Origin of the sequence: Microbacterium sp. MYb54, assembly GCF_002979515.1 — a bacterium.
Classification (GTDB): domain Bacteria; phylum Actinomycetota; class Actinomycetes; order Actinomycetales; family Microbacteriaceae; genus Microbacterium.
On sequence record NZ_PCPA01000007.1, the window covers coordinates 1 to 111,706 of the forward strand.

A 111,706-nucleotide genomic window follows, 5' to 3' on the forward strand; every position below is an offset into this window, starting at 1 on the left:
AGGAGGGGGATGCACAGCACGAAACGGCCCGGAGGGATGAGCCTCCGGGCCGTTCGTGTCAGTGCGTTCAGATGTGGCGGCGCCTGCGCAGCCAGAGCGCCAGGCCGAGGCCCATCGCGGCAAGCGCCGCGAACGCCGCGCCCGCCCAGATCGTGCCGTCAGCACCGGTCGTCGCGAGGTCTCCCCCACTGCTACTTCCGGCCACGGCGGTGACCGCGAGGTCGCCCCGAGCCAGCTCGACGCCCTGGGCATCAGTCGCGACGAGAGAGTGAGCTCCGGCCGGCGTCGCCGCAGGGATCGTGACCGTGGCCACCGCATCACCCTCGGCCGATACCGTCACCTCGCCGATGCGCACCGGCTCGGAGTGCAGCCAGAGCTGCACAAGGGCGTCAGGCTCGAAACCGCTCAGCTGCACGGTCACACTCGCTCCGGCGACGACCGAACCGATGGATGCCGTGACGGTCGCCTTCTTCCCCGGCTTCGCCTTCTTGACCTTCAACGGTGCGCTGGCGAGTTCGGCGCCAGCCGAGTCCTGCACGATGACGCGGTGCTTTCCGACCGCGGCGTTCGCCGGGATCAGCAGTCGCGTCGTCAGAGCACCCTTCGCATCGACCGCGGCATCCGTCAGCTTGACGTCGTCGAGCCAGACCGAAACCGTCGAGCGCGGCGCGAAGCCCGTGAGCACCGTGCCGACGGTCTCACCGGCACGCACCGAATCCGAGTCGAGTCCGAGCTTCGGATCCGTCACCGGGTTGCACTCGCTCAGGTCGTCGGCCGGTCGTGTCTTCGGCGCGCTACCGCTCTTCGGCGACGACGTGCCGTAGATCGCCATCTCGGCGACGGCCGCGAACTGCGTGCCCGAGATCGACGATGTGGCGGTGACCCGGATGTAGCGGGCCGTCGTCTCGGCGAAGTCCACGTCCTGCCACTCTGCGACGTTCTTCCACTCCCCCGAGGAGACGGGCACGTACGCCTGTCCGTCGGTCGACACCGCGACCTCGTACCCCTTGATCGGACCGTTCTGGTTGGCGCCGCGGCGCAGGTACGAGATGCCGTCGACCTGCTGGGCCGAACCGAGGTCGAAGGTCAGCACGTGCGGGTACGACGTGGCGGCCGAGCTCCACCGGCTGTGCCAGAACGTGCCGGCGTTGCCGTCGAGCATGTTCGCGGCCGCACCGTCTTCCCCTTCTGTCTCCTCGGAGCTCGCCGTCACGGAGATCTGAGCGTTGGGGATGCGGGCCCGCGAAGACACCGACACCTCCTGCGTCGTGCCGACCGTACGCACATCGCAGTCTGCGAGGTACGTCGCCGCGATCCCGATGCCGACCGTCGTGCCCGCAGCCGTCGCCGGCGCGGTGACCAGCCAGGTGGTCTTGACGCTCTCACCGGCCGCGACCTCATCGAACAGGTTCGACGAGCCGTCGGCGACCTCGACCACGTAGCCCTCCGGCACCTCGAGCTGCACGCCGATGTTCTCGACGGCGATCGACTCGCTGTTGGTGAAAGTGGTCGTGAACTCGGTCTGGGTGCCGGGGCTCAGCACGCCCGCTTCGCCGGACACGGTGGCGCAGGGAGTGCCGCCGGTCGTGGGGCCGAGATCGGTGACCGTGAAGTCGTCCAACACGAAGTCGACGTCCGGTCCGCCGACCCGCTCGAGTCCCACCCAGGTGTAGTCACCGCATCCGACGATGACGTCCTGCGAGAACTGCGCCGTCTCCAGCGCCTGCGTGATCCCGGTACGGCTGAGCGTGGTCGACGTGACCTTGCCACCCGCCACGGAGTCCGTCCCGGTGAGCCAGCGGTACGCCCCGCTCGCGCCGGCCTGGTAGTCGAAGCCGATGCGGTAGGAGTGCCCGGCCTGCAGTGGCACCAGCGTCGGGTCGGTGCGATACACGACCCCACTGTTCTCGGAGTGCGACATGAGCGAGTGGTCGCCGTTGAGCGTCGTGTCCACGGCGAGCCCGGCGAGCGGCCCCGCATCGAACGGCTTGGCGGTGTTGCGCCAGTCACTGCTCGCGTACGGGTCATGACGGCGGGAGATGCTCGTGCGCGGATCGTCGATGCCGTTGGCGTCGCCCTTCACGAACGGCCCCCAGCCCGCCACGTTGCCCTCGAAGTCGTTCGAGTACACCGTGCCGGCCACGAACGGCGTCGTGGTGTCGGCCGAGACACGGGCATTGTCGATGCGGACCTTCGCCTCACCCGCGACGGCACCGATCGACACGGTGACCTCGCCGGATGCCGGTGCCAGGAACGACGTCGAGCCGCGCTGGTAGTACTGGCCCGCCTTGGAGTCGGCCCTCATGTAGTTGTATGTCGGCGAGAGGCTCCAGGTGCGGTTCACCGCACCGGAGCCGGTGTCGACCGAGACGCTCACGTCGCGAGTCGCGGTCGGATCGATCTGCACCTGTGCGGAGAACGCGTACCGCTGGCCGGGGGTGAGTCCGGTCACTGTCTGCGAGATCGACGAGGCGGCCGCACCGAGCACGGCGATGTTGTCGCCGCGGGACTCGTTCTTCGCGCTGCCGAGGTCGGTGCGCTCGATCGTCACGTCGCCCTGGGGATTCCAGGCGTCGAGAGAACCGGAGTTGAAGCCCGGGTCGTCGAGGCCGGCGTCGTGATACTCGACGGCCGCGCGCTGTGCGCCACCCTGCGGCACCACGACGTAGGCCGCGCCCTTGTCTCCGCTGAGCGTGAGTTCGCCGCCGGTCGCTTTGGCCGTGCCGACCTTGACGCGCCCCTGGTCTCCGAGCTCGAAGACGTCGAAGGTGGTGTTCGCGCGGAAGGCATCGGTGAGACCGAACGTCTTCTCGCCGTCGGATCCGGAGTAGAAGTACATCTTGTCGGCGTCGACCGGCGAGCCGGCATCCTGATTCGACTCCAGCGACTGCCATGGCAGCAGGTACGAGTCGCCTCGCAGCACCGTCGCCCCGTCCATCGTGATGACCCTGGTGGTTCCGTCCATGCGCACCGCGACGTCGTCCGTCAGCGTCGCCTCGGCGCCGGCCTCGTAGGTGAGCAGGTCGAAGTGCTGCAGGAACTTTGTCGGCAGGCTCTGCTTCCAGATGTTGTCGACGAAGCCGTCCCAGTTGCGGTTGCCGACCCAGCCCTCGGCGTCGATGAGTCGCTGCTGTCCGAGCAGGGCATCGTCGTTCCAGACGTCGGCCTGTCCATTCTGGATGAAGCGCACCATGGTGGAGTTGATGCCCTTGTTGTCCTTGCCGCCGTATGCGAGGTCGTTCGGCCAGTGCGACCAGACCGTGCTGTCGACGAACTTGTCGCCCCATTCGGTCGCGACCTCGAGGTCCATGCCGTTCAGCTGATCTGCGAGCTCTTCAGCGACCCAGCCGTTCGAGTAGTACACGTCGATGTAGACGCCGCTGAGGCCGGGAACCTCATCGCGCAGTTGCTGGAAGCGGTCGAGCACACGACCGGTGCCGAGGTCGGCCTGCTGGTTGATGTAGTACGACTGGTCGAGCCAGTTCCAACCCGGCTTGTACGGGGCCGCGCCGTCGATGATCGCGGAGTCGAAGGCGTTCGCCTGCGGATACATCTCGGTGGCGTTGACGTGCACGCTCATGTCGGCGTTGAGCTTCGCACCCTCGTCGACGAGGTTGTTGAGGTCCGTGAGACCGCCGGCGCGCTCGTTGTAGTTTCCGCCGTAGTCGGTGTTCGCGGAGTCGTGGCCCTCGCTGCCGTAGCCCTTGTTGAGCACCCACTGGCCGAGACCGTCGGTCTGGTTCGCGATGCGCTTGGTGTTGTCGAGCGTGAGGTCGAAGTAGTTCGTCGCGCTGGAGGCGAAGTTGAACGGGATGCGGCTGACCACGCGCTCGGCGACGCGGTCGGCCCCCAGGCGCGGGGTGTCGACCTCGCGATAGCGGATCGCCGCATCCTGCCAGTCGACCTTCGCATCGCCGTTACGGTCAGCGGCGAGCAGCACGGTGACCTTGGGCAGTGCGTAGGTGGTCACGCGGTCATCGACGGCGGTGGTCGGATGGATCAGCCAGGCGCTTGAGCCGATCTCGGCCGTGCGCCCTGCGGCCTCGGTCACGCGCGTGGTCAGGCGACCGTTCCACGATGCCGTGCCGCCGGAGGCCTGGGTCGTCGCGTTGGTGATCACACTGCCGACGAGAGCGCCGTTGCCGAGGAAGGCGAAGGCCGCCCCCTTCTGACCGGTCGCCGTCGCGCCGTTCACCGCGATGTGCTCGTCTGCGTTCTTCGTGCTGTCCGGGCTGATCACGGTGCGATCGAGCGCCGACCCCGCATCCGCAGCGCTCGCGGAGAGGAACGCGTTGTCGGGCAGCCCGAGGGTGGTCACGGTCGCCGTGCCGTCGACGGCCGTCACTTCGAATCCGACGGTCCCGTCGTTCGCGACGCGGATGCTGCTGCGCACGGTGACGTCGATACCCGTCAGCTTCGACACGTAGTCGACGCCGGTGGCCGACGGCGTCGAAGTGGTCTCCGCCGGGTAGGCCGTGCCGTTCACCGACCAGGTCTTCGCCGAGGTGCGCTGTCCGGCGATCTTCTCGCCGCCCACCTGGTAGCCGGTGATCCGGGGGAACTCGGTCGAGACGACGGCGGTCGTTCCGCCATCGGTGATCTCGACGGTCTCATCGGTGTCGGGGACCTCGGGCTCGGTGACGATGGGAGGCAACTGCTCGTCGGACAGGACCTCGATCTCGCCGGCGCCCCCTCCGGTGGTCCCCTGCGCATCGATCACGAGCAGGGCCACGTACCGACCGTCCTTCGCCGTGTCGAGCGTGATGCGCTGCTTCTCGTCGTTCGCGGTCGGCGCGTGCAGCGTCGCGGTTCCCGACGCCGTGCCCCACCCGCCCTCGGCGGGCGAGTTGCGCGCGACATCGGCGTCGTCTGTAACGTAGACCTCGACCGTCTTGGCGGCGACGCCCTGCCCCTTCTTGACCGAATAGTCGAGGGCCTTCACCGAGAGCGACCGCTGCAGGTCGACGACGATCCAGTGCGGGAAGGGGGCGTTGGCGGAGTACCGCGACGTCCACTGCGTCGCGAAGTCGCCGTCGAATGCGCCGAGTGCGGTGCCATCGAGAGACGGCGGAGCCGGGTAGGGGTCCGATTCGCTCGACACCGCGTGCAGGCGGTAGTCGGTCTTGGGGACGGAGATCAGGTCGGCTGCCTGCGCGGATGGCGCCTGGGCGAACACGCCGCCGAACGCGAGCGCCGTCACCAGCAGCGAGCTGACGGCGACGGCGGTGCGGGGCGGTCGGGAAGGTTTCGACACGTCTTGCCTCTCGATCGGAGCGTCGCTCGGGGAGGAAGACGCCCCGATGCGCCGCAGATGGGTGACATCGACTCTCACCGATGTTTGCGCTATCACAATAGGCATGCGAAGAGCGGTATATCAAGCATTTGCCGATAGCGAGCGCAAACATTGGCCAAAAGTAGCCCCGCACAAACGAGAAGAGCCGTCCCGCACACGAAGTGCAGGACGGCTCTCGCAGCATCCTGGATCAGGAGCCGATGAACTCCTCGGTCTCGCCGAAGGACGGCTGTTCGCGGATCTCGACCGTCGGACCGAGACCGTCGGTGTCGAGCACCACGATCTCGTTGCGCCCGGCCCTCCACAGCGGCGCCGGCGCATAGAGCGTCTCCTGCGGTCCGACCTTCCAGTACCGACCGAGAAGGAAGCCGTTCAGCCAGACCATGCCCTTCGATCCACCGGGGAAGGCGAGCCAGGCGTCGAGCGGCTCGACGATATCGAAGGAGGCGACGGCGACGCCGTCGGCGGCCTCAGAGGCCGACCCGGAGGCCCGATCCGGGGCATCCTGCGGAACCAGGCGATGCGTCCAGCCGTTGACCAGCCGCCGACCGATCATCACGCCACGCATGATGCCCTTGCCCTCGCCCGTGTACGGACCGTAGTTGATGCGCCCGAGGCTCTCGACGACGATCGCGAGCCTGCCCGCTCCCCCGTCGGCGGGCATCGCGAGAGTCGTCTCGCCGTCGCGCTCGAGCACTCCGAGAGCCTGGGTGTCGAGGAACACCACGGCACGGTCGTGCAGCCCGTCGATCGTGAGCGTCGCGTCGGCGGGGAAGGACACATCCGCCTCGTAGGCGACCAGGCCGTCTTCGGAACCGAGCTCTTCGAACGTGCGCGGTCGAGGCGAGACATCGCCGGTCACCGGGAGAGCAGCGATCAACTCCAGCAGAGAAGAGCGCGGGGTGAGCGCCGCGGACGCCGCAGCCTGTCGCCGCGGGGATGCGGGGACAGGGGGGAGCTCGCTCGCGTGGAACGGCGCGAACATCGCGCGCAGTGCGTGGAACTTCTCGTTGAGCGTGCCGTCTTCGCCGATCGGAGCATCCGAGTCGTAGCTGGTGACGGTCGGCTGCAGCACCAGGTCGTGGTTCGCACCGTTCCAGAGGCCGAAGTTGGTGCCACCGTGCGCCATGTAGAGGCTCACGGATCCGCCGGCAGCCAGCAGCTCCTCGATCGTGCCCCCGGTGCTCGCGGCGGAGCGCACGTGGTGCCGCTCACCCCAGTGGTCGAACCAGCCGCCCCACAGCTCGCTGCACATGAGCGCGTCGCCCTCGCGTCGCAGCTCAACAGCCCTCGCGACACCGGTGCCGAAGGTGAACGTCGCCATGGCACCCGGCACACTGCCGTGCTCGATCATGTCGCCCGTGATGCCGTCGGCGGTCGTGAGCATCTCGACCACTCCACGTGCACGGAGCCCGTCGCGCAGGTGGGCGAGGTAGTCGGCGTCGCTGGCGAAAGAGCCGTACTCGTTCTCGATCTGGACCGCGACGATCGGCCCACCATGCGAGGCCTGGAGAGGGACGAGGCGGGGAATCAGCTCGTCATACCAGGCGTCGACCGCGGCCAGGAAGTCCGGATCGCTGGTGCGCAGCGCGGCGACGCGCCCCGACAGCCAGAACGGGATGCCGCCGTTGGACCACTCCGCGCAGATGTAGGGGCTGGGCCGGAGGAACACATCGAGGCCGACGTCGCCGGCGAGACGGATGAAGCGCTCGAGGTCGCGCCAGCCGTCGAAGCGCACGTCGCCCTCGACGCGCTCGTGGAAGTTCCATGCGACATACGTGTCGACCGTGTTCGCGCCCATCGCGGCGAGCCGGCGCAGGCGGTCTTCCCACTGGTCGGGGTGCACCCGGAAGTAGTGGATCGAGCCCGCGAGGATGCGGTGCGAGACACCGTCGCGGAGGATCTCTCCATCGCGCCAGGTCAGGGTGGGCGCGCCGATCGGCGACGCGGCGGCCGGGGCGTCGACGGCAACGGAAGAGCCGTCGAAAGCCGAGGCGAGAAGGTCAGGCATAGCGCTCCAAGCACGAGTGTTTGCGTTCACATTATCGCATCACACGACTCGCCGCCTCCTGGATTTACGCCGATTGATCGCTACCATTGAGCACATGTCACCTCGTCGCCCGAGAGACGACCGCGCCCCCAGCCAGGTCGATGTCGCCCAGCTCGCCGGAGTCTCCACGCAGACCGTCTCGCGCGTCATGTCCGGGCAGGACAACGTGCGTCCGGATACCGCCAGACGAGTGCTCGCCGCGGTCGAAGAGCTCGGCTACCGCGTGCACGCCGCCGCCGCCTCGCTGGCCTCCGGCCGCACCCGCGTGCTGGGCGTGATCGTGGTTTCGACCGACCGGTACTCGTCGGCCGCGCTCGGTGTCGGCATCCAGCAAGCCGCCGCCGCGAACGGATACACCGTGTCGACGGCAGCCGTCGCCGACCATGCATCGGCCGAGGCGTTCCTGGAGGCCTTCGACCGACTCGAGCGCCAGGGCGCGGAGGGCATCATCCTCGGTGTGCCGGTCGAGCTCGAGAGCCCGGCGATGCGGGCCCGCACCGAGCGCACCCCCGCGACCCGGAGCGAACGCACCTCCCTCGACGAAGACGCCCCGCTCGCCGTCGATCAGCGCGCGATCGCCCGTCTCGCCGTCGAGCACCTGCTGGACCTCGGGCACAAGACCGTGTGGCACGTCTCGGGCGACGACTACTGGACCGAGACGCAGCAGCGCAGCGAGGCGTGGGAGCAGACGCTCCGCGACCGCGGCATCGTGCCCCCGCCGCTGATCCCCGCCGACTGGACGCCCGAGTCGGGTTACCGCGCCGGCCGCACGATCGCCGCCATCCCCGAGGCCACGGCCGTGTTCGTCAGCAGCGACGAGATGGCATTCGGCCTGATCCGCGCCCTGCACGAGGCCGGTCGCAGCGTTCCCGACGACGTCTCGGTGGTGAGCGTCGACGACATCGCCCTCGCCGCCTATGCCTCCCCCGCGCTCACGACGGTCCGCCAGCCCTTCGAGGCGATGGGCCGCGCGGCGGCGCTCCGGGTCATCGCGCAGATCGAGGGACACGATGCGGTCGGCGAGATGCCCTCCACCGATCCTCAGCTCATCGTGCGCTCCTCGACCGCTCCGCCGCGCTCCGCGTAGCGACGGGCGGCGCGGAGCGCACGGGGGCGATCGCCAGACGGAAACTCACGTCAGCGGCAGCGCCACCCGCACCACCCATTCATCGCCCTCGATCGTCTGAGTGAACTCACCCCCGAGCAGACCGACCCTTTCTGCGAGGCGTGTCGTTCCGAATCCTCCAGAGGGCAGACGGTTGCGCAGGCCCGTGACGCTGCGGCGATTTCGGACCTGCAGCGAGATGGTCTGCGCATCTGCTTCGACGCGAATGTGCACCGGCCCCTTCCGTCCGTGTTTCAAGACGTTCGTGGTGCTCTCACGCAGAACGCGTGCCAGAGCAGAATCCACCATGCGAGGCACGGGTTGCGAGAGATTTGAACTCACCGCCGGTGAATATCCCGCAGTGCGCAACGTCGCCACCATGTCGGTCAGCGTCGTCTCGAAGTCTTCGATCCGCCCTGTCGGCACCTCGCCGTGGCCGGGTTCGATGAGCCGTCGAACGTCCCGAAGCGCGCGCCGCGCCGCGTCGCCGATCTCACGATGGATCTCGGCCCGCAGCACCGGATCGCCCTGACGCTCGACGACCCTGGCCTGCATCGCGATCGCTGTCAGGTCGTGCGCGATGACGTCGTGCAGTTCATCGGCGATCAGCAGACGCTCGTCACGACGGAGTTCCGCCATGACGGATTCCTGTTCTCGGGCAGCCGCGGCCAACCGCTGTTCACGGCCACGCGCAGAACGCATCAACATCCCTGCGGCGCCAGAGACCACCGCGATCAGAAGCCCGATCTCGATGAAGACCGGCTCAGACGGTCGCAGCATGACGATCTTCGCCGCGCTCAACAGCAGCAGTCCGGCGAAGAAGATGATCACACGCGTGGATCCGGTTCTGACTGCCACTCCTGTGGCCACGGCCAGTGCCGTGTATGCGGATCCATCCCACCCGGTGAGGAATGCGAGGACCATCGCCGCAGCAAACATGGCCACGGCGATCGGCGGCGAGACCAAGAACACGGCGAAGAGCCCCGTGACCATCAGGTCGAGCAGGACCGCGGGAGTGAACGAGTTGCCGAGAGCCGCCGTGAGCAGGATGGAGCCCATCGCGCCGCCGACGACCACGAGGAGGACCACGCGCTCGGCCATGTTCACCGGAGCGGGCCCTTCAAATGCGTGCGACGCGCTCGATGTCTGAAGGATGGTCCGCACGTTGCTCACAGTCCATTATCGGGACATCATCCACCGGACACCGATATTCCGGTCGTCGGCCTCCCGTCCACTCGGAGCGTAGTCGCATGTCCACACCCGCCGGTACTTTCGTACCTCTTCACGACGATTCGACCTCGTGATGCATTGCGATGACATACATTTGTACCGCGAACTTCGACTTTGATCCCCTTTAAGGCACACCGCGCAATCGCGCTCCTTTCTTCGTGTTAGCTTTTCGACGGTCAGGCGGCAGAAGAGCCTGGCAACAAAACTGCTCGAATGTCTCACAGAAAGGAAGGGGGGGGGAATCTATGTGGTCATTTCTAGCCAAAATCGGCGGCGCGGGAGTGCGGGTCGTCAACTGGGCGCGAAACAATTGGGGCACGGTTCAGAAATGGATCGATGCCGGGAAGTCCATCGACTGGATCATCCGCACCATCAGCGGCATCATCGGCGGCGGGTGACACGCAAACGTCGCGAAAGCAAATCTTTGTCGCGACTGTCCATCAACGCTTGCTCGGCATCGGCCAACGTGGACTCGGGTGTCGAAATAGAAAACGTAACGGAGAAACATTAAATGGGTACAGTAATCAAGCTGGTCACAAAGTACGGTGCACAGGCCGTCGCTTGGGTGTGGAACAACTCGAAGCGCGTGGGCGAGATGCTGGCAAGAATGTCGCCTGAAGAAGTGGCGAGGGTTATCGCCCAAATGTTCGGCGGCTAAATCGATTCCGGGTGATGGCCTCGGGGTAGACTGAGGCCATCACCACCTACTCGACTCACAAAAGAAAGAAATCTGATGCAATTGGCGCCCAAGGCCGTAGCCGTCGATATCTTGCGCGGGGCGATAGTGTGGGCGATACTCCTCATCGCTGCCGTCAGTCTGGTTCTCGGAATCCCGGCACTGCAGATCCCCGTCATATTCGCCGCTCTCGTACTCGCCGTGATCGTCCTGATCATCGAGCTCGCATGGCTGACGCCGGCCGCTGTGCGGAGCTTTCGCTATTCCGTCTCACCTGACGGAGTCCATACGTCGGCGGGCGTCATCTTCAGGCGAGAGAACTTCGTCCCCATGCAGCAGATCCTCATCGTCGAGCGGCGCCAGGGACCGATCCTGCGGTCCTTCGGGCTGGTGAAGGTGCGGTTCCGGGTTCCCGGATCGTTTATCGACATCGACGGCGTCACGGACGACGCCTTCGCCGTACTGCAACGAGAAGTCCGCTCGGCGCATGCTCCCGACGATCATGGTTGAGAGGAACAGCCGTGTCATGGTCGCGATCGTCTGCGTTCGCGCCCTCCTCGGCGGCACCCTCGGTCTCGGGGTCGCCCTTCTCATCAGCGCGCTGGTCGGCAAGACCGTACCGCTCGCCGTCTACCTGATCCTGATCGTCGGGTTCGTCGTGCGCCTCGTGCTCGCCGTGGCCGAGTGGCGAACCACGACGTATCAGGTCCTCGACTCCGAGCTCGTCTACCGGTCGGGGTACGTCAACTCGAGTTCGTTGCAGGTTCCGTGGTCGAGCGTCCGGGGTGTGTACGTCGAAACGCCCTGGCTTCTGCGGCTGTTCGGGCGTTCGGAGCTCAGGGTCGCGCACGGCGCCGGGGAGACGAGCGACGTTCATTTCAAAGCGCTCTCTCCCGCAGCCATCGCTGAACTGCGCACCCGCATCGAGAGCAACCACTCCGCGGGTGCTCGCGAAGTGCGGTTCACAGACGACACCGAAGATTTCGCACGCGCCGATATCTGGCTGTACGCCTTCACGCATTCGCGGTGGTACGTCATCTTCCCCCTCGCCATCGCCGCAATCGGATTGCTCTCGCAGTTCCTGGAACGCGACATCATTCAGACTTCGCTCCATCTGTGGCAGTGGCTGACCCAGCTGCCGGTCGAGATGCTGATCGTCGTGCTGGCAGGCATGTGTGCACTGGCGGCGGCGGCGGGTGTCGTGTCCCGCCTGGTGGAGATGTCGAACTTCCGGATCCGTCAGACGGAGGAACTCATCGAGACCCGACAGGGACTGCTCTCGACGAGAACGCGAACGATCAACGCCGCGGACATCACCCTTCTCGATCTGCACCAGCCACTCCTCTTCCGTCTGGCTCGTCGCAGTATCGTTCGCGTGTCGGGCGGATCAGGTGAGGGAGACCCATCCAATTTCGTGTCACCTCATGCGACGGCGCAGGAAGCAACGTCGGCGATTCGGAGAGTCTTCCGGAACCACGACGAAGGCACCCTTCTCGCTCGGTCGAGGATCTTCGGGCTGCTCACCCTCGGGGGCCTCTGGATCGGCGTGATCCTACTCATCCAGACATTGATCGGCACGGCCTGGTCGATTGCGGCAGGGGCGACTCTGATTGCCCTCGTCGCATTCTGGATCGTGCGCGCACCGACGAGGCTCTTCCTCTCGCACGACGGCGTCGTGGAGATTCGTCGAGGAGTTCTGTTCCGCCGGAGACTTCTCTTCCGGGCGTCGTCGATCCTGTACTACGAATCCGTCGTCAGCCCTGTGGGTCGATGGCTCCCTGCGAACAGGGCGAAGATCACTATCGCCGACAGAGGTACTCGTGACATCTCCGTGAGGGCCATCCCTCTGGCAGAGCTGCATGTGACGGTTCAGGCGCTCGCCCGGTTGGATGAGGTGGGGACGTATCGGTACAGCCGGATTCCCGAGATGATGGAGGACGCGACAGACGACGTGCGCGATGATGTCGGCGCGATGGGATGACATGCGACCGATACGTGTAGTGATCGTCGACGACGATGCGCTGGTACGTCGCGCATTGAGGGTCTTCCTCGAGGATGCGGATGACATCGAGGTCGTCGCTGAGGCCCCGGACGGCATAGCCGGCGTCGCCCTCGTCGAGCAGCAGCGGCCCGACATCGTCCTCCTCGACATGCAGATGCCCCGTATGGGTGGCGTCCAAGCAGCGCACGAGATCGTTCGCACCGTCCCGAACGCCCGGATTCTGGCGATCACCACCTTCGGCTCCATCGACATGATCCTGCCGATGCTTCGTGCTGGTGCGTCCGGCTATCTTCTGAAGGATGCCGAGCCCGAGGCGATCATCGACGCCGTCCGCCTTGTTCACGCGGGGGCCGCAGCGCTGTCCGCAGCGATCACCGCTCGCCTGATCGAAGCCGCTCAGACCGGTGGCGTCGAGACGACCGACGAGTTCCCCGACGGACACCTGCTGTCGGAACGGGAACACGAGACCCTCCTGCAACTGGCGCTCGGACGTTCGAACGCCGAGATCGCTCGGTCGATTCATGCGTCGGAGAGCACGGTGAAGACGCATGTGAGCAGCATCATGGCCAAATGGCGAGTGAACAACCGTGTGCAGATCATCATTCGCGCGGCCCGTGGAGGGCTCGTCCGATTCGACTGAGGACCACCGACCGCGCTCTCAGACCGCCCAGTTCGACGTCGACGGAAGCTGTCCTCACCCACCCCACACCGCCCGGGCGCCGGCCTCGCCGATGAGCACGACCATGGCCGTGCTCCCCACGCCGCTCACCACAGCCAGTGCGGCCAGAATCATGCGCGCCGTCTTGCGAGGCCCCTCGCCGAAGCGGTACCAGCACCACTGCACCGCGGCGACGACGAAAATCGCCAGCGCCCATGGCCACAGGAGCCCGCCGAGAGCCGCGTGATGGACGACGGCCGGCACCGGTCCGACCTGCTGGGCCAGTGCTTGACCGGCGAGCATGGTGATGGGCACGAGCACCAGCACGACCAGCGCGGCGATCGGCGTGACGATGCCGAGCCTCTTGCGCGCTGCGGGGAGGAGGGCGCCGAGGATAAGTGCCAGCGCGGTGAGCGGCACGAGGATGACCACCGCGTGCACGATGAGCGGATGCAGCGGGAGGCCGGCGATCTCGAAGAGGTCCATACTCAGGACACGGGATCGGATCATCCGAGGTTCAGATGAACTTCTCACCCTCCTGTCTCGTGTCTCCTGAGAAGACCGGAGGAGGTGGCGGATGCCGAAGGATGATGCGGCACGACTGGGCGCACTCTACGACGCGCATGCCGCGCCGATCTGGCGCTACGTCGTGCACCTCACCGGAGATCGGGCGGGAGCCGACGACGTGGTCCAGGAGACCCTGCTGCGCGCCTGGCGGACCCCGCGCATCCTCGCCGACGATCCGGAGTCGACCCGTTCCTGGATGTACACCGTCGCTCGCCACCTGGTGGTGGACGAGGTGCGCAGTGCCCACCATCGCCGGGAGATCACGACAGACGAGCCTCCCGAGTCCGCCGTGCGAGACGCCACCGACGCGATCTTCGATGCGATCCTCATCGAGGAGGCACTCTCCGCCCTCTCCGAGGCACATCGCGAGGTCGTGGTCCGCGCGTACTACCGAGGCCTCACCGTGTCGGAGATCTCCGACGAGCTGACGATCCCCGAGGGAACCGTGAAGTCGAGGCTGCACTATGGCCTGCGCGCCCTCCGACTCGGGCTGCAGGAGAAGGGAGTGACGCGATGAACGCCGACCACGCGCGCTATGCCGACTGGGACGCCGCCTACGTGCTCGGAGCTCTCAGCGCCGCCGACCGCGCCGAGTACGAAGCGCATCTCGCGCAGTGCGCCGAGTGCCGTACCGCCATCGCGGAGATCGCACCGATGCCCGGCCTGCTCTCCCGCGTCACCCCAGAGCGGGCGGAATCGCTGCTGCGGGCACCGGAAGCCGAGACTCCGACCCCCGAGCACCGCGCACGAGTGCTCTCCCTCGCCGCCGAGCGCGCCCGCCGCCGTCGTCGCACGTGGGTCGCCGGCATCGCCGCGGCCGCGGCGATCGTCGTGGCCGCCGTAGCGGTGCCCGCGATCTCTGCCCAACTGCGTCCACCGTCGACCACGATCGCACTCGAGCAGCTTCGAGACGCGCCATTGACTGCCTCCGTCAGTCTCACCGATGTCGCCTGGGGCACCCGACTCGACATGATCTGCGACTACGGCAGCGAAGGCGACGCTCCCGCTGACGGGTGGGCGTACGCACTGGTGGTGGTGAGCGACGACGGCACCGAGAGCGTGCTGTCGACCTGGCGGGCACACCCCGGCACCACCGCGCGCCTGAGCGCCGGCACCGAGCTCCCGGCATCCGATATCGCCGCCGTCGAGATCCGTGCCGTCGACTCCGGAACAGTGCTGATGCGGTCCTCGCTCGACGGATCGTGAACCTTTCCCGTCTTCTTCTCGTGTCTTCCATGACCGCACCCGCGGTCCTGCACAGGAGGTTCACCATGCTCTCGAGAGTCTCGAAGACCGCGGCCGTCGCCGCACTGCTCATCACGTTCGCCGTCGCCGGATGCACGTCGACCGGCGGAGGTTCCGGTGGCACCACGGACGACACGGGCGGCGCCTACGGCCAGTCCTCGGAGTCGAGCGCTCCCACCTCGGGATCGGAGTCCGCCTCCGGCACGCTGATGACCGCGGATTCGGATCTCGGCGAGATCGTCGTCGATGCCGACGGGAAGACGCTCTACATGTTCGACAACGACACCCAGAGTTCGGGCAGGAGCTCGTGCACCGGCGAGTGCCTCACGAACTGGCCTCCGCTGACCGTTGAGAGCGACGCCCCCGCCGTGAAGGGAGTGACCGGCGAGCTCGGCACCATCACGACCGCCGACGGCTCCACGCAGGTGACTCTCAACGGCTGGCCGCTGTATTACTTCGCGGGAGACGCCGCCGCGGGAGACGTCAACGGCCAGGGCGTCGGCGGCATCTGGTGGGTGCTCTCCCCCGCCGGGGAACGCATGGGCGAGTGAGCAGCCGTCTCGTCCTCACCTTCGGCGCATGCCGGCTTGGATTCGTCGGTCGAGGTCATCGAGTTCCGCGATCAGCTCCGACGCGACCGTGCGTATTCCCACTTATAGTCAATAAACAGGACTAAAGTGCGCGGTGTTCCCGCATTCGACACCACGCCAAGGCTCGGCCCGCGGACTCACCAGCGGCCGTGCCGGTGCTCCCACTCGTCCTCGACCGTGCGACGACGACCCGCGACGATGCCGGCGGGGATCGCGACTATCAGGACACCCGCGATGACGAGCAGCGGGATCTGCCAACCCGCGGTCGTCTCGTGCAGCAACCCGATCAGCAGGGGGAAGGTCGCCGCGATCGCATAGCCGATGCTCTGTACGAACCCGCTCAACGCCACAGCGCTCTCGGGGGTGCGGGCACGGATGCTGAGCAGCACAAGGCTGAGCGGGAACATGATGGCCGTGAGACCGAAGATGCTCACCCACAGCGGCAGGGCGACGGTCGGCGCGAGCAGGAGCCCTGCGAGCCCGACCAGTCCGCCGCCGACGGCCACGAAGAAGAGCGGACGTGTCGCTTGGAAGCGGACGACCAGGATCGGCACGATCAGCGAGCACGGCAGACCGATCAGCGCGAACAGGGAGAGCAGGAACCCCGCGGTCGCCGGAGTGACGCCGCCGATGTCGACGAGCATGGTCGGCATCCACGCGAAGGAGACGTAGGCCATGGTGGACGATGCGCCGAAGACGATCGCGAGCGCCCAGGCGAGCGGGAGGCGCCAGAGCCGGGCGAAGTACCGACGGTTCGCGGGAGAAGTCGAGATCGGACCGGTCGCGACGGCCACCGCATCCTGCATGTCGTTGACGCCGTCGGTGGGATCGGGGACGAGCAGCTCGGTCTTCACCGGCTCGCCCGCCCGCGAGCCGTTCTTCAGCAGCAGTGCCACCCACGGCACGAGCGCGATCGCCGCGACGATGCCCCACATGCCCAGCGACACCCGCCAGCCGAGCGAGTCGGCCACCGGCACCGCGACCAGCGGAGGCAGGAAGGTCGACACCGCCATGGTGGTCGAGTAGATCGTCATCATGATCCCGAGGCGATCGGGGAAGTACTTCTTGACCAGTGGCGGCAGCAGCACGTTGCCCGAGCCGACGCCCGCGAACACCACAGCGGTCGCCGCCAGCAGGGTCGTCGAGTCGGCGGCGAAGCCGCGCAGCAGCAGGCCGAGCGCCATCAGAGCGATGGCTGCCACGGCCATCCGCTCCAGTCCGAATCGACGCTCGAACAGCGGCGTGAGCAGTCCGAAGATCGCGAAACACACCGGCGGTGCGGCACCGATCAGGCCGACGACGACCGGCGAGACCGGGAAGTCCTCGGCGACGTGATCGATCACCGGCGAGAGGGAGGCGACCGCCGAACGCAGCGAGAACGCCACCAGGACGATCCCCACGAGTGCGAGAGCCCGACCCTGCCACAGCGGTCGTGCGCTCGGCATCGTCATGAGGTCTGTGACCCCTCCACCCAGGCCAGGTATTCATCCGACACGGTGCCGGTCACGTACCGGCCGTCGAAGCAGCTCATGTCGAGATCGGTGAGCACCGATCCCTCGATGATCGCGGCCTTGAGGTCTTCGACCTCCTGGTAGACGAGGTGGTCGCAGCCGAGCACCTCGGCGATCTCGGGGATCGTCCGCCCGTGTGCGATGAGCTCCTGACGCGACGGCATGTTGATGCCGTACACGTGCGGGTGCCGAACGGGAGGGGCGGCAGAGGCGAAGGTGACCGAGGCAGCGCCGGCATCCCGCGCCATCTGGATGATCTCCTTCGAGGTCGTCCCCCGCACGATCGAGTCGTCGATGAGCAGCACGTTCTTGCCCTGGAACTCGGTGGACATGGCGTTGAGCTTCTGGCGCACGCTCTTCTTGCGCACCGCCTGCCCCGGCATGATGAAGGTGCGACCGACGTAGCGGTTCTTGTAGAAGCCCTCGCGGTACTCGATGCCGAGCTTGCGGGCGACCTCCATCGCGGCGGGGCGCGAGGAGTCGGGGATGGGCATCACGACGTCGATCTTGTCCATCGGCACGTGCTTGGCGATCGTGTCGGCGAGGCGGTCGCCCATGCGCAGACGCGACTCATACACCGAGATGCCGTTCATGACGGAGTCGGGACGGGCGAGGTAGACGTACTCGAAAGCGCAGGGCGCGAGCGTCGCCGCCGTGGCGCACTGCTTGGAATGCAGCTCACCTTCGGTGGTGATGAAGATCGCCTCGCCGGGCTCGACCTCGCGGACGACCTCGTAGTCGCCGTTCTCGAGCACGAGCGACTCGCTGGCGACGACCCACTCGTCGCGCCCTTCGGAACCGGGCACCGTCGAGGGACGACGGCCGAGGATGAGGGGACGGATGCCGAACGGGTCGCGGAAGGCGAGCAGACCGTAGCCGGAGATCACGGCGATCACGGCGTATGCGCCCTCGATGCGCTCGTGCGTGCGGGCCACGGCCTCGAAGACACGCTCGGGGTCGAGGTCGACCGTCGAGGTCGTGTTCTGCAGTTCGCCCGCGAGCACGTTGAGCAGCAGCTCGGTGTCGCTCGAGGAGTTCAGGTGACGGCGGTCGCGCTTGGCCATGTCGGCCGTGAGCTCACGCGTGTTGGTGAGGTTGCCGTTGTGGATGAGGATGATGCCGTAGGGCGCGTTCACGTAGAACGGCTGCATCTCCTCTTCGTTCGATGCCGTGCCCTTGGTCGCGTAGCGCACGTGCCCGAGCCCGACGTTGCCGAGCAGCGCTCGCATGTCGCGGGTGCGGAATGCCTCGCGGACCATGCCCTGCGCCTTGGCGTTGTGCATCACCCCGTTCGACTCCGCCGTCGCGATGCCCGTCGCATCCTGGCCGCGATGCTGCAGCAGCAGGAGTGCGTCGTAGATGTCCTGATTGACCGGGGCAGAGCCCACCATTCCGACGATGCCGCACATGGGCTCTTACTTCGCTCCGTCCGCGTAGGCGCCGACCAGGCGCACTGCTCCACCGTCGACGCCCTTGGCGCCCTGTTCGAATTCGCCGGCCGGACGCGGGCCGAAGCCGACGGTCCCGACCTGCCAGGAGGGCATGCCCTCAGCGTTCAGCGCGGCGATCGCGGCATCCTTCTTCTCCGCGGCGACCACCGCGAGGAATCCGATGCCGAGGTTCCAGGTGCCCTCGGCCGACTCCAGCGTGGAGCCGGCGATGTCACTGAGCACGCGGAAGACGGGGCTCGGCGACCAGCTGCTCCGGTCGACCTCTACCCAGCTGCCCTGCGGGAGCACGCGGGCGAGGTTCGCCGCGATGCCGCCGCCGGTGACGTGGCTGAGCGCATGCACGCCGCCGGTGCCGGCGGAGGAGCCGAGCTGTTCGATGAGGCGCAGCAGCGGAAGCGTGTAGAGCCGCGTCGGCTCGAGGAGGGCTTCGCCCCAGGTGGTGCCGAAGTCGGCGGCGTTGTCGCCGTAGCCGATGCCGGCACGGGTCACGATGTGACGCACGAGCGAGTAGCCGTTGGAGTGCAGTCCGCTGGACGAGACCGCGATCACGGCATCGCCGTCCTGCACACGATCGGCGCCCAGGATCGCGTCGGCCTCGACCACGCCCGTCGCAGCTCCCGCCACGTCGTAGTCGCGAGGACCGAGCAGACCGGGGTGCTCGGCCGTCTCGCCGCCGACGAGGGCGGTGCCGGTGGCGGAGCACGCTTCGGCGATTCCGCGCACGATGTCGGCGATGCGCTGCGGGAAGACCTTGCCGCAGGCGATGTAGTCGGTCATGAAGAGCGGCTTCGCGCCCACCACGACGATGTCGTCGACGACCATGCCGACGAGGTCCTGCCCGATCGTGTCGTGCTTGTCGATCGCCTGCGCGATCGCGACCTTGGTGCCGACGCCGTCGGTACTGGTCGCGAGCAGCGGGCGACGGAAATCGCGCAGCGCACTGGCATCGAACAGGCCGGCGAATCCGCCGACACCACCGAGCACTTCGGGACCGTGCGTCGCGCGCACGGAAGACTTCATCAGCTCGACGGCGAGATCACCTGCAGCGGTGTCGACGCCGGCTTCGGAATAGGGATTGGTGGGGGAGGCAGCCACGTCACCAGCCTACCGCCCGCAGCAGGCCCGACTCTCCGCGAAGACAGACCTCGGATCCGGACCCCCGACCCGCCTACGATGGGGCCATGTCCGACAAGCCGCAGTGGCTCATCCGCGAAGACGCGAGCGTTCCGGTGCTCGTCGCGCTCGCCCTGCGGCAGAGTCTCGGGATCCGTGTCCCGGAAGACCTCCCGTCGCTTCGCGAGCTGGCCGTGCGCGCACCGGATGCTGTGGACGCCTCTGCCGAGGTCGAGTCGCAGTGGCGGGACTACTGGGACATGACGGTCGAGCCCCGCGCGCACCCCTCCGAGGTGCCGTTGGAACTCATCGACGGGTTCGACACCCTGGTCGCGCTGCCCGCTCGCGGTGCGGAGGAGCTGTCTGCGGCGATCGCTCCGCAGGCGACATCCGCTCTTCTCTACGCACGCGCCGCGCACGACCGCTACGTGAACTCGATGAAGAGCCACACCGGCGGCGACGCCTACCGCGCCTATGCGAGTGCGATCGCGGAGTTCGAGCGCGAGGTCGGACGGCGTGCGCACTCGTTCGAGTTGAACGTGCAGGTGCTGCCGTTCTCGCAGCGCGGCATCTGGTGGATCGGCGCGCTCACGGTCGCGGTGACCGATGGCCTGCGCCGAGACGTGGTGGCCTTCGACGCCGCCATCCGCCCGGTGATCGCCGAACTGGCGTAGCCCCCGCTGCTTCCAGGGGGTTCACGGACCCCGCCGAGTGCACGGCTTACTTGCGAATGCACGGGATACCTGCGCGAAGAAGCCGTGCACTCGGCGACAAGCCGTGCACTCGGCGACAGGTGGAGGGGGGTCAGTCCTCGTCGACGACGGTCTCGCGGTCGACCCGGACGACCCGGTCGTGACGGCGGGCGATGCGCTCCATGATGAGGCCGACGACGCCTCCGAGCGCGATTCCGATCGGCACCGTCCACAGCAGCAGGAAGCCGAACACCTGGCCAGGCGGGTAGACGACGTCGAGCGCCTGCGACTCGTCGAAGCTGCCGGCCCAGGTGAGGATGCCGGCCGCGATGACGCCGACCACGACGCCGATGCCCATGAGCACGCCGTACCGCGGCACACGGCGCACGGTCGCCTCGACGGTCTGGTGGGAATCGGTGGGGGCCATGGATCCATTGTCCCACCGCCGACGGATGCTGTGTGCCGGGGTCTGCGTACGCATCGGTCGGGAGATCGGAGGGATGCAGGCTCGCGCAGGCCGATTCCTCCCTGCATCCGTTCATCGTCCCGACATCCGTACACCGGAGACGCAGAACGGCCCTCCCCGCGTCCGCCGCGGGGAGGGCCGTTCCGTGTTGCGCCTCGACTAGACCTCGGTCGTCGTCTCGGCGGTCTCGTCCTTGCGGTTGCGGCGGACGAGCAACACACCGCCGGTCGCGGCCAGCGCCACGACCACCAGGCCGCCGACGATCCACGGCCACACCGGAGCGTCTTCGGATGCAGCGGGCTCGTTCGCGGCGGTCACCACTGCGGTCGCCTCGGACTCGGGCTCGGGCTTCTCCTCGACGACGCCGCAGTCCGCGCCGACCGGGATCACGGCTGTGACCGGGTCGAGCTGCTCGCCGGCGGCGTAGGTGCCGAACGCGGCTGCACCGGCCTCGGTCAGGGTGGTCGGAAGCGCGTCGAGTGTCAGCGCGCCGTCGACGACTGCCGCATCTCCGAGTGCGAACTCCGCGAGGCGGACGTTCTTCTGGTCGATGCTCTCGCCGCCCTGCGTCGTACCCGTCACGTCGAAGACGATGTAGCCCTTGTCTCCGGCGAGCTCGATGCGTGCACCGGCGAGGGTCGTGTTCAACGCACCGTCGTGACCCGTGAAGGTGATGCTGCCGCCGTAGGTGACGAGCCCGGTCAGGGTCTTGTCGTCGAACGATCCGGCGCCGTTCCCCCACACGTAGTCGGGGTACTGGTAAGTCACGTCGGTCAGCGTCCAGCCACCCTTCGCGATGCCCTCGATGTAGGTGCGGAACGACTCCTTGTAACCCCACTTGAGCGTGGCGCCCTCGACCGTGCAGACACCTACCACCGTCGTCGCCCGGTTCAGCGTGAACGCGAGACCGCGGTTCACCGACCCCTGGAACGTGAGGGTGTGCTCGCCGTCCTCGAGGCTCGCGGGTAGCGCACCCGACCAGGTCGCGACGCCGTTCGCGTCGGCCGTCACCGTCTCCAGCAGCACGGGCGTCGAGTACACGACGACCTTGATGCCCTGCTCGTTCGCCCGGAATCCGGATGCCGACACCGTGGCCGGCTGGCCCGCTCCGAGGGCTGCGAGGTTGGCCTCGTCGGCCTCGATACCCTCGGTCGCCGGCGGGGTGGCCGGCAGGGTGGTCTTCGGCTTCACGACAGCGGCAGCCACCGTTCCGCTCGAACCGGCCGGCGCCGCCGCCGCCGAGCCGATCGTGAACGTCACCGGGTTCAGCGCGGTCCCGTAGCCGGCGAGCACGCGGTCACGACCGGCATCCGTCAGCGCCGCGGGTGCCGCCGTGTAGGTCACGGCGCCGTTGGCCGCGATGCGCGCCGCGTTGGAGAGGTCGAGCGTCGCGAACGGCACCTGTGCGCCGCCGCTCGTGACGTACAGCGTCGCCGCCGAGGCCGAGGTGATGCGGATCTGCGGGTTCGACACGGTCACATCGAGCACGCCCTGGTGACCGGTGAAGCGCACCGAGCCGCGGTAGACGACGCTGCCGAGGCCGGTGTTCACGTCGAAGTCGCCGCCGACGGTCTGACCGAACTGGAACTGCCCACCCGAACGGGTCGCGCCGTCGGAGACCGCGATGGAGCCCTTCGCGATGTCGCCCGTGATGTAGTTCGTGAACGACGAGGAGATCGCCCAGCGGAGTGAGCCGCCAGGGACGTTCGCGGGCGGAGTCGTCGGGGTGACGGGCTTCTCCGGCACCGTCACACCGAACAGGTCGTCCCACTGCTGCGGGGTGATCGTCACGGTCGAGCGGGCGTAGATCGTGCTCGCGTCCGGATTCGAGTGCTGCTTCCACACGATCACCTCATACGACTTCGTGCGGTCGAGGTTGTTCGCCGCAGTCGTGAGATCGACCGCGAAGGCCCCGAACGTGACCTTCTGCACGTACTGCATCGCGAGGAACCCGCCATCGGCACTCACCTTGCCCTCGGTGCCGGCTTCGATCAGGGCGACATAGGCGCCAGGGATCTCGCCGAGGTTCGTGGCCGCTGCTGTGACGGTCAGGCCGTCCTTCGCGGTCGCAGCCTTGACCGTCGTGCCCACGGTCGGCCCCGCCGGGAAGAGCGTGTCCCACTGCGCGTCACTGACGGTGACGGCGCCTCGGGCGTAGATCGTGTTCGCATCGGGCATCGAGTGCTGTTTCCAGACGATCACCTCATACGCCTTCGTGCGGTCGAGCTTGTCGGCCGCGGCCGTCAGATCCACCGTGAAGGTGCCGCCCGTGATCTTCTGCACGTACTGCATCGCGAGGAACCCACCGCCGGCGGTGACGCTCCCCTCGGTGCCCTTCTCGATCACAGCGACGTAGGCGCCAGTGATCGCACCGAGCTTCGAAGCCGCAGCGGTGACGGTCAGGCCGTCCTTCACGCTCGCCGATTTCACCGTGGACGTGACGACCGAGGTGTCGCCGTAGTTCAGGGCGACGCTGCGCTCCTGGTCGGCGTTCGCGACGCCACCGGCGCCGTAGGTGTACACGCCGTAGGATCCGGGGGTCGCGGCGGCATCCTTCAGCGTCAGCGTCGCCTGGAACGTGCCGTCGGCGGCGATGTCCACCCACTGCGCACGGATCGCGCCCTGGAACTGCGCCGGCACCTGGTTCAGCACGCCCTCGGCCAGAGCCCAGACCTGCGCGCCCACCGAGCGGGTCGACGATGCCGCACCCGTGGAGGGCTGCCACGCCGAGCCGAAGTTGCCGAAGACCACGTAGGTGCCCTGCGGGAGGTGCGCCGGGATCGGCATCCCGCGTCCGCCGACATTCGCGGTCGGGTCATAGCCCGAGCCCTTCACGACGACCTTGTCGCCGGCCTTGAGCGCGACCCCTGCGGCGGGTGTCGTGCCGTCGGCGAGGAACACCTCGATCGCCGCCGAGACCGGAGCCGGCTTCAGGGCCTCCCACTGCGCGTCGGTGACCGAGATGGTCGAGCGCGCATAGATCGTGCTCGCATCGGGGTTCGAGTGCTGCTTCCACGCGATGACCTCGTACGACTTGGTGCGGTCGAGCTTGTCGGCCGCGGCGGTCAGATCGACCGTGAAGACGCCGCCGGAGATCGGGCGCACGTACTGCATCGCGAGGAACCCGCCTCCGCCGGTGACGTTCGCCTCGGTGCCCTTCTCGATCACCGCGACGTAGGCACCGGTGATCGCACCCAGCTTCGAGCCGGATGCCGTGACCGTCAGGCCGTCCTTCGCGGTCGCCGACTTCACGACCGCGGAGACGGCCGGAGCCTCGGTGTAGTTCAGGGCGACGCTGCGCTCCTGATCGGCGTTGATCACGCCACCGGCGGCATACGTGTAGATCCCGTACGACCCCGGCGTCGTCGCCGCATCCTTCAGGGTCACCGTCGCCTGGAACGTGCCGTCGGCTGCGATGTCGACCCACTGCGCACGGATCGCGCTCTGGTACTGCGCGGGCACCTGGTTCAGCACGCCCTCGGCCAGAGCCCAGACCTGCGATCCGGACGACCGCGTCGCCGGTGCAGCGCCGACCGACGGCTGCCATGCCGAAGCGAAGTTGCCGAAGACCACGTAGGTGCCCTGCGGGAGGTGCTTCGGAATGGGCACGCCACGCCCCCCGGTGCCGAGGTTCGCTGTCGGGTCGTAGCCGGATCCCTTCACGACGACCTTGTCGCCCGCCTTGAGTGCGGCGCCTGCGGCCGGCGTGGTGCCGTCGGCGAGGAAGACCTCGATCGCGGCGGAGGCCGGCGGGGTCACCCCGGGGTCGGTGCCCGGGTCGGTTCCAGGATCAGTCCCCGGGTCCGTGCCAGGGTCAGTCCCCGGGTCGGTTCCAGGATCAGTTCCAGGGTCGGTTCCAGGGTCGGTTCCAGGGTCGGTGCCAGGGTCGGTGCCAGGATCGGTTCCAGGGTCGGTGGGCACCGTACCGAACACGGCATCCCACTGCCCGGCCGAGATGGCGACATCGCTCCGGCCGTAGATCGTGGTCTCGTTCGGGTTCGAGTGCTTCTGCCACACGAGCACCTCGTACGTCTTCGTGCGGTCCAGCGAGCCGGCCGGCGCGACGAGTGAGAACGTACTCGCCCCTCCGGCGACCGTCGGCATTGCGAATGCGGCGTATCCGCCACCACCGGTGAGCCCTGACTCCGTGCCCTTCACGATGAGAGCCGCGTATGCGCCTTCGACCTCGGGCAGACCGCTCGCTTGCACCTGAACGCTCGCACCGGAAGTGTCGGCGGAGGCGATCGCGGCCGTCACCGTCGCGCCGGCGGCATGCGCAGGCGGGACGATCACCGCGCCGGCGGCGATGAGGAGGAAGGAGACGAAGGCGGCGAGCAGCACGCGTATGCGGCCGCCCCCTGAGGATGCTGTGGCTGTGGCGTTCACGATTCTCCACGGCTCCGGGCGCGCCAAAGACACGTGCCTGCGGTGCCGCAATGCAGTCGGGTGGAGGGAGGGGTTTTGGTTAGGCTTAGCTAAGCAAGCCGCCGTTCCTGAGCGTAGAGGTGCGAATCAGCGCGCGTCAAGTTTTAGGATAGCCTTGCCTAATGCGTCGCGTTCTCGCTCTCTTCTTCGTCGCCGCTCTTGCCATCGGGCTCACCGCGTGCGCAGAGCCGGGAGCCACCGCCGCACCGCCAGCCGCTGTGGACGCCACCTGCCCGCTGGCCTCCGCCCCGCTCGCCTCGCTCGATCTGATCGACGACGTGCGCGGCCACACGGGGCCGTCCACCGCCTGCCTCTCGAGCCATGCGATCGAGCCCGTCGACGACGACACCGCGCCGAAGCTGCCCGTGGCAGTGACCGACAGCGAAGGCCACGAGGTCGAGATCACCGACGTCGACCGCATCCTCCCGATCGACATCTCGGGCACGATCGCGTCGACCGTCTTCGCTCTGGGACTCGGCGACCAGGTCGTCGGTCGCGACGCCTCCACGGTCTTCGCCGGGACCGAAGACCTCCCGGTCGTCACCAAGACCGGCCACACGCTCAACGCCGAGGCGATTCTCGAGCTGGCCCCGACCGTGGTGCACACCGACACCACGATCGGCCCGAAAGAGGTCCGTCAGCAGCTGCGCGATGCCGGGATCGCCGTCGTCGTGATCTCCAGCGACCGGCGCCTCGACACCACCGACGAGCTGGTGACCGAGATCGCCACGGCACTCGGCGTGCCCGGTCGGGGGGAAGCGCTCATCGCACGGCTCGACACCTCGGTCGACGAGACGCTCGCGGAGATCGCCGAGGTCGTGCCCGCCGCCGAGGCCGATCGCGCGCGGATGCTCTTCCTCTACGTGCGCGGCAGCGCCAACGTCTACTACATCTTCGGCGAGGACTCAGGCGCCGACTCGCTGATCGACGCGGTGGGCGGCGTCGATGTGGCGGGCGAGATCGGCTGGGAGGGCATGAAGCCGATGACCGCTGAGGCCCTCGTCGCCGCGCAGCCGGACGTGCTGGTGATGATGACCGATGGGCTCGAATCCGTCGGCGGCATCGACGGTCTCATCGAGCGGATCCCCGCCGTGGCCGAGACCCCCGCCGGAGCGAATCGTCGGGTGATCGACATGGCCGACAGCGAGATCCTCAGCTTCGGCCCGCGCACCGCCGACGTGATCGGCGCCCTGGCCCGCGCCCTGTACGCCCCCGAGCCCGCGAAGTGACCGGCGAGGCCGTCACCCCGACACCGAGCAGGCACCGGGGCCTGCGCTTCGCGCTGGTGACGGTCGGGCTGATCGTCGCGCTCGTAACCACCTGCATCGTGTCGATCACGAGCGGACAGTACGACCTCTCCCCCACCTCCCTCATCGGGGTGCTGCTGCACGGCGTCGGGATCGACACGGGCTGGACACCCGCGGCATCCACCGACTACGGCGTGATCTTCAACCTGCGGATGCCGCGCATCGTGCTCGGGCTCCTCGTCGGCGCCGCCCTCGCCGTCTCCGGCGTGCTCATGCAGGCGATCTTCGGCAACCCGCTCGCGGATGCCGGTGTGGTCGGCGTCTCCTCGGGCGCAGCGCTCGGTGCAGCCGCGAGCATCACGTTCGGACTCGCCACCTTCGGGATGTGGACGACGCCGGCATTCGCGTTCATCGGCGGCCTGGTCGCGGTGTTCTCGGTGTACCTCATCAGTCGCTCGGGCGGCCGCACCGAGGTGGTGACCCTTCTCCTCACCGGCATCGCGATCAATGCGATCGCCGGCGCCGGCATGGCCTTCTTCACCTTCCTCGGCTCCACATCGACCCGCGAGCAGATCGTGTTCTGGCAGCTGGGTTCACTCAACGGCGCGCTGTGGTCGAACATCCAGCTGGTGGCGCCCCTCGTGTTGATCGGCGTGGTCGTGGCCCTGATCGTCGCGCCCAGCCTCGACCTCTTCGCCCTGGGCGAGCGCACCGCACGACACCTCGGCGTCAACGTCGAGCTGCTGCGGATCGTGGTCATCGTCACGGTCGCGCTGCTGGTGTGCGCGGCGGTCGCGTTCGCGGGGATCATCGGGTTCGCCGGGCTCGTCGTGCCGCACCTGATGCGCATGATGATCGGTCCAGCCCACCTGCCACTCGTGATCGCCTCGGCGCTCGGCGGCGCGCTGCTCATCGCCGTCGCCGACCTCGTTGCGCGCACCGCCGTCCCGCTCGCCGACCTGCCGATCGGGATGATCACCTCGCTCGTGGGCGGCCCGTTCTTCCTGTGGCTGCTCGTGCGCACGCGCCGTCGTTCGGGAGGATGGGCATGACCGTGCGGCTCCGCGGCGCAGGGCTCACCGTGCGCGTCGGCGAAGGGCGCACGATCCTCGACGACGCCTCCATCGAGATCCACGAGGGAGAGATCCACGCCCTGGTCGGCCCCAACGGAGCGGGCAAGTCCACCCTGTTCGGCGTGCTCTCCGGCGACGTCGCCGCACAGGCGGGAAAGGTCGAGCTCGACGGCCGGCCGATCGACCGGGTCAAGCCGCGCATCCTCGCCCAGCAGCGGGCTGTGCTGCTGCAGGAGAACACCGTCACGTTCCCGTTCAGCGCTGAGCAGGTCGTGCGCATGGGGCGGACGCCCTGGGCGCGCACCCCGGCGTCCGAGGACGACGACGAGCTGGTGTCAGCGGCGATGGTGCAGACCGAGGTCACCGCGCTCAAGGCCCGCGCAGTGCCGTCGCTCTCCGGCGGCGAGCGCGCACGTGTCGCCCTGGCACGCGTGATCGCGCAGAGCACCGCCATCCTGCTGCTCGACGAGCCGACCGCGGCGCTCGACCTCAAGCATCATGAAGACGTCATGCGGCTGATCCGAGGGCGTGCGGATGCCGGGATCGCGGTGGCCATCGTGCTGCACGACCTCAATGCCGCGCTCGCGCACGCCGACCGCGTGACACTGCTCGCCGACGGCCGCGTCGCGGCGACCGGCACCGCGGCGGAGGTGCTGACGGCCGAGCGGATCGAGCAGGTCTACGGCCAGGCGGTCGACGTGTTCCCACACCCGGCGACAGGGGTTCCTTTGGTGGTCGCCCGGCGCTGAACCAAGGGTCGGCGGAGGACTATGCGTCTCCGCGCAGGGAGCGGATCATGCTCCGCAGGTTGTGCAGGGCACCCGCCTGCTCTTCCTCGGTCATACCGGAGAGCATCCGGACCTCGACCGAGCGCACAGCGGCGGTCGCCGCCGCCAGGCTCTGCCGGCCTCGGTCGGTGAGGCTGGCCGGAAGCGCCTTGCCGACCGGAGCGGCGGCGGGCCTGGTCACGAAGCCGTCCCGCTCCAACGCCTGCAGCAGCACATTCATCGACTGCCGCGTGACGAATGCACCTCGCGCGAGCTCAGAGTTCGACAGCCCGGGGCGCTGCGCGAGCAGCTCGAGGCAGGAGTAGTGAGTGATGGTCATGCCGAGCGGACGGAGCACCTCCTCCATCGCAGCGCGGAGCGCGCTGGACGCCTCCTTCAGCAGGTAGCCCAACGACGTGTCCAGGTCGATCCCGACTCGGTCTTGACTCATGTCAGTATTCTGACATACAGTTGCGCATGTCAGAAAACTGACACCTACCGAAGGAACACCACATGCCCGTCACCGGCCCCGACTTCATCTCCCTCCAGGCACGCGACCTCGCCGCATCCCAGTCTTTCTACGAGCAGTACCTCGGCCTCGTCCGCTCTCCGACCGGCCCTGCGCACGCCGTCGTCTTCGAGACGACTCCGATCGCGTTCGCCCTCCGAGACATCGCCCCGGGCACCGACCTGACCGACGTCGCCCAGCCCGGCATCGGCGCAGCGATCTGGCTTCACGCCACTGATGTCCAGGCCATCCACGATGCGCTCCTCGCCGACGGACACACCATCGTCGCGGACCCGATCGACGGACCGTTCGGCCGCACCTTCACGTTCGCCGACCCCGACGGCTACCAGATCACCCTCCACGACCGCGCCTGACCGGGCGGCCCCTCCTCCGGGTCGGCCGCCCGCCCGCCGCTACGCTGGAGGATCGCCCACTGGAGGTCCGATATCAGAATGCCGTCTGCATCCGAACTGCTCGACATCGCCCTCTCCGCCGCAGCCGCCGGCGCCGCAGTGCTCGCCGACGCCGCGCGTGAGCGCGACGCATCGCCCGACGGTCTCGGCCTCCGCACGAAGGGTGCATCGGGTGACGTCGTCACCGAGATCGACCTGCGCGCCGAACGCTCGATCCGCGCGGTGCTCGCCGAGCACCGCCCCGACGACGAGGTATCGGGCGAGGAGTACGCGACCACCGGTACCGGCGCCGCGCTCCGCTGGTCGATCGACCCGCTCGACGGCACCTCGAACTTCGTGCGCGGATTGCCGCACTACGGGTCATCCGTCGCCGTGCAGGACGTGGGCTCCGGCGCCTGGCTCGCAGGCGCCGTGCATGCCCCCGAGCTCGTTCACGTCTACTCCGCGGGCGCGGGGCTCGGCGCATACCGTGAGTCCCGTGGCATCCGCCGACGGCTGCACGGGCCTGCGGTCGATGCCACCCCGGTGCTGCTCGCCGTCGGATTCTCCTACGATCCCGAGCAGCGGGCCAGGCAGCTCACCGACCTCCCGGCGAGGATGTCGGCGTTCACGGATCTCCGCAGCGTCGGGTCGGCCGCGCTCGGACTGTGCCTCGCAGCAGAGGGCAGCGTCGACGCCTTCATCGAAACCGACCTGTACGAATTCGACTGGGCAGCGGGTGCGCTGATCGCCGAAGAGGCAGGGCTCATCGTGAAGCGTCCGGCGACGATGCGGGGCGGCATCGTCGCGCATCCACCGCACCTGCCGGTCGAGTAGGGCATCCGACACAGGACGGAGGGCCGACCCGCCCCCGTACAATCGCGATGAAACGCGGAGCGCCAGGCACAGTCCTCGGCGCTGAGGTGAGGGAGGGCGAGGATGTTCGGTTCGAAGAAGAAGAAGCAGCGCCTCAACGATCTGATGGAGCAGCTCAGGCCCGATCTGAGTCGGGAATCGCTCGGCGTCGGACCCGATTTCCCCGGCATCGCCCCGAACCCGCTCCTGAGCGGTGAGGCACGCACTCGCACTGCGGAACTGCGCACGGGCGAGCTTGCGCTCGGCGTTCTCGTCGACTGGCGCGAGGTCAACAGCAACCCCCGTGTGGTCCTGCTCCTCGACGTGGAGACCGCCGACGGGATCTCGTTCCGCGGTATCGCCGACGAAGACCTCACGATCACCGAGCTCACCCGGCTCGCGCCAGGACAGACGCTGCCCGTGCGCTACCGGCCGGCTGTCATGGACCACTACGTCGCCCTCGCCCGCGACGCTGACCCAGCCCACGTGCAGCAACTCGCGGACGAGATCGCGCGACGCAAGCGGGCCTGACCCGAGCACGGTCCCTAGGAGCCGGTCTGACCGGTCCCGTCCTGAGTCCGCGCGATCTCCTCGACGAAGCGGGCGACGGCGACCGAGCCGGGATCCGCATGTCCGACCGAGCGCTCCTGCTGCCAACCGGCACGACCGCGTCGCGACTGCCATCCGGTGCTCTCGGTGACCGCGGCGAGCGCTGCCTTCGACACCCCGGCCGCATCCGCTCCGGCCTCCAGCGCTTCGGCGATGGGCACGAGCACGTCGATCACGGTCTTGTCGCCCCGCACGGCCCCGCCCTGCGCGCCGATCTTCGCCGCCACTGCCTGGACCACATCGACGAGGCCCGCCCGATCGACGTGCACACCCGGTGGCACCTCGTCGGACGCAGCGAGCAGACCGCTGCCGATCAGGGCCGCGAACGTCGAGGGGTTCGCTGCGGCGAATGCGTCACCCGCCGTGCGCAGGATGCTGCGCGCGTCGAGGTCATCCGGAAGTTGCCGCAGTGCATCCGCGACCGCCGCGCTGCCGACCGCGACCGTGACGCCGAGGTCTCCGTCGCCGAGTGCGGCATCCAGGGCGCGCAGCTCTTCGCGGTGCCGCTCCATCCGCGGCAGCACGCTCAGGAGCAGGTCGCGCAGGTCGCTGCGGGATCCGGCCACCGTCGCCTCGACGATGACTGCATCTTCGTCCACGACCGCGCCTGCGGTGAACGTCTCTCCCACCGGAGCGGCGCCCTGACGGAAGAACGGCGACCCCGCCGGGTCGTGCAGCAGTTCCTCCAACTCATCATCGAGCTGCATGATCGACAGGGAGGCTCCGGCCATCTCCAGGCTCGTGACGTACTCGCCGATGAGTCGGTAGCCGATGGCGACCCCGGCGTCCGCGAGCGTGTGGTGCACTCGCCGGTAGATCACGTAGAGCTCTTCGAGCGGCGTCGAGCCCAGCCCGTTCACGAGCACGGCCACCCGACGGCCCTCGGTCAGGTCGAGCTCCGTCGCGATCTCGGCCAGGAACCGATCCGTGATCGCATCCGCCGTCTCCAACGGGCCGCGGTGACTGCCGCGCTCTCCGTGGATGCCGACCCCGATCTCCATCTCACCCGCGTCGAGCGTGAAGGTCTCCTCGCCCGCTGCCGGGAGCACGGTCGGCGACAGGCCGACGCCCATGGTGCGGGTCGCCTCCGCCGCCTTGCGGGTCACGCGCTCGACCTCGTCGAGGGAGGCACCGCGATCGGCCATCGCCCCCGCGACCTTGTAGACGAGCACGAGCCCGGCGACACCGCGCCGCGAATCGGCACGGTCGCTCGGGGCGGACTGGATGTCGTCGGCACCCAGCACCGTGCGGACCTCGATGCCCTCCGCCCGGCAGCGCTCGGCCGCGATGTCGAAGTTCAGCACATCGCCGCCGTAGTTGCCGTAGAGGTAGAGGAGTCCGGCGTCGGAGTGCACGGCCACGGATGCGGCATGGATCTGGGCGGAGCTCGGCGAGGAGAACACGTTGCCCACGGCGACCGCCGAGCACAGACCGCGACCGACGTAGCCGAGGAAGAACGGCAGGTGTCCGGAGCCGCCGCCGGTGACGATGCCGACGCGGCCCGGTGCCGGAGCATCCGTGCGCGCCAGAGCGCGCCGGTCCGCGGTGACGGCCCGCAGCTCGTCGGGGTGGGCGAGGAGAATCCCCTCGAGCGTCTCGTCGACGAACGCCTGAGGGTCGTTGATGATCTTGCGCATGTCAGTGCTCCTGTCCGGAGAGGATCGGATCGTAGGTCGTGCGGTCGATGAGCACCCGCCCGTCGGCCTCGAGTCTGCCGGAGGACCGCAGGTCCTTCACGATGTCCCAGTGGATGGCCGACTCGTTCTTGCCCCCGCACTGCGGGTACGAGCGACCGAGCGCGATGTGCACGGTGCCGAGGATCTTCTCATCGATCAGCAGGTCGCCGGTCATCGTCTGCACATGCGGGTTGGTGCCGATGCCGAGCTCACCCACTCGTCGAGCACCGTCGGCCTCGAGGATGCGCTCCACGAGGTCGAGGCCGCGGGTGGCAGACACCTTCTCCACCCGCCCAGCGACGAAGTCGAGTCGGAGGTCGGTGATGGTCGCGCCGCCGAACCAGAACGATCCGGGGAACGTGATGTGCCCCTCGACGCCGTCTTCCACCGGCGCAGTGGCGACCTCACCGTCCGGCAGGTTCGCCTCCCCCGCGAACGGCACCCAGATGCGGCCGGCGCAGTTCAGGCGCAGATCGGTGTCGTCATCGAGGATGCGGACCATCGAGGTGCGGTTCAGCTCGGCGCACAGCCGGTCGAGGTGTGTGCGATGCGCTGTCCAGTCGGCGAGCGTGCCGGCGAAGAACTCCTGCTCCAGCTGCTCCCGGGGCACGCCGATGAGCGTCGCCCACTCGGGCGTGGGGATGCGCACGAGCGTCCACTTGGTGCCCTGCCACCGTGCGGTCGACACGAGGCCCTTGCCCTCACGTTGCAGGCTGAGCCTGGCGCCGTCGATCTCATCCGCCGGCGGCTCCATGCCCCGGAACGAGACGTGCACGTCGGCCCATTCCATCGAGGCCAGCTCGATCGGGGCCGCCTCACGCAGCAGGGGTTCGCTGGCGTACGTCAGAGCGAAGCGATCGTACTTCTCCTCGACGAGCAGCACCTGGGGCATCCCGCCCCGGCGGTACACCTCTTCGACGAAGGCGTCGACCGCATCGAGCACCGAGGAGGTCGTCGCGAACACCGAGACCCTGGTCCCCTGCCCGACCTCGTTCACCTCAGCCAGATGTACGGCCAGTTCCTGCCATCTGCTCATCAGTCCACCTCTCTCAGCGCGCGCAGTGCGCGGTATGTCTCCGGGAAACGTTCGTAGCTCGCCCGCAGCTGGCGGGCGGCATTCTCCTGCGGCGCGACCTCACCGGAGAAGGCGACCCAGCTCGCGGCCTGCTCCTCCGTCACGACGCCGAGGCCGATCGCCGCGAGCATCGCATCGCCGTAGGCGGCACCGAGCGTCGCGGCGGTTCGCTGGTGAAGGCCCGTCAGGTCGCTGACCGTCTGCACCAGCACCTCGTTGTACGTTCCGCCGCCGATCGCGACCACGCGCGGCTCGGCAGCACCGGCATCGAGCAGCGCAGAGACGGCGAGCGCGATCGACTGTCCGACCCCCTCGACCACCGCCCTGGCGAGATCTGCGCGACCGGTCGAGAGCGTGAGCCCACTGAAGGATGCCCGGGCTTCTGGGTCGTGCAACGGCGTGCGCTCCCCGCTGAAATGCGGCAGGTGCAGCACGCCGTTCGCGCCGGGCGGGGCCGAACGCACGAGCTCCATCAGGCGTCCGAACATCGCGGAGTCGCCGTCACCGTGGTCGAGTCCGAGCAGGTCGGCGATCCACCTCGTCGCCGTGCCGGCGGTCGACGTTCCTGCCGCGAGCACGTAGCGCCCACGGAGTGCGAATGGTGCGGCCCACAGCCGCGGATCCGCATGCGGCTCGTCGGTCACGCGGATGAAGTACCCGCTCGATCCGTACATGAGCATCAGGTCATCGGTCGCCACGACAGAGGCACCGACCGCCTCGGCGACGGCATCCGTCGTGCCCACCAGCACCGGGGTGCCCTCGGGGATACCGGTCGCCGCGGCCGCTTCGGCGGTGACCGTGCCGGCGACATCCGTCGACCACCCGAGCCGGGGCAGCGTCTCCGGGCGGATCAGGTCGTCGATCCCGTCGTGGTTCCAGTCGAGCCGAGCGAGGTCGTAGCAGGGGTGGAAGTACCCGGCCGTCGCGTGGTCGATCACGACTTCGCCGGTGAGGCGCGCGACCAGGTAGCTCTGACTCGTGAGGTACCACCGGGTGCGTGCGGCGACCGCGGGTTCATTGCGCTCGATCCACAGGATCTTCGGGCCCGCAGACTGACTCGTCAGCGCATTTCCCGCCCGCCGGAAGATCTCCTCCGGCCCGAGCCGCGTCTCGAGGATGTCGATCTCCGCGGTCGCCCTGGTGTCGACGCCGTAGAGGATGGCCGGGCGCAGCGGACGCAGCTCGGTATCGACCGGCAGCACGCACGGACCGATCGCACTGCACGCGACCGCGGCGATCACGGCATCCGGTATCGCTTTCCGCAGCGTCGAGGCCACCTCGACGACATCGTGCCACCACACGGCATCGGCATCCTGCTCGACCATGCCGGGCTCGGGTGTGCTGATCCCGTGCCGAGCACGCGCCTCGGCGTGCACGTGGCCTGCGGCATCGACCAGCACGCCCTTGGTCTCGTAGGTTCCGACGTCGATGCCGAGGAACAGTTCCATCAGGATGCCTTTCGGATGCGCGGGTCAGGCCCGGGGGATCTCGGCGAGCGCGATCGTCTCGGTCTGGCTGCTGGGTGCGGGGCGTGGCCTTCGCCTGACCCTCACCTGATCGAACACCATCACCGCGATCAGGATCACCCCCTGCGCGATCGCGTACTCGTAGGCCGAGAGCCGGATCGCCGTGAAGCCGGACTGCACGACCTGCAGCACGAGCGTCGCGAGGACCACTCCGGTGATGGTCGCGAACCCGCCGGTGGGGTTCGTGCCGCCGAGCACCGCGATCACGATCACGAGCAGCACGTACGACGTGCCGTAGTCGGCGCTCGCCGTCGGATTGCGGGAGAGGAACACCAGCCCCGCGATGCCGCCGAGCACACCCGTCGTCACGTAGGTGCCGTAGAGCACGCTCGTGCTGCGGATGCCGGAGTACATCGCCGCCGTCGGGTTCGCCCCCTGCAGCTGTGTACGTCGTCCGAACGGCGTGCGCGTGATCAGCACCCCGATCAGAACGGCCACCACGAGGAACTCGAGGAACAGAAGAGGGATGCCGCCGACCGTCGCCTGGCCGACCGAGGAGAGCACCGCCGGGGCGCCGTAGAGCGTGGTGCCGCCGGTCCAGACAATCGCGATGCCGTTGAAGATCTGCATCGTGGCCAGCGTCGCGAGGATGGGCGTGATGCCTACCGTCGCGATCAGGAAGCCGTTGACCGCTCCCGCGAGCGCGCCGACCAGGACTCCGACCAGGGCGATGAGGCCACCCATCGACTCCGCGGTCGCCGGGTCACTGCTGGCTATCGCTGTGAACATCGTGCTGACAGTGATCGCCGAGAGGTTCGCGATCGCCACCAGCGACAGGTCGATCCCGCCGGTGAGCATGGCGAGAGCCATGGCGATGGCGAGGATGCCGACTTCGGGCGAGGCGACCATCATGTTCTGCAGGTTGATCGGATTGAGGAAGACCCTCGGGTTCAGGATCGCGAACAGCCCGAACGCGAGTGCGAACAGCACCAGCATCCGGCCGACGCCACGATTCACGTGGATACGGCCGAGCAGAGAACGCACCGACCGATCGACCTGGTCGTTCATCCGGGCGAACTGCCCGGGAGGGGTCGTCTGAGGCATTGTCACTCCTTCACCGTGTCGAGGACGAACGTCCGGCGAGAGGCGCGGCGGGCCATGACGGCCTGGATCCCCACGCCGATCACCAGCAGGAACCCGACGGCGGCACGCTGCCACGCCGTGGGTACGCCCATCAGGATGAGACTGTTGTTGATGATCTGCACCAGCAGCACGCCGAGCACGGTGCCGGTGACGGTGCCGCGTCCGCCGAAGATCGAGGCCCCGCCGAGGACGACCGCGGCGATCACATCGAGCTCGGTGCCGACCAGGTCTTGCGGGTTGGCGCTGCGCCCGAGCACGACGTGGATGAGTCCGCCGATCGCGGCGACCGCCCCGACGAGCACGTAGAGCATGACCTGCAGGCGCACGACCGGGAAGCCGGCGCGTCGCGCCCCCTCCAGGTCGCCACCCATGGCGTAGATGCCGCGGCCGAACATCGTGCGGCGCAGAACGAACGCGGCACCGATCACGAGCAGCACGACCGGCACGATGAGCATCGGCAGGTAGGCGCGGGTCGATTCGATCGAGATCAGGTTCGCGGTCGACAGCCAGGAGATGCCGTCCGGCAGCTCGGCGATGTACTTGGAGCCGATGTAGGCGAGCAGCACCCCCTTGAAGATGCCCTGCGTCGCGAGCGTCACGATCAAGGTGGGGAGCCGGAACCGGGCGATCACGATGCCGTTGACGAACCCGAGGGCACCGCCGATCACGATCGCGAAGGCGAGGATGCCGATCAGTCCGAAATCGAGCGATCCGCCCTGAGCGAGCGACACCGTCGTGTACGCGGCGAAGATGCCGATCGCCGCGAACGATACATCGATGCCGCCGGAGATGATCACGAAGAGCACCGCGAGCGCGAAGACCATCGGGACCAGAGCCGATCGCAGGATCGAGAACAGCGTGTGCACGCTGAAGAACGCGGGGTTCACGGCGCACATCACGATCACCAGGACGAGGATGATGCTCGCGAGCACCAGCTCGTTCGACATGCGCCCGATGCGGGGAAGGCGGATGCGGGTGTCGGTGGCGCTCACGCGGCCATCACCTCCTGGATTCGGGGCGCGGCGATCTCATCGCCGGCCAGTCGCGAGACGATCTCGCCGCGGCGCACCACGAGCACGCGGTTGCAGAGCGAGACGAGTTCGGGCACGTCGTCGGAGATCATGATCACGCCCATCCCGTCGTTCGCTGCCTCGCGGAGGATCTGCAGGATCTCCTCCTTCGAACCCACGTCGACGCCGACCGTCGGTCCGTTCAGGATCAGCACCCGCGGCTTGGTCGCGAGCCACTTGGCCAGCACGACGCGCTGCGCGTTGCCGCCGGACAGCGATCGCACGGGAGCCTCGACGCTCGGCGCCTTGATGCGCAGGCGGGAGAAGAGACGGGAGATGGTTTCGGCGGTGCGCTTTCGACTCAGCAGCACCTTGCCGACCGCGTGCTCGCTGAGGGAGCCCGCGATGATGTTGTCGGAGATCGACTTGTCGAGGAACAGGCCCTGGGTGAGCCGATCTTCCGGTACGTAGCCGATGCCCGCGTCGACGGATGCCCGGATACTGCCCGGTCGCACGGCGCGACCACCGACGGTCACGGTTCCGGACTGCGGGGTGAGCAGGCCGAACAGCGCATCGGCGATCTCACCACGACCCGAGCCGAGCAGTCCGGTGAGACCGAGGATCTCGCCCGGCTGCAGGTCGAAGGAGACATCGGTGAAGGCACCGGGAAGATCGAGGTGCTCCACACGCAGCAGCGGCTCAGCCTCCTCGTCGACCTCGACGACGACGCGCGAGTCATCCACCGCACGGCCGGTCATGGCGTGGGTGAGGGAGGCCACGTCGAACTCGTCGGCCGGACCGTTCGCGACCAGGCGCCCTGAGCGCAGCACCGTGATGTCCTGCGACACCTGCAGCACCTCGTCGAGCTTGTGGCTGACGAACACCAGGGCGACACCGCGCTGCTGCAGCCGCCGCACGAGCGCGAACAGCCGCTCGACCTCGGAGTGCGTGAGCGCGGTGGTCGGCTCGTCCATGAAGATGACCCGTGCGTCCTGCACGAGAGCCCGGCAGATCGCGGTGAGCTGCCGGTCGGCGACGGAGAGCCGTTCGACATCGGAGTCGAGGTCGAGGGTCAGGCCCAGCTCCTCGACGATGCGCTGCGCCTCGGGCCGCCGGTTCTTCGCGCTGTAGAGCTTGCGTCGCGCGGCGATCGCGGCCGGGAGCACGATGTTCTCCGCCACGGTCAGGTTGGGAAAGAGCGAGAAGTCCTGGTAGATGACCTGGATGCCGGCTCGAAGGGCCTGCGTCGGCGAGAGATGGCTCAGGGGTTCGCCGTCGAGCAGGATCTCGCCTGCTTCCGGCTTCTCGACCCCGCTGATGATCTTGATGAGAGTGGACTTGCCGCACCCGTTCTCGCCAGCCAGGCAGTGCACCCGTCCGGGGTAGAGGGTGATGCCGACGTCATCGAGGGCGACGACACCGCCGAACACCTTCCGCACCCCTCTGACCTCGAGAACGGGCCTGGCCTCGGGAGTGGGCTCGGCCTCGGGCGCCGGCTGCGCCTGTTCTGCGTTCATGTTCTTCCTCCGGGGCGGGGTCGCGCGTGGGCGACCCCGCCCTGAGTCGTGGCGGACGTCGGGATCAGAAGTCGTAGTCGTCGACGTTGTCCTTGTCGACGATGACGGCGGCGTCACCCACGTAGACGTTGTCGAAGCCGTCGAGCTTCTTCAGGGAGTTGTAGCCCTCGATGCCGAGGTCGGTGCCGTCGGTGATCTTCTCGCCGTCGACGAGCAGCTGCGCGATCTTGAGCTGCGCCTTGCCGGCCATCGCGGGGTCCCAGAAGAAGATCTTGTCGATCGAGCCGTCGACGATGTACTTCTTCGCCACCGAGGGGATGCTGGTGCCCATCACGCACACCTGGTCCTCCAGGCCCGCTTCCTGCACGGCGCGGGCGATACCGGCGACATCTGTGCCGGCCGAACCCTGGAAGCCCTTGATGTCGGGGTACTTCGCGAGCAGCTCCTTCGCCCGCTGGTAGGCGACGTTCTCGTCTTCCTTGCTCTCGACCGGCTCCTCGACGCGGGTCAGGTCGGGGTACTCGGCCTGCTGCTGGTCGTAGGCGCCGCCGACCCAGTCCATGTGGGTCTTGGCCGTGAGGCCACCGACGAACGAGACGTACTGTCCCGAATCGCCCATGCACTCGGCGAGGTTGTCCATGATCTTCGCGCCGTAGGCCCGGTTGTCGAAGGCCTCGATGTCGATGTCGGCGTTCTTGATGCCCGCGGCCTCGTGGGCGACGACGATGATCCCCTGGTCCCTGGCCTGCTTGAGCACGGACTCCAGCGCCTCGGGCGAGTTGGGGACGACCGTGATCGCGGCGGGCGACTGCGCGATCAGGTCCTGGATGATCTGGATCTGCTTCTCGGGGCTCGCGTCGTCCGCGCCCTCCTGGCGGGCGTCGATCCCGGTCTCCTCGGCGAACTCCTTGACGCCGACCTCCATACGGTCGAACCAGCCGACACCCGAGATCTTGACCACGGTGACCATCGCGCCGTCTTCGGCACTTCCGCCGGTCTCGCCACCGCCCGTGGATCCGCCGACCTGACCGCAACCGGCCAGGGCCAGCATCGCCACCGCACCGAATCCGACACCTGCAAGCAACTTCGTCTTACGCATGTTCCACTCCTTCGTGTGTGAGCCAGTGTTAGTTTCCACCACCCCCAGGGAGGAATGGGAAGAAATCTCATCGCTGTGGAACAGTAAAACGTCAAACCGTCGCTTGTCAATGCGAAATCTCACACCCGTTGCGCAACCGTTGCGCAACGGGTCGGGCGTGGAGCGCGGGCTCCTAGAGCGCTGCGACGGCTTCGATCTGCACGCCGGCCGCCCGCAGACCGACGAGCGCGGGGTGATCCACCGCGCCATCGGTCACCAGCAGGTCGATCTCGCCGGGGCCGGCGACATTCGTCAGGTGCACACGGCCGAGCTTCGACGCATCGGCGACGACGATGACCCGGTCGCACGCATCGATCGCGGCGCGCTTCACCGCGCCCTCTTCATTGCTGTAGTCGGAGAGACCGCGCTTGCCGTCGACGCCGGAGACGCCCATGACGTAGACATCGCAGTTGTAGCGCTTGAACGCCTCGATCGACTCGGCGCCGACCAGGCTGAGCTCGCCGGGACGCACCCGCCCACCCGTGACGAGGATCGTGGTGTTGGGCTCGTCGTGGAGCTCGAGCGCGACGAGGATGCTGGGCGTCACGACCGTGAGCCCGAGGCCCTTGCCGACGATCGCGCGGGCCACGGCGAGCGCGGTGCTGCCACTGTCGAGCACGACGGTCTCGCCGTGGTTGAGGTGGGCGACGGCCGCCGCGGCGATGTTGATCTTCTCGCGTGCGCCCATCAGCGCCCGGGAGTTGAATCCCGGCTCCACCGCCGTCCCGTGCGCGGCGATCACACCGCCGGTCACCCGGCGCACGCTGCCGCGCTCCTCGAGGAGTTCGAGGTCGCGTCGGATGGTCATCTCGGAGACGTCGAACTCCAGGGCGAGGGCCTTGAATTCGGCCTCCCCGTCAGAGAGAACCCGCTGTTCGATCAGCGCGCGGCGCTCGTGGGCTTCCATCCCTACCTCCTCGTGTGGCAGATCCCACCCTAGGCGAGAAGCTTGTGTGAATGAGTAACTTGTGCTTTGCTCAACGTGAATCTTTCACAGAGCTTGTGATCCATTCCGAAGAAACGAGGAAAGACATGCCCAACTGGCTCCCCGAGGTGTTCGGCACGCAGAAGCCGATCGTGGCGATGCTGCACCTGGCCCCGCTCCCCGGCGACCCCGGTTACGACACCGCCGGCGGAGTCGCCGCGATCGTGAACCGCGCCCGCGGCGAACTCGACGCTCTGCAGAGCGGCGGCGTCGACGCCGTGATGATCTCGAACGAGTTCAGCCTCCCCTACCTCACGAAGACCGAGCCGATCACCGCGATCACGATGGCCCGCATCCTCGGCGAGCTGCAGCGCGATCTCGCAGTCCCCTTCGGCGTGAACGTGCTGTGGGACGGACGGGCTTCGATCGACCTCGCCACCGCCACCGATGCCGCCTTCGTCCGCGAGATCTTCACCGGCGTCTACGCCAGCGACTTCGGGCTGTGGAACACCAACGTCGGCGAGGTCGCCCGCCACCGCCACCGCGTCGGGGCCGGGAACGTGAAGCTGCTGTTCAACATCGTCCCCGAGTCGGCCGCCTACCTCGCGGAGCGCGACCTCGGCTCCATCGCCCGCACCACGGTGTTCGCGACCAACCCCGACGCCCTCTGCGTCTCCGGACTCACCGCCGGAGCTCCCACCGACACGCAGTCGCTCGCCATCGTGAAGGAGAACGCCGGAGACGTCCCGGTGTTCGTCAACACCGGAGTCCGCGCATCGAACGTCGCCGACCAGCTCTCGGTCGCCGACGGCGCCGTCGTCGGCACGTACTTCAAGCAGGACGGCAAGTTCGAGAATCGCGCCGACCGCGCGAGGGTCGAAGAGCTCATGGGCGCCGCCAAGGCGTTCCGGTCGCAGCTCGTCTGACCCGCAGCCCCCGCAACATCCAGCGCCGCTCCCGATCCTCGTGATCGCGGGGCGGCCCTGTGCGTCTCCGGCACCGTTACGGTCGTACCGGCAGGACGTCGCTGAGATCGGCGCGGGTGCCGGAGGCGTGGATACGGCCGGATGCCGCGGCATCCGCCCACCGCTCCGTCCCTGTGGAGACGGCGATCCAGGTCGCGGCATCCATCTCGACCACGTTGGGCGGGGTGCCTCGGGTGTGGCGCGGTCCTTGGATGACCTGCACGGCCCCGAACGGCGGCACTCGCACCTCGACACTGTTGCCGGGTGCCTTCTCGTCGAGCAGCTGCAGGAGGTAGCGCACAGCGGTCGCGAGGTCGGTGCGCTGCGGCTTCGCGTCGGCGGACTCGGCAACGCGAACCGCGTCAAGAGCCGTCCGTCCGGCGACGATGTCGATCTTCCTGACCATTGCTCCAGACTACGACCGCGACCGCACGGCGAGTCCTAAGCTCGGACGCATGAGCATGCATCCCCAGGGCGCCCGCGCCGAGCTGCTCGCGGCCGCGGCCGATCACTCCTGGGGCGTGCGGATCCCCCCGCTCGCCGATCCGCAGAGCGCCCACGATGCCGCGGTGCTCATCCTGTTCGGCGTGCTCGACCGCATCCCCGCCCCGACGACCGATGCCGCCGTCGCCCGTGATCTCGACGTGCTGCTGCAACGGCGAGCGCCCACTCTCTCCTCTCACCCCGGCCAGGTGTCGTTCCCCGGCGGCCGCGTCGAGGCGGACGATGCCGACCTCGTCGCCACGGCGCTGCGCGAGGCCGAAGAGGAGACCGGGCTCGATCCGGGCGGTGTCGAGATCCTGGCCACGCTGCCCGTGATCCCCCTCGCCGCGAGCAATCATCTGGTCACCCCGGTACTGGCGTGGTGGCAGTCGCCGTCGCGGGTCGTGGCGGTCGACCACGCCGAGACGGTCGAGGTGTTCCGCGTTCCCGTCGCACAACTGCTCGACCCCGAGACCCGGTTCACCTCGACCATCACCCGCATGGGGCACACGTTCCGCGGCCCGGCTTTCGACGTCGACGGCACCATCGTCTGGGGCTTCACCGCGATGGTTCTCGATGCTCTCTTCGACGCCGCCGGCTGGACCGTGCCGTGGGATGCCTCCGTGGAGCGGACCGTCGACCTCTGAGCCGCGCCATCTGAGCCCCGACCTCTGAGCCCCGCCGAAATCCGGAGCGTCACCCTCGGTAGTCTGGAAGGGTGAAGATTCTCGTCCTCGGTTCCGGTGCCCGTGAGCACGCGATCATCCTCGCCCTGCGGGCCGAGCATACGGAGCACGAGATCTTCGTCGCTCCCGGCAATGCCGGTATCGCGCAGGACGCGACCCCCGTCTCGGTCGATCCCCTCGACGGCGGTGCGGTCACCGCGTTCGCCCATGAGCATGCGATCGACCTGGTCGTCGTCGGCCCGGAGGCCCCGCTCGTCGCCGGAGTCGCCGATGCCCTGCGCGTGCGTGGCATCCCCGTGTTCGGACCCGGGAAGGCTGCAGCGCAGCTGGAGGGCTCGAAGTCGTTCGCGAAGCGGGTCATGGATGCCGCCGGCGTGCCGACCGGCCGCGCCGTCCGTGCCGCCACGACCGCCGACGTCGAGCGCGCGTTCGACGAACTCGGCGCCCCCTACGTCGTCAAGGCCGACGGCCTGGCCGCGGGCAAGGGCGTCATCGTCACGTCCGACCGTGCCGAAGCGCTCGCGCACGCCGAGCAGTATCTTCCCGCGGGCCCCGTGCTGATCGAGGAGTTCCTCTCCGGCCCCGAGGTCTCCCTGTTCTTCCTGAGCGACGGTGACACCGTGCGCGCGCTCAGCCCCGCGCAGGACTTCAAGCGCGCGCTCGACGGCGACGCCGGACCCAACACAGGTGGCATGGGCGCGTACTCGCCGCTGCCGTGGCTCGCCGAGCAGTTCGGCAGCGAACAGGCCTTCGTCGAAGAGGTCACCCGCGACGTGGCGCTTCCCGTGGTGCGGCAGCTCGACGCCGAGGGCACACCGTTCATCGGACTGCTCTACGCCGGCCTGATCCTGACCCCGGCAGGTGTGCGCGTGATCGAGTTCAACGCCCGCTTCGGCGACCCCGAGACGCAGATCGTGCTGCCGCGGCTGGTCACCCCGCTCTCGGAGCTGCTGTTCGCCGCGGCGTCGGGCACCCTCGAGGACCAGCCGGAGCCCGTGTTCAGCGATGACGTCGCGATCACGGTCGTGCTGGCCAGTGGGGGCTACCCCGAGGCGCCGCAGACCGGGCGTCCCATCGAGGGTCTCGCGGAAGCCGCAGCCGTCGAGGGCGTCCGCATAGTGCACGCCGCGACCGCGAGCCCCGACGCACCCGGCGGATCACTCATCGCGACGGGAGGCCGCGTGCTCAACGTGGTGGCTGTGGCATCCGACTTCCGCACCGCGCGTGACCGCGCGTACGAGGCGATCGCCCACATCCGCCTCGACGGCTCGCACTACCGCACCGACATCGCCGCCCGCGTCGCCGAGTAGCCCCGCTCTCCCTCCGCCCAGGCACGTCGCCCAGGCACGTCGAGTGCACGCTCGCCCGGGTGCACGCTTCGCCCGGGTGCACGCTTCTCCCGGGTGCACGCTTCTCCCGGGTGCACGCTTCTCCCGGGTGCACGCTTCTCCCGGGTGCACGGCTTCTCCGCGAGTGCACGGCTTCTCGGCGAGTGCACGGCTTCTCGACGTGCACACCCCGTCCACTCGGCGAGATCCCGTGCACACGACAGCGGTGCGACCATCCACACCGGCCGCCGGCGCGCGAAAACCGTCGAATGCGGAGAGGAATCCTGCCAACGTGCGGGTTCGCGATTGACATCGACAGCTTTCTTCAAGAAAGTGGGCGGATGCCGCTTCGCTCCGACTGGTCGTCCGCGACCTGCCCGATCGCCCGCTCCGCCGACGTGCTGGCCGACCCCTGGGTGCTGCTCATCCTGCGTGAGCTCTTCTCCGGCCGCACCCGCTTCGACCAGCTGCGCGATGCCACCGGTGCCGCCGACTCGGTGCTGTCCCGGCGGTTGACCGCGATGACCGAGGCCGATCTCGTCGAGCGCGAAGACTCCGACGAGGCCCGCAGCGGGTACCGGTTGACGGAGGCCGGGCGTGAGACCCTTCCGATCCTGCATGCTTTCGCTCGCTTCGCGCGCATCACCGCCCCCGAGGGACCCTGGGGTCTGACGGTGAGCTGCGGCCGGTGCGGCGAGGTCTCGGAGTCGGCCGACTGGTGCGCGACCTGTGCGGCACCGCTCGATGCCGACAGCACCCGTTGGGCACGACGCAGCATGGGCGGGGAGCCCTTCGCCCTCATCGCCGGGCACACGGCATGACTGCCGAGTCGCTCGACGGTCCGATCGAGGAACCGCTGGGCGCGCGACAGCGCCGCTTCCACCCCGCGTGGACGGTGGCCCTCGTCGCCCTCATCGCCCTCATCGGTGCGGCCGGCTTCCGCGCGGCCCCCGGCGTGCTCATGGTGCCGCTCGAAGAGGAGTTCGGCTGGAGCACGGCCGAGCTGTCCCTCGCGGTCTCGATCAACCTCCTCCTCTACGGACTCATCGCCCCGTTCGCCGCGGCCTTGATGCAGCGCTTCGGCATCCGCGCGGTGACGGTGGTCGCCCTCTTCGTGATCGGGGCGGGTGCGGCGCTGAGCGTGTTCGTCGCGACTCCCGGCCAGCTCATCCTGACCTGGGGTGTCCTGATCGGACTCGGAACCGGATCGATGGCGCTGGTCTTCGCCGCAACCATCACCGATACGTGGTTCGCCACGAGGCGCGGACTCGTCTCGGGCGTGCTCACGGCCGGCAGCGCCACCGGGCAGCTCATCTTCCTCCCGGTGATCGCGGCAGCGGCCGAAGACGTCGGATGGCGCGGAGCATCGCTCATCATCGCCGGCGGGGCGCTCGCAGTCATGCCCCTGGTCTGGATCTTCCTCCGCAACCGTCCGAGCGACCTCGGCGTCGCCCGCTACGGGGAGACCGCGCCCACCGTGGCTCCGACACCCGTTCCTCGTGGCACGGCCTGGGGAGCTGCGAAGCTCGCGCTGACCACGCTGCGAGAGGCCGCGCGCACGAAGACGTTCTGGGCGCTGGCGATCGGATTCGCGATCTGCGGTGCGACGACCAACGGACTCATCGGCACGCACTTCATCCCGAGCGCGCACGACCACGGGATGGCGACCACCACGGCCGCCGGGCTCCTCGCGGTCGTCGGCATCTTCGACATCGTCGGCACCGTGTTCTCAGGCTGGCTGACCGACCGCGTGAACCCGCGCATCCTGCTCGCCGCCTACTACGCGCTGCGCGGCGTGAGCCTGCTGTTCCTGCCGAGCCTGCTCTCGGCCGAGGTGCAGCCGAGCATCATCGTGTTCATCGTGATCTACGGGCTCGACTGGGTCGCGACCGTTCCGCCGACGATCGCCCTGTGTCGCGAGGTCTTCGGCGACAAGGGCCCGCTCGTGTTCGGCTGGGTGTTCGCAGCGCACCAGATCGGCGCGGGCATCGCCTCGATCCTCGCCGGGCTCGTGCGTGACCACACCGGCCAGTACACGTTCGCGTGGTTCGCTGCCGCTGGCCTCTGCGCAGTCGCCGCCCTGGTCAGCGCCACCATCCGCCGCCACCCCGCACCCGTTCGCGAGTAGTCGGGCTCGAGACCTCTCGCCGAGTGCACCGGATGCCGTCGAGTGCACGGCTTATTCACGCGAACTACCCGTGCACTCGGCGAGTACCCGTGCACTCGGCGCCGCGAAGCGCACGGGAAGCTACCGTCAGAGCACCTTCGAGAGGAAGTCCTTCAGGCGGTCGTTCTTGGGGGCGCCGAACAGCTCGGCGGGCGGAGCCTCCTCGACCACGACACCGCCGTCCATGAAGACGGTGCGACCGGAGACCTCGCGGGCGAAGCCCATCTCATGCGTCACCAGCACCATGGTCATGCCACCCGAGGCCAGGTCGCGGATGACCTGCAGCACCTCGCCGACCATCTCGGGGTCGAGCGCGCTCGTGGCCTCGTCGAACAGCATGATCTCGGGGTCCATCGCGAGCGCACGGGCGATCGCCACACGCTGCTTCTGTCCTCCGGAGAGCGATGCCGGCTTCGCGTCGGCCTTCTCGGAGAGGCCCACGCGCTCCAACAGCGACAGCGCCCGCTCACGCGCCTCGGCCTTCGACATCTTGCCGCACTCGACCGGCGCGAGCGTGATGTTCTCGAGCACGGTCATGTGCGGGAACAGGTTGAAGTGCTGGAACACCATGCCGATGCGCTGGCGCACCTCATCGAGCTTCACGCTCTTGTCCGTCAGGTCGACGCCGTCGATGATGACATGCCCCGAGGTGGGCTCCTCGAGCTTGTTGAGGCAGCGGAGCAGAGTGGATTTACCCGAGCCCGAAGGACCGATGACCGCCACGACCTCGCCGTCTTCCACAGCCAGGTCGATGCCCTTGAGCACCTCGTTGTCGCCGAACGACTTGTGCAGGTCCTGCACCACGATCTTGCTCATGCGTTGAACTTCCTCTCCAGGCGGTTCGCGAGCAGCGTCAGCAGCGTGATCACGACGAAGTAGATGATGGCGACGATCGTCAGCACCTGCGCCGACAGGTACGTCGAGGCGATGATCTGGCGAGACACGAAGGTCAGCTCCGCGAGACCGATGACGCTGATCAGCGACGTGTCCTTGAGGGTGATGATGCCCTGGTTGACGAACGAGGGCAGCATGATGCGGAACGCCTGCGGCAGCACGACCTTCTGCATCGTCTTCCAGTGCCCGAGGCCCAGCGAGCGCGATGCCTCGGCCTGCCCTGGATCGACCGCCTGGATGCCGCCGCGGATGATCTCGGTCATGTACGCGCCCGTGTTGAGCGAGAGCGTGATCGCTCCGGCGACGAACGGGTTGAACGTGAGGCCCGGGAACAGCTGCGGGATCGCGAAGAACACGAAGAACGCCTGGATGAGGATCGGGGTGCCGCGGAAGACGTAGACGTACGCGGTGGCGATCCAGCGGAACGGTGCGAACTTCGACACCCGGCCGAAGCCGAAGATGAGCCCCAGGATGAACGCGGCCACGATCGCGACGATCGTCGCGAGGATGGTGAGCCACAGACCCTCCATGAGGGCGGGCCAGTACTGCACCGCGACCGAGAAGATGTCGGTCGGCTGCGTCGATTCCTCACCACCGGAGAGGTAGGTGTCGACGATCTTGTCGTACTCCCCCGACGCCTTCAGGTTCGCGAGCCCGGCGTTGAACATCTCGACCAGCTCGGGGTTCTGCCCCTTGTTGACCGCGAAACCGTACTCTCCGCCGAGCTCCGGTTCGCCGATGAGACGGAAGCCTGAGCCCTGCTGGATGCCGTAGGCCAGCACCGGGAAGTCCTCGAAGTAGCCGACCGCCTGGCCGGCCTTCACGGCATCGACCATGTCGGTCGTGTCCTGGTACGGGGTGACCTTGAAGCCGTACTCGGCCTTGTTCTCGTCGGCGAAGGTCTGCCCCTGCGTACCGGTCTTCACTGCGACAGCCTTGCCGTCGAGGTCGTCGAGGGACTTGATGTCGCTGGCCTCGAGCACGCCGAGCTGGATGCCGCTGGTGAAGTACGGCTCGCTGAAGTCGAAGGTCTTCTCGCGCTCTTCGGTGATCGACATGCCGGCCATGACCGCGTCGACCTGGTTCGACTGCAGTGCCTGCACGGCGGCGTCGAATCCGAGTTGGCGGATCTCCACCTCGAAACCCTGGTCTTTCGCGATCGCACGGAGCAGGTCCATGTCGATGCCGACGAGGTTGCCGTCCTTGTCGGTGAACTCGAACGGCGCGAACGTCGTGTCGGTGCCGATGACGTACTTCTCGCCGTCGTTCGCGGCGGTGGCGGGGGCGGCTCCGGCCAGGAGCGCACCCACGGCGACGAAGGCGACGAGCGCGGCCGCGCCGGCAGTGCGCAGCGATCGGCGCAGGCGGCCCGCCGCGGCGGATGGATTTCGGATCACGACGTGTGCTCCTCGAGTCGACAGCAGCGACCGGACGACCGCCGAGGAACTACCCTAGCTCGCGGCAGGACCAGCACCCGAAATACTGATCCAGTACCGACGCACGAGGGGCTGCCCGGCTTCCGGCGCATCGATCACGTCTTCGAGCTCTCCGCCGGCGCCTTCGATCGTGCGGATGGAGCCGACGTTGTCGTCGTCGCAGGTCAGCATGACGCGGTCGTAGCCCTCCGTCTTGGCGAGACGCAGCACGAGGCGCAGAGCCTCCCGGACGATCCCCTCGCGGCGACGCGACGGGATCACGGAGTAGCCGATGTGGCCGCCGAACCGACGGAGGTGGTCGTTGAGTTCGCGGCGGAAGGAGATGAAGCCGACCATCTGGTCGCCCTGGGTGATCCAGAAGTAGTCACAGGGCACATGGCCCTCCGGCAGCACGGCGCCGGGAGTGGCATACAGAGCCGCCTTCTCGATGATCGCCTCGAACGCGGCGCGGTCGGGAACGAAGCCCTTCTCGATACCGCCGCCGTCGACGTGTCCGCCCTCGAACTCGGCCACTGCGGCGGCCCATGAGTCGAAGAGGTCGATGCTCGGTCGAGAGAGTGCGATCGTCATCGCCCGATGACATCAGAAAAGGTGCCGCATCCGCAAACCGCCGGATACGGCACCCTCCCTGAACCCGACTACTCGGGACGCGCGGCCACCGGAGCGGCCGCATCGGTCTTGTCGTAGCGACCGAGGAACAACGAGGCGATGAGGGCGATCACCATCACGCAGGCCGGAAGCAGGATCGACTGCGCCATGCCGGTTGCGAATCCATCGGCCACCTGCGGCGGCAGCGTCCCACCCGTCGTGATGCCGGCCGGCGCATCGGCCAGCCCCGGGAGGTTCGCTTCGAGGCGAGACTGCATGAACGCGGCGATGGATGCCGAGCCGATCACCGATCCGATGGTCCTTGTGGTGTTGTAGATGCCGGCGCCCGCACCTGCCTGACGCGGCGGGAGCTTGCGCGTCGCCGTGGTGGCGAGCGGCCCCCACATGCCCGCGTTGCCGATACCCATCAGCGCAGAGGGCAGCAGGAACATCCAGATCTCGGTCTCCATGTTGATCAGGGCCGAGTACCAGACGAGCGCGCCGGCGACGCAGAGCAGACCGGGGATGAGGATGAGGCGCGGGTCGATGCGATCGAGCAGCTTCCCGGCGCCGGGAGCGAGCACACCCGAGAGCACGGCCATCGGGATCATCAGCAGTGCCGCCTGTGTGGGGGTGAGCCCGCGCGCGGTCTGCAGGAAGAACATCATCGGCAACGACATGCTCGTCACGGTGAAGCCGACGGCTGCGATCGCGACGTTCGCTCCCGAGAAGTTGCGGTCGCGGAACAGCTCGAGAGGCACCAGCGGCTCGCTGCGGGTCTTGGCCTGTTGCAGGATGAACAGCCCCAGCACCACGAGACCGACGATGATCAGGCCCCACACCGAGATGGGACCCCAGATGACGCCCCAGTCGTACTTCTCACCCTCCTGGAGTCCGAACACGATGAGAAAGAGGGCCACGGCGCTCAGCACCACACCCACGATGTCGAACCGGTGCGGGTGCGTCGCGAGCTTCGGGACCAGACGCCACGCGAGCACGAACGCGACGATGCCGACCGGGATGTTGACGAAGAAGATCCACTCCCAGCCGAAGCCGTCGACGAGCAGACCGCCCACGAGCGGGCCGACGAGGGTGGCGACACCGGCGGTCGCACCCCAGAGGCCCATCGCTGCGCCACGGCGCTCCGGCGGGAACGTGCGGGTGATCACGGCCATGGTCTGCGGAGTCATGAACGCCGCACCGAGACCCTGCACGGCGCGAGCGACGATCAGTCCCTCGAGCGTGGTCGACAGTCCGCACCACAGCGAGGCGAGGGTGAAGACCGCGAGTCCGATCAGGTAGATGTTCTTCGGGCCGAAGCGGTCACCGAGGCGTCCGGTGATCAGCAGCGGCACCGCGTAGGCGAGCAGGTAGGCGCTCGTGACCCACACGACGTTGTCGAGGTTGTTCGTGTTCGGGTCGAGCGCGGCCTTGATCGCCGGGTTCGCGACCGAGACGATCGTGGTGTCGACGAGGATCATGAAGAAGCCGATGACCAGCGCCCAGAGGGCGGGCCAGGGGCTCGTGGGCTTGTGCCCCACGGAGTAGGTGCCGGTCGACGGACCGGATGTGGAGGGAGCAGACACCGGTGGACGGTCTCCGTCGCGGGTGGGATCGGTCATTGCTGTGCGGCCTTTCGCTGAGCGCGGTAGCGGTCTGAGTACTGGAATGCCGTGGGCCCCCACGGCAGGACTTCGGTCTCGAGGCGATCGAGGAGGGAATCGAGCCACCGGATCTCGGCATCCAGCAGCGCTTCCTGACGCTCGATCTCGACGAGCACCTGCTCGGGCACGCCCTTCGCCCTGGCCTTCAGCAGGCCGTCGCTGTGCCTGACGTGATCGTCGAGGAGAGCGATCCGCCTCGCGCGAAGGAGGTCTACGACCTCAGGACGCTCGAGGTTGTGCGCCTCGGCGAGCGCGATGCGGAAGTCGGCCGGGCGATCGATGCGGGGCAGCTCGCGCTGCACCCACGTCACCACCGCTTCGCGTCCGGCCTCCGTCACGGCGTAGGTCGTGCGCTCGGGACGGTTGCCCTCCCGGTCGATGCCGAGCTCATCGATCAATCCGGCTCGGTGCAGGCGCGACACCGTGTGATAGAGCGTGCCGTTGGTGATCGTGAGCAGCCGGTCATCGTGTCGGGACCGCATGAGACGGACCATCTCATAGGGGTGCATGTCGCCCTCGCGCAGCAGCGCGAGCACCATCACCCCCATCGGGGTGAGCCGGTCGACGGCATCTTTCTTCATGTCCCACCTCAAATAGTCCATGTGGACTATACGCCCTTTTCGGGGTGCCGAACAGCCGGATTTCGCGCTGGCCGGAAGCGTGCCCCTACTACAGCGACACCGCCGCGAGTTGCGCCTGCGTGAGCGGACGGTCGGCGTACACGAGACGCCAGACAGACGGGTCGGGGTTGCCCGCATCAGGTGCCCGGTAGACGAGTTCGAGCCCGACCTTCTCGGCGACGCGCGCCGAGGCACGGTTGTGCTCGACGAGGAAGGCGATCACGGGACGATCAGGGTCGAGGGCCCGCACCGCCTCGACCGCGGCGAACGAGAGCTCGGTGGCGTAGCCGTTGCCGTGGTGGTCGGCCGACAACCGATATCCCAGGTTCCAGACCTCGCCGCCGAACAGGGAGCATCCGCCGTAGCCGATCAGCTCCCCCGACCTTCGCAGGCGAACCGACCAGGGTCCGAGCCCCGCGACCTCCCACCCCTCTTCCCAGCGCGCCATCATCGTCGCGGTCTCCTCCGGGGCGACGTGCCGCAGCGTCGGGTAGTGGGTCCACACCCGCGGGTCGGCCGAGATCGCGAACAGCGTCTGGAGGTCTTCGGCGGTCGGACGCGACAGCCGAAGGCGCGGCGTGAGGGTGTCGACGGTCATGCCCCCAGGCTAGGTCGCCCCACCGACGCCTCACCCCCGACGCTTCCGCCCGATGACTTCTCGGCGGGCGGGCGCGGACGGAACCGGGATAATGGGCGGGTGAGCACTCCTTCAGAAGGCACGGCACAGAGCATTCCCGGCTGGCGGCACATCTACTCGGGCAAGGTCCGCGACCTGTACGCCTCGGCGGATCCGGCCGATACCCGCATCCTCGTCGTGGCCTCCGACCGCGTGAGCGCCTTCGACACCGTGCTCTCCCCCGGCATCACCGACAAGGGCGCCTTGCTGACGCGACTGAGCCGCTGGTGGTTCGCGCAGCTCTCCGATTTCCCCAACCACATCGCCGAGGGCGAGCTGCCGGATGCCGTCGCCGATCACGCCATGCTCGCGCAGTCGCTCGAGATGCTGCCGATCGAGTGCGTCGTGCGCGGATACATCACCGGCTCCGGATGGGCCGAGTACCAGGAGAGCGGCACGGTGTGCGGCATCCCGCTGCCCGACGGCCTGAACAACGGCGACCGACTGCCCGAGCCGCTGTTCACCCCGGCCTACAAGGCGCCGATGGGCGAGCATGACGAGAACATCACGTTCGAGCGCACCGTCGAACTGGTCGGCGCCGAGCGCGCGGCCGAGCTGCGCGACGCCTCCCTCGCGATCTACGCCCGCGCCGCAGCGATCGCCGAGGAGAAGGGCCTGATCCTCGCCGACACCAAGTTCGAGTTCGGGACGGACGCCGACGGCACCCTGCGCCTGGCCGATGAGGTGCTCACGAGTGACTCCTCGAGGTACTGGGACGCCGAGGCCTGGCGCACCGGCACCACCCCGAGCGCACGGATGGCGAGCTTCGACAAGCAGATCGTGCGCGACTGGATGGCCGCGAACTGGGACAAGCAGGGCGAGCCGCCCGCACTCCCCGACGACGTCGTCGCACGCACGGCCGACCGCTACCGCGAGCTGATCGACCGCCTCGGCGCCTGAACCGTCAGGCAGGTTCGACGCGACGCACGTCGGTGTGGATGAAGTCGTCACCCTTGAAGAGCAACGGCTCGTCGCGACTGACCGCGAGCGCATAGGAGAAGCAGTCGCCGTAGTTCAGGCGGGCGCGACTCCCGGAGCCGCGCCCGTAGCGCACGTAGGCTCTGGTCGCCAGGCGCGCCTGATCCTCGTCAAGCGGAACGACGGTCGCCCCCGTCGCCTCCAGAAGCTCGTCCAGCGCGAGCGTCTTCTCCTCGCCTCCCTTAGCGCGGAGCACGATCATGCACTCCGTGAGCGTGGCCGCGGATAGGGAGAACGGCCCCGCCTCCAGCAGTCGTCCGATCTCCGCAGCTTCGGGCTCCGCCATCAAGACAGCCACGAGGGCCGAGGAGTCGACGATCACCGAGGCATCCCTGTCTCGTCGTAGAGCTCGTCCATGATCTCTTCGGTCGTGCGCCCGGTGGAGGGGATCTGCTGCGCCCGCCGGATTATCGCCCGTATTCGGCGACGACGCTCCAGCTCGTCATCCGAGCGCTGCTGCTCCAGCTCGGCCAGCCTCCGCCGCACCGCATCCTCCACCGCACTCGTCTGACTCTGCCCGGTGAGCGCCGCGAGCTGACGCACCAGCTCGTGCGTCGTCTCGTTCTTGATGTTCAGGCTCATGTCTACCATTCTACCGTCGCGTCTACCATGGTAGAAAGCGCTCAGGGAAAACTCAGGAATCGGTAGTCTTGCTCGAGCACTCCCGACATCCCCCGAACCTTGAGGAGCCCGCATGGCCCTGTGGAAGCTGCACGGAAACGGCCGCACGGTCGAGCCCGGTGCCGTCGTCGCCCCCGAAGAACGTCTGAACTGGCCAGCGACCATCGCGATCGGTGCGCAGCACGTCGTCGCCATGTTCGGTGCGACATTCCTCGTGCCGACGCTGACGGGCTTCCCCGTCTCGACGACGCTCCTGTTCAGCGGTGTCGGAACGATCCTGTTCCTCCTCATCACGAAGAACCGGCTGCCCAGCTACCTCGGTTCCTCGTTCGCGTTCATCGCACCGATCACGGCAGCCGTCGCCGCTGGCAACATGGGCTCGGCATTGGCCGGGGTGGTCGCCGTCGGCGTCCTGCTCACGATCGTCGGTCTGGTCGTGCAGTTCGCCGGACTCCGCTGGGTCGATGCCCTGATGCCCCCGGTGGTCGCCGGTGCGATCGTCGCGCTGATCGGCTTCAACCTCGCACCCACCGCCTGGAACAACTTCCAGATCGACCCGGTCACCGCCACCATCACGCTGGTCGCGATCATCCTGTTCGCGGTGCTGTTCCGGGGGTTCCTGGGCCGCATCTCGATCTTCCTCGGTGTCGCGGTCGGTTTCATCTACGCGGCGTTCACGGGATCCTTCGACGTTCCCAACGCCCTGCGCGGCGGCAAGACACCCGCCGAGCTCATCTCCGACGCTCCGTGGATCGGGCTGCCGGAGTTCCACCTCCCCGACTTCGTCGAGCCGGGCACCTGGTCGACCATCGCCATGTTCCTGCCGGTCGTCCTGGTTCTCGTCGCCGAGAACGTCGGCCACGTACGCGGCGTCGCCAGCATGACCGAAGACCCTTCGATCAACAAGCACACCGGCCGTGCGCTGATCGCCGACGGTGTCGCCACGACCATCGCCGGTGGCTTCGGCGGCTCGGGAACCACGACGTACGGCGAGAACATCGGCGTCATGGCCGCGACCCGCGTCTACTCGACGGCCGTGTACTGGGTCGCAGGTCTGTTCGCGATCCTGCTCGCGTTCTCGCCGAAGGTCGGCGAGGTGTTCAACTCGATCCCTGCCGGTGTCCTCGGCGGAGCCACCACCGCGCTGTACGGCCTCATCGGCATCATCGGCATCAAGATCTGGGTCGACAGTCGCGTCGACTTCTCGCGCCCGGTGAACCAGTACACGGCCGCCGTCTCGCTCGTGATCGGCATCGCCGGGTTCTCCATGCAGCTCGGCGACTTCGCCTTCGGTGGCATCGTGCTCGGCACGGTCGCGGCACTGCTGATCTACCACCTGGGTAACCTCATCGCGCGCGCACGCAAGACCGGCGCCGACGACCCCAAGCCTCTCGAGGCGGTCGGTCCGCTCGGCGGCGACCCCGCGTAGGTCGCCCCCACGAACACGAAGATCCCGGATGCCTCGCGTGAGGCATCCGGGATCCTTGCGTTTCGCGCGGTAGAGGCTCAGTCGATGACCGCGAGCACGGCGTCGGCAGCGACCGATGCGGAGAGCTCTGCACGCTGCGACAGGATGCCTGAGCGATGCGCCGTCACGGTCGTCTCCATCTTCATCGCATCGAGCACTGCGACCGCGTCACCCTCCGCGACGTCGGCACCGTCGTCGACGAGCCAGCGCACGAGCGTGCCCGGCACCGGCGAGCGCAATTCGGTCGGATCGGTCGTGGGTGCTGCCGTCGCGGCGTCCGCCGGCCGACCGAGCCCTGCCAGCAGAGCGGCGGGGAGGCCGAGCAGGACACGGCGTCCGTCGATCTCGACGGGGAAGCGCTGCAGCGCGGCATCCGGCACGGCTGCCGGCCGCGCCTGCGACTCCAGCTTCGACAGCAGGGCGCTCTCGATCCACTGCGTATGCACCGCAAAGGTCGCCGTGGCGAAAGCCTCCTCGTCGAGGGCCATCAGGTCGAACGGGATGACCGTCGCCGGGCCCTCCACCGCGAGCTCGCGCAGCGCCCGCCGCGCGCGCACGATGGCCGCGTCACGGGATTCGGCGTGCACGATCAGCTTGGCGATCATCGAGTCGAACGCCGACTGCACGACGTCACCCTCTTCGATGCCGCTGTCCCAGCGCACGCCGGGACCGCCGGGGATCCGCAGCCTCTCCACGCGACCAGGGCTGGGCAGGAAGCCGCGACCGGGGTCTTCGGCATTGATCCGGAACTCGAACGCGTGGCCCACAGGCACAGGAGTATCGACGATAGAGATGCCCTCACCGAATGCGATGCGGAACTGCTCGCGCACCAGGTCGACGCCGGTGACCTCTTCGGTGACCGGATGCTCCACCTGAAGCCGTGTGTTGACCTCCAGAAACGAGATGGTGCCGTCGGCCGCGAGCAGGAATTCCACGGTGCCCGCCCCGCGGTACTCCACCTCGGCGCAGATCGACCGTGCCGCATCGTGGAACCTCGTGCGCTGCTCGGCGGAGAGCCCTGGCGCGGGTGCCTCCTCGATGAGCTTCTGATTGCGGCGCTGCATCGAACAGTCGCGATCGCCGACCACCACGATGCCCCCGAGCCCGTCGCCGAGCACCTGCACCTCGATGTGCCGCGGGCTCTCGAGGAAACGCTCCACGAAGCACTCCCCACGACCGAACGCCGCGATCGCCTCACGGGTCGCAGCGCCGAAGGCCTCAGCGACCTCGGACAGTTCCCGAACGACCTTGAGCCCGCGTCCGCCACCGCCGAAGGCCGCCTTGATCGCGATGGGGAGTCCGTGCTCCTCCGCGAACGCCACGGCCTCTTCGGGCCCTGACAGCGGCTCGTCGGTGCCGGCGGCGAGCGGCGCCCCGACCTGCTGAGCGATACGGCGTGCTGTCATCTTGTCGCCGAGCGCGTCGATGCTCGCCGGCGTCGGTCCGATCCAGACCAGCCCCGCATCCTCCACGGCCCGTGCGAACGACGCACTCTCCGACAGGAATCCGTATCCGGGATGCACTGCTGTCGCACCCGACTGCCGCGCGGCGGCGAGCAGCGCATCGACGGAGAGGTAGGTGTCAGCCGCGGTGGTGCCGCCGAGGCCCACGGCCTCGTCGGCCAGACGCACGTGCAGGGCGTCGGCATCCTGATCCGCGTAGACCGCGACGGACGTGTATCCGGCTTCGGTGCAGGCGCGGATGACACGCACCGCGATCTCCCCGCGATTCGCGATCAGGACCCTCTGCGTGGTCGGCACGGTCGACACGGTGGTCATGAGGACTCCTTGACGGTGAAACGAAGGCGCACGCCCGGAGCCAGTTGACCGGCGAGGTCGAGGCTGCGGTCGGTGAGTGCACCGATGATGGGGTATCCGCCGGTGAGCGGATGGTCTGGAAGGAACAGGACCGGCTGCCCGTCGGGCGGCACCTGGATCGCACCGGTGACGGCTCCCTCGCTCGGCAGTTCGCCTCCGAGCGCGCGCTCCAGCGGCACCTCGCCCTGGAGTCGGATGCCGACGCGATCGGAGCGCGGCGTGACGGTCCACTCCTGGCCGGTGAGGGTCGCGAGGGCCGCGGCCGTGAACCAGTCGTCGCGCGGGCCGAGGGTGATCTCGAGGTCGACGAGCTCTCCGGGAGCGGGAAGCTCGCGCGGCACGACGGCCGGCTCGACAGCATGCCGACCGGCGTCACCGACCGGGAGCACGACGCCGGCTGTGAGAGCCACCGGGCCGAGTCCGGCGAGGGTGTCGGCAGCACGGCTTCCGAGCGCGGGGGCCGCATCCAGTCCGCCGCGAACGGCGATGACGTAGCGCAGCCCACGCTCGGGGTGGCCGAGGGTGAGCTCGTCGCCGTCGACCGTGGCGAAGGGCTCACCGTGTGCGACGGGTCGCTGTGCGCCGTCGGCCTCCTGCAGCGTGAGCGAGCCGAAGGCCCCCGTGACGGCGGCCACGCCGGAACCGCGGAACCGCAGCACGGCTCCCCCGACGCTCTCGAGCACGGCGGCTTCGGATGCATTGCCCACCGCACGGTTCGCGTCGTGCATCGCTCGACGGTCTGCCGCCCCGGATGCCGAGACCCCGAGCGCCGCATAACCCGGGCGCCCGGCATCCTGCACCAGCAGCTGCAGCGACGGACGGACGACCTCTACGGCGGCATCCGCGCCGAAACCCCGGCCATCCGCGTCAGCTGCGGCGGGTTGCTCCTCGACGCGCCGAGCGTGTGCCGCAACGTCTCGGTTTCGGTCCGACCCAGCAGCGTCTAGCCGAGCCGCCTCGCGCACCTGCTCGAACCGCACCGTCGTGCCCGGGGAGAGCAGTGCGGGCGGGTCGCGGTCGATGTCCCACATCACGGCATCCGTGCGCCCGATGAGCTGCCATCCACCAGGACTCTCGCGCGGGTACACCCCGGTGAACTGTCCGGCGAGCGCGACGGATCCGGCAGGCACTCGGGTACGCGGCGACGACCGGCGGGGCACGTCGAACAGGGGGTCGCTGCTCACCACGTATCCGAAGCCGGGGGCGAACCCGGAGAACGCGACCCGCCAGTCCGCGGCGAGGTGCCGGTTCACGAGCTCCTCCGGCGACACACCCAGCAGGGATGCCGCCTCGGCGAGGTCTTCGCCGTCGTACCGCACAGGCACCGTGACCTCGCCGGTGCCCGGCAGGTGCGCGGTGTCGATCTCGGTCGCGGCGAGCGCGATCGCGAGCTCGGCGGCGGAAACCCGAAGCGGATCGAAGCGCACCAGCACCGTGCGCGCACCGGGGATGCGCTCGACGATGCCGGGCACTCCCTCCCACGCGAGGTTCAGGCGCATCGCCTCATCGAGGTCGGCCGCCTCGACGAGGAGAGCATGATCGGATGCCGTGAGGATGCGCATCAGACCAGGCGCTCCGCATCCGTCATCGCGAACCCGCGAACGGCGCGATCGTGATGCCTGCTTCCTGCAGCATCCGCTTGGTCGCAGCCGCCATCGCCACCGAGCCGGGGCTGTCGCCGTGCACACAGATCGACTGTGCGACCACGGGCACATCGGTGCCGTCGATCGCACGGATCACGCCGTCGGAGGCGAGGCGCACCATGCGCTCGGCGACCGCGGCCGGGTCGTGCAGCACGGCCCCCTCCTCGGTGCGCGACACCAGCTGCCCGTCGGGCTGATACGCGCGATCCGCGAACGCCTCGGCGGCGACGGCGAGACCGGCGCGCTCGGCGACATCGAGCACGACGCCGCCGGAGAGCCCCAGCAGCACCAGGCTCGGGTCGATCGCGCGGATCGCCGCCACGACGTCTTTCGACTGCCGTTCGTCGCGCGCGATCGTGTTGTACAGCGCCCCGTGCGGCTTGACATAAGAGACCCGTCCGCCGACCGCGGCGGCGAGCCCGATGAGCGCCCCGAGCTGGTACTCGACGTGGGCCTGCAGGGTGGCCGAGTCGATGTCGACCTTGGTGCGCCCGAAGTTCTCGTAGTCACGGTAGCCGGGGTGCGCGCCGATCACGACGCCGCCCTGCACCGCGGCTGCGAGCGTCTCGCGGATGCCCTCGGGACTGCCGGCGTGGAACCCGCACGACACGTTCGCACTGGTGACGAGGCGCAGCATGCTCGCGTCGTCGCTGACGATGCGGCCCGGGACGTTCTCGCCGAGGTCCGAGTTCAGGTCGATCGACGTCATGCGATCACGCTCCGATTCCGAGGAAGGCGAAGATGGGACCCACCGAGACGATCCCCATGTACCAGGTGAGCAGCGTCACGAGCGTACCGGCGACGAGCAGCCACATCGGGTACTTCTTGGTGCCGAGCAGGTCGCGGCGGAACCAGCCGATGTACATGAAGACGGTGAGTCCGATCGGCAGGATCAGACCGTTGAAGCCACCGACGAACACGAGGATCGCAGCCGGTGCGGTACCGATCGAGAGGTAGACGATCAGCGACACCACGATGAAGGCGACGGTCGCGAGCTGCAGCGGCCATCCGCCCTTGAGCTTCTTGGTGAAGGTGGAGAGGAAGGTCGCCGAGGTGTACGCCGCACCGATGACCGAGCTGATCGCCGCAGCCCAGAAGATCGCGCCGAAGATGCGGAGACCTGCGTCACCGAGCACCGCGCCGAAGGCCTGGCCGGCCGGGTTCGCGCCCTGACCGGAGAGGTCGAGCGTCACGCCGGAGGCCACTACGCCGAGGATCGCGAGGAACAGCACGTAGCGCATGACACCGGTGACGAGGATGCCGTTGGTCGCCGCACGCATCACGGGGCCGGCGTGCTCGGGGCCCGTGTGGCCGGAGTCGAGGTAGCGGTGGGCGCCGGAGTAGGTGATGTATCCACCGACGGTTCCGCCGACGATCGTGGTGATGGTGGCGAAGTTCAGCTCGTCCGGCAGGAAGGTCTGTCGCAGGGCCTCACCGATCGGCGGCTGCGCGATGACGGCCACGATCACGGTCATCACGATCATGGCGATGCCGAGCACGACCAGCACGATGTCCATCACGGGGCCCGCCTTCTTCACGAGGAAGATGATGATCGCGAGGGCCGCGGTGACGATGCCGCCGAGCTTGGGGTCGATGCCGAGCAGAGCGTTCAGTCCGAGCCCACCACCGGCGATGTTGCCGATGTTGAATGCCAGCCCGCCGATCACGACGAGCACGGCGATCAGGTGACCCGAGTAGGGGATCGCGCTGTTGGCGAGTTCGCCCGCACGCTTGCCGGACGAGGTGATCATGCGCCAGACGTTCAGCTGCACGGCGATGTCGACGAGGATCGAGATGAGGATCGCGAACGCGAAGGCCGCCCCCATCGTCGCCGTGAACGTGGCGGTCTGGGTGATGAAGCCGGGGCCGATGGCACTGGTGGCCATGAGGAAGATCGCGCCGATGACGGCACTGCGGCCTGCGCGCTTCTTGGCGGACGAGAGGCGGGCTTCGTCTTCCGGAGAGAGGGAGGCGGTGGACTGCTCAGACATGCGGGGGATTCCCATCGTCGTTGGTGGGTGTCGGGTGACCCCCAGTGTAGAACGGGTAGAACCCGATTGTTCAACAATCATGTTACGGCCGTGCTACAACGCGATTGCCTTCATATGTTCACCCAAGCTCGACCGCAGAAGTGGAGGTCGCGTCCTGCCAGCGCGAGTTCCGTTTTCGTGTCGGGCTTGAGGATGTGCCGCCGGCTAGCAGTCACGAGCGAGAAGAGGACCAGTCCATGGTTCCGCAACCGCCCATGTCCACAGGCCGTCGAATCGGCCAATCCGAAGTCCCGACTAGGGCGTGTCTGACAATTACGTGGTCCTGGCGATGATGCCGTCGAATGCGACGGCGGCGCAGTTGACACTGGTCACGGATCGGTTGGCCGGAGCGAGCGTGGATGCGTCCTGCGAAGATGGTCGAGTGAACGAGAACCCCGATGTCGAGATTCGTCCGTACCGGAGCGAGGACGCACGCGCGACCCTGGCGGTGTTCATTGATGCGGTGACGGTGACCGCAGCAGCTGATTACTCGACCGAACAGATCGCCGCATGGGCGCGTCCGGCACAACGCAACGAGAGCGACTGGGACCGTGCGATGAAGGGCCGCAACAGCTACGTCTGCGTCGTGGATGATGCGATCGCAGGATTCTCCGATGTGAGCCCGACGGGGTACATCGACATGATGTTCGTGTCGCCGCGTCATGCTCGTCGCGGTCTGGCCTCTGCGCTGCTCGCGCTGCTAGAAGCCGAGGCGCGGGCCACTGGTGCCATCGCGCTCTCGGCGGACGTCAGTCTCACAGCGCGCCCCTTCTTCGAACGTCACGGCTTCATCGTGGAGGCCGAGCAACACCCCATGACGGCCGGTGTGCCGATGACAAACTTTCAAATGACCAGGCCGCTTGCTGCATCGAACTCGGGTGTGCTTGACAGAAGTGCGGGTGACGGGCTGGGAGCCTGAGCGGGTGTCGCGCTTCCAAGTGCTCTCGGATGCTCAGTGGTCGTTTATCGAGCCGATGCTCCCGGCGCGGACGGGGCGACGAGGGCGACCGTTCTCCGATGCCAGGTCGATGGTCGAGGCCATCGTCTACCGGTATCGGACCGGGATCGCGTGGCGGGATCTGCTGAGGTGTTCGGCCCGTGGCAAACGGTGTGGACCTGGCATCGCCGGATGGCGGTGGAGGGCACGTGGGAGAAGGTGCATGCTCGATTGACCGCTGCCGCGGATGCCGCCGGATTGGTGGACTGGTCGCTGTCGGTGGACTCCACGATCGCTCGCGCACATCAGCACGCGACGAACACGATGCGCCTCACTGGGGGCTGGGTCGAACTACACGAATCTGCGGGAAGAGCCGCCTGACCACGGCATCGGTCGCTCACGCGGCGGGCTATCGACCAAAGTCCATCAGCTCGTCGATGGTAACGGGCTGCCCTTGGTCGCCAGGATCACGCCCGGTCAGGCCGGTGACTCGCCGATGTTCCTGCCTCTCATGTCGTCGCACCTGCGCGTTGGGCGTGAGATCGGTCGGCCACGCACCAGACCGGACGCGGTACGCGGCGACAAGGCGTACTCGTCTCGCGCGATCCGCTCGCACCTACGCGACCGCGGCATCAAGGCTGTCATCTCCGAGCCCGACGACCAGAAGGGTCACCGCAAACGCCGAGGATCACGAGGCGGACGCCCCGTCGCGCTCGACACGGCCGACTACAGGAACCGCGACGTCATCGAGCGCCGCTTCAGCCACCTCGAGCAGTGGCGCGGCCTGGCCACCCGAAACGACAAACACGCGACCACCTACCGAGCCGCGGTCATCCTCCACGGCATCATCGCCTGGACCAGGCAATTGTCAGACACACCCTAGTCGTGCACAGAGTCTGGGCATCGCTACTTCCCGACGCGCGACAAAGAGGTTGGGGGTGTGGACGAAGAGAGACACATCCTGGACCACCATTTGTCTGTCGGCCAGACGGGGGACAGACAAAAACCACGCGGCAGATTAGGGTGGGAGAGGTCCTGGGGTGTCTTGGGGCGTCGATGAACAATGGGGGGATCACCTGATGAAGATGCAGAAACGTAAAGTCCTCCTAGGCCCCGCATGAAGACACGCGTCGCGGTACGCGCCACGATCATCACCCTCGTGCTCCTCGCAGCAACTCTTCCGCTGCTCGCTCGGATCGACGTGTTCCACGACGCGGTCTGGGCGTTCTGGGGTGTTTCTCTCGTGCTAGTGATCGTTGTCCTCGCGCTTAGCATCAAGAACTTCGCGCGAAGGCAAGACGGACCACGCGGAAGAAGCGAACACGAATAACAAAACGTGAAAGGCCTGGCCCCGCAGGCACCGCTGGCGACCGCAGACGATCCGCCCCTCCGACACCTACGATGAAGGCATGAACCAGCAGGGCCCGCTCGCCGACGTGCTCCGTCAGCGCATCATCGACGGCGACTTCGCACCGGGCTCACGGCTGTCGGAGTCAGCCCTCGCCGAGCAGTTCGACGTGTCACGCAACACCCTCCGCGAGGCGTTCCGGGTGCTCGCAGAGCAGGGGCTCGTCGAGCACATCCCGCACCGCGGCGTCTCAGTGGCCTCCCCCACCATCGCCGACGTGATCGACATCTACCGTGCCCGCCGCGTGATCGAGTGCACGGCGCTGCGCCAGTCCGAGCCCGAGCATCCCGCCGTGCAGCTCATGCGCGACGCCCTGGCCGAGGCCGAGGAGCAACTGCCGCACGAGGACTGGCGGCGCATCGGCAGCGCGAACATGGCCTTCCACGACGCGATCGTGGCCCTCGCCGACAGCGCCCGGCTCGCGCGCACCTACCGCGATGTGGCCGCCGAGCTGCGACTCGTCTTCCTCGAGATCGACGAGCCGCGATCTTTGCACGAGCCGTTCGTCCGGCGGAACCGTGCCGTGCTCACAGCGCTGCTGGAAAGGGGCCCCGAAGCGGCCGCCGAAGAGCTCGAGCGCTACCTCACCGCATCTGAACGCAGCGTCCTCGGAGCCTTCGCCCGCATGGGTCACCCCTGACCCCCGACGTCTCGGGGAGCCGGACACCACCTTCGACCAGAACAGTGTTCGGTATTTTTGACCTGAGTGCATAAATCTGTGAACATGCCGGGAAATGCCTTGCGATCTCGTGAAAGCCATGGTTACGTGAGCGGACTTCGGCACGATCGGCGGCGCAGAGTTGCTCGCCTTTCATCCGGAGGCCGCGTGCCGAGGGGGCGCGCGGATCGTTCAGATCGAAAAGGACTACTACTTTGCGACTCACGAGAAAACTGGCGTTCGCCGCTACCGCGGCTGCTGCGCTCTGCCTCGGCACGGTCATCCCCGCTGCCGCCAATTCCACACCCGACGCCGACGACGTCCCCACCTTCCAGGAGTTCGAAGCGTCGACCTACCGAGACATCGACGGCGCCTACGTCGTCAACGGAGACGAGGTGATCTCCGACCGGGGCGAACTGCGGTCGTTCTACGAACAGCTCCTCGGCGCCGACCCCGTGACCAACGGCCTCATCGTCCAAACGGTCAACGGCCTCGACGACATGTGGTCTGACGAGCAGGTGGCGAACCTCACCTACTGCGTCAGCACCGCGTTCGGCGAGCGTCACGCCGAAGTCGTGAGCGCAATGGAGAGCGGCGCCGCACTCTGGGAGGCGGCATCCTCGAAGATCGACTTCATCTACGACAGCAGCGCCGATGCGAAGTGCACAACGCGTAACGCCACCGTCCTCTTCTCGGTGGAGCCGGTGCAGACGACGCAGTACACCGCCCGGGCCTTCTTCCCGAGCGATCCGCCGAAGCTGCAGAACGTTCTCATCGACGACTCGATCTGGTCATCCGGGGCCATCACGCCGACGAACGTGATCGGCCACGAGCTCGGCCACGTGCTCGGCTTCCGACACGAGCACACTCGACCTGAGTCTGGCACCTGCTTCGAGGACAACAACTGGCGACCGCTGACGCCGTACGACTCGTCATCGATCATGCATTACCCGACGTGCAACGGATCGTCCGACGACCTGTCGATGACGAGCGCCGACATCGAGGGAGCCGTCGCTCTCTACGGGAACTGACGCAGTCCAGCGCTTCGAATCAGCGGGGCCCGGTCGTTCTCGACCGGGCCCCGCGTTCGTCAGCAAGCGACGCCCTGGGCCTACTCGTCCAGACGCAGCGCCGCCGTCGCCCTCGGTCGCGGTTCGCCCTCACGGAGCGGCGCCGGCGGCGCGATCGGCGTCGTCGGCTCGGGCAATCCGTACCGCCGGAACATCCAGCGCCGAGCGTCCTCGAGCGGATACGTGCCGCCGAAGACGGCGGACTTCACGAAGACACCCTCGATCGTGCTGCGGAGCATGACCTCCTCGAGAGCGGGATCCTCGGCCCCGCGCGCGCGGAACAGGTCGCGAACAGCGTCTTCCGCTGCCGTCGCTCCCGCTTCATGCCGCGCCTCAGATTCGGCGAACAACCGGTGCGTGGCCGGCTGCTGCTGCATCGCCAGCACCGCGCGCTGCAGCGGTATCGCGTAGGCGGTCGCGGTGAGAGCGCCGTCGATCACGGCGGCGAGCATCTCATCGGGCGTCCCCTCGACACGGGCGAAGCCCAGCACCGTCTCGAACCAGCGGTCGATGACGGCCGCGACCAGCTGCTCCTTGCCGCCGAAGTGGTAGTTCACGAGCCCCTGGGCGACACCTGCCCGCTTCGTGATCTCAGCGATACTGGCGCCCGCGACGCCGCGTTCACTGAAGGTGTCGATCGCCGCCTGCAGGATGATCTCCCTGGTGCGTTCTCGGGCCAGCCGGTTCTGCTCGTCGGAGCGCGCCACGTGGCATCCACCTCCTGAGTCCCGCCAGCCTGTCTTTCCGAATCGCTCCCCTGCCGTATAGATTACTCACTGAATGTTCGTTCAATCTATGAGCGGACACGGATTCATCCCCTTCCAGGAGCACCCATGCACTCTTTCGCGAGCGTCGACTTCAACAGCGTGACCTCGATCTTCGAATGGCTCGTCAGCCAGTGGTGGGCTTGGGCGATCGTCGGCGTCGTGGTGCTGTTCTTCCTCGTGATCTGGATCCTCCCCGACGCCAAGGTCAAGGCCTCGCCGGACTACTCGACGACGGACCGAGAGGCCGACGAGATCGCACTCGGCTTCCTGCAGATCGTGAATCTTCCCTCCGGCCACTGGAACGACCCGACCGCATCGATCCTCGGAGACCGCGAGAAGAAGGTGCTCGTCGACCAGTGGGGCGTGCACACGCGCGACGAGTGGCTGGCGAACGTCGAACGCCTCACCACGGTGCGACGCCGCCGTGAGGTGTGGGTGCTCTACCTCGCCGTCCGCACCGAGCTCGCCCAGCGTCTCGGACGCACCCCGAAGGCCAAGGAGTGGCTCGCCGCGATCGTGCAGGAGGGCGGAGACAAGCGCGACGCGCGCACCTTCGTCACCTCGATCGAGTACTCCGAGTCCGAGGTGCGCAAGCGCGTCGGCAAAGACATCGTCACCCCCGGGCTGTTCGTGAAGACCCTCGACGGCTACGCGCTCGGCCAGGCCGTCGCGATGACGACCTGGGGCGTCGCACTCGGACACGGCGACGTCGCCGAAGCACGGCAGATCATCCACCGCATCAACGTCGAAGGGCGCCCGCCCTTCGAGTCGTGGGCCGACTTCGGACTGAGCTACATCGTGGGCCGTGTCATGCACTGGTCTGACGGCAACGTCGACGAGAAGTCGTTCGAGAAGTTCGGCGACGGCTGGTCCGACTTCAAGGCCGCTGCGACTGAGAAGCGCAACGGTCCGTGGGCGACGCTGTCGTGGAGCCTGTAGCCGTAGATCTGGACCCGCTGCGACGAAGCGCGGGACTCCGCGACATCCTCACGTACGAACGCATCTGCGGGATGCCTCCGCATCGCCGCTTCGTGGTGATCCTGGCAGCGGTGCTGCTGTTCGCTGCCGCGATGCTCACCGGCCTGTGGTTCCTCGGCCGCAGCGACATCCTCGCCGTCGCGCCGATCCTGGGCGTGTTCGTGATCGGATACACCGTGCTCGCCGCGGTCGGCTTCCTGTGGTGGGCGGTGGGATTGAGCCGGCGGGTGAAGATCGCCGCGTTCGCCTGGCAGAACGGATGGGCCTACGCCGACACGCTCGAGCGCACCCGTCGCCCCGGCGCCGCGTTCGCCCGTGTGGTGCACGGGAGGGAGCGTGCGGTCATCGCCTGTGACGACGCACGGATGCCGTTCGAGTTGGGCATGCACCATTCGGTGTCACACGGGCAGGAGCGCGCCACGATCCAGCGGCCGTTCGCCTTCATCGAGCTGCCGCTGCCGGCATCCGTGCCGCACATCGTGCTCGCGAACCGCAAGCGCAGCATCATTCCGACGCTCGGGCTCGGCCGCGGCGCCGCGCGGATGGACCTGGAGGGGGATTTCGCGAAGACGTTCCGTCTCATCGTGCCGGAGGGCTACCAGCAGGACGCGCTGTACATCTTCACCCCGGATCTCATGGCCCGCGTTCTGGACCTCGGATCGGGTGCCGAGATCGAGCTCGTCTCCGACCGACTCTACGTGTACCTCCCCGCACGCACCCGATTCGACCGCGCCGAGACCATGGCGGCCGCTCTCGTGCTGGCCGAGGAGTTCCACCGCCGCTTCGCCGCACGTACTGAGCTGTACGGCGACGACAACGCCGGCGACATCGCCGCCAGAGCGGGTGTGGCGGTCGGGCTGCGCGGTCAGCGGCTGGGCGGCCGCGGCATCTCGGTCTTCGCAGTCGCGGGCACGACCGCGGTGCTCCTGCTGTCCGCAGGGCTTACCGCCATCTCCCTGTTCGGCGGTGATCTGCTCGCATCTCTCTTCGGCTGACCTGTTCAGCCGTGCACGGCCCCGGTCCGAGGCCGTGCGACACAGACGCACGGGTGCGTCCCTGGCCCGGAGGGGGCGCCAGGGGCGCGCCCGTGTCCATCCGATCTCGGGCCGATACCAGCCGGTTCGATTGAATATCGGATCGCGTCGACCAGATTGGTATCGTCGACCAGGCCGGACCCGGGGGGGGATGCATGGGCAGATCGAAGAGCTCGCGGAAGAAATCTCGACGCGGAGCCACGCCGGCGACGGACCCCGGTGCGGCGGCCGGGACCGCCGCGCCGACGCGCTACCGCGCGGGACTCGTCATCGTTCATGGGATCGGTCACCAGTCGCCCGGGCAGACCCTCGATCATGTGTCCCGACGAGTGAAGGCGACTCTGTCGGAGATGGGTCACGCCGCCGGAGTCTGCGATCAGCGCCGCACCCCCGGCTCACCCCTGAGCCAGGTCGTCGACGTCGACGGCCGCCATTCCGCGCTCCTCGTCGAGGCGCACTGGGCCGACGTCGTCGCGGACCATCGTGAACGCGGTTTGCTCGCTGCCCTCCGGCGGCTGTGGTTCCTGATCTCCACGCTTCCGTACCTGCTGCCGGCCCTGCTCGCGCCGCGATTCCACGAATCAGAGGTCGCACCGAGGCCTGCGCCTGTCCCGCGGCGCAGGCTTTTCGCCGGCATCCGGTCCGAGACCGAGGACTTCATCCGGCTCGCCCCGACCATGTCCCGCTCGATAACGCTCTACGCGTTCCTCGCCGCGATCGCCATCGGGTTCTCCTCGCTGCCGCTCTGGCTCGCCATGTCGCTGTGCGCGACGGCCATTCTGCTCGTGATCGTGCTGCTGGCGTCATCGCGGGATGTCACAGAGCACGTGTACGTCGCGACGCTGAGCGACCACCGACGTGAGGAGATCCTGCAGCGCGTGGCGACCAGCATCGACTTCGCCGCACAGCAGTGCGACGAAGTGTGGGTGATGGGACACTCGCAGGGCGGCTATCTCGCCCACACTCTGCTCGCCGAGCGCGGTCGACACTGGCCGAATGTGCGCCGCTTCACCGGTGTCGCTTCCGGACTCCGGCCGATCCACCTGATCTCGATGCTGCGGAACCCGCTCTGGGCGCTCGCCGGCTGGGTCTGGCTCGGCGGCATCGTCCTCTTCTCGATCGGCGTCATTCAGATGCTGGAACCGGGAGGTCCGCTCAATACGGACGCCTCGCGCGCGATCGGCGTGATCGGTCTCTTCGTCCTCGTCGCCCCCGCACTGCTCTTCTCCCTCCCCGTCGACCTGATGACGGAACTCTCGAGCGGGCTGATACCGACGAACTGGTGGTTCCTGCTGTACATCGGACTCGGACTGGCGACCGCGGTCATCGCGGTCCTGCTGCAGAAGCAGAGCGGCGTGGAGATGACGACGATCCCCGAGCTGCCTCCTCAGATCACCTGGGAGGAGATGTCCGCCCGTGGCGACGTGGTCGGCAGCATGTCGGTGCCGGAACTGCCGCCCTCAGCGATCCCGATGACGATCCCGAGCGTCAACAACCCGCTCGTCGACCACCTGCTGTCCTCGTACCTCGGTGCACGATCGGTCCTGCGCTTCGACATCAGCGCCTGGCTGGCGCGGCGGAAGTCGCCACCCGTCGACGGACTGCGGCGTTCGCTTGCGGCACTCTCCGAGAGCAACTACGTATTCCGCATCTCGACGCAGATCGTGTTCGTCATGATGTTCGTCGCGTTCCCCGTGGTGATGGGGCTGCCTCTTCTCGTCGTCGTGGCGAACGTGTTGGTCACCGGGATCGCGACCGCGGCGATCACCGGGATCTGGACCATGAACCGGTGGCGGAACGGCGCGACCAGGCGGATCAAGGCCTTCACGACGAGCGCCGCCGAGGGGAGAAAGGACGTCCTCTATCCTCAGACCTTCCGACGCCGTCGGCGCAGCCTCGTGATGTCGCTGTCGGCTGCGGCCGTGAGCGGCATCGGCGGCTTCGGGATGACGATCGTCGCCGCCACCGGCGAGCTCGGCGCGCCCGATCGCCTGGCTGTCCTCACCGAGCACCTCCGCGGCGGAGGCACGTATCTGATCTTGGCCGGGCTGGCGGCGACGGTCGCCCTGTGCACGGGCATCGCCGGCACGAGGGGCGTCCGCGCCTGGCTGACGGTCGCACTCGTCCTGTCGGCGTTCTCTCTACTCGTGGTGCTCAGCGGCGGGTCGGAATGGGCGATCCGCCTGTTCCCCGGCGTCCACTTGCCGATCATCTCGGCCGGGCTCGTCACGACAGCCCTCGCCTGGAGTCGTCGGCTCCCCACGCATGCGTGACGGTCGACGTCAGGCGGATGCTCTGATCACGAGCTCCGTCGGCAGGATCGTCGTCGTCGGCGGCTCTTCGCCGGCGAGACGCGACAGCAGGACCCGCGCCATGGCCTCACCCTGTGCGTACATGGGCTGACGCATCGTGGTCAGCTGCGGATCGGTCGTGAGCGCGACCGAGGAATCGTCGAAGCCGACCAGCGCGATGTCCTCCGGCACGCGTACGCCGGCCGAACGCAGGGCGGTCAGCGCGCCACGGGCCATCAGGTCGCTCGCGACGAAGATCGCATCCGGGCGCCCGCCGTCGAGGAGTCGTCTGGCGGCCTCCGCACCGCTCGACTCGCTGTAGTCGCCCTCTTCCTCGGCGTACGGGGCGAGGCCGGCCTCCGCCAGAGCGGCGCGGAACCCCTGCACACGGTCTTCCGAGGCGACCATCGTGAGCGGACCGGAGATCGTCGCGATGCGTGTGCGGCCGATGTCGATCAACCGCTGGGTGGCGTTCTTCGCTCCGGCCACGTTGTCGACGTCGACGACGTAGTCCCCCTCGTGACGGCGCACGGGGCGCCCGCCGAAGACCACCGGCACGGCATCCGCGATCCTGTCGATGAACGCGTCGCTCGTGTGATGCGAGACGATCAGTGCGCCGTCGACTCCACCGTTGCGCACGAAGCTGGTCATCTTGTCGCCGGGGTCATCGCTCGCGATCAACAGGTTGAGCAGGTAGTCCGAGCCGCCGAGTGCACCTGTGATGCCCGCGACGATGGCCGCGAAGAACGGGTCGCCGAAGAAGCGCGTGGTGTCTTCGGGGACGATCAGCGCGATGGCGTGGGTCTGGCGTGACGCCAGGGAGCGCGCGGCCCGGTTGGGCACGTAGTTCAGTTCGTCGATCGCCGCGCGCACCGCGGCGAGGGCCTCCGGGCTCACGGCCGTCGACCCGTTCACGACCCGCGACACGGTCGACCGGGAGACACCCGCAGTGGATGCCACTTCTTCGATGGTCGCTCGGGGCGACATCAGCGTACGCACTCTTCCATCGCCCTATTCTCACCGGTCCGCTCACTCTGCGCCGACGCTCGCGCTCCGAGTCGCGCAAATGGTCGCATCTCGGCCCCGGATACGACCATTCACGCGATTCGAGGGGCGGACGGTGTCTCCTCGATGTCGACGAGCCAGCCGACCCGTTGGCGGCGGCGCTCCTCGGCCGGCGACTCCTCGGCATCAGCGGGTCGGGCGGACGGCCCGTGATGCTCGACGGCCGCGACCGGGATTCCTCCGACGGACGACAGTCTGGTCGTGCCGGGCACCCGTTCGATGCTGGACCCTTGCCGCGAGAACCTCGCCCCCGCGGACACGCCATCCGGAAGCCGCATCCTGCCGGACGGCCGGGCCCGGGCGAACGGGTCCACGAAGTGCTCGAACCTGCGCTCGACAACTTCCCGACTGGCCTCATGCACCGCGACGACTCTGCCGCGAACCCGATCCGCGTACTCCTCTTCGTGGTGCGACTCCAGTGCATCGACGGTGCCGGTCAGCTCCGCGCCCAACTCGTCGACCAGGACCTCCGGATCACGCGACCGGATGCCGAAGTCGACCTCGTCGCCGATCTCGAACGGTTCTCCGCAGCACGCCCATTCCCACGACGTGAGCCACACACGCGTCATGCGGCCAGACTATCCCCGACGCCCGGATCAGAGCGCGCGGGCACCGATGATGCGGGCGTACTCCCGGCCCGAGTCCTTCAGGCTCCGTTCCTGGGTGCCGTAGTCGACGCGCACGATGCCGAAGCGCTTGTCGTAGCCCCAGGCCCACTCGAAGTTGTCGAACAGCGACCAGTAGAAGTAGCCGCGCACGTCGACACCCGCCTCTGCGGCATCGAGCACCGCGCCCAGGTGCAACCGCAGGAACTCGGTGCGGTCGGCGTCGTGCACACGCGTCTCGCCCTCGTCGATCACCACGACGTCGTCATAGGCCGCGCCGTTCTCGGTCATGTAGAGCACGGTGCCGGCTGGTTCGGCGTATTCGGTCCAGATCCGCTGCAGCACGCGGGTGAGGCCCTCGGGCTGCACCTCCCAGTTCTGCGCTGTGCGCGGCAGGCCCCGCTCGACCGCATGGATGCCGTCACTCGACGGATACGGGCTGCGCCCCACGCGCTCGGTCTCGGGCTCCGCGGAGACGGGCCCCTCGACCGGGGCCGTGCCCGAGACGAAGTCGCCGTGGTAGTAGTTCACGCCCTGGGTGTCGATGTGCTGCGCGATGACCGCGAGGTCGCCGTCGTGGACGGCCTCCTCGAACTGAGCAACCGCGTCGGCGTCGACCGCGCGGATGTCTTCGACGATGTCGGCCGGGTAGCTGCCCCGATAGATCGGATCGAGGAACCAGCGGTTGAACTGCCCGTCCACGCGACGAGCGGCGTCGACGTCGGCCGGGTTCTGCGGGTCGGCGGGATCGGCGACCGTGTGGTTCAGAGTGATGCCGAGGTTGAGCGACGCATCACGTCGGCGGAGCTCCTGCACGGTCTTGCCGTGCGCGAGCAGCAGATGGTGCGAGGCGAGCAGCCCCTCCGCGATGCTGGTGTGCCCCGGCGCGTGCTCCCCCGCCGTATAAGAGAGGAACGACGAACACCACGGCTCGTTCAGCGTGGTCCACACGTTCACGCGGTCGCCGAGCGCATCGTGCATGGTGCCGGCGTACTCGAGGAAGCGGTCGACCGTGTCGCGGTTCGTCCAGCCACCGGCATCCTGCAGCGCCTGGGGCATGTCCCAGTGGTACAGCGTCAGCCAGGGCAGGATGTCGGCGGCGAGCAGTTCGTCGACCAGGCGCTCGTAGAAGTCGACGCCCGCCGCGTTGACGGCTCCGCCGTCTGGACGCACCCGCGACCAGGAGGTCGAGAACCGATACGTCTGCAGGCCGAGCTGCTTCATGAGCGCGACGTCCTGCGGATACCGGTGGTAGTGATCACAGGCGATGTCGCCGTTCTCGGCACCGATCACGGCTCCGGGAACTCGGGCGAAAGCATCCCAGATCGATGCCGTGCGCCCATCCTCGAACGCCGCACCCTCGATCTGGTACGCGGCGGTCGCGGCGCCGAACAGGAAGTTCTCGGGGAAGGAGCGGGTCATAGGGGTCATCCTTTCACCGCGCCAGCCATGATGCCACTGACCAGCTGCCTACCCGCGACCACGAAGAGCACGAGCAGCGGGAGGGTCGCGAGCACCGCACCGGCGAGCACGATCGAGTAGTCGATGTAGTAGCCCGACTGCAGCTGGCTGAGTGCCGTCTGCAGGGTCGGGTTCTGCGGGGAGAGCACGATCAGCGGCCAGAGGTAGTCGGTCCATGCCGTCATGAAGGTGAACAGGCCGAGGATCGCCATGGCGGGCCGTGCTGCGGGGATCCCGACCGTGAGGAAGGTGCGGAACTGGTTCGCGCCGTCCATGCGGGCGGCCTCGATCAGCTCGTCCGGGATCACGTCGACCAGATACTGCCGCATGAAGAAGACACCGAACGCGGTGACGAGCGTCGGCACGATGACAGCTCCGATGGAGCCCGTCCACCCGAGCTCACGCATCAGCATGAACAGCGGGATGATGCCCAGCTGCGTCGGGATCGCCATGGTCGCGATCACGAAGATCATCAGACCCTCTCGGCCCTTGAACCGGAGCTTCGCGAACGCGTAGCCGGCGAGCGTCGAGAACGTGACGACCGAGACGGTGATGATGCCCGAGATGAGGAAGGAGTTGCCCAGCGCCAACCAGAACGGGATCGCGTCGAACACCTTGGCCGCGTTGGTGAAGAAGTTGCCGCCGGGGATCAGGGGCAGGGTCTCACCACGCGTGGCGTTCGTGCCGCTCGCGACCACGACCGACCACCACAGCGGATACACGCTGCCGATGATGAATGCGGCCAGCAGCCCGTACGTGAGGAAGCCGGGGCGGCTGCCGATACCGGCGGTGCCGGACGATGTGCTGCGGCGACGGCGGATCTTCTCGGGGACGCTCAGCGCCTGGGTGGCGGTCATCGCGCGTTCTCCTCGGTCGTGATGGCGATCGTCGTTCCGGCGGCAGCACTGGTCGCCGCCGAGTCGGCGGTGCGCGCTCGGCGGCGGGCGGCACGATTCTTGGGGGCGTCTCCGGTGGAGATGCGCCGGGAGATGAGGAAGTTGATCACGCCGATGGCGACGATCAGAAGGAAGAGCAGGATGGCGACCGCGGATGCCTCGCCCAGGTTGCGGCGGAAGAACGCGAGCTCCCATAGGAACAGCACGGTGGTCTGGAACTGCCGGTCGCTGCCACCGATGCCGCCGGCCGTCGACACGTCGAACAGGCGCGGCTCGGCGAAGATCTGCAGCCCGCCGATCGTCGCGGTGATGATGACGAAGATCAGGGTGGGACGGATCGTCGGGATCGTGATCGAGAAGAAGCGGCGTGCGGCCCCTGCCCCGTCGAGCGCGGCCGACTCGTACAGGTCGCGCGGTACTGCCTGCATCGCGGCGAGGAGGATGAGGGCGTTGTAGCCGGTCCAGCGGAAGTTCACCATGACCGCGATCGCGATGTGCGACAGGGCAGTGTTGTGCTTCCACTCCTGGTCGGCGATGCCGATGAGGTTGAGCAGGTTGTTGGCCAGGCCGTCGGCCTCGTTGAAGATGCTCGAGAAGATGATGGCGACGGCGACCGGAGTGACCACGAACGGGATGAGCACGCTCATGCGCCAGAAGGTCGGAGCCCGCAGTCCGCGGTCGAGGAGATACGCGATCACGAGGGCCACGGCCAGCTGCGGGATCGCGGAGAGCAGGAAGATGCTCAGGGTGTTGCCGATCGAGTTCCAGAACATCGCATCGCCGAGGATCTCGGCGAAGTTGCCGAACCCGACGAAATCGCCCTCGCCCTTGAGCAGGTCCCACTCGTGCACGGCCACCCAGACGGTGTAGAGCAGCGGGAACAGGCCGACCAGCCCGAACAGGAGGAAGAACGGCGAGATGTAGAGGTACGGCGAGGCGTTCTGGTCGAACCGGGAGACGCGGTGGCGCCAGGAGCGCTTCGGCGGAGCATCCGTTGCCGGGGATGCGGCGCGCTGCTGCTGCGCGGGCGGGGCGGTGAGAGTCATGGAGTGTCCTTGTCCCGGTGTTCCGAGGGGTTCCGGTCGCAGTTCCTGTCGTCGACCGTGGGGTGGAGGCGGCAGGAACTGCGACCGGAAGGGGAGGGTCAGTCGACGAGCTCGTTCAGCAGGCCGATCGCCTGGTTCCAGGCGCCCTGCGTGTCGGTGTCGCCGCGGTCGAGGCTGCTGAGAGCCGGACCGAAGACGTTCTCCTGGATGACCGAGTCATCGGCGCCCTTGAACTGTGCGACGACACCCTTGGCACGCTCGGCGAGGATGGCCCCGGTCGGAGCGTCGTTGAAGAAGGCGTTCGGCGTCGCGTCGGAGGCGAGCGTCTCCTGCGCCTTGATCGTCGAGGGGAAGTTGCCCGCTGCAGCGGACTGCTTCACCTGCTGCTCGGGCTGCGTCAGCCAGTCGGCGAGCTCTGCAGCCGCCTTCTTGTGCTGCGAGGTCTCCGGGATCGACAGGAACGCCCCACCCCAGTTGGCCGCGCCTCCGGGGAACACATCGGCGAAGTCCCATCCGGTGGAAGCGTCGCCGCCGCCGGCCTCGACCTGGCCCTGCACGACGCCGAGCATCCAGCCCGGGCAGACGAAGGTCGCGAAGGTACCGTCGACGAACGACTTGCCGCCGTTCCAGTCCCAGGCCGTCTGGGCTGCCGACTGGCCGCCCTCGGTCGCGGCGCCCAGCAGCTCGAAGCGCTCCTTGAGCTCGGCGTTGTCCTCGACGTTCAGCTCGCCGTCGGTCGTGTAGTAGCCCTCGTTGAGCTGGTTGACCATGGCGTTCCAGACGAAGCCGGAGTGGTCGTACCAGGCCTTGCCGGTCTTCGCGGTGTAGTCGGCGCCGACCTTGAAGTAGTTCTCCCAGTCGCCGCCCAGCAGCTCGGCTACCGACTCACGGTCGCTCGGGAGGCCGGCGGCCTCGAACGCGGCGCCGTTGTAGCAGATGCCGCTCGGGCCGATGTCGGTGCCGTAGCCGATGACGCGGCCTTCGGCGTCGGTCGCCTGGCCGTACTTCCAGTCGACCCAGTCGTCTTTCCGGTCCTCGATGCCGTAGTCGCGCAGATCGACGAAGGTGTCGGAGACATCCATGATCGCGCCGAGCCACCCCTCCTCGATCGCGACGACGTCGCTGAGGCCGGAGCCGGCGGCGATCTTGGTGAAGGCATCGGTACGGGCGTTGCCGCCGGTGTCGATGTTGGTCGCCTCGATCTTGACGTTCGGGTGCGCCTTCTCGTACTCCTTGTAGAGGTCTTCGTAGCCGAAGGTGCCGAACGTGGTGACGGTCAGCGTCACCTCCTCATCGGCGCTCCCTTCCGCTGCATCGCCGGTGCTTCCGGAGCAGCCGGCGAGGGCGAGGGCTGCGACGGATGCCACGGCGGCAGTCACGAGGATCCGGTTGCGGGCACGTGTGTTCACGGTTCACTCCTTTGTGGTGGTCGTGCGGTGTGTGGTGCTTCGGGACAGTTCGTGGGAGCGCTCCCACGAACTGAGGAGTCACTCTATGGGAGCGCTCCCACGGTGTCAACCCGAGCCGGCGCGGGGTACCCTTGGGCAGTGCCCGAAGCCACGCTCTCCCCTGCCCTCGTCCGCGCCGAAGCCCTGATCCGCAATGTGCCGGACTACCCGCAGCCGGGCATCATCTTCCGCGACATCACGCCGCTCCTCGCCGATGCCGAGGCCCTGCGCGTGACGACCGAGGCGATCATCGCGCCCTTCGCCGGTCAGTTCGACGTGATCGCCGGCGTCGAGGCCCGCGGGTTCATCCTCGCCAGCGCCGCTGCCATCGCCGCGGGCGTCGGCCTCATCCCGATCCGCAAGGCCGGCAAGCTGCCGCGCCCCGCGGCATCCGTCGACTACGCCCTCGAGTACGGCACCGCCACGATCGAGATGCACGACGACCTGCCCGCCGGATCCCGCGTACTGCTCATCGACGACGTGCTCGCCACCGGCGGAACCCTCGCCGCGGGGCGCGAGCTCATCGAGCGTCTCGGCAGCCACGTCGTCGGCATCTCGGTGCTGTTCGAGATCGACGGCCTCGGCGGTCGCGAGGCGGTCGGCGACCTCCACACGGTCTTCCACTCCGCATAGCCGCGCTTCTCGTCGCGGTCGTCGCGGTCGTCGCGGTCGTCGCGGTCGTCGCGGTCGTCGCGGTCGTCGAGGTCGTCGCGGTCGTCGAGGTCGTCGAGGTCGTCGAGGTCGTCGAGGTCGTCGAGGTCGTCGAGGTCGTCGAGTGCACGACTTCTCGCCGAGTGCACGGCATCCGCGCGCGCGTAAGCCGTGCACTCGACGGCTAGCCGTGCACTCGACGCCAGGATGCGCCGGGAGCAGCGGGAGCGGCGGGGGCAGTAGACTGGGTGCGCCCGTCCGCCCGCGACTCTTGGAGCCGTCATGCCCACCATCGTCGTCGACGTCATGCCCAAGCCCGAACTGCTCGACCCGCAGGGGAAGGCCGTCTCCGGCGCCTTCGCCCGCCTCGGCGTCGAGGGCTTCACCGACGTCCGCATCGGCAAGCGCTTCGAGCTCACCGTCGAGGGCGAGGTCACCGACGAGGTTCTCGCCGAGGCCAAGCGCATCGCCGACGAGGTGCTCTCCAACTCCGTGATCGAGGATGTCGTGGGCATCGAGGTCGCGGAGTGACCGTCCGCATCGGCGTCATCACCTTCCCCGGCTCGCTCGACGACCGCGACGCCCAGCGCGCCGTGCGCATCGCCGGCGCCGAGCCCGTCGCCCTGTGGCACGGCTCGCACGACCTCGAAGGTGTCGACGCGCTCGTCCTCCCCGGCGGCTTCAGCTACGGCGACTACCTGCGCGCCGGTGCGATCGCCGCGCTCTCGCCGATCATGAGCGAGGTCAAGGATGCCGCGGCCAAGGGCATGCCTGTGCTCGGCATCTGCAACGGCTTCCAGATGCTCGTCGAGGCGCACCTGCTCCCCGGCGGCCTGATCCGCAACAACCACCAGCACTTCGTGCGCCGCGACCAGAAGCTCACGGTCGAGAACTCCGACACCGCCTGGACCAATGCGTTCCGCAACGGCCAGGAGATCGTGATCCCGCTCAAGAACGCCGACGGCGGCTACATCGCCGATGAGCAGACCCTCGACCGCATCGAGGGCGAGGGCCTCGTGACCTTCCGCTACGCCGGAGTGAACCCGAACGGGTCACTGCGCGACATCGCCGGTCTGACGAACGAGGCCGGCAACGTGGTCGGCCTGATGCCGCACCCCGAGCACGCCACCGAGGCGGGCTTCGGCCCCGACACCCCAGCCGCCATGCGCAGCGGTGTCGACGGACTCGACTTCTTCACCAGCGCCATCGCCGCGGTCGCCCGCGTCGCCGCGTAGTCCTCAGGCCAGCTGCTTCCGGTCAGTCGACCGGTAGAGCGAAGGGGTTGTCCCCCACCGCAGCGAGCAGGTACCAGGCCGTCGCGCCCGTGTGCAGGCTCGCGTAGTAGAGGTCGCCGAACCCGGAGTCCAGGCCGTCGTTCGAGGTCGCGACGATCCCCTTGCCGTCGCCGTTCGGGGCATCGCGCTGCGCCAGCCGGATGCTGCTCAGCAGCGTCTCGACCTGGTCGGCATCGCCCGGTGCGTCACGCAGCTCGAGCGCGAGCGCGAGGTGTCCGCTGCCCTCGAACCACGCCTTCGACACGTCGACCTCGCTGATCGAAGGCCCGGTGTAGGGCCCGTCGGTCGCGATGAGGTTGTCGAGCGTCCAATCCAGCGCCGCACCGTAGCGCGGGTCACCGGTGGCGAGTGAGCTCCAGGTCTGCGCGTCCAGGGGGATGGGCCGGGTGTTGATGGTCGAGCCGTCGAGACCCGTCCCCGTGTTCACATGACCGTCTGCGCTCTGCATCGCCGCGACGAACTCTGCCGCGACGGCTGCCCTGTCCGACCAGACCGGGTCGCCGGTGAGCTGGGCCAGCTGCGTGAAGAAGCCGGACACGTCGCTGTTGTGCTCGGTGGACTTCCAGGTCAACGAGGTTCCGTCTTCGAGCTGACCCCCGGTGTAGCCGTACGGGGCTCGCGCCATGTCGGCCGTGTTGTCCTGGATCCACTGACCGACCCGCAGCGCGCCGTCGAGGTACCGCGAATCCCCGGTCGCGTGCGCGAGACGCGTGAGGGCCAGGCCGACCCACGCCTGGTTGCCGGTGAACGAGCCGGGCCCGGTGATCTCCACCCGCCCCTGACGGATACCGTGCGGCTCGTACGATGCCCGTGTGCGGCCGTCGCCGATCGGGTCGTTCTCCTGCACGAACAGGAGCGTGTCACCGATGCTCCGCGCCCGGCGGAGGTCATCCGGAAGGCCACGGGCGGTGTAGGCGATGATCACGAGCGCGTCGTCGTAGACGAACGAGGGCGTGAAGTCCCAGCTCGGGGTGGTGAAGAAGCCCCCCTCGTAGCTGCGCGGCAGGCAGCGGCCTTCGCCATCGCAGAACTCGTCGACACGCGCATCCAGGAACTCGTACGCCAGTGCGACCGACTGCGCGGGGTCCAGCGGGTTGGCCGCGGGCACCGGGTCATCCGAAGATCGAGCAGCGCCCAGGGCAGCAGGTGCGGCGCCCAGGAGCACGACCGCGGCGACGAGCGCGGCCGCGATCATCCACGGAGCCGATCGGCGCGACGGACCGGACATGAAGACCCTCTCGGTCGGAACCGCGGTCCGAGTGGGTGACTCGCGGGCGACCAACAGGTCACGTCAAAAGCCTGACAGGCCCGTCACAGCGGGAGAAGTGGCGAAAGTCTAGTGTTTCCGTTCCGTTCGGCGACGGGGCGATGGTCGGGTCGGAGCTCGCTGGCCTAGCCCAGCGCCGGCGGCCAGACGCCGATGATGATCGCCATGACCACCACCGTGACCAGCTCGTGCGCGATGTTGAGCGTCGTGAGCTTCGTCGACCGCCCCTCGAACGCGTCGTGCGTGATGAACCGGGCGGCGGTGAAGCCCGCCCACAATGTGACCGCAGTGACGATGGCGCCCCAGAAGTACGAGCCGCCGTAGAAGTGCCAGGCGATGGAGGATGCCCCGGCGAGCACCCAGGCCGTGATGAAACTTACGATGACCGTGGTGATGATGGGCCATGCGGCGGTGGCCGCCGGCCGGTCCATGTCGACGTTCGCGAGCTTCGACCACCTCGTGCCGAACACCTTCGGGGCGTACCAGACCGAGCCGACGAGCATGCTCGACGCGGTGGCCAACAGGACCGCCCAGTAATTGATCTCGGGAACCATGACAGCCTCCACTCATCGGATGCCTCACCATACTCCCGCGATGTGCCGCCGCGGGAGCGGCACGGCCGCACATCACTCCCCACACGCCGGACGACGTCTACCGAACCGATTCGATCCCCGCTCTGGCATGAATGTAAGCGTTTGCACTAACCTGTTCCCATGGCACAGCTTGAGCAGATCGCAGCCCCAGGTTCCGAGTGGTGGCGCAGCGCCGTCATCTACCAGATCTACCCCCGCTCCTTCGCGGATGCCTCCGGTGACGGCATCGGCGATCTGCCGGGCATCACGAGTCGCCTCGACTCCCTGCAGGAGCTCGGCGTCGACGCGATCTGGTTGAGCCCGTTCATGACGAGCCCCCAGCGCGACGCCGGGTACGACGTGGCCGACTACCGCGACGTCGACCCGCTGTTCGGCACGCTCGCCGACTTCGACGACATGCTCGAGGCCGCCCACGCCCGCGACATCCGCGTCGTCGTCGACCTGGTCCCGAACCACTCGTCCGACCAGCACGTCTGGTTCCAGCAGGCGCTGAAGGCCGCACCCGGAAGCCCCGAGCGCGCGCGCTACATCTTCCGCGACGGCAAGGGCGAGAACGGCGAGCTTCCCCCGAACAACTGGGAGTCCGTGTTCGGCGGCGGCATGTGGGAGCGCGTCGTCGAGGCCGACGGCACCCTCGGCCAGTGGTACCTGCACATCTTCGACGCCACGCAGCCCGACTTCGACTGGAACAACGAAGAGGTGCGCGAGGAGTTCCGCTCCATCCTGCGCTTCTGGCTCGACCGCGGTGTCGACGGCTTCCGTGTCGACGTGGCCCACGGCATGATCAAGGCCGAGGGCCTGCCCGACTACACGCCCCCGAGCGATGCCGACTCCATGGGCGGCGGTGAGTCGAACGTGCCGTACTGGGGTCAGGACGGCGTGCACGACATCTACCGCGACTGGCACAAGGTGCTCGCCGAGTACGACGGCGACCGCGCCCTGTGCGGCGAGGCCTGGATGCCGACGCTCAAGCAGACCGCCCTCTGGGTGCGGCCTGACGAGATGCACCAGACCTTCAACTTCCCGTACCTGATGACCCCGTGGGATGCGAAGTCCCTGGGCGATGTCATCCGCGAATCGCTCGACGACTTCGGCGCGGTCGGCGCCCCGAGCACGTGGGTGCTCTCGAACCACGATGTCGTGCGCCACGCCTCGCGCCTCGCGCTCACGGCTGAGAACCCGCAGGGCGAGGGCATCGGCCCGAACACCCCGAACAAGCCCGACACCGCGATCGGCCTGGCTCGTGCCCGCGCCGCGACCACGCTGATGCTGGCGCTGCCCGGTTCGTCGTACCTGTACCAGGGCGAAGAGCTCGGACTGCCCGAGGCGATGGAGATCCCGGACGAGTTCCGTCAGGACCCGACCTGGTTCCGCACGAACGGTGAGCGCTACGGTCGCGACGGATGCCGCGTGCCGCTGCCCTGGGAAGCGGAGGCTCCGGCCTTCGGCTTCAACGACACCGGTCTGTCGTGGCTCCCGCAGCCCGCCGACTGGGCGGCCTACTCGCGCGATGTCGAGGAGGTCGACCCCGGCTCGACCCTCGCGCTGTACAAGCGTCTGCTGGCCGCACGTCGTGAGCACGGCTTCGGCAGCGGATCGCTGGTCTGGGAGGAAGCCGGCCCCGACGCGGTGGCCTTCCGCCGCGGCGACGTGCACGTGGTCGCGAACCTCGGCACCACCCCGATCGAGCTGCCGTCTGACGCGCTCATCATGCTGCAGAGCCAGCCCTTCGATGGTGCGGCGATCCCCGTCGACACCGCCGTCTGGTACACCACCGCAGCCCAGGCCTGACACTCCGGTCTGACAGGCCCCTTCCGGTCGTGATTGCTGTCGCTCACGTCCCGCGTGACCCGACAGGAATCGCGACCGGAACACTTTTCGAAGAGGAAACCATGGCCAGCATCGATGAGGTCGCCCGGCTCGCAGGAGTCTCCACAGCGACCGTCTCGCGCGCACTGAGCGGCCGCGGTCACGTGTCCGAGTCCGCCAAGGAGCGCGTGCAGGCGGCGGCGCAGGCCCTCGGCTACGTGGTCTCGTCGCGCGCGTCGAGTCTGGCGTCCGGCCGCACCCGCAACATCGGGGTCATCGTCCCCTTCCTCGACCGCTGGTTCTTCAGCACCGTGCTCTCCGGCGTCTCGGCCGCGCTCATGCGTGCGGGCTACGACATCACGCTGTACAACATCACGGCCGACAAGGACGTGCGCCGACATGTGTTCGACACGTTCCTGCGTCGTCAGCGTGTGGATGCCGTGATCGCCGTGTCGATCGAGCTCGACGAAGACGAGACGCAGTACCTGCTCGACCTCGGGCTTCCCGTGATCGCGATCGGCGGCCCGAACCCGAAGCTCGACACCCTCACGGTCGACGACGTGGCGGTGGCCCAGCTGGCGACCGAGCATCTGATCAGCCTCGGCCACACCGACATCGCGCACATCGGGGCGAATCCCGAGTTCGACATCGACTTCCACATCCCGACCAACCGCCGCCTGGGCTTCGAGAAGGCTCTGGCGAAGGCCGGGATCCCCCTGAACCACGCTTTCCTCGAACCTGCCGACTTCACGGTCGAGGGCGGCTACCGCGCGGCGAAGCAGCTGCTCGGGCGTCCAGGACCTCGCCCGACCGCGGTGTTCGCGGCATCGGACGAGATGGCCATCGGCGCACTGCTCGCGGCCCGCGATCTCGGCTTCAACGTGCCGGAGGAGCTGTCGATCGTCGGCATCGACGGTCACGAACTCGGCGAGTTCTTCCGCCTGACCACGGTCGATCAGTTCCCGCTCGGGCAGGGCGAGCGCGCAGCGGATGCGGTGCTGGCCAAACTCACCACGCCGGATGCCGTGCACATCCCGTCTGCACTGCCCTACGAGCTGAACGTGCGCGGGACGACCGCCCGCCTCCTGTAGGTCGAAGGCGGGCGATCGTCGCGGGTTCAGCTCGCGACGATGAGGCCCTTGGTCGCGGTGCGGGCGGCCTCGAAGCGGCGCTGCACGTCGGGCCAGTTCACGAGGTTCCAGAACGCCTTGACGTAGTCGGCGCGCACGTTGAGGTAGTCGAGGTAGTAGGCGTGCTCCCAGACGTCGAGCTGCAGCAGCGGGGTGACACCGAGAGGGGCGTTGCCCTGCTGGTCGAACAGCTGGAAGATCACGGGGCGGGCGCCCACGCTGTCCCAGGCGAGCACGGCCCAGCCCGATCCCTGCACACCGAGTGCGGTCGCGGTGAAGTGTGCACGGAAGGCGTCGATCGACCCGAAAGCGTCGACGAGTGCGGCCTCGAGCTCACCCTCGGGTGCTCCGCCGCCCTCGGGCGAGAGGTTCTGCCAGAACACCGAGTGGTTGATGTGGCCGCCGAGGTTGAACGCGAGGTCCTTCTCGAGTTTGTTCACGTTCGCGAGGTCACCGGCGCTGCGGGCGGTGGCGAGCTGCTCGAGCGCGGTGTTCGCACCCGTCACGTAGGCCTGGTGGTGCTTGGAGTGGTGCAGCTCCATGATCTTGCCCGAGATGTGCGGGGCGAGGGCCGAGTAGTCGTAGGGCAGCTCGGGGAGCGTGTAGAGAGTGGACATGTCGTCTTCCTTTCGATGTTCTTTCAGTGGTGGGTGTCGTGCGGGAGTGCGTGGAAACGGCGGTCGATGTAGACGAGCGGCCGGCCGGCCGACCCGGGCAGCACCTCGATGACCTCGGCGATGACGACGGTCGACGAACCGACGGCCACGGTCTGGATCGGGCGGCTTCGCAGCGCGACCCTGGCCTCGGGCAGGTGCGGTTCACCGGTCGGCAGCGTCGCCCAGCCCTGCTCCGGCGTGAAGCGCTCGGACCCGCTGACCGCGAAGCTCTGCGCGAGGGCGGAGTGCTCGTCGTCGATCAGGTGCACCACGAAGGTGTCGGCCGCGAGGATCGCCCCGGCGGAACCTGTGGCCCGGGTCACGGAGAACACGATCGCGGCGGGGTCGACCGCGACCGAGGCGACGCTCGATGCCGTGAGGCCGACCGGGCCATCGGGGGTGGCGGCGGTGATGATCGCGACGCCGGCGGGATGCGTGCGGAACGCGGCCTTCAGCCCTTCGCCGATCGGGGTGGGTACGGGTGTCGCGGTCATCGACCGGCCTCCATCATCTGTTCCTGCTTGGCATGCGCGAGCATCTCCGCGCGCTCGACGAGCTTGGTGCGCTCGCGTCCTCGTTCGGCTCCGGCGCCGCGCTCGGCGGCATCGATGCGCAACCAGCCGTCGAGGTCGACAGCGTGCGCGAGGTGGGCGATCGGGTCGTCGTCGCGTGCTTCGCGCTCAATCGCGTCGAGGTCGTCGACGACGTGGCCGATGGTCTGCGCGGCATCCGACTTGGTCGAGCCGATGAGGCCCACCGGACCGCGCTTGATCCAGCCGGTGGCATACAGCCGCGGGATCGGCGTGCCTTCCGCGTCGACGACACGGCCCTCGATGTGCGGCACCACCCCGAGGGCGGCGTCGAACGGCATCCCGGGAACGGGGGTCGAGCGGTAGCCCACCGCGCGGTAGACCGCCCCGACGTCGTAACGCAGCAGCTCACCCGTGCCGACCATGCGGCCCAGCTCGTCGGATGCGGTGCGCTCCATCTCGATGCCGGTCACGGTGTCGGTGCCGAGGAGGCGAACCGGGCGCTGTCGCAGGTGCAGGTGGATACGGCGCGAAGCCGTGCGGCTCGCAGGATCGAGGGCAGCCCACTCGGTCATGGTGCGCACGATGATGCGACGCTGCGAGAACTGCGCGACCATCCGTTCGGCGTGCTCGTCGAGGGCGAGCTCGTCCGGGTCGACGATCACGTCGACGTCGTCCTGCTCGGCGAGTTCGCGCAGCTCCATGGCCGAGAACCGCACGTCGGCCGGCCCCCGACGGGCGAACAGGTGCACGTCGCGCAGCGGGCTGGCCGCGAGCTGGTCGAGCACGGCATCCGGGGTGTCGGTGTGGGTCAGCGCAGAGGCGTGCTTGGCGAGGATCCGCGTCACGTCGAGCGCCACGTTGCCGGCGCCGAGCACCGCGACGGATTCGGCAGCGAGCGGCCACGTGCGCGGAACATCGGGATGCCCGTCGTACCAGGCCACGAAGTCGGCCGCGCCGAAGGAGCCGGGCAGATCGATGCCGGGGATGTCGAGGGCGACGTCGAGGTCGGCACCCGTCGCCACGATCACGCCGTCGTACGCGGCACGCAGCTCGTCGATCTCGACGTCACGGCCGATCTCGACGTTGCACCGCAGCCGGATGCGCGGGTTCACGAGCACCTCGTGCAGGGCATCGGTGATCTTGCGGATGCGGGGGTGATCCGGGGCGACCCCGTAGCGCACCAGCCCGTAGGGCGCCGGGAGCTTCTCGAACAGGTCGATCGACGCGTCCGGCACGCGGCCGAGCAGGATGTCGGCGGCGTAGATGCCCGCGGGGCCCGCTCCGACGATGGCGATGCGCGGTTCGGCGATGGTCATGCGTGTTCTCCCTGAGGTGCGAGCGCGGCGATGATCGGGTGGTCGAACGAGAGCATCCCCGTCTTCGCGGCGCCTCCGGGAGAGCCGAGCTCGTCGAAGAACTCGACGTTGGCCTTGTAGTAGTCCTGCCACTCATCGGGCAGATCGTCTTCGTAGAAGATGGCCTCGACCGGGCAGACCGGTTCACATGCACCGCAGTCGACACACTCGTCGGGGTGGATGTAGAGCGAGCGTTCACCCTCGTAGATGCAGTCGACGGGGCACTCGTCGATGCAGGCCTTGTCCTTCACATCGACGCACGGCAGAGCGATCACATAGGTCATCGCGGGGTCTTCGTTCGGGTCACACTGTCCTCGTTCGGTCGATCGACCCGTTTCGGGGCCACTCGTCAACCGTAAAACCTCAAGTATACTTGAGGTCAAATCGAAGGAGAAGCAGCCGGATGACCCCGCACGCACCCGACGAGCCGCTGACGATCGGCGAGATGACCAGGCGCACCGGTGTCGCAGCCTCCGCGCTGCACTTCTACGAGACGCTCGGCCTCATCGCCTCCACCCGCACGCCGGGCAATCAGCGCCGCTACGCCCGGCACATGCTGCGCCGCGTCTCGCTCATCACGGTCGCCAAACGCCTCGGCATCCCGCTCTCCGACGTGCAGACCGCGTTCGCCGACGTGCCACTGACCGAGACCCCGAGTCACGCCGACTGGCAGCGGGCCTCGCGGCGGTGGAAGCGCGAGCTCGAGAAGCGGCGCGAGGGCATCGAACGTCTCGAACGCGAACTGACCGGATGCATCGGCTGCGGCTGCCTTTCGATGAAGGCGTGCGGCCTGCTCAACCCCGACGACGCCCTCGGCACCCAGGGCGCCGGCCCCCAGCGCCTCCAGGACTGACTGCCTCCAGGACTAGGGCGTATCTGACAATGGGCGCGCCGTGGTCAAGGCCCGTCTTCTGGGGAGATGTGGGCGTTGCAACATTGGTCATCTTCTCGGCTTTCGGACTGATTCGCCTCAGAACGCTGCACACAACCGCGTAGACGAGGCAATGGACGTGCCCACCGACATGGCGGGCACGACGGCTATCGCTGACGCCGAATGGAAAAGTACCCCCGTACGGCTAACCCGCGACAACCCCATGCAGTTCTTCGGTCGCTCGCACCTCCCGTCCCGCAGATACCCGAGCGCGCATCAAGCGAGAGTGTTGATGTGGCGGGGCCAACAGGCCGCAGGCGCGGACAGCTTCGAGTCGACTGCTCACCTGCAGTGCCGAGTAGGCGTCGTGGAGATGCCGCTTGACAGTTCCTACGGATATGACGAGCGCTCCGGCGATGTCCTGATTCGTCGCCCCGTGAGCTGCGTGGGTGAGGACCTGCAACTGCCGCGGGGTGAGCAGAATCTGCGCTGCACCGCGCGTCATGCTGATCTGCACTTCCGTGAGCAGTGCGCGGATGCCGCCGCCCGCCGAGATGTGGCGGACGAAAGCGGGATACTCGTGCGTCGACTGTAACCCGGACTCGTGCAACAAGATCGTGCGCATGCACCCGGTGCGGCGGGCTTCGCGCGGTGAGAGCACCGTTGGGTCGCTGACCAGCACGTCTTCTGGGCGCAACAAGTTCGCCTCCGGATCAGCCATTCGCTGCACCCGGTGGCCCTCTGAGAGGAGAACGTGTTCCACGGCGTCGGCCAACAGCTCCGATGCCAGACACACCCTCACCTTGGGTCCGATGCTCCGCAAGGTGTCGTTTCGCCGGTTGGCAGAACGCTCTAGGAGTCAGTCTCAAGGGTGAGATCAGCCCGAAGCTTCGCCCGGGCCCGTGAATATCTGCTGCGGACGGTCCCCGGCTTCTTGCCGAGAATCTTCGCCGCCTCTGCGAGAGAGAACCCATCCCAGTGAACGAGCTGGATGATCTCGCGATCGCCCGCAGAAAGTGCCTCGAGTGCTTCCCATACATCGTCCCGCACAGGGCGGGAGTCGCCGCTGACGAGTGCTTCCCCCTTGAGCCTGTCGCTGAGATTCCGCCTGCGAGAGAGTGCACGTCGGTGGTTAGCGAGCACGTTCCGGGCGATCCCGAACATCCACATCCGTGCGTCCACGGGCTCCGCGGGCATGGCGTCGACCTTGCGCCACATCGTCAGTAGCACCTCACTGGTGAGGTCGGCCGCATCGTCGGTGGAGACGACCCGCCGAGCGAAGTACGCGAACAGTGCGCGTTTGCTCTCATCGATCAGGCGGGGAAGGTCGAGCCTGTCGTCGCTCCACATCCACACCAGGGCCTCGACGGACTCGTCGGAACGACCGCCGGGCATCAGTGCCGCACCCATGTGCACGTCGAACTGCCGGAGGTTCCGATACCGGGTCCATTGATCAACTCGAACGGGATCTCCTCCACGACTGCGGTGCCGATGCCAGAGGACACAGTCAGCTGGTCCAGGTCCTCCTGGGTGAGCTCGGGGTCGACGTCAGGGTCGCCGACGGAGTCCGGGTTCTTCTCGCCGAGGTCGTAGCCGCGTTGGCCGATGCCGGTCCAGTCGTGCGAGGCGATCCATTCCTTCGCCTCGGTGACGTTCGTGCCATCCCACGACCTGACCGCGAGCGAGAACGTGCACTCGACCGTGGTGCCCTCGTCCGTAACGTAGGAGATCGGGATGACAGCATCCGGGGTGAAGTTCGGGGCGACGTAGACGGCTGCCGCCGTCGCGAGAACCCCGACGCCCAGAAGCGCACCCAGTGTTGCTGCGATGCGCGCGCCGCGCCGACGACGTGGGGGCCGCGCGTGCTGCTCGGCCGCGTTCCTGGCGACGCGTTCGAGCATCGCGTCAAGGATTTCCGGCGACTCTGCCCACTTGTCGTGCGGAGTGAGCAGCCGGTTGAGCTGTGTGTCGTCCATGGGTTTCCTCCGATGATCCGTTCACTACTGCTCATGTCCGATCATCCCTGAACTGTTGCGTCGGCGAAGAAGAATCTCTGAGATCGCACGATATGTATCCCTGGATACATATCGCCCTTCGCGCGCGTGATCCATCCTCGAAGCAGGTCAACTTCGACCTCTGAGAGAAGTGAGGAATCCATGAGTCGTACGCAATCAGCGTCGCCGCGCCGCCGCAGCAAACGTCCCCTCGGCATCGCTGCCGCTGCAGCGATCGGAGTGATGGGACTCGTCGGCGGCATCGCCGCACCCGCTATGGCGTGGGGCAGCGTCACGGTGGGGCCTCCTGCGGGCTGCACGGGCAACGCCAAGGGCAAAAGTTGGCAAAGCGGTTCGACGGCCTACGCCAACACGGCCGAGTCCGGCAACATCTGCGTCTTCATCGTGCCCGTTCACGCTGGCCTGCGCCAGTCCGGCGGCAGCACCCTGTGGAACGGCACCTCCGGTGTGAGCTTCGCTCAGGCGTCGGCAATCGCCGCGAACGGCTACGTCGGTGGATGGCACGTATGAGGCGCAAAGGTCGCGAGTTGACCCGATTCTCTAGGGACCCGCTGCTCAGGAACCTCGTCATCATGAGTGCCGCGAGCATGCTGTTTCTGACTGCATGCTCCGCACAGGCGCCGGGTCAGGGTGGCGGGTCCTTGACGGCCGAGCAGATCAAGAGCACCGCGGATATGTACCGCGAAGACGGCAACGCGTGGCTGGCAGGCTTATTGGAGGACGGCGAAGTCGATGCAGTCGACTACGCAGCCGCATCGGAGCGCTATGCCTCGTGCATGCGCGATCTCGGATACGAAGTCCCTGCACCTATGGTGAATCCCACAAACTCGATGACGCACATCTACGACATCGACATGGGCACGCGCGAGCCGGATGCCTTCGGGGAGGACGACCTCTCATGCAAGGACCCTGACCTAAGTATCGTCGAGGCGGCCTATCTGAACACCGGCACACAGCGGATGGACGAGTCGCTTCGCATCGCCGCGCAAGCATGCATGGCCGATCAGGATTACGAGATCCCGGACAACGCACGAGATATTCGCGCCTTCAGCGGCGATCCGACTGCTGACGAGGGTGTGCAGCGTGAAGCGGCCGCGACATGCATCAATGACGAGGCGTTGCGCCTCTTCCCAGAGCTGCCGTACGTCGGAGTGGCGTATTGAGCAAGTCTGCTGAGCAAACCCCACGACGACGCCGTGACGTAGCCTTCTGGGTCGTCGCGGTCTGTTGGATTCTGGCGCCAGTCATCGGCGTGGGGATGCTCTATCAACACCTCTCCACGAAGACCATCGTCGCGACCCAAGAAGTCTGGGCGCCGGCGCTCAGCGCTGAAGAGACGCGCGCCCAGGCAGCCGGCCTCGCACTCGAGTGGAGCGACGGTGCCGAACTACCCGCGCCGGCGTGGTCAGGCACAGTCGTTCGCGTCTATGTCCAACCCGGCGGCGTTCTCAAGAGCGGAGACGCGGTCGTCGATGTCGATGGCGTGAAGCGCATCGCGGCCTTTATGAACGTGCCGCTTTATCGTGCCCTCGGCCCAGGATCCACCGGGGAGGACGTCAAGGCGCTGCTCGAGTTCCTCCGCTCCCGGGGCATCGATGTCCCGGACAGCGACCGACTCAGTTGGGACACATGGCTGCAGGTCTCCTCGTTCGCGAAGTCCATCGGCGTCGACACCACACAGGGGCTGCAGTCGTTCGACCCAGGATGGCTGGTCTTCATTCCGGCGGCGGAACTCACCGTCAGCGAAGTGCACGTGAAGGCCGGTCGACCAGCTCCCGCCGGCGGCGAACCCGTAGCGACAGCCATAGACCAACTCGTGTCGGCGCACATCGTCACGCCCGAGGCCATAGCTGAGATCACCGAGGACAACCCGATCACCCCAGAAGCGATTGCCTCTTCCACTGTCACCGTTCCCGAAGATGCCGTCGTACTGGTCGGCCAGAACGAATTTGCAGTCGACGAGGCTCGGACCGCAATCGATCCTGCAGCGCTCCCCCAGATAGCCGACGGGGTCACACAAGGAGCTCTCACCTCATCTGCACGCGTCGTAACTCCTCAGCCTGCGGCGATCGTCGTGCCTGCCGCCGCAGTTCTCACCGGCACAGACGGAACCTGTGTCGTCGTCCGCGACGGAGATAGGCGTCGTGTGGTTGTCGCCGAGACGATCGAGTCCGTCGACGGCACCTCGCTCATCGCAGCGAAGGTGAAGGCCGGCGAGAGCGTGCTCGTCAACCCCACGGCAACCGGAGCAACATGCGCATAGTCGCACGAGACCTCGGCATGAGGTTCGGTTCTCGATGGTTATTCCAGGATCTGGATTTTGCGTGGGAGCCTCCCTCTTTCGTGAGCGTCACCGGCCCCTCTGGTTCTGGCAAGACGACTCTTCTGGGCATCATCTCCGGCTCCATACAGGCCTCAGCCGGTGACTGCATCGCAGAAACCGATGAGAGCGGAGCGCCATCCTCTGCTGGATGGATCGTGCAGAACAGTCCCCTTCTCGTCAGCCGAACGGCGCTGGATAACGTGGCGCTCGGCCCTCTCTTTCAGGGGGTTCCACAGCCCGAGGCGCTGGCGCGGGCGGAGCGGGAGATGGCTCGCCTGGGCATCGAGCACCTGGTGAACGTCCGCGCCAAGAAACTCTCCGGTGGCGAGCGGCAGAGAGTAACTGTCGCTCGCGCTCTCGCTTCTCAGGCGCGAATGATTCTCGCCGATGAACCCACATCCTCACTCGACGCGGAGGCGAAGATGCGGGTGGCGACCGCCCTACGTGCCGCGGCAGGCGACGGCGCCCTGGTCATCATGGCGACGCACGACAAGGACGTGGCGGCCTTCGCCGACACCGTTTTCGACATCGGCCAGAGAACGACCCGATGAAGATCGTCGACTGCGTCTCCGAAGCGATCAGCAACACCTTCGCCCGCCCGCTTCAGACGGCTCTGATCGCCGTGCTCTCCGCGGCGCTGGCCTTCGCGGCCTTCATCCTTCCGTGGGCCACCGTCTCGCAGGCGCACGAGATGCTCGAGCAGGACATCGCCGAGGGGCGATCGATCATGGTCATCGGCAGCAGCGGGGGACGGATCTCTACCGCGCGCTGCGATCTGTTCCGTTCGGTTGCGGGCGTCACCACAGCCGGCGCTGTCCTGCGCTCGGTGGAGTTGAGGTCCGCTGGCGGCCGCCCGATCTCAGCAATGCTGGTCACTCCCGGACTACCGGTCCTGCAATGGCCAGAGCTCCCGGATCTCGTTCCGGGGAGCATCGTGGCGCCTTCGACCGAGAACGCTCTTTCTAGCGGCGTCCCCACCCCCGTGATGATCGACGGCGCCGAGCACGAGCTCACAGCCGGTGGCGCCGCCATATCAGCCGGACGCATCTCCAGTCTTCACTCGATAGTGATGATCCCGTCATCGGCCCAGAGCGTGGCGTCCGAATGCTACGTCGAGGCGTCACCGGGTGCGGAAGAAGGGATCGCATCGCTAGCCGCAGCATGGTTCCCCACTGCAGAGGGTGCCCGCACGATCCCGCTGGTGCCAGGGAAACCAGCCGGATCGACGGGCCAAGAGCTCCTCTCCTCCAGCCCGCAGCTGTGGGTCATTCTCTGCGCTATCGGCACCATCGTGTTCGCTGTCGGATCCTCCGTCTGGAGCCGGCGACATGACTTCGCCGTCTACCAACAACTCGGTCTCTCACACCGAGGGTCACTGGTGATGAGCCTGGTCGAGTCCACGATCACGGTCTACGTCCCTGCCGCAGGCGGAGTACTCGCCGCTGCAGTCGTCGCCGCCATAGGCGACGTGCGCACGGAGGCCCTCGAGTTCGCTGGCGCCTCCGCGGGAATGTTCCTCCTGGGTATCGCGCTCGTTCCGGTCGTTGCGACGTTCATCTGCATCTCCGTCGGCCGGTCGAACGCGGGGAAGCTCTGAACACCCCACACGATGCTCGCTGTGCCGCAGGTAGACCCGGGCATGTCCGTGCGTTTGAGAGTGGGCGGGGAAGACGCGCATCGTCAAGATCAACAAGGGTGGTTCGTAGTCCCCCTCGACGTACATCCCGACAGCTGCCACCCACGTGCTACGGCCTCAAGGATTCGAAGCGTGAGACCATCTCCGTGAGGGTCACCTATTTCGCAGTCGGCCTGTCGACGCCATCGTGCAACTCGAATGCGAGCACGTCGAAGTCTCGCTCATCGTAGTGAGGCACCTTTGCTCGCACGCGTCCGAGCTGAGGATCCTCACTCCTGAAATGCAGATAAGCGCGCAGCTCGGGGTCGAATCCAGTACCGCCCACGTACGCGATCGCTCCGCTCTGCACGTCGAGCCAGACGTAGAGCCAAGATCCACTCCGTTGGACTTGACAGTCCGGACGGCGACGATGCGTGGGGAGCTGAGGCTAACCGACAACCCTCATCGTCACTCGTCGACCTCTGTCAGACACGCCTTGGCTGCCTCCTCCGGTCAGGCGACCTCGAAGTCCGCGGAGAGGAGCACCTCGTCGCGCGAGCTCGGACCCACCAGCAGCTCGAACGTGCCGGCCTCGACGATGCGGTTGCCGGCAGCGTCGACGATCGTGCAGTCGGCCACGGGCAGCTCGACGCGCACGCTCATGGACTCACCCGGAGCGACATCGACCTGACGGAAGGTCTTGAGCTCCTTGTCGGTCCAGCTCACGCTCGTCACGGAGTCGCGCACGTAGACCTGCACGGTCTCGCGCGCCGGCCGCTCCCCTGTGTTCGACACCGTGACGTGACCGACGATCGTGTCGGACTCTCCCAGCGAGGTCTCCTCCAGCACGAGGTCGGAGTACTCCACGGTCGTGTACGACAGCCCCTCGCCGAACGCCCAGGCGGGTGACTGCGTGAGGTCGGCGTAGCGGTCGCCGTGCTGTCCGCGGATCTGGTTGTAGTACGTGGGCTGCTGGCCCACGTGGCGGGCGAACGAGATCGGCAGACGCCCGGACGGCTCGGCGGCCCCCGAGATGATGTCGGCCAGTGCGCGGCCACCCTGCATGCCGGGGTTCGCCGCCCAGATCACGGCGGCGGCCTTCGACGCGGAGGCCGGGAGCACGAGCGGCTTCGAAGCGAGCAGCACGATCACGACGGGCTTCCCGGTCGCGATGAGCGCGTCGATCAGGGCGTTCTGCCCACCGATGAGCTCGAGCGTCGCAGTGGAGCGTCCCTCGCCCACGAGCTCGATCCGATCGCCCACGACCGCCACGACGACGTCGGAGTCGGATGCCGCGGCGACGGCTTCCGCGATCAGCGCGGCATCCGGCTCACAGGCCTTCACGACCGGCGGGCGCGGCTGCTTGTCAGGGAAGAACGGCCCCTGCGGGTCTTCTTCGAGCGTGAGGATGTCGGCCCCGCGGGCGTGGGTGACGCTCCAGCCGTCGATCGCCTGCAGGCCGTCGAGCACGGTCGTGATCATCTCGCGCGGCTGCCCGTCGAGCCAGCCCGCCTGACCGGAGCCGCCGGCCCAGTCGCCGAGCTGCGTCTGGGCGTCGTCGGCGAGAGGCCCGGTGACGGCGACCTTCAGCGCAGACGCGGGGTCGAGCGGCAGCACGCCGTCGTTCTCGAGCAGTACGAGCGAGCGGCGCGTGACCTCGAGGTTCAGGTCGGCGTGCGCCGCGCTGCCCACCACGGCGTCGAGCTCGGTGCCGGGCAGACGCGGGTTCTCGAAGAGCCCCAGCTCGAACTTGAGGGTCAGGATGCGGGCGGCCGCCGCGTCGAACGCGTCTTCGGCGAGCATGCCCTTCGAGACGGCATCCAACGCCCCCTCGAAGAAGGCCGGCGTGGTCATGATCATGTCGTTGCCCGCTCGCACCGCTGCCGCGGCCGCGTGCGTGATGTCGGGCTGGATCCGCTGTTCCCACACCATGCGACCGACGTTGTCCCAGTCGGTGATGAGCGTGCCGGTGTAGCCCCACTCGCCACGCAGCACGTCGCTGAGCAGCCAGTCGTTGGTCGTGATCGGCACCCCATCGGTGGTCTGGTAGCCGAGCATGAACGTGCGGCACCCTTCGCGGGCGACGCGCTCGAACGGCGGCAGGAACCACGAGCGCAGCTTGCGTCGTGAGATGTCGGCCTCGCTCGCGTCGCGTCCGCCCTGGGTCTCGGAGTAGCCGGCGAAGTGCTTGGCGGTCGCGAGGATCGCGGTGGGGTCGTCGAGCCCGTCGCCCTGGTAGCCGCGCACCATCGCCGAGGCGAGCTCGCCGATCAGGAACGGGTCTTCGCCGAAGGTCTCGTCGATGCGGCCCCAGCGCAGGTCACGCGCGATGCACAGCACCGGAGAGAAGGTCCAGTGGATGCCGGTCACCGCGACCTCTTCGGCGGTGGCACGGGCGACGCGCTCCACGAGCTCGGAATCCCATGACGCGGCCATGCCAAGCTGGGTGGGGTAGATCGTCGCACCGGGCCAGAACGAGTGCCCGTGGATGCAGTCCTCTCCCACCAGCAGCGGGATGCGGAGCCGGGTCTGGGCGGTGAGCTCGTTCGCCCGCAGGATGCGCTCGGGCGAGGTGTGCAGGATCGATCCCGCGTGGCGGCGGGCGATGTGGTCGTCGATGTCGTCGCGGGCGTCGAGCTGGAGCATCTGCCCGACCTTCTCCTCCAGCGTCATGCGGCTGAGGAGGTCGGCCACGCGCTCGGAGATCGAGAGAGCGGGGTCCTGGTACGGAAGCTGCGTGGTCAGAGTCTGAGAGGTCATCACTTCGTGTTCTGGGTCGAGGTCTTCGAGGAGTCGGAGGTGTCGGGCGAGGTCGCCGACGTTACGGGATCGGGGGTCTTCTTCGGCAGGGGCACGCTGCGGACGGCCGTGACGGCGTCGTTCACGTTCAGCCCCTTCTTCTTCATGGCCCTCGCCCGCTCACCCGCGGAGCGCAGGCGCGGGTTGACGTACTCGTCGATGCCGAAGTTGATGAGCGAGAGGGCGACCCCGATGATCGCGATGCAGAGCCCTGCGGGCACGTACCACCACCACAGGCGCGGGAAGGCGCCGTTCTGCTGTGCCCAGAACAGGATGGTGCCCCAGTTCAGGTTGCTCACCGGGATCACCCCGATGAACGCCAGCGTGGTGAGGCCGAGAATCGCCGCGGTCACGGTGCCGACGAAGCTCGAGGCGATGAGCGCCATCAGGTTCGGCAGCATCTCGACCGTGATGATGCGGCGCAGCGGCTCACCGTTGGCGCGTGCGGCCTGGATGAAGTCGCGGTTGCGCAGCGACATGGTCTGCGCGCGCAGCACACGGGCACCCCACGCCCAGCCCGTTATCCCGAGCACGGCGGCGATCACGATGAGCGGCGGGTTCTCGAACTGCGAGGCGATGATGATGATGAGCGGGATGCCGGGGATCACCAGGAACACGTTCGTCAACGCCGACAGCGATTCGCTCTTCCAGCCGCGCACGTAGCCGGCGATCACGCCGATCGTGATCGCGATGATCGTGGCGATGAACGCCGCGAGGAAGCCGACGACGATCACACCGCGGGTGCCGTAGATGATCTGGCTCAGTACGTCTTCCCCCATGTGCGTCGTGCCCAGCCAGTGCTCCCAGGTGGGCGGTTGACGCAGCGCCGTGCGGTCCTTCTGCGTCGGCCCGTACGGCGAGATCCAGGGGGCGAGGATCGCGATGAGCACGAACACCCCGAGGATGATGAGCCCGGCGATCGACTTGGGGTTGCGGAACATCGCGAACGCCTGGGCGAGCTGCGACCAGAACGTCTTGCGCGGCGGTGCGCCTGCCGGCGGGGTGCGGAGCGTGGCGGTCTCGGGCATTCCTGAGACGACGGCCGATCCGTCGGGCGCCGTGCTCGCTGCGGTGGTGGGAACGGTCATGTCAGGACTCCATCTGGCGCGTGCGCGGGTCGAGGTAGGCGTAGACGACATCCGCGAGGATGTTGGCCACGAGCACCGACAGCGTGATCACGAGGAACACGCCCTGCATGAGGGCGAAGTCCTTGGCGTTGGTCGCATCGAGGAGGAGCTTGCCGACCCCCGGATAGCTGAACACCATCTCCATCACGATCGTGCCGCCGACGATGAAGCCGATCGACAGCGCGAAGCTCTGGATCTGCGGCAGCACCGCGTTGCGCGCGGCGTAGCCCCAGAGCACCCGCTTGTTGGGCATGCCCTTGGCCTGCGCGACCGTGATGTAGTCGTCGTCGAGCACCGTCAGCATCATGTTGCGCATGCCGAGCACCCACCCGCCGAGCGAGGCGACCACGATGGTCAGCGCCGGCAGCGTGCCGTGCATGAGCACCTGGCCGATGAAGTCGAAGCTCCATTCCGGGGATTGCCCCTTGTCGTAGGCGTGCGATGAGGGGAACCACTTCAGCGTCGAGGAGAAGATCGCGATCGCGATGAGCCCGAGCCAGAAGTACGGGATGGTGTTGAAGAACGTCGTCACCGGGATGATCGCGTCGAGCTTGCTGCCGCGCTTCCAGCCGACGACTGCTCCGGCGACCGTGCCGATCGTGAACGAGATGATGGTGGCGATGCCGACCAGGCCGAGCGTCCACGGCAGGGCTGAAGCGAGCACCTCCGCGACCGGGCGCAGTCCGTGCAGCGTCGAGATGCCGAGGTCGCCGCGCAGCAGCATCCCCCAGTACTCGATGTACTGCTGCCAGATCGACTTGTCGGTGTCGATGCCGAGCAGGATGCGCAGCGACGCCTCGGCCTCGGGGCTCACGCTGCGGTTGCGCGCGAGATACGAGCTGACAGCGTCGCCCTTCATGAAGCGCGGCAGGAAGAAGTTGATCGTGATGGCCGCCCACAGCGTGAACAGGTAGAACCCTGCTCGGCCGGCGAAGAAGCGCCACGGGACCTTCCGGTGCGTGCGCTCGGCTGTGGTCGCAGTCGTGCCGACCTCGAGGGCGTCGCGGGCGACGAGGTCGTTGTCGTCGAGCTGGGGGAACGCGGTGCTCACAGGACACCTCCGGTCGATGCTGCCTGTGCGAAGAACTTGTCCGGGTCCGGGGAAGCGGATCGCAGTTCGCGTGTGTACGGGTCCTGCGGGTTCAGGATGACGTCGTCGGCGGCGCCGTACTCGACGACCCGGCCCTGGTTGAGGACCATGATCTCGTCGCTGAAATGTCGGGCCGTGGCGAGGTCGTGGGTGATGTAGAGCACGCCGAGTCCCTCTTCGCGCTGCAGATCGGCGAGCAGGTTGAGCACACCGAGGCGGATCGAGACGTCGAGCATCGAGACGGGTTCGTCGGCGACCAGGAGCGAGGGGCGCGAGGCCAGCGCGCGGGCGATGGCGACACGCTGCCGCTGACCACCGGAGAGCTCGTGCGGACGGCGGTCGATCACGGCGTCCGGATCCAAGCGCACGCGGTCGAGGAGCCGGCGCACCTCGTTCTCGGTCTCCTTCTTCGGCACCACGTCGTCGAGGCGGATCGGGCGCTCCAGGTGATACCGGATCGAGTGATACGGGTTGAGCGAGGCGAACGGATCCTGGAACACCATGCGCAGCTGCTGCCGATACTTGCGAAGCCCCTTGCCACGGCGCGGGATCGACTTGCCGTCGAGCAGCACCTCTCCGCTGGTCGGGGTCTCGAGCTGGGTCAGGATCTTCGCGATCGTGGACTTGCCGCTGCCCGACTGGCCGACCAGCCCGATCGTCTGCCCGGAGACCAGGGTGAAGCTCACGTCGTCGAGAGCCTTGATCTGCCCGGCGCCGCGCACGTTGTACGCCTTCGTGACGTTCCGGAATTCGAGGGTGGTCATCGCACCAGCACCCCTCTCTCCCCGGTCAGCCGGGGGAAGGAAGACAACAGCGTCTTCGTGTACTCGTGCACGGGCTGCGTCCAGATGCGCTCGGCGGTGGCGAGCTCGATGATCTCGCCCTCGCGCATGATCGCGATCCGGTCGCTGATCTCCAGAAGGAGGGGAAGGTCGTGGGTGATGAAGATCACCGAGAAGCCGAACTCGTGCCGCAGCTGCGAGATCTGCTTGAGAATCTCCCGCTGCACCAGCACATCGAGCGCGGTCGTGGGCTCGTCCATGACCATCAGCTGCGGGCGCAGGGCGAGAGCCATCGCGATCATCACGCGCTGGCGCATGCCGCCGGAGAGCTCGTGCGGGAACGAGCGGATGCGCTGGCGCCCGACCTTGACGATCTCGAGCAGTTCCTCGGCCTCGGCACGCCGCTGCTTGCGGTTCATGTCCGGCCGGTGGATCTCGAAGACGTCCTCGAGCTGCGAGCCGATCGTCGCGACCGGGTTGAGGGCGTTCATGGCGCCCTGGAAGACCATCGACACCTTGTCCCAGCGGAAGCGCTGCATGGCATCCACGTCGAGCGCGTTGATGTCGATGTCGACGCCGGTCACATCGTGGAAGGTCACGCTGCCGCTGGTGATGACGGCCGGTGCACGCAGCAGCCGCTGGAGGCCGTAGGCGAGCGTGGTCTTGCCGCACCCGCTCTCACCGGCGAGACCGAGGATCTCGCCGCGCTGCAGTTCGAGGGTGACGTTCTTCACCGCCTCGACGGGCGGATCGACGTCGTACACGACCGAGAAGTCGCGCACGCTGAGCAGGGGGTCTGGCATGGGGGTGTCCTTCGTCGACCTGGTCAGGGGAGCCCGCGCCGTCGTCGAGGCGGGCTCCCCTGCAGGATGATGCTTACTCGGCGGGCTTCAGCTTCGTCAGGATCTGCACGATGTTCTGCTGAGTCGGGTCAGCAGATGCGTACGGGTCCTCTTCCGACGGCCATCCGACGTAGTTGCGGGTGTTGAACTCGCCCAGCAGCGGGTGCGCGCCCAGCGGGATGGCGGGAACCTGCTCGGAGAAGATCGTCTGCAGCGTGTCGAGTGCTGCCGTGCGCTCGTCGTCCGAGGAGGCGTTGGCGTAGGAGTTCAGCGCGGCTGTCGCCGTCGGGTCGTCGAATCGGCCGAAGTTGAAGCCGGCCTTGCCCTCGGGCGAGATCCAGCGCGGGTCCATGGTCGAGGTGTAGAGGCCGTAGGCCGTTCCGCTGTCCTCGAGCCAGTGGATGATCGCGGAGAACGTGCCGTTGTCGCGGGGGTCGGCCCAGCCGCCCCAGTCGGGCATGTCGATCTTGACCTCGGCGCCGATGGCCTCGTTGACGTCTTCGGCGATCAGCTCCTGCGCCGTGTTCCAGTCGCTCCATCCGGAGGGGACGGAGAGCGTGAACGAGACGGGGGTGCCGTCGGGATCGATCAGCGCGTCGTCCTTCCAGGTGTACCCGGCCGTGGTGAGCAGATCGCGAGCCTTCTCGGCGTCGACCGCGTACTCCACGTCCTTGAACTCGGGCTGGATCTCGTCGTCGAGGATCGACGAGAGTCCGGTCACCGACCAGACGGCCTCGCTGGCGCCCTCGCGAGCGATGTCGACGTAGGCGTCGCGGTCGATCACCCAGGCGAGCGCCTGCCGGAAGGCCGGGTCGTCGAACGGCTTCTGCTGCAGGTTCATGAACAGCGTCGCCGAACCGGTGGTCGGCGCTGCCCAGAACTTGTTGTGCTCGGGGTCGGCCGAGAGGAACTGCTCCTTGATCTGCGGGATGAAGGCCTGAGCCCAATCGGCGTCACCGTTGGCGAGGGCCGTGGTGAGCGCGGTGTTGTCGCCGTAGGAGACGTAGTGCAGCTCGGGCACCGAGAGGTCGCCGCCCCAGTAGTCGTCGCGGGCCTCGAGGGTGACCGACTCGGTCGACCAGTTCGAGAGGACGTAGGGGCCGGTGCCGACGAGGTCGTCGCCCTTGACGGGGTTGGTTGCCGGGTCGTCGAGGTTCTCCCAGATGTGCTTGGGGACGATCGGCACGTGCAGGGCCCTGGCCTGGTTGACGTACTTCGAGGCGGCGAACGTGATCACGACGTTGTCCCCTTCGACCACGGCGCTGTCGAGCTGGAGGCCGGCGGTGTCCAGAGCCGGGGTGGAGGCGAGCTCGTACGAGTAGACGATGTCGTCGGCGGTGAAGGGCTTGCCGTCGCTCCAGGTGACGTCCTTGCGCGGCACGACCGTGAGGACCGTGTAGTCGTCGTTCCACTCGAGGCTCTCGGCGAGCCACGGGGTGACGCCGCGGTCGCCGGTCTGGTTCACGAGACCGAGCGTCTCGAAGATGACCTTGCCGTAGCCGTACTTCGAGGCGGACGAGTCACCGACGTAGGGGTTGTTGGATTCGGTGGTGATCGCACCGTCGGGCTTCGCGATCGTCAGGGACGCGGAACCGGCGCCATCGTCGGATCCACCGCCTGCCGAGCATCCGGCCAGGGCCGAGATGCCGAGGGCGGTGATCGCAGTCGCGGCGATCAGAGACTTTCTGAGCTTCATTGCTTCTCCTAGGGCACGGTCGTTGTGCTGTGTCGCCGGTGGATGGGGGTCCCTCGGCCGCTGTGATTTGCTTACTGTCGAGAAAGTAAGCTCCCGTGAGGTTACCGAGTAGTAAGTTGGATCGCAAGCACAGCTCAGCGATGGAGAGGAGGCCGCGGTGGCAGACAGCGACCAGACAGTGCGCGTGCGCCCGGCGACTCTCGCGAAACGCGAGCAGATCCTCAAGGCAGCCGTCGAGATCTTCGGCAACAAGGGGTCGACGAACGGCACCCTGGCGGATGTCGCAGAGCAGGTCGGCATCACCCATGCGGGCGTGCTCCATCACTTCGGATCGAAGCAGAAGCTGCTGCTCGAGGTGCTGGCCTACCGCGATCAGACAGATGTAGCCGAACTCGCCAAGAAGCACATCCCCGACGGGCCCGAGCTGTTCCTGCACCTGGTGCGCACGGCCTTCGCGAACGAGAAGCGACCGGGCATCGTGCAGGCCTACACGGTGCTGTCCGCCGAGTCGGTCACCGACGACCATCCGGCGCGCGGCTTCTTCGAAGACCGCTACACGACGCTCCGCCGCGAGGTCACAGCCGCGTTCCGCGAGTTGTGCGCCCAGGAGGGCGTGCGCGATCCCGACACGATCGCCGAGGCCGCGGCCGCGATCCTCGCCGTGATGGATGGCCTGCAGCTGCAGTGGCTCCTGCATCCCGGGATCGTCGAGCTCGGCGGGGCGAGCGAGTTCGCGATCCAGGCGATCGTCAACGCCGTGCTGCGTCCCGGCCCCGAGCTGAAGACCTACGTGCACCCCGCCTGATCCCTCGGCCGCGCACCCTCGGCAACCGACGTCGGCCCGGCTAGGCTCGGGCCATGACGATCGACCTCGAAGCGCTCTACATCGACCTGCACCAGCATCCTGAGCTCTCGTTCCAGGAGACGCGCACCGCCGGCATCGCCGCCCAGCACCTGCGCGACCTGGGTCTCGAGGTCGAAGAGGGCGTCGGGGTCACCGGTGTCGTCGGCGTGCTGCGCAACGGCGAAGGACCCGTCGTGTGGGTGCGAGCCGACATGGATGCACTCCCCGTCGAGGAGCAGACCGGCCTGTCGTACGCGAGCACCGCGAAGGGCGTCGACCCCGCCGGTACGACCGTTCCCGTCATGCACGCGTGCGGCCACGACATGCACGTCACCGCCATGGTCGGCGCCGTCGAAAGGCTCGTCGCCGAGCGCTCCGACTGGTCCGGCACCCTCGTCGTGCTGATCCAGCCGGCAGAGGAGTACGGCGCCGGGGCGCGCGCGATGTTGGACGACGGGATCCTCGACCGCTACCCGAAGCCCGATGTGGTGCTCGGCCAGCACGTGACCCCGCTGCCCGCCGGTGTGATCGGTGTGCGCAGCGGCACCCAGATGGCCGCCTCCGACGGACTCACCGTCACCCTGCACGGTCGCGGCGGACACGGCTCGCGCCCGCACGCCACGATCGACCCGGTCGTGATGGCCGCGGCCACCGTGATGCGCCTGCAGACCATCACCTCGCGCGAGATCGACCCGCAGGGCGTCGCGGTCGTGACGGTCGGCTCGATTCACGCGGGACTGAAGAACAACATCATCCCCGCCGAGGCGAAGCTCGAGCTCAGCCTGCGCTATCCGAACGAGGAGACGCGCGAGAAGGTGCTCGCGAGCGTCGAGCGCATCGTGCGGGCCGAGGCCACAGCCTCGGGCGCCGAGCGGGAGCCCGAGATCCGCACCGACCACACGCTGCCCGCGACGATCAACGACGAGGATGCCACGGCACGCGTCACCGCCGCCCTGCAGCGCGCACTGGGCGAGGCGGCCGTCATCGACCCCGGCATGTTCACCGGCAGCGAGGATGTCTCGTGGTTCGCCCGCGACGCCGGCGCGCCCCTCGTGTTCTGGTTCTGGGGCGGCATCGACCCCACCCGGTTCGCCGAGGCCGTCGCCGCGGGCCGCCTGGGCGAGGACATCCCCACCAACCACTCGCCGTTCTTCGCACCCGAGATCCACCCGACGATCGAGGTCGGCGTGACCGCGCTGTCGGCCGCGGCACGGGAGTTCCTCGCGTAGAGGCGGACGGCCTGCCCACAACGCTCACACGGGTGCGTCTGGCTTGCGCAGGAAGATATGCAGGCCAGGAGCCTTTCGATCGGTCGACTGCTCCACGAGGAGATGACGGCGCAGGAGGTTCGCCATCCCCGCGGGAATCGGATCGATCGCGTTGGTCTTCTTGACGTCTTGGGAGCCGAAACCGGCCAAGAGCGTCACAGACCTGCTGTCCGCACACCTCAGCTCGACGCGGGCGTAGTCCGTGTCGACACGGATCAGCACGCGAGAGATCGACGCCCAGGAGATCGCTCGCGCCGCCGCGGCTCCGATGATGCGGATCCCCTCGTCATCCCATTCGATGACGTAGCGCTTCCTTCGCCAGGCGAAGACCCACAGCAAGACGAGCACGATGATGATCGCCAGGCCACCGGCGACCAGCACGACACCGGATCTGCCGAGCATGATCTCGGTCTCCAGGGAGAACGCGATCAACGCCCCCGTGGCGGCAGCTCCCCCCACGATGATGCACCCGACGATGATCGCGACCAGTTGGAGCATGGAGACTCGTGTCGCCCGGATCGTCAACCGGTATCCGTCGCTATCCCGCCCGATCGGCTCCCACATCCCGGTCAACCGCCGTTCCGGCGAAACGTCGGACGGTCCAGCACTGCGTTGTCCCAGACCCAGGTCGCTCGCTCCTGCGGTCGGGCTTCGGCGAGGTAAAGACGCTGACCACCCACGTACCTGCGGTTGGACGGCGCCTCCGGGTCGGGGTCGTGGCTCCCCGGGAATCGGGCGTTGCCACGGGGGACGCTGACCTCGAAGGGGGCGTGGACCCAGACCGTGGCGTCCCATACCGCTGCGAGCTCGGGACGCTGGAGGAAGATCCCGTCGACGAGCACGACTCCCGATGAAGGGACGGCGATCGGTGCAGGATCGACGGGTTCGTCGCGATCGACGTCCCAGACCCCCGGCGTAATCGTCCCATGCGCGCGCAGGGCATCGACGACACAGGCGCGAAAGGCGTCGTATCGGTACGAACCGGAGTAGAAGCCTTCCGGGCCTGTCCCTGCCGCGACGCGGTCGACCTTCGGGCGATGGAATCCGTCGATGCTCACGCCGACCGTCGGCCTGCGCGCGCGCCGTCGAGCGTGTTCTGAGAGTTCGCGGGAGAGGTGCGTTTTCCCTGCGCCATCGAAGCCGTCGATGGCCACCAGGATGCGTTCGTCCGGACGAAGACTCTCGATCTCGTCCCAGAGCTGCGCCAGCACAGCTGAGCGCGAGTACGTGGTGGGCACGCCCCGCTCAGCCTCCGATCGCGTTCATCCCGCGTGCCGGCTGCAGGAAGGAGGGATCGTCGATCGCGTGCCCCGGCAGCTTGCCGTGGACGCAGGAACGCAGCAGCGCAGCGATCTCGTCGGCGCGTTCCCCCGGCGCGGAGGCGGACTCCCCGCGCAGCAGCCCGGTCAGGTCGTACTCGGCGAGCGAGAACAGGCAGTTGCGCAGCTGGCCGTCGGCGGTCAGCCGCAGGCGGTCGCAGGCGCCGCAGAACGGGGCAGTGACCGAGGCGATCACACCGACCTCGTGCGGCCCGCCGTCGATCCGCCACTTCTCGGCCGGAGCGCCACCGCGGCCCTCGACCGGCTCGAGACGCCAGCGTTCCCCCAGCGACGCGAGGATCTCCTCGCGTGTGACCATCGAGGCACGATCCCAGGTGTGTCCGGCATCCAACGGCATCTGCTCGATGAATCGCAGCTGCGCGCCCACACTCATCGCGAACTCCACGAGGTCGACCAGCTCATCGTCGTTGACCCCGCGCATCGCGACCGCGTTCAGCTTGAGGGGGCGGAGCTCGGATGCCGCGGCGGCGGCGATGCCCTCGAACACGTCGTCGAGACGGTCGCGGCGGGTGAGGTCGGCGAAGCGCTGTCGGTCGACCGTGTCGATGCTGATGTTGAGGCGCGTCAGCCCGGCATCGATCAGTTCCGGAAGTTTCTTGGCGAGGCTGATGCCGTTGGTGGTCATCGCGACCTCGACCGGGCCATCCTCCCCCTCGATGCGGGCGATGCGCCTCACGACCTCGACGATGTCGGTCCGCAGCAGCGGCTCGCCGCCGGTGAGACGGAAGGTGCGGATGCCGAGCGCCGCGGCCACCTCGGCGACCTCGACGATCTCGTCGGTGGAGAGGATGCTCGTGCGGGCGAGCCATTCGTTGCCCTGCTCGGGCATGCAGTACGTGCAGCGCAGCGAGCAGCGGTCGGTGAGCGAGATGCGCAGATCGCGATGCACGCGGCCATGCGTGTCGACGAGACCCCCACCGAGGCCCGAGGCGTGCGGCGCGGAATCGACGTGCGGCGCGCGCACACCGATCACGACCGGTACGGCCGTCATGGCGCTCCCACACTCCCCGTCATCGTTCGAGACTAACCCGCGGACCGCCGCCGAGGGCCGACCCGACGACGACGACCGGCAGATTGCACGCAAGAGATCCCTATAGCTGATCGGCCGTCGGCAGTCCTTCAACGTGGACGCGGCCCCCCTTCAGTGCGGGTGATCGGCGGTTTCGACTCGTCCAAGTCTGATCCTCGCCGCGCACCAGTCGGCGATGCCGTCGACTGCCGCGGCCACTGTGGGACCGTGGAAGCCAGAAGAGTTGGAGTCGAAGAATCGATCACCGCTGTCCCCTCCGAAGACGAGAAAGTCGTGAGGAGTGTTGACCACCTGCATGCTCTCGTGGTTGACCTGGAAGTCGTTGTCGTATATATCGCTGTTCTCCGCATAGATACCGCGGACGGAGACGTGGTTGAAAGACGCATAGTCGAGCGCACCACTCGGGAGCGGTGCGGCGACGAGAACCGCTGCAATGACCGAGGCATCCGAGTTGGAGAGGGCGCTCCAGATGGGAGTCCCCGCGTCACCAACACCGATGACGCACAAAGGCCGCGCGACGGCCTTCTTCTCGATTTCGGCGAGCACTCCCTGGACGCCGGCGGGATCAACCCATTGTGCGGGCTCACCGTGACTGTTGCGAGAGCGGAACGGTGGAGTTCTTGTTTCAGGCTGTCGTCGCTCGTGCCCATCCCGTCGCTGAACAACACCGCGACCCCCAGAAGGCTGGTGCCATCGGCTACATCGGTCCACGTCGTCGTGAACTCCGCGCCGTTGACCGTTACCGGGAAACTCTGCTGAGCGGGAGCGCTGCACCCAGCCGTGGCGGTGCACAGCACGATCGCGAGCGACGCGCCGATGGCACATCGACGCGTCGCTCGTAGTTGCTTCGTCACACGGCGGCCAGACGCTCGCGTGTCAAGGTGGGTGAAACTCGATCGAGACAGTCCTTCTCGTCCATGTAGAGCTGCCACTTGTCTCGGTTCGCGCCGGTTCCCATCACGCAGTAGTACCCGTAGAACGCCCCCGGGTTGTTGGCCATGTGTGCCTTGCCGGCCGCTTGGCATTTCGCTTTCGTTGCGTAGTATCCCCACGGGTACGGGGTCATCGGCTGGATCGACGACACGTAGTCCGTGTTCCCCACGGCGGAGACTACAACCGCTTCAGAGGGAGAGGCGCCGCCACCGGCGGCGGCATAGCCGGGACTCGCCAGTAAAGCGATTCCCAGCATGGCGGCTGCTGGCACCGCAAGTACTGCCATCTTCTTTCTCATGAGATCTCCTTCGATTCATATGGGTGGATCCATGCCCGCACCTCGAGCGCGCTTGCAGGCACCGCGCTCAGCGCCGATGTCCAGTGTTTGACGATGCCGACAACGCGGTAGTCACCATTCGGACTCATCGCCTCCCCCGCCAGGAGGAGGTTGTTGTCCCGGTCCTCGTTGGCGAGAATCTCCTGTGCGAGTCGAAGCATGGCCGAGGTGTTCTGCGAGTGGACAACGACTAGGTAGCTTCCTAGAAGCGGCCTCAGCTCATCCTCAACGCGCATGACATCAGTGGCCGCGACAACGACCGCAAAATGCTCGGCGTCATTCACCACAACGAAATGCAATGCAGCTTCTTTCTCGACCAGCTCCCCAGCGACCGACCGAACGAGGGAGAGATCGATCCCGGCTCGGCTATCAGCAGCAGAGGGCAAAAGGAGAAGAGCCTGCGTACCCAAAGACGGAGGCGGCGCCAGGACTGAGGCATCCTCAGCTACCGGGACAATGTCCCGAACCGCGACGGCTCCCTCGCTGGCCCAGACTCCTCGGACCTCGGCGTAGTCGTTGACGAAGCGATGGAGATCTGAGTGTCCTTGTAGGCGAATCCCGGCATCTTCCATAGGAAGGCGGGTCTCAGGTGATAGCGACACCACAGGAATCAGCCACGAGTCGTGTTCGTCTTGCCGGACCAGTCCTTGGGCGGCAATGGTGTCCCCCGCCGTCGCCCGTCTCGAAATGTCTGACATCGTCACCAACTCCTTTTCTCGCACCAACGCTGGCGCGAGCCCCTTCAGAGTTCTCCTGCTACCGCTCAGATACGAACTTCTGGTCTTATTGGCCGCGGTCGGAGGGAACGCTGACGGCAACAGGCTTTCATCATCCACACCCACCGCGAGGTCGTCTGTAGGTCATTTGGGGGACAGATATTTTGTGAGCCAGCGACACAGTCTCCTACGTCACTGAACGCCTCAGCGCCGCCCCCGCGAAGGGGCGCCCCCCACTGATGACGTATACCGGTATGAAGCAGTACTGGCAGAGAATTCAAAGCTCGGTCACGAGGCAAGGCGGCGTCGCGGGCTTCGGCCCTCCTCCCCCGAAACGAGGAATCGGGCAGACCCCGAAGCACCCGTCCGAGCACGTCTGCAGTTCAGAACTCCGCGACGAACCGCACCAGCTCCGGATCAATTCGCAACCAGGTGCGTTCGCCGACCGCCACCCCTCCGGCAGCAGTCAGTGACATGTCAATCGCTCCCACATCGGTGTGCACGCGCACACCCGCGAGCGTCGGCTCGACCCGTGTCACCACGGCCACCCACGAATTTACGTCCGCATCGCCGACGTGCACATCCGCCGGCCGGAAGACCGCGGCGAGCGCGACGCCCTCGACCGCGGCGAGCGCGCGTGAAGCCGGATCCACGCTGGTCAGCCGCACCTCACCGCCCCGCCACGCGCCTCCACTTGCGACGCCCACCAGACGGTTGACGCCCGCAATCGAGGCGACGAAGCCCGTGGCCGGGGCCGACAGCACCTCGCGGACCGGCCCGCTCTGCGTGACCCGGCCTGCCTCGACGACGACGAGCCGATCCGCCAGCGCGACCGCATCAGCGGCATCGTGCGTGACCGCGATCGTGGTGATCCCGGTCAGCTGATCGCGCAGCATCTGCCGGATGTCGCCCGCCGTCGCCGGGTCGAGCGCCACCAGCGGTTCGTCGAGCAGCACCGCGCGGGGGGATGCGGCGAGCGCTCTGGCGACGGCAACCCGCTGCCCCTCTCCACCGGAGAGTTCCCGCGGCATCCGATCCCCGGCGCCGGGGAGGCCGACACGTGCGAGCCATTCATCGGCCGCATCTCGCGCCGCGCTGGCATCCGTCCCTGCCGCGCGAGGGCCGAAGGCGACGTTCTCCCGCACGGACAGGTGCGGGAACAGTCGCGCGTCCTGCCCGAGAAGCACGATGCCACGGCTCATGGGCTCAGTCCGCACCCGCGGTGAGGCGACGCGGTCGACCACGCGTCCCGCGACCTCGATCTCTCCTGCGCTCAGCGGTTCGAGTCCGGCGAGCGCCTGCAGCAGGGTCGACTTGCCCGCACCGCTCGGCCCCATGATCGCGACCGTCTCGCCGACGGCGACCTGCACCGCGACCTCGACAGCGAAATGCTCCCGCTCGACCACGATGCGTGCGCGCAGCCCCGGTGTCTCGGCAGCGGGACCGTTCGCCGCGGTCATCGCGCCGCTCCCGGTCGCCAGCCCCGCACGAGCAGCAGCACGACGATCGCGGTCGCGAGCAGCAGCAGAGCGAGAGCGACCGCTGTGCCCTGCGAGACCCCCGCGCCGTTGAACGCGGTGTAGATCGCGAGAGGCATCGTCTGCGTGACGCCCGGCCGGTTTCCGGCGAACAGCGCCGTCGCCCCGAACTCGCCGATGGCCCGCGCGAAGCACAGCACGACTCCGGCGACGATGCCGGGCGCCGCGAGCGGCAGGGTGATGCGGCGCAGGATCGTCCATCGTCCGGCGCCGAGTGCGGCTGCCGTGCGCTCGTATTCCACGCCGGAGGTGCGCACCGCGCCCTCGACGGCGAGCACCAGGAAGGGAAGTGCGACGAAGGTCTGCGCCAGCACGACGGCAGGGGTGCTGAACGACAGGCCGAGTGCGCCGAGCCATCCCGCACGCCCGAACAGATAGAGCAGGGCGACGCCGCCCACCATCGGCGGCAGCACCAGCGGCACCGTGACGGCCGCTCGGAGCACCGCAGCCACTCGAGGTCCGGAGCGGGCGATGTACAGCGCGAGCGGCACTCCCACGATGAGACACAGCACGGTGGCCACGAGACCGGTGCCGAGCGAGAGCATGAGCGCCGAGAGCGCAGCCTCCGACGTCACATCGGCCAGGAAGGTCGACCACTGCACCCGCGCGACGAGTGCAGTGAGCGGCAGGATCAGGAAGACCAGACCGATCAGCGCAGGGACCGCGAGCGCACGGGGAGCGTAGCCCCGTGCGACGACCGCACTCATGGAGCCCCGAAGCCGAAGTCCGCCAGGATCTTCTGACCCGCCTCCGACAGCACGAACGCCACGAACGCGTCGGCAGCCTCAGAGTTCGGCGCATCGGAGAGCGCCGCGATCGGGTAGTGGTTGACGACCTCGTCGGCGCCGTCTGGCACGATCACCTCGACGTCGTCTCGTCCGATCACGTCGGTGGCGTACACGAGTCCGGCATCGGCTTCGGAAGCGGCGACCTTCGTGAGCACAGCCGTCACGTTCTGCTCGAGGCTCGCGGCATCGACCGTCACGCCCGCCGCCGAGAGCAGCTTCGCGGAGGCCGCACCACAAGGCACCTCCGGCGCGCACAGCACCGTGGTCACATCGGCCAGATCGGCCAGGGTCTCGACACCGCCGGGGTTGCCCGCCGGCACCGCGATCACGAGGGTGTTGGAGGCGAAGAGCGTCGGGTCGACCGCGACATCGGCCGCCTTGTCCATGTTCGCCTCGTCGGCGGAAGCGAACACATCGGCCGGTGCACCTTCGAGGATCTGCGTGACCAGCGTCGATGAACCGTCGTAGACGGGGCTGAACTCCACATCGGGGTTCTCGGCGGTGAACGCCTCGCCGATCGCGTCGAAGGCCCCGGAAAGGGATGCCGCGGCGTAGACCGTGAGCTCGCCGCTCACGGCGCTCTCCTTCGCGGTCGCCGACGGTGACGGGGTGTTCTCCGCGGCAGCTGCGCAGCCGGTGAGGGCGAGTGCGGCGGCGGCGAGGACGGCTACGGCGGAGCGGCGGAGCGTGCGGTTCATGTCAGCCTTTCGGTACTTCGACGACGACCTGAGTCGCCTTGACGGATGCGGTGGCGAGCGAACCGACCTCGAGCTGCAGTTCCCGTGCAGCTTCCGCAGACATCAGCGAGACCACGCGATGTGGTCCGGACTGGATGTCGATCTGCGCCATCAGCCCGTCGATCTGCACGCGGGTCACGATGCCGACGAAGCGGTTGCGGGCGGAAGAGACCACGTCGCCTGCGACCTTCGCCTCTTCCGCGAGGGCCACGGCGCGCGCGGCGACCGCATCCCCGGGGATCTCGGACGGCGCGGCATCGGTGACGGGCAGGAGCCCCTGCTCGATCCAGCGCCGCACGGTGTCGTCGCTCACTCCGAGCAGCTGAGCGGCACGAGCGATCCGGTAGGTCTGCATGGAGTGATTCTACCGCATATGCGGAGAAACTCCTCGAATAAACCCGAGATTGCGAGGTATCATCGGGCGCCTCACCGTGACGAGCCGTCTCCGCGTACATGTCGCAATCGATGCCGAGACACATCTGTTCGAGGGCGACCATGCGATGAACATGCGTGACCGCGAGCAGAAAGGCCGCGCCGGCCGCCAGATGGTCGGCATGCGGGGCCTCTCCCGCCGGCAGCTCGCCATCCGTTCCCGGACGCTGCGTTACGTCGCACAGACGATGCGCTGGAACCGGGAAGCGATCGCCGCGATGTTCAGCGGCCCCGATCAGCACGCCAGTAGATTACTCCGCCGGTACCGCGTGGATGAGTGGCGCGTCGTTCGATCAGGAGCCCAGCCTCAGTGAGCTCGTTGAGATGCTTGCCCACACCAATTCGAGTGAGCTCGAGGGCATCCATCAGCTCGATCGCCGTGAGCTCGTCGTGCGCAAGCATCAACCGCAGCAGGTCAACGCGCACCCGCGAGGCGTCCAGAAGCGCGATGCCTTCCGACAGGACGGACGGCGCATCGTCCTCAGATTTGTTGTTCACGAGGTTTCCCAGGACGAGGCCACGGGTAGGTCTCAACACGCTGCCATGCTTCTGCGACGCTCATGGACGTCGGGACCCGTTCACCGGGGATGCCTTCTGCGACAACGCAATCCAGGAACCAGGACGCGTCGCGCAGCGCGTTCACATATCCCTCATGCCCACGAGAGACGGCCCCCATGATCGCGGCGATCTTCTGCGCCTGGCGCACGGTGATCCGCACCGGCTCATCGTCTCCGGGCTTCGGGCCGTCTGTCACGGACTGAAACCACTCCGCGACCTTCAACTCGTACTCCGGATCCGCCGGGTCGATGGGGAGTTCGTTCTCCTGCGTCATGTGTGCTCCGTTCTCACGCCGCGGCTAGTCGGCGGCATCTTTCCAGTGGAGGCCCAGAAGTAAGAAAGCGTTCACGAGCTCGGGTACGCCCTCGGTTACCGCCTCCGCTGGCCCGGGCGTGATGTGTTCGCTGACAAGCGCGTCCGATCTTTCGAAGACGGCCCATAGCCTGATGTCATCGCCCATCCGGCTGCGGAATGCAATCCCGTCAACTGCAGGCTGCAGGCTTGAGGTGTCTCGGAGATCGAAGAGGTGCCGC

Annotated in this window: 111 protein-coding genes and 1 pseudogene (1 of these 112 cut by a window edge); 46 read left to right on the top strand and 66 right to left on the bottom strand. The window is 67.7% G+C overall.

Annotated elements, in window-relative coordinates:
- Positions 1-67: 67 nt before the first annotated feature.
- Both CQ040_RS09385 and CQ040_RS09390 read right to left on the bottom strand, forming a co-directional pair.
- Positions 68-5,254 (bottom strand): endo-alpha-N-acetylgalactosaminidase family protein, encoded by a 5,187-nt coding sequence (locus tag CQ040_RS09385; protein WP_105527737.1) that lies wholly within the window; start codon positions 5,252-5,254, stop codon positions 68-70.
- Between the two features lie 229 nt (positions 5,255-5,483).
- Positions 5,484-7,304: a beta-galactosidase family protein gene (locus CQ040_RS09390; protein ID WP_105527736.1), complete on the bottom strand. Its 1,821-nt coding sequence runs from the start codon at positions 7,302-7,304 to the stop codon at positions 5,484-5,486.
- Between the two features lie 94 nt (positions 7,305-7,398).
- Between CQ040_RS09390 and CQ040_RS09395 the strand changes: the two genes are divergently transcribed.
- Entirely contained in the window at positions 7,399-8,430 is a 1,032-nt protein-coding gene (locus CQ040_RS09395) for a LacI family DNA-binding transcriptional regulator (protein ID WP_021199181.1), read from the top strand.
- Between the two features lie 45 nt (positions 8,431-8,475).
- Here CQ040_RS09395 and CQ040_RS09400 read toward each other — a convergent pair whose 3' ends face one another.
- Positions 8,476-9,621: a sensor histidine kinase gene (locus CQ040_RS09400; protein ID WP_146113918.1), complete on the bottom strand. Its 1,146-nt coding sequence runs from the start codon at positions 9,619-9,621 to the stop codon at positions 8,476-8,478.
- Between the two features lie 302 nt (positions 9,622-9,923).
- On the opposite strand from CQ040_RS09400, the gene CQ040_RS20670 reads away from it, so the two are divergent.
- From CQ040_RS20670 to CQ040_RS09415, 5 genes are all read left to right on the top strand, one after another.
- Entirely contained in the window at positions 9,924-10,076 is a 153-nt protein-coding gene (locus CQ040_RS20670) for an aureocin A53 family class IId bacteriocin (RefSeq protein ID WP_181156849.1), read from the top strand.
- Positions 10,077-10,189: 113 nt separating this feature from the next.
- Positions 10,190-10,336, top strand: coding sequence for an aureocin A53 family class IId bacteriocin (locus CQ040_RS21225; RefSeq protein ID WP_146113917.1), 147 nt, complete (start codon positions 10,190-10,192; stop codon positions 10,334-10,336).
- A gap of 219 nt (positions 10,337-10,555) precedes the next feature.
- Positions 10,556-10,864 (top strand): PH domain-containing protein, encoded by a 309-nt coding sequence (locus CQ040_RS09405; protein ID WP_181156854.1) that lies wholly within the window; start codon positions 10,556-10,558, stop codon positions 10,862-10,864.
- On the top strand, positions 10,857-12,335 hold the full coding sequence (locus CQ040_RS09410) for a PH domain-containing protein (protein ID WP_181156856.1): 1,479 nt from the start codon (positions 10,857-10,859) through the stop codon (positions 12,333-12,335). Before CQ040_RS09405 ends, CQ040_RS09410 begins: the two co-directional genes overlap by 8 nt.
- 1 nt (position 12,336) lies before the next feature.
- Positions 12,337-12,996, top strand: a complete 660-nt coding sequence (locus tag CQ040_RS09415; RefSeq protein WP_105527742.1) for a response regulator transcription factor — start codon at positions 12,337-12,339, stop codon at positions 12,994-12,996.
- Positions 12,997-13,050: 54 nt separating this feature from the next.
- Here CQ040_RS09415 and CQ040_RS09420 read toward each other — a convergent pair whose 3' ends face one another.
- Positions 13,051-13,524: a DUF2231 domain-containing protein gene (locus CQ040_RS09420; RefSeq protein ID WP_258131444.1), complete on the bottom strand. Its 474-nt coding sequence runs from the start codon at positions 13,522-13,524 to the stop codon at positions 13,051-13,053.
- A 67-nt stretch (positions 13,525-13,591) separates the two neighbouring features.
- Between CQ040_RS09420 and CQ040_RS09425 the strand changes: the two genes are divergently transcribed.
- Genes CQ040_RS09425 through CQ040_RS09435 form a run of 3 tightly spaced genes read left to right on the top strand, consistent with a single transcriptional unit; the run spans position 13,592 to position 15,377 of the window.
- Entirely contained in the window at positions 13,592-14,098 is a 507-nt protein-coding gene (locus tag CQ040_RS09425; RefSeq protein WP_105527732.1) for a sigma-70 family RNA polymerase sigma factor, read from the top strand.
- A complete protein-coding gene (locus tag CQ040_RS09430; protein WP_105527731.1) occupies positions 14,095-14,787 on the top strand; it encodes a zf-HC2 domain-containing protein in 693 nt (230 codons plus the stop codon). The genes CQ040_RS09425 and CQ040_RS09430 overlap by 4 nt, the downstream gene beginning before the upstream one ends.
- Before the next feature lie 29 nt (positions 14,788-14,816).
- A complete protein-coding gene (locus tag CQ040_RS09435) occupies positions 14,817-15,377 on the top strand; it encodes a hypothetical protein (protein ID WP_258131445.1) in 561 nt (186 codons plus the stop codon).
- Between the two features lie 176 nt (positions 15,378-15,553).
- On the opposite strand, the gene CQ040_RS09440 is transcribed toward CQ040_RS09435, so the two are convergent.
- From CQ040_RS09440 to purM, 3 genes are read right to left on the bottom strand one after another with little or no spacing between them, the layout of a single operon-like run.
- The gene (locus tag CQ040_RS09440) at positions 15,554-16,867 is read right to left on the bottom strand and encodes a CynX/NimT family MFS transporter (RefSeq protein ID WP_105527729.1); all 1,314 of its coding nucleotides are present in this window, start codon (positions 16,865-16,867) and stop codon (positions 15,554-15,556) included.
- Positions 16,864-18,336 (bottom strand): amidophosphoribosyltransferase, encoded by a 1,473-nt coding sequence (gene purF / locus CQ040_RS09445; RefSeq protein ID WP_028503134.1) that lies wholly within the window; start codon positions 18,334-18,336, stop codon positions 16,864-16,866. Before purF ends, CQ040_RS09440 begins: the two co-directional genes overlap by 4 nt.
- A 6-nt stretch (positions 18,337-18,342) precedes the next feature.
- Positions 18,343-19,473 carry a phosphoribosylformylglycinamidine cyclo-ligase gene (gene purM, locus CQ040_RS09450; protein WP_028503133.1) on the bottom strand — a complete coding sequence of 377 codons (1,131 nt, stop codon included), beginning with the start codon at positions 19,471-19,473 and terminating at the stop codon, positions 18,343-18,345.
- Between the two features lie 86 nt (positions 19,474-19,559).
- On the opposite strand from purM, the gene CQ040_RS09455 reads away from it, so the two are divergent.
- Complete coding sequence (locus tag CQ040_RS09455; protein ID WP_105527728.1) at positions 19,560-20,165, top strand: zinc-binding alcohol dehydrogenase; 606 nt, start codon at positions 19,560-19,562, stop codon at positions 20,163-20,165.
- Between the two features lie 130 nt (positions 20,166-20,295).
- Here CQ040_RS09455 and CQ040_RS09460 read toward each other — a convergent pair whose 3' ends face one another.
- Together CQ040_RS09460 and CQ040_RS09465 are read right to left on the bottom strand one after the other, a co-directional pair.
- Complete coding sequence (locus CQ040_RS09460; protein WP_105527727.1) at positions 20,296-20,610, bottom strand: potassium transporter Trk; 315 nt, start codon at positions 20,608-20,610, stop codon at positions 20,296-20,298.
- 198 nt (positions 20,611-20,808) lie between these two features.
- Entirely contained in the window at positions 20,809-25,035 is a 4,227-nt protein-coding gene (locus CQ040_RS09465) for an HtaA domain-containing protein (RefSeq protein WP_105527726.1), read from the bottom strand.
- Between the two features lie 161 nt (positions 25,036-25,196).
- Between CQ040_RS09465 and CQ040_RS09470 the strand changes: the two genes are divergently transcribed.
- Genes CQ040_RS09470 through CQ040_RS09480 form a run of 3 tightly spaced genes read left to right on the top strand, consistent with a single transcriptional unit; the run spans position 25,197 to position 28,143 of the window.
- Positions 25,197-26,303 (top strand): hemin ABC transporter substrate-binding protein, encoded by a 1,107-nt coding sequence (locus CQ040_RS09470; RefSeq protein ID WP_105527725.1) that lies wholly within the window; start codon positions 25,197-25,199, stop codon positions 26,301-26,303.
- Positions 26,300-27,373, top strand: a complete 1,074-nt coding sequence (locus CQ040_RS09475) for an iron ABC transporter permease (RefSeq protein WP_105527724.1) — start codon at positions 26,300-26,302, stop codon at positions 27,371-27,373. The genes CQ040_RS09470 and CQ040_RS09475 overlap by 4 nt, the downstream gene beginning before the upstream one ends.
- Positions 27,370-28,143, top strand: coding sequence for a heme ABC transporter ATP-binding protein (locus tag CQ040_RS09480; protein WP_105527723.1), 774 nt, complete (start codon positions 27,370-27,372; stop codon positions 28,141-28,143). The genes CQ040_RS09475 and CQ040_RS09480 overlap by 4 nt, the downstream gene beginning before the upstream one ends.
- 19 nt (positions 28,144-28,162) lie before the next feature.
- On the opposite strand, the gene CQ040_RS09485 is transcribed toward CQ040_RS09480, so the two are convergent.
- Positions 28,163-28,612 carry a MarR family winged helix-turn-helix transcriptional regulator gene (locus CQ040_RS09485; RefSeq protein ID WP_105527722.1) on the bottom strand — a complete coding sequence of 150 codons (450 nt, stop codon included), beginning with the start codon at positions 28,610-28,612 and terminating at the stop codon, positions 28,163-28,165.
- A 62-nt stretch (positions 28,613-28,674) separates the two neighbouring features.
- On the opposite strand from CQ040_RS09485, the gene CQ040_RS09490 reads away from it, so the two are divergent.
- The 3 genes from CQ040_RS09490 to CQ040_RS09500 all read left to right on the top strand — a co-directional run bounded on the left by CQ040_RS09490 (position 28,675) and on the right by CQ040_RS09500 (position 30,447).
- Positions 28,675-29,043, top strand: coding sequence for a VOC family protein (locus CQ040_RS09490; protein WP_105527721.1), 369 nt, complete (start codon positions 28,675-28,677; stop codon positions 29,041-29,043).
- 78 nt (positions 29,044-29,121) lie between these two features.
- On the top strand, positions 29,122-29,898 hold the full coding sequence (locus CQ040_RS09495; RefSeq protein ID WP_219844736.1) for an inositol monophosphatase: 777 nt from the start codon (positions 29,122-29,124) through the stop codon (positions 29,896-29,898).
- A 102-nt stretch (positions 29,899-30,000) separates the two neighbouring features.
- Complete coding sequence (locus CQ040_RS09500; RefSeq protein ID WP_105527719.1) at positions 30,001-30,447, top strand: hypothetical protein; 447 nt, start codon at positions 30,001-30,003, stop codon at positions 30,445-30,447.
- A gap of 14 nt (positions 30,448-30,461) precedes the next feature.
- On the opposite strand, the gene CQ040_RS09505 is transcribed toward CQ040_RS09500, so the two are convergent.
- The 8 genes from CQ040_RS09505 to CQ040_RS09540 form a co-directional block, all read right to left on the bottom strand.
- On the bottom strand, positions 30,462-32,162 hold the full coding sequence (locus tag CQ040_RS09505) for a dihydroxyacetone kinase family protein (protein ID WP_105527718.1): 1,701 nt from the start codon (positions 32,160-32,162) through the stop codon (positions 30,462-30,464).
- 1 nt (position 32,163) lies between these two features.
- Positions 32,164-33,237, bottom strand: coding sequence for an aminopeptidase (locus CQ040_RS09510; protein ID WP_105527717.1), 1,074 nt, complete (start codon positions 33,235-33,237; stop codon positions 32,164-32,166).
- Entirely contained in the window at positions 33,237-34,724 is a 1,488-nt protein-coding gene (locus tag CQ040_RS09515; protein ID WP_105527716.1) for an FGGY-family carbohydrate kinase, read from the bottom strand. Before CQ040_RS09515 ends, CQ040_RS09510 begins: the two co-directional genes overlap by 1 nt.
- A gap of 24 nt (positions 34,725-34,748) precedes the next feature.
- Positions 34,749-35,846: an ABC transporter permease gene (locus CQ040_RS09520; RefSeq protein ID WP_258131448.1), complete on the bottom strand. Its 1,098-nt coding sequence runs from the start codon at positions 35,844-35,846 to the stop codon at positions 34,749-34,751.
- A gap of 2 nt (positions 35,847-35,848) precedes the next feature.
- Positions 35,849-36,877, bottom strand: coding sequence for an ABC transporter permease (locus CQ040_RS09525; RefSeq protein WP_258131450.1), 1,029 nt, complete (start codon positions 36,875-36,877; stop codon positions 35,849-35,851).
- Positions 36,874-38,412, bottom strand: a complete 1,539-nt coding sequence (locus CQ040_RS09530; protein ID WP_105527715.1) for a sugar ABC transporter ATP-binding protein — start codon at positions 38,410-38,412, stop codon at positions 36,874-36,876. The genes CQ040_RS09525 and CQ040_RS09530 overlap by 4 nt, the downstream gene beginning before the upstream one ends.
- A 64-nt stretch (positions 38,413-38,476) precedes the next feature.
- Positions 38,477-39,511: an autoinducer 2 ABC transporter substrate-binding protein gene (locus tag CQ040_RS09535; RefSeq protein WP_105527714.1), complete on the bottom strand. Its 1,035-nt coding sequence runs from the start codon at positions 39,509-39,511 to the stop codon at positions 38,477-38,479.
- A gap of 172 nt (positions 39,512-39,683) precedes the next feature.
- The gene (locus CQ040_RS09540; RefSeq protein WP_028503122.1) at positions 39,684-40,457 is read right to left on the bottom strand and encodes a DeoR/GlpR family DNA-binding transcription regulator; all 774 of its coding nucleotides are present in this window, start codon (positions 40,455-40,457) and stop codon (positions 39,684-39,686) included.
- Between the two features lie 125 nt (positions 40,458-40,582).
- Between CQ040_RS09540 and CQ040_RS09545 the strand changes: the two genes are divergently transcribed.
- A complete protein-coding gene (locus CQ040_RS09545) occupies positions 40,583-41,401 on the top strand; it encodes a BtpA/SgcQ family protein (protein WP_105527713.1) in 819 nt (272 codons plus the stop codon).
- 76 nt (positions 41,402-41,477) lie between these two features.
- Here CQ040_RS09545 and CQ040_RS09550 read toward each other — a convergent pair whose 3' ends face one another.
- Positions 41,478-41,846 (bottom strand): sterol carrier family protein, encoded by a 369-nt coding sequence (locus CQ040_RS09550; RefSeq protein ID WP_105527712.1) that lies wholly within the window; start codon positions 41,844-41,846, stop codon positions 41,478-41,480.
- Positions 41,847-41,895: 49 nt separating this feature from the next.
- Between CQ040_RS09550 and CQ040_RS09555 the strand changes: the two genes are divergently transcribed.
- The 4 genes from CQ040_RS09555 (at position 41,896) to CQ040_RS09570 (ending at position 46,065) form a co-directional block, all read left to right on the top strand.
- A complete protein-coding gene (locus tag CQ040_RS09555) occupies positions 41,896-42,570 on the top strand; it encodes a CoA pyrophosphatase (RefSeq protein ID WP_105527711.1) in 675 nt (224 codons plus the stop codon).
- Between the two features lie 71 nt (positions 42,571-42,641).
- A complete protein-coding gene (gene purD / locus CQ040_RS09560; RefSeq protein ID WP_105527710.1) occupies positions 42,642-43,919 on the top strand; it encodes a phosphoribosylamine--glycine ligase in 1,278 nt (425 codons plus the stop codon).
- Positions 43,920-44,278: 359 nt separating this feature from the next.
- Positions 44,279-44,758, top strand: a complete 480-nt coding sequence (locus tag CQ040_RS09565) for a helix-turn-helix domain-containing protein (RefSeq protein ID WP_105527709.1) — start codon at positions 44,279-44,281, stop codon at positions 44,756-44,758.
- The gene (locus tag CQ040_RS09570; RefSeq protein ID WP_105527708.1) at positions 44,755-46,065 is read left to right on the top strand and encodes an MFS transporter; all 1,311 of its coding nucleotides are present in this window, start codon (positions 44,755-44,757) and stop codon (positions 46,063-46,065) included. The genes CQ040_RS09565 and CQ040_RS09570 overlap by 4 nt, the downstream gene beginning before the upstream one ends.
- Before the next feature lie 126 nt (positions 46,066-46,191).
- Here CQ040_RS09570 and CQ040_RS09575 read toward each other — a convergent pair whose 3' ends face one another.
- From CQ040_RS09575 to CQ040_RS09600, 6 genes are all read right to left on the bottom strand, one after another.
- A complete protein-coding gene (locus tag CQ040_RS09575) occupies positions 46,192-46,920 on the bottom strand; it encodes an amino acid ABC transporter ATP-binding protein (protein ID WP_105527707.1) in 729 nt (242 codons plus the stop codon).
- Positions 46,917-48,395 carry an amino acid ABC transporter substrate-binding protein/permease gene (locus tag CQ040_RS09580; RefSeq protein ID WP_105527706.1) on the bottom strand — a complete coding sequence of 493 codons (1,479 nt, stop codon included), beginning with the start codon at positions 48,393-48,395 and terminating at the stop codon, positions 46,917-46,919. The genes CQ040_RS09575 and CQ040_RS09580 overlap by 4 nt, the downstream gene beginning before the upstream one ends.
- A gap of 54 nt (positions 48,396-48,449) precedes the next feature.
- The gene (locus tag CQ040_RS09585) at positions 48,450-49,004 is read right to left on the bottom strand and encodes a GNAT family N-acetyltransferase (RefSeq protein ID WP_105527705.1); all 555 of its coding nucleotides are present in this window, start codon (positions 49,002-49,004) and stop codon (positions 48,450-48,452) included.
- Between the two features lie 68 nt (positions 49,005-49,072).
- Positions 49,073-50,644, bottom strand: coding sequence for an MFS transporter (locus tag CQ040_RS09590; RefSeq protein ID WP_105527704.1), 1,572 nt, complete (start codon positions 50,642-50,644; stop codon positions 49,073-49,075).
- Positions 50,641-51,267, bottom strand: coding sequence for a PadR family transcriptional regulator (locus tag CQ040_RS09595; RefSeq protein WP_105527703.1), 627 nt, complete (start codon positions 51,265-51,267; stop codon positions 50,641-50,643). The genes CQ040_RS09590 and CQ040_RS09595 overlap by 4 nt, the downstream gene beginning before the upstream one ends.
- Positions 51,268-51,355: 88 nt before the next feature.
- Entirely contained in the window at positions 51,356-51,904 is a 549-nt protein-coding gene (locus CQ040_RS09600) for a GNAT family N-acetyltransferase (protein WP_105527702.1), read from the bottom strand.
- A gap of 99 nt (positions 51,905-52,003) precedes the next feature.
- On the opposite strand from CQ040_RS09600, the gene CQ040_RS09605 reads away from it, so the two are divergent.
- Complete coding sequence (locus CQ040_RS09605; RefSeq protein ID WP_105527701.1) at positions 52,004-52,882, top strand: phosphoribosylaminoimidazolesuccinocarboxamide synthase; 879 nt, start codon at positions 52,004-52,006, stop codon at positions 52,880-52,882.
- A 4-nt stretch (positions 52,883-52,886) separates the two neighbouring features.
- On the opposite strand, the gene CQ040_RS09610 is transcribed toward CQ040_RS09605, so the two are convergent.
- Together CQ040_RS09610 and CQ040_RS20675 are read right to left on the bottom strand one after the other, a co-directional pair.
- Positions 52,887-53,282, bottom strand: coding sequence for a type II toxin-antitoxin system VapC family toxin (locus CQ040_RS09610; RefSeq protein ID WP_105527700.1), 396 nt, complete (start codon positions 53,280-53,282; stop codon positions 52,887-52,889).
- On the bottom strand, positions 53,279-53,542 hold the full coding sequence (locus tag CQ040_RS20675) for a type II toxin-antitoxin system VapB family antitoxin (RefSeq protein ID WP_105527739.1): 264 nt from the start codon (positions 53,540-53,542) through the stop codon (positions 53,279-53,281). The genes CQ040_RS09610 and CQ040_RS20675 overlap by 4 nt, the downstream gene beginning before the upstream one ends.
- 112 nt (positions 53,543-53,654) lie before the next feature.
- Between CQ040_RS20675 and CQ040_RS09620 the strand changes: the two genes are divergently transcribed.
- Positions 53,655-55,010, top strand: a complete 1,356-nt coding sequence (locus CQ040_RS09620) for a uracil-xanthine permease family protein (RefSeq protein WP_105527699.1) — start codon at positions 53,655-53,657, stop codon at positions 55,008-55,010.
- Between the two features lie 77 nt (positions 55,011-55,087).
- On the opposite strand, the gene CQ040_RS09625 is transcribed toward CQ040_RS09620, so the two are convergent.
- The 4 genes from CQ040_RS09625 to CQ040_RS09640 are packed head-to-tail and all read right to left on the bottom strand — an operon-like array spanning position 55,088 to position 60,500.
- A complete protein-coding gene (locus tag CQ040_RS09625; RefSeq protein ID WP_105527698.1) occupies positions 55,088-56,827 on the bottom strand; it encodes a biotin carboxylase N-terminal domain-containing protein in 1,740 nt (579 codons plus the stop codon).
- Positions 56,824-58,428: an urea amidolyase family protein gene (locus CQ040_RS09630; protein WP_105527697.1), complete on the bottom strand. Its 1,605-nt coding sequence runs from the start codon at positions 58,426-58,428 to the stop codon at positions 56,824-56,826. Before CQ040_RS09630 ends, CQ040_RS09625 begins: the two co-directional genes overlap by 4 nt.
- A gap of 22 nt (positions 58,429-58,450) precedes the next feature.
- Positions 58,451-59,218, bottom strand: a complete 768-nt coding sequence (locus CQ040_RS09635) for a LamB/YcsF family protein (RefSeq protein WP_105527696.1) — start codon at positions 59,216-59,218, stop codon at positions 58,451-58,453.
- 4 nt (positions 59,219-59,222) lie between these two features.
- Positions 59,223-60,500 (bottom strand): NRAMP family divalent metal transporter, encoded by a 1,278-nt coding sequence (locus tag CQ040_RS09640; protein WP_105527695.1) that lies wholly within the window; start codon positions 60,498-60,500, stop codon positions 59,223-59,225.
- A gap of 301 nt (positions 60,501-60,801) precedes the next feature.
- Here CQ040_RS09640 and CQ040_RS09645 point away from each other — a divergent pair, with 301 nt between their 5' ends.
- From CQ040_RS09645 to CQ040_RS09665, 6 genes are all read left to right on the top strand, one after another.
- Positions 60,802-61,458: a GNAT family N-acetyltransferase gene (locus CQ040_RS09645; RefSeq protein WP_258131454.1), complete on the top strand. Its 657-nt coding sequence runs from the start codon at positions 60,802-60,804 to the stop codon at positions 61,456-61,458.
- A 19-nt stretch (positions 61,459-61,477) separates the two neighbouring features.
- On the top strand, positions 61,478-61,711 hold the full coding sequence (locus tag CQ040_RS21230; RefSeq protein ID WP_374954245.1) for a transposase: 234 nt from the start codon (positions 61,478-61,480) through the stop codon (positions 61,709-61,711).
- Positions 61,712-61,723: 12 nt separating this feature from the next.
- Positions 61,724-62,359, top strand: coding sequence for an IS5 family transposase (locus tag CQ040_RS09650; protein ID WP_374954141.1), 636 nt, complete (start codon positions 61,724-61,726; stop codon positions 62,357-62,359).
- Between the two features lie 234 nt (positions 62,360-62,593).
- Entirely contained in the window at positions 62,594-62,806 is a 213-nt protein-coding gene (locus CQ040_RS09655) for a hypothetical protein (RefSeq protein WP_105527694.1), read from the top strand.
- Positions 62,807-62,885: 79 nt separating this feature from the next.
- A complete protein-coding gene (locus tag CQ040_RS09660) occupies positions 62,886-63,524 on the top strand; it encodes a GntR family transcriptional regulator (RefSeq protein WP_105527693.1) in 639 nt (212 codons plus the stop codon).
- 233 nt (positions 63,525-63,757) lie between these two features.
- Entirely contained in the window at positions 63,758-64,573 is an 816-nt protein-coding gene (locus tag CQ040_RS09665) for a M57 family metalloprotease (protein WP_105527692.1), read from the top strand.
- An 80-nt stretch (positions 64,574-64,653) separates the two neighbouring features.
- Here CQ040_RS09665 and CQ040_RS09670 read toward each other — a convergent pair whose 3' ends face one another.
- A complete protein-coding gene (locus tag CQ040_RS09670) occupies positions 64,654-65,319 on the bottom strand; it encodes a TetR/AcrR family transcriptional regulator (RefSeq protein ID WP_105527691.1) in 666 nt (221 codons plus the stop codon).
- Between the two features lie 126 nt (positions 65,320-65,445).
- Here CQ040_RS09670 and CQ040_RS09675 point away from each other — a divergent pair, with 126 nt between their 5' ends.
- From CQ040_RS09675 to CQ040_RS09685, 3 genes are all read left to right on the top strand, one after another.
- Complete coding sequence (locus CQ040_RS09675) at positions 65,446-66,318, top strand: DUF1266 domain-containing protein (RefSeq protein WP_105527690.1); 873 nt, start codon at positions 65,446-65,448, stop codon at positions 66,316-66,318.
- Positions 66,291-67,352 carry a hypothetical protein gene (locus CQ040_RS09680; protein ID WP_105527689.1) on the top strand — a complete coding sequence of 354 codons (1,062 nt, stop codon included), beginning with the start codon at positions 66,291-66,293 and terminating at the stop codon, positions 67,350-67,352. The genes CQ040_RS09675 and CQ040_RS09680 overlap by 28 nt, the downstream gene beginning before the upstream one ends.
- A gap of 194 nt (positions 67,353-67,546) precedes the next feature.
- Positions 67,547-69,664 (top strand): hypothetical protein, encoded by a 2,118-nt coding sequence (locus tag CQ040_RS09685; protein WP_105527688.1) that lies wholly within the window; start codon positions 67,547-67,549, stop codon positions 69,662-69,664.
- A 9-nt stretch (positions 69,665-69,673) separates the two neighbouring features.
- On the opposite strand, the gene CQ040_RS09690 is transcribed toward CQ040_RS09685, so the two are convergent.
- From CQ040_RS09690 to CQ040_RS09715, 6 genes are all read right to left on the bottom strand, one after another.
- Positions 69,674-70,669, bottom strand: a complete 996-nt coding sequence (locus tag CQ040_RS09690; protein ID WP_105527687.1) for a LacI family DNA-binding transcriptional regulator — start codon at positions 70,667-70,669, stop codon at positions 69,674-69,676.
- Between the two features lie 110 nt (positions 70,670-70,779).
- Entirely contained in the window at positions 70,780-71,316 is a 537-nt protein-coding gene (locus tag CQ040_RS09695) for a DUF6578 domain-containing protein (RefSeq protein WP_105527686.1), read from the bottom strand.
- A gap of 27 nt (positions 71,317-71,343) precedes the next feature.
- Positions 71,344-72,774, bottom strand: a complete 1,431-nt coding sequence (locus CQ040_RS09700) for a GH1 family beta-glucosidase (protein WP_181156858.1) — start codon at positions 72,772-72,774, stop codon at positions 71,344-71,346.
- A 5-nt stretch (positions 72,775-72,779) separates the two neighbouring features.
- The gene (locus tag CQ040_RS09705) at positions 72,780-73,670 is read right to left on the bottom strand and encodes a carbohydrate ABC transporter permease (protein ID WP_105527684.1); all 891 of its coding nucleotides are present in this window, start codon (positions 73,668-73,670) and stop codon (positions 72,780-72,782) included.
- A complete protein-coding gene (locus CQ040_RS09710) occupies positions 73,667-74,755 on the bottom strand; it encodes a carbohydrate ABC transporter permease (protein WP_105527683.1) in 1,089 nt (362 codons plus the stop codon). The genes CQ040_RS09705 and CQ040_RS09710 overlap by 4 nt, the downstream gene beginning before the upstream one ends.
- Before the next feature lie 98 nt (positions 74,756-74,853).
- Positions 74,854-76,164: an ABC transporter substrate-binding protein gene (locus CQ040_RS09715; RefSeq protein WP_105527682.1), complete on the bottom strand. Its 1,311-nt coding sequence runs from the start codon at positions 76,162-76,164 to the stop codon at positions 74,854-74,856.
- A 138-nt stretch (positions 76,165-76,302) separates the two neighbouring features.
- Here CQ040_RS09715 and CQ040_RS09720 point away from each other — a divergent pair, with 138 nt between their 5' ends.
- From CQ040_RS09720 to purQ, 3 genes are all read left to right on the top strand, one after another.
- On the top strand, positions 76,303-76,836 hold the full coding sequence (locus CQ040_RS09720; RefSeq protein WP_105527681.1) for an adenine phosphoribosyltransferase: 534 nt from the start codon (positions 76,303-76,305) through the stop codon (positions 76,834-76,836).
- A gap of 300 nt (positions 76,837-77,136) precedes the next feature.
- Positions 77,137-77,385, top strand: coding sequence for a phosphoribosylformylglycinamidine synthase subunit PurS (gene purS / locus CQ040_RS09730; RefSeq protein ID WP_017831295.1), 249 nt, complete (start codon positions 77,137-77,139; stop codon positions 77,383-77,385).
- Positions 77,382-78,089, top strand: coding sequence for a phosphoribosylformylglycinamidine synthase subunit PurQ (gene purQ, locus CQ040_RS09735; RefSeq protein ID WP_105527165.1), 708 nt, complete (start codon positions 77,382-77,384; stop codon positions 78,087-78,089). The genes purS and purQ overlap by 4 nt, the downstream gene beginning before the upstream one ends.
- Positions 78,090-78,111: 22 nt before the next feature.
- On the opposite strand, the gene CQ040_RS09740 is transcribed toward purQ, so the two are convergent.
- Both CQ040_RS09740 and CQ040_RS09745 read right to left on the bottom strand, forming a co-directional pair.
- Positions 78,112-79,377 carry a hypothetical protein gene (locus tag CQ040_RS09740; RefSeq protein WP_105527166.1) on the bottom strand — a complete coding sequence of 422 codons (1,266 nt, stop codon included), beginning with the start codon at positions 79,375-79,377 and terminating at the stop codon, positions 78,112-78,114.
- A gap of 164 nt (positions 79,378-79,541) precedes the next feature.
- Positions 79,542-79,970, bottom strand: a complete 429-nt coding sequence (locus CQ040_RS09745; RefSeq protein WP_105527167.1) for a DUF1761 domain-containing protein — start codon at positions 79,968-79,970, stop codon at positions 79,542-79,544.
- A 159-nt stretch (positions 79,971-80,129) separates the two neighbouring features.
- Here CQ040_RS09745 and CQ040_RS09750 point away from each other — a divergent pair, with 159 nt between their 5' ends.
- Positions 80,130-81,800 carry a glycoside hydrolase family 13 protein gene (locus CQ040_RS09750; protein WP_105527168.1) on the top strand — a complete coding sequence of 557 codons (1,671 nt, stop codon included), beginning with the start codon at positions 80,130-80,132 and terminating at the stop codon, positions 81,798-81,800.
- A gap of 101 nt (positions 81,801-81,901) precedes the next feature.
- Positions 81,902-82,909, top strand: a complete 1,008-nt coding sequence (locus tag CQ040_RS09755; protein ID WP_105527169.1) for a LacI family DNA-binding transcriptional regulator — start codon at positions 81,902-81,904, stop codon at positions 82,907-82,909.
- Positions 82,910-82,935: 26 nt separating this feature from the next.
- Here CQ040_RS09755 and CQ040_RS09760 read toward each other — a convergent pair whose 3' ends face one another.
- Genes CQ040_RS09760 through fdxA form a run of 4 tightly spaced genes read right to left on the bottom strand, consistent with a single transcriptional unit; the run spans position 82,936 to position 85,776 of the window.
- Entirely contained in the window at positions 82,936-83,565 is a 630-nt protein-coding gene (locus CQ040_RS09760; RefSeq protein ID WP_105527170.1) for a superoxide dismutase, read from the bottom strand.
- 23 nt (positions 83,566-83,588) lie between these two features.
- The gene (locus CQ040_RS09765) at positions 83,589-84,098 is read right to left on the bottom strand and encodes a flavin reductase family protein (RefSeq protein WP_105527171.1); all 510 of its coding nucleotides are present in this window, start codon (positions 84,096-84,098) and stop codon (positions 83,589-83,591) included.
- The gene (locus tag CQ040_RS09770; RefSeq protein WP_105527172.1) at positions 84,095-85,453 is read right to left on the bottom strand and encodes an FAD-dependent oxidoreductase; all 1,359 of its coding nucleotides are present in this window, start codon (positions 85,451-85,453) and stop codon (positions 84,095-84,097) included. Before CQ040_RS09770 ends, CQ040_RS09765 begins: the two co-directional genes overlap by 4 nt.
- Entirely contained in the window at positions 85,450-85,776 is a 327-nt protein-coding gene (gene fdxA / locus CQ040_RS09775) for a ferredoxin (protein ID WP_028503085.1), read from the bottom strand. Before fdxA ends, CQ040_RS09770 begins: the two co-directional genes overlap by 4 nt.
- Before the next feature lie 119 nt (positions 85,777-85,895).
- Between fdxA and soxR the strand changes: the two genes are divergently transcribed.
- On the top strand, positions 85,896-86,345 hold the full coding sequence (gene soxR, locus CQ040_RS09780) for a redox-sensitive transcriptional activator SoxR (RefSeq protein ID WP_028503084.1): 450 nt from the start codon (positions 85,896-85,898) through the stop codon (positions 86,343-86,345).
- Positions 86,346-86,568: 223 nt separating this feature from the next.
- Here the strand turns inward: soxR and CQ040_RS09785 are convergent, their stop codons facing one another.
- The 3 genes from CQ040_RS09785 to CQ040_RS09795 form a co-directional block, all read right to left on the bottom strand.
- Positions 86,569-87,084, bottom strand: a complete 516-nt coding sequence (locus CQ040_RS09785; RefSeq protein WP_146113897.1) for a helix-turn-helix transcriptional regulator — start codon at positions 87,082-87,084, stop codon at positions 86,569-86,571.
- 131 nt (positions 87,085-87,215) lie between these two features.
- Positions 87,216-87,773, bottom strand: coding sequence for an RNA polymerase sigma factor (locus CQ040_RS09790; RefSeq protein WP_105527174.1), 558 nt, complete (start codon positions 87,771-87,773; stop codon positions 87,216-87,218).
- Positions 87,758-88,339 (bottom strand): hypothetical protein, encoded by a 582-nt coding sequence (locus tag CQ040_RS09795; protein WP_105527175.1) that lies wholly within the window; start codon positions 88,337-88,339, stop codon positions 87,758-87,760. The genes CQ040_RS09790 and CQ040_RS09795 overlap by 16 nt, the downstream gene beginning before the upstream one ends.
- A gap of 180 nt (positions 88,340-88,519) precedes the next feature.
- On the opposite strand from CQ040_RS09795, the gene CQ040_RS09800 reads away from it, so the two are divergent.
- From CQ040_RS09800 to CQ040_RS09820, 5 genes are all read left to right on the top strand, one after another.
- Positions 88,520-88,888 carry a hypothetical protein gene (locus CQ040_RS09800; RefSeq protein WP_105527176.1) on the top strand — a complete coding sequence of 123 codons (369 nt, stop codon included), beginning with the start codon at positions 88,520-88,522 and terminating at the stop codon, positions 88,886-88,888.
- A 62-nt stretch (positions 88,889-88,950) separates the two neighbouring features.
- Positions 88,951-89,541, top strand: a complete 591-nt coding sequence (locus tag CQ040_RS09805) for a hypothetical protein (RefSeq protein ID WP_146113898.1) — start codon at positions 88,951-88,953, stop codon at positions 89,539-89,541.
- A 95-nt stretch (positions 89,542-89,636) separates the two neighbouring features.
- On the top strand, positions 89,637-90,641 hold the full coding sequence (locus CQ040_RS09810; RefSeq protein WP_105527178.1) for a hypothetical protein: 1,005 nt from the start codon (positions 89,637-89,639) through the stop codon (positions 90,639-90,641).
- 17 nt (positions 90,642-90,658) lie between these two features.
- Positions 90,659-91,252 (top strand): ATP-binding cassette domain-containing protein, encoded by a 594-nt coding sequence (locus CQ040_RS09815; protein ID WP_258131582.1) that lies wholly within the window; start codon positions 90,659-90,661, stop codon positions 91,250-91,252.
- Positions 91,249-92,298, top strand: a complete 1,050-nt coding sequence (locus CQ040_RS09820; RefSeq protein WP_105527180.1) for a hypothetical protein — start codon at positions 91,249-91,251, stop codon at positions 92,296-92,298. Before CQ040_RS09815 ends, CQ040_RS09820 begins: the two co-directional genes overlap by 4 nt.
- A 531-nt stretch (positions 92,299-92,829) precedes the next feature.
- Here the strand turns inward: CQ040_RS09820 and CQ040_RS09830 are convergent.
- The 6 genes from CQ040_RS09830 to CQ040_RS09855 form a co-directional block, all read right to left on the bottom strand.
- Positions 92,830-95,076 (bottom strand): glycoside hydrolase family 3 N-terminal domain-containing protein, encoded by a 2,247-nt coding sequence (locus CQ040_RS09830; protein ID WP_105527182.1) that lies wholly within the window; start codon positions 95,074-95,076, stop codon positions 92,830-92,832.
- Complete coding sequence (locus tag CQ040_RS09835; protein WP_105527183.1) at positions 95,076-96,203, bottom strand: ABC transporter permease; 1,128 nt, start codon at positions 96,201-96,203, stop codon at positions 95,076-95,078. The genes CQ040_RS09830 and CQ040_RS09835 overlap by 1 nt, the downstream gene beginning before the upstream one ends.
- 1 nt (position 96,204) lies before the next feature.
- The gene (locus CQ040_RS09840; protein WP_105527184.1) at positions 96,205-97,293 is read right to left on the bottom strand and encodes an ABC transporter permease; all 1,089 of its coding nucleotides are present in this window, start codon (positions 97,291-97,293) and stop codon (positions 96,205-96,207) included.
- Positions 97,290-98,096, bottom strand: a complete 807-nt coding sequence (locus CQ040_RS09845) for an ABC transporter ATP-binding protein (RefSeq protein ID WP_105527185.1) — start codon at positions 98,094-98,096, stop codon at positions 97,290-97,292. The genes CQ040_RS09840 and CQ040_RS09845 overlap by 4 nt, the downstream gene beginning before the upstream one ends.
- On the bottom strand, positions 98,093-98,917 hold the full coding sequence (locus CQ040_RS09850; RefSeq protein WP_105527186.1) for an ABC transporter ATP-binding protein: 825 nt from the start codon (positions 98,915-98,917) through the stop codon (positions 98,093-98,095). Before CQ040_RS09850 ends, CQ040_RS09845 begins: the two co-directional genes overlap by 4 nt.
- Positions 98,918-98,990: 73 nt before the next feature.
- Complete coding sequence (locus CQ040_RS09855; protein WP_105527187.1) at positions 98,991-100,652, bottom strand: ABC transporter substrate-binding protein; 1,662 nt, start codon at positions 100,650-100,652, stop codon at positions 98,991-98,993.
- A 157-nt stretch (positions 100,653-100,809) separates the two neighbouring features.
- Between CQ040_RS09855 and CQ040_RS09860 the strand changes: the two genes are divergently transcribed.
- Together CQ040_RS09860 and CQ040_RS09865 are read left to right on the top strand one after the other, a co-directional pair.
- Positions 100,810-101,457: a TetR/AcrR family transcriptional regulator gene (locus tag CQ040_RS09860; protein WP_105527188.1), complete on the top strand. Its 648-nt coding sequence runs from the start codon at positions 100,810-100,812 to the stop codon at positions 101,455-101,457.
- A 53-nt stretch (positions 101,458-101,510) separates the two neighbouring features.
- Positions 101,511-102,725, top strand: a complete 1,215-nt coding sequence (locus CQ040_RS09865) for an amidohydrolase (RefSeq protein WP_105527189.1) — start codon at positions 101,511-101,513, stop codon at positions 102,723-102,725.
- A gap of 24 nt (positions 102,726-102,749) precedes the next feature.
- On the opposite strand, the gene CQ040_RS09870 is transcribed toward CQ040_RS09865, so the two are convergent.
- From CQ040_RS09870 to CQ040_RS09915, 10 genes are all read right to left on the bottom strand, one after another.
- Positions 102,750-103,262, bottom strand: coding sequence for a hypothetical protein (locus CQ040_RS09870; RefSeq protein WP_105527190.1), 513 nt, complete (start codon positions 103,260-103,262; stop codon positions 102,750-102,752).
- Positions 103,263-103,333: 71 nt separating this feature from the next.
- Positions 103,334-104,002 (bottom strand): uridine kinase, encoded by a 669-nt coding sequence (locus CQ040_RS09875; protein ID WP_105527191.1) that lies wholly within the window; start codon positions 104,000-104,002, stop codon positions 103,334-103,336.
- Between the two features lie 7 nt (positions 104,003-104,009).
- Complete coding sequence (gene moaA, locus CQ040_RS09880) at positions 104,010-105,095, bottom strand: GTP 3',8-cyclase MoaA (protein WP_105527192.1); 1,086 nt, start codon at positions 105,093-105,095, stop codon at positions 104,010-104,012.
- 150 nt (positions 105,096-105,245) lie between these two features.
- Complete coding sequence (locus CQ040_RS09885) at positions 105,246-105,680, bottom strand: hypothetical protein (RefSeq protein ID WP_105527193.1); 435 nt, start codon at positions 105,678-105,680, stop codon at positions 105,246-105,248.
- Positions 105,681-105,984: 304 nt separating this feature from the next.
- Positions 105,985-106,365, bottom strand: a complete 381-nt coding sequence (locus CQ040_RS09890) for a hypothetical protein (protein ID WP_105527194.1) — start codon at positions 106,363-106,365, stop codon at positions 105,985-105,987.
- Positions 106,362-107,102, bottom strand: coding sequence for a hypothetical protein (locus tag CQ040_RS09895; protein ID WP_105527195.1), 741 nt, complete (start codon positions 107,100-107,102; stop codon positions 106,362-106,364). Before CQ040_RS09895 ends, CQ040_RS09890 begins: the two co-directional genes overlap by 4 nt.
- 401 nt (positions 107,103-107,503) lie before the next feature.
- Entirely contained in the window at positions 107,504-108,580 is a 1,077-nt protein-coding gene (locus CQ040_RS09900; protein WP_105527196.1) for a sulfate/molybdate ABC transporter ATP-binding protein, read from the bottom strand.
- Positions 108,577-109,365, bottom strand: coding sequence for a molybdate ABC transporter permease subunit (gene modB / locus CQ040_RS09905; RefSeq protein ID WP_105527197.1), 789 nt, complete (start codon positions 109,363-109,365; stop codon positions 108,577-108,579). The genes CQ040_RS09900 and modB overlap by 4 nt, the downstream gene beginning before the upstream one ends.
- Entirely contained in the window at positions 109,362-110,144 is a 783-nt protein-coding gene (modA, locus tag CQ040_RS09910; RefSeq protein WP_105527198.1) for a molybdate ABC transporter substrate-binding protein, read from the bottom strand. Before modA ends, modB begins: the two co-directional genes overlap by 4 nt.
- Position 110,145: 1 nt before the next feature.
- Positions 110,146-110,538 carry a molybdopterin-binding protein gene (locus tag CQ040_RS09915; RefSeq protein WP_105527199.1) on the bottom strand — a complete coding sequence of 131 codons (393 nt, stop codon included), beginning with the start codon at positions 110,536-110,538 and terminating at the stop codon, positions 110,146-110,148.
- A gap of 76 nt (positions 110,539-110,614) precedes the next feature.
- On the opposite strand from CQ040_RS09915, the gene CQ040_RS20685 reads away from it, so the two are divergent.
- A complete protein-coding gene (locus tag CQ040_RS20685) occupies positions 110,615-110,929 on the top strand; it encodes a hypothetical protein (protein WP_181156874.1) in 315 nt (104 codons plus the stop codon).
- A 37-nt stretch (positions 110,930-110,966) separates the two neighbouring features.
- Here the strand turns inward: CQ040_RS20685 and CQ040_RS21235 are convergent.
- The 3 genes and pseudogenes from CQ040_RS21235 to CQ040_RS09930 form a co-directional block, all read right to left on the bottom strand.
- Positions 110,967-111,017: pseudogene (locus CQ040_RS21235) on the bottom strand (hypothetical protein); the annotation flags it as partial.
- 79 nt (positions 111,018-111,096) lie between these two features.
- Positions 111,097-111,447 (bottom strand): hypothetical protein, encoded by a 351-nt coding sequence (locus tag CQ040_RS09925; RefSeq protein WP_105527201.1) that lies wholly within the window; start codon positions 111,445-111,447, stop codon positions 111,097-111,099.
- Positions 111,448-111,471: 24 nt separating this feature from the next.
- Positions 111,472-111,706 carry the final stretch of an RES domain-containing protein gene (locus tag CQ040_RS09930; protein ID WP_181156861.1) on the bottom strand. It continues 446 nt past the right edge of the window, so only the last 235 of its 681 coding nucleotides appear in the window; its start codon lies beyond the right edge, outside the window — the gene reads right to left on this strand; its stop codon occupies positions 111,472-111,474.

Coding starts and splice junctions, on each gene's coding strand:
- CQ040_RS09410 (WP_181156856.1), top strand. CDS start 10,857: ATGGTTGAGAGGAACAGCCGTGTCATGGTCGCGATCGTCTGCGTTCGC.
- CQ040_RS09900 (WP_105527196.1), bottom strand. CDS start 108,580: ATGACCGCGGCGAACGGTCCCGCTGCCGAGACACCGGGGCTGCGCGCA.
- CQ040_RS09630 (WP_105527697.1), bottom strand. CDS start 58,428: ATGCGCATCCTCACGGCATCCGATCATGCTCTCCTCGTCGAGGCGGCC.
- CQ040_RS09550 (WP_105527712.1), bottom strand. CDS start 41,846: ATGGTCAGGAAGATCGACATCGTCGCCGGACGGACGGCTCTTGACGCG.
- CQ040_RS09890 (WP_105527194.1), bottom strand. CDS start 106,365: ATGAGAAAGAAGATGGCAGTACTTGCGGTGCCAGCAGCCGCCATGCTG.
- CQ040_RS09455 (WP_105527728.1), top strand. CDS start 19,560: ATGTCCGACAAGCCGCAGTGGCTCATCCGCGAAGACGCGAGCGTTCCG.
- CQ040_RS09485 (WP_105527722.1), bottom strand. CDS start 28,612: ATGAGTCAAGACCGAGTCGGGATCGACCTGGACACGTCGTTGGGCTAC.
- CQ040_RS09770 (WP_105527172.1), bottom strand. CDS start 85,453: ATGACCATCGCCGAACCGCGCATCGCCATCGTCGGAGCGGGCCCCGCG.
- CQ040_RS09740 (WP_105527166.1), bottom strand. CDS start 79,377: ATGTCCGGTCCGTCGCGCCGATCGGCTCCGTGGATGATCGCGGCCGCG.
- CQ040_RS09590 (WP_105527704.1), bottom strand. CDS start 50,644: ATGACCGATCCCACCCGCGACGGAGACCGTCCACCGGTGTCTGCTCCC.
- CQ040_RS09870 (WP_105527190.1), bottom strand. CDS start 103,262: ATGCTCCAACTGGTCGCGATCATCGTCGGGTGCATCATCGTGGGGGGA.
- CQ040_RS09700 (WP_181156858.1), bottom strand. CDS start 72,774: ATGACCCGCTCCTTCCCCGAGAACTTCCTGTTCGGCGCCGCGACCGCC.
- CQ040_RS09510 (WP_105527717.1), bottom strand. CDS start 33,237: ATGAGCAGATGGCAGGAACTGGCCGTACATCTGGCTGAGGTGAACGAG.
- CQ040_RS09625 (WP_105527698.1), bottom strand. CDS start 56,827: ATGACCACCGTGTCGACCGTGCCGACCACGCAGAGGGTCCTGATCGCG.
- CQ040_RS09570 (WP_105527708.1), top strand. CDS start 44,755: ATGACTGCCGAGTCGCTCGACGGTCCGATCGAGGAACCGCTGGGCGCG.
- CQ040_RS09820 (WP_105527180.1), top strand. CDS start 91,249: ATGAAGATCGTCGACTGCGTCTCCGAAGCGATCAGCAACACCTTCGCC.
- CQ040_RS09835 (WP_105527183.1), bottom strand. CDS start 96,203: ATGACCGTTCCCACCACCGCAGCGAGCACGGCGCCCGACGGATCGGCC.
- CQ040_RS09915 (WP_105527199.1), bottom strand. CDS start 110,538: ATGCAGACCTACCGGATCGCTCGTGCCGCTCAGCTGCTCGGAGTGAGC.
- CQ040_RS09640 (WP_105527695.1), bottom strand. CDS start 60,500: ATGTCTGAGCAGTCCACCGCCTCCCTCTCTCCGGAAGACGAAGCCCGC.
- CQ040_RS09830 (WP_105527182.1), bottom strand. CDS start 95,076: ATGACCTCTCAGACTCTGACCACGCAGCTTCCGTACCAGGACCCCGCT.
- CQ040_RS09555 (WP_105527711.1), top strand. CDS start 41,896: ATGAGCATGCATCCCCAGGGCGCCCGCGCCGAGCTGCTCGCGGCCGCG.
- CQ040_RS09810 (WP_105527178.1), top strand. CDS start 89,637: ATGCTCTATCAACACCTCTCCACGAAGACCATCGTCGCGACCCAAGAA.
- CQ040_RS09440 (WP_105527729.1), bottom strand. CDS start 16,867: ATGACGATGCCGAGCGCACGACCGCTGTGGCAGGGTCGGGCTCTCGCA.
- CQ040_RS09660 (WP_105527693.1), top strand. CDS start 62,886: ATGAACCAGCAGGGCCCGCTCGCCGACGTGCTCCGTCAGCGCATCATC.
- CQ040_RS09745 (WP_105527167.1), bottom strand. CDS start 79,970: ATGGTTCCCGAGATCAATTACTGGGCGGTCCTGTTGGCCACCGCGTCG.
- CQ040_RS09545 (WP_105527713.1), top strand. CDS start 40,583: ATGCCCAACTGGCTCCCCGAGGTGTTCGGCACGCAGAAGCCGATCGTG.
- CQ040_RS09790 (WP_105527174.1), bottom strand. CDS start 87,773: ATGGGTGCGGCACTGATGCCCGGCGGTCGTTCCGACGAGTCCGTCGAG.
- CQ040_RS20675 (WP_105527739.1), bottom strand. CDS start 53,542: ATGAGCCTGAACATCAAGAACGAGACGACGCACGAGCTGGTGCGTCAG.
- fdxA (WP_028503085.1), bottom strand. CDS start 85,776: ATGACCTATGTGATCGCTCTGCCGTGCGTCGATGTGAAGGACAAGGCC.
- CQ040_RS09435 (WP_258131445.1), top strand. CDS start 14,817: ATGACCGCACCCGCGGTCCTGCACAGGAGGTTCACCATGCTCTCGAGA.
- CQ040_RS09795 (WP_105527175.1), bottom strand. CDS start 88,339: ATGGACGACACACAGCTCAACCGGCTGCTCACTCCGCACGACAAGTGG.
- CQ040_RS09850 (WP_105527186.1), bottom strand. CDS start 98,917: ATGCCAGACCCCCTGCTCAGCGTGCGCGACTTCTCGGTCGTGTACGAC.
- CQ040_RS09895 (WP_105527195.1), bottom strand. CDS start 107,102: ATGTCAGACATTTCGAGACGGGCGACGGCGGGGGACACCATTGCCGCC.
- CQ040_RS09800 (WP_105527176.1), top strand. CDS start 88,520: ATGAGTCGTACGCAATCAGCGTCGCCGCGCCGCCGCAGCAAACGTCCC.
- CQ040_RS20670 (WP_181156849.1), top strand. CDS start 9,924: ATGTGGTCATTTCTAGCCAAAATCGGCGGCGCGGGAGTGCGGGTCGTC.
- CQ040_RS09495 (WP_219844736.1), top strand. CDS start 29,122: ATGCCGTCTGCATCCGAACTGCTCGACATCGCCCTCTCCGCCGCAGCC.
- CQ040_RS09675 (WP_105527690.1), top strand. CDS start 65,446: ATGCACTCTTTCGCGAGCGTCGACTTCAACAGCGTGACCTCGATCTTC.
- modA (WP_105527198.1), bottom strand. CDS start 110,144: ATGAACCGCACGCTCCGCCGCTCCGCCGTAGCCGTCCTCGCCGCCGCC.
- soxR (WP_028503084.1), top strand. CDS start 85,896: ATGACCCCGCACGCACCCGACGAGCCGCTGACGATCGGCGAGATGACC.
- CQ040_RS09415 (WP_105527742.1), top strand. CDS start 12,337: ATGCGACCGATACGTGTAGTGATCGTCGACGACGATGCGCTGGTACGT.
- CQ040_RS09765 (WP_105527171.1), bottom strand. CDS start 84,098: ATGACCGCGACACCCGTACCCACCCCGATCGGCGAAGGGCTGAAGGCC.
- CQ040_RS09460 (WP_105527727.1), bottom strand. CDS start 20,610: ATGGCCCCCACCGATTCCCACCAGACCGTCGAGGCGACCGTGCGCCGT.
- CQ040_RS09505 (WP_105527718.1), bottom strand. CDS start 32,162: ATGCGCAAGATCATCAACGACCCTCAGGCGTTCGTCGACGAGACGCTC.
- CQ040_RS09620 (WP_105527699.1), top strand. CDS start 53,655: ATGGCCCTGTGGAAGCTGCACGGAAACGGCCGCACGGTCGAGCCCGGT.
- CQ040_RS09690 (WP_105527687.1), bottom strand. CDS start 70,669: ATGTCGCCCCGAGCGACCATCGAAGAAGTGGCATCCACTGCGGGTGTC.
- CQ040_RS09425 (WP_105527732.1), top strand. CDS start 13,592: ATGCCGAAGGATGATGCGGCACGACTGGGCGCACTCTACGACGCGCAT.
- CQ040_RS09705 (WP_105527684.1), bottom strand. CDS start 73,670: ATGACCGCCACCCAGGCGCTGAGCGTCCCCGAGAAGATCCGCCGTCGC.
- CQ040_RS09565 (WP_105527709.1), top strand. CDS start 44,279: ATGCCGCTTCGCTCCGACTGGTCGTCCGCGACCTGCCCGATCGCCCGC.
- CQ040_RS09515 (WP_105527716.1), bottom strand. CDS start 34,724: ATGGAACTGTTCCTCGGCATCGACGTCGGAACCTACGAGACCAAGGGC.
- CQ040_RS09575 (WP_105527707.1), bottom strand. CDS start 46,920: ATGAGCAAGATCGTGGTGCAGGACCTGCACAAGTCGTTCGGCGACAAC.
- CQ040_RS09520 (WP_258131448.1), bottom strand. CDS start 35,846: ATGCCTCAGACGACCCCTCCCGGGCAGTTCGCCCGGATGAACGACCAG.
- CQ040_RS09430 (WP_105527731.1), top strand. CDS start 14,095: ATGAACGCCGACCACGCGCGCTATGCCGACTGGGACGCCGCCTACGTG.
- CQ040_RS09650 (WP_374954141.1), top strand. CDS start 61,724: ATGCCGCCGGATTGGTGGACTGGTCGCTGTCGGTGGACTCCACGATCG.
- CQ040_RS09845 (WP_105527185.1), bottom strand. CDS start 98,096: ATGACCACCCTCGAATTCCGGAACGTCACGAAGGCGTACAACGTGCGC.
- CQ040_RS09755 (WP_105527169.1), top strand. CDS start 81,902: ATGGCCAGCATCGATGAGGTCGCCCGGCTCGCAGGAGTCTCCACAGCG.
- CQ040_RS09695 (WP_105527686.1), bottom strand. CDS start 71,316: ATGACGCGTGTGTGGCTCACGTCGTGGGAATGGGCGTGCTGCGGAGAA.
- CQ040_RS09585 (WP_105527705.1), bottom strand. CDS start 49,004: ATGACGATCGCACTCTCTCGACCGAGCATCGACCTCTTCGACTCATGG.
- CQ040_RS09815 (WP_258131582.1), top strand. CDS start 90,659: ATGAGGTTCGGTTCTCGATGGTTATTCCAGGATCTGGATTTTGCGTGG.
- CQ040_RS09600 (WP_105527702.1), bottom strand. CDS start 51,904: ATGACCGTCGACACCCTCACGCCGCGCCTTCGGCTGTCGCGTCCGACC.
- CQ040_RS09750 (WP_105527168.1), top strand. CDS start 80,130: ATGGCACAGCTTGAGCAGATCGCAGCCCCAGGTTCCGAGTGGTGGCGC.
- moaA (WP_105527192.1), bottom strand. CDS start 105,095: ATGACGGCCGTACCGGTCGTGATCGGTGTGCGCGCGCCGCACGTCGAT.
- CQ040_RS09760 (WP_105527170.1), bottom strand. CDS start 83,565: ATGTCCACTCTCTACACGCTCCCCGAGCTGCCCTACGACTACTCGGCC.
- CQ040_RS21225 (WP_146113917.1), top strand. CDS start 10,190: ATGGGTACAGTAATCAAGCTGGTCACAAAGTACGGTGCACAGGCCGTC.
- CQ040_RS09655 (WP_105527694.1), top strand. CDS start 62,594: ATGAAGACACGCGTCGCGGTACGCGCCACGATCATCACCCTCGTGCTC.
- CQ040_RS09925 (WP_105527201.1), bottom strand. CDS start 111,447: ATGACGCAGGAGAACGAACTCCCCATCGACCCGGCGGATCCGGAGTAC.
- CQ040_RS09595 (WP_105527703.1), bottom strand. CDS start 51,267: ATGAAGAAAGATGCCGTCGACCGGCTCACCCCGATGGGGGTGATGGTG.
- CQ040_RS09480 (WP_105527723.1), top strand. CDS start 27,370: ATGACCGTGCGGCTCCGCGGCGCAGGGCTCACCGTGCGCGTCGGCGAA.
- purF (WP_028503134.1), bottom strand. CDS start 18,336: ATGTGCGGCATCGTCGGAATGGTGGGCTCTGCCCCGGTCAATCAGGAC.
- CQ040_RS09685 (WP_105527688.1), top strand. CDS start 67,547: ATGGGCAGATCGAAGAGCTCGCGGAAGAAATCTCGACGCGGAGCCACG.
- CQ040_RS09540 (WP_028503122.1), bottom strand. CDS start 40,457: ATGGAAGCCCACGAGCGCCGCGCGCTGATCGAACAGCGGGTTCTCTCT.
- purS (WP_017831295.1), top strand. CDS start 77,137: ATGCCCACCATCGTCGTCGACGTCATGCCCAAGCCCGAACTGCTCGAC.
- CQ040_RS09490 (WP_105527721.1), top strand. CDS start 28,675: ATGCCCGTCACCGGCCCCGACTTCATCTCCCTCCAGGCACGCGACCTC.
- CQ040_RS09470 (WP_105527725.1), top strand. CDS start 25,197: ATGCGTCGCGTTCTCGCTCTCTTCTTCGTCGCCGCTCTTGCCATCGGG.
- CQ040_RS09420 (WP_258131444.1), bottom strand. CDS start 13,524: ATGATCCGATCCCGTGTCCTGAGTATGGACCTCTTCGAGATCGCCGGC.
- CQ040_RS09395 (WP_021199181.1), top strand. CDS start 7,399: ATGTCACCTCGTCGCCCGAGAGACGACCGCGCCCCCAGCCAGGTCGAT.
- CQ040_RS09805 (WP_146113898.1), top strand. CDS start 88,951: ATGAGTGCCGCGAGCATGCTGTTTCTGACTGCATGCTCCGCACAGGCG.
- modB (WP_105527197.1), bottom strand. CDS start 109,365: ATGAGTGCGGTCGTCGCACGGGGCTACGCTCCCCGTGCGCTCGCGGTC.
- CQ040_RS09865 (WP_105527189.1), top strand. CDS start 101,511: ATGACGATCGACCTCGAAGCGCTCTACATCGACCTGCACCAGCATCCT.
- CQ040_RS09500 (WP_105527719.1), top strand. CDS start 30,001: ATGTTCGGTTCGAAGAAGAAGAAGCAGCGCCTCAACGATCTGATGGAG.
- CQ040_RS09535 (WP_105527714.1), bottom strand. CDS start 39,511: ATGCGTAAGACGAAGTTGCTTGCAGGTGTCGGATTCGGTGCGGTGGCG.
- CQ040_RS09635 (WP_105527696.1), bottom strand. CDS start 59,218: ATGACGTCGATCGACCTGAACTCGGACCTCGGCGAGAACGTCCCGGGC.
- CQ040_RS09855 (WP_105527187.1), bottom strand. CDS start 100,652: ATGAAGCTCAGAAAGTCTCTGATCGCCGCGACTGCGATCACCGCCCTC.
- CQ040_RS09785 (WP_146113897.1), bottom strand. CDS start 87,084: ATGGCTGATCCGGAGGCGAACTTGTTGCGCCCAGAAGACGTGCTGGTC.
- CQ040_RS09710 (WP_105527683.1), bottom strand. CDS start 74,755: ATGACTCTCACCGCCCCGCCCGCGCAGCAGCAGCGCGCCGCATCCCCG.
- CQ040_RS09390 (WP_105527736.1), bottom strand. CDS start 7,304: ATGCCTGACCTTCTCGCCTCGGCTTTCGACGGCTCTTCCGTTGCCGTC.
- CQ040_RS09530 (WP_105527715.1), bottom strand. CDS start 38,412: ATGAACGCAGAACAGGCGCAGCCGGCGCCCGAGGCCGAGCCCACTCCC.